Source organism: Affinirhizobium capsici, from assembly GCF_977018625.1.
Genome location: NZ_CDRNXD010000008.1, coordinates 113,310 through 225,754 on the forward strand (window position 1 = coordinate 113,310; position 112,445 = coordinate 225,754).

Here is a 112,445-nt window from a genome sequence, read left to right on the forward strand (position 1 = left end):
GTGCAGGTAGTAAAGGCACCTTCCTCTCCCTTCAGGCCATCTGCGCCGCGATAGCGATACACCAGCCCGTCGTCGCAAAGTTGTTCACCAATGGCATCAAGCGTCTTGAGCCAGGTTGGATCGCTGGAAGAAACAAACCGCACGAGCGGCATCATCAGCAGAGCCGCATCAAGTTCAGTTCCACCGCGTTCCTGCACAAAATAACCGTGCTCGGGATGGCGGAAGTTTTTCCAGATATCACCGGCAATCTCGTCACGGGTTTCGGTCCAGGCCACGAGTGGGGCAGCGAGCGAACGCTTTTTGGCCAGCCTAATCGCGCGGTCAAGTGCGACCCAGCACATCAATCGAGAGTGTAGGAAATGCCGCAGCTTGGAGCGCATCTCCCAGATACCAGCATCCGGCTCATGCCAATGCTCGACCACATAATCGATGATAGTGCGGATATGCCCCCACCCGTCATGGCTGATCGCAGACCCATATTTGTTCGAGAGATAGACGCTGTCGAGGAGTTCGCCAAAGATGTCCAATTGCATCTGCGCATGGGCGGCATTGCCGATCCGAACCGGTTGGCTCTCCGCGTAACCCGCAAGATGCGATAGCTCGTATTCATCGGCCATTGCCGACCCGTCAAGTGCATACATGATGCGTAGAGGAGAAGAACGCTCGCAGTTTCCGACCCGCTCGCTGACCCAGTGATTGAAGTGCTCGGCCTCCTCGACGAAGCCGAGCCGCATGAAGGCATAGACAGTGAATGAGGCATCGCGGACCCAGGTTGCCCGATAGTCCCAATTCCGTCGCGAACCGAGTGCTTCGGGCAGAGAGAAGGTGGCGGCGGCCGCAATCGAACCGTAGCGCGTCGAGGTTAGAAGCTTCAAAGCGAGCGCGGAGCGAAGCACCTGTTCACGCCAGCGCCCTTTGTAAGTCGACTTCCCCTGCCATGCGCGCCACGCGTTAATCGATTCCTCAATCAGCGATAAAACGAGGGCGTCATCCGGTGGTGCCATGGTCTGATCGCCCAGGACAAACCATGCGCTCTCTCCTTTAGACAAAGTGAAGCGTGCGGTCGCTTCTGCCGCATGTGGGTCAAGGGGGACGGATGCATATAGGGACAGGGCAAAGTCTTCGCTCTTGAAGCTTATACCGCCTTCAATTTGCGTGGTTTCAGGGATCTTTCGAGCATAATCGAAACGCGGCGCGCAGCGTATGGTGGAGGTCACCGTTCCGCTTGTCACCGTCAAACGGCGAATGAGACTACGAGCACAGCGGCCTGCACGCATGCGGGCTTCCGGCTGTGGCATGAAATCGACCACTTCTGCGCTGCCGCTCTCTGCCATGAAGCGTGTGATCAGGACATTGGTATCTGGGATGTAGAGCTGAAGATGGCGCGGTTCCTCCAGTTCAGGCTTGATCTCGAAAGCACCACCTCTGCCGCTGTCCAGCAGATCGGCGAAGATCGCCGGACTGTCCAGCGCCGGCCAACATAAATAGTCGATCGTCCCATCACGCGCCACCAAGGCCGTGGATTCGAGGTCGCCAATGATGCCATGATCGCCAATCGTACGAAGCCGCTCAACCATTGTTGCGAAACTCCGGGTACAGCGACATGCCGCCATCGATGTACAGGGTGGTTCCGGTGATATAGTCGGCCTCGTCGGATGCCAGCCAAACGGCCGCCTTTGCCACATCCTCCGGCTCGCCAATCCGGCCATAGGGGATGAGCTTCAGCAGTTTCTTCAATTCCTCATTGCTCTTCCAAGCGTCCCTGTTAATCGGTGTCTTGATGGCGCCAGGTGCAATCGCATTGACCCTGATCCCATCGGCAGCAACTTCCTGGGCGAGCGTACGTGTGAACATGTGAACGCCACCCTTGGCAGATGTGTAGTTTATGTGCCCGGCCCACGGGATGCTTTCATGGACGGAACTCATCGTGATGATGACGCCAGCACTGCGGGCTGGACGTCCGCTCATCGGCTGGGCACGGAAGCGTCGCACAGCCTCCCGTGCACATAGGAACTGCCCCGTCAGGTTGAGGTCGATGACGGCATTCCAGTCATCCAGCGACATGTCGGCAATCGCGGCATCCTTCTGGATACCCGGGTTCGACACAAGTACATCAACGCGCCCGAATGCTGTTGTCGCTTCGTCGAAGAGGCGAATTGCATCCGCCTCCTTCGACACATCAGCCTGGATCGCAATCGCCCGTCCGCCCTGGTCGATGATGCGATCGACCAGCTCTTGGGCAGCTTCGGCGTGAGAGTGATAATTGACCGCGACCGCGCAGCCAGCCGCCGCCAAGCCTTCGGCAATGGCCAGGCCAATCCCTGAGCTCGCGCCTGTGACAATTGCGCAATGATGGACAAGACGAGAAGCGTTGGCAGCCATGAGACAGCCTCCAATCGAACCTTGACTATGGTGAATAGCGGCCAGATGATCACCGCGACTGGAATTCAGGTGCGTTAGTTGCTTCGGACGAACGCGTCGCGGTGGTCCTGAACGAAGTCGGTGAAACTTCTTGGCGCCACCCCGGTCAGTCGCTTGATCTCGAATGTAGGATCAATGTCATGGTGACCCGCAACAACGTCAGAAAATTGTGCAATCAAGCCATTCGCCATCCATCGGGAGTTGCCGGTCAGGCGAAGAATGGCTTTGAAGATCGGGTTTGGCAGGTCGAGATACCGCACCTTGTGTTTCGTCACCTTCGACAGGCGGGATGCAGCCTCCTTCATGTCCAATGTCTCCGGACCGGTCAGGAAATAGGTTGCATGGTTATGACAGTCTTCAGTCAGAACTCTTGCAGCCACGCGAGCGACATCGCGTGTGTCCACCCAGGAGACAGATCCCTTGCCGGCGATTTGAGGCAGGTAACCCTTGGCGATCGGATCCTTGAACCAGAAGAAGTTCTGCATGAAGGCTGTGGGTTTGAGAATGGTCCAGCCGATGCCGGCATCACGCAGGTGATGATCAATGAGCGCGTGCGATTTCGCCCAAGGGACTGTCGAGCGCACATTCCCATCAGATGCGGAGATCTTGACAATTCGGACTAAGCCGGCCTGCTTGGCCGCATCGATTGCCGCTCTTTCCTGGGCTACCTGATCGGGTGTGGGCGGTGTGATCAGAAAGAACCGGTCACAGCCTTTCATCGCCCCATCCAATGTTTCCGGACGGTCAAAATCGCCAAGCACGGCCTCTATGCCGTTTTGTCTGAAGCGCTCTACCTGCTCGGGCTTGCGGCACATGGCTTTAAATGGCACGCCGGCTTGTCCAAGCAGCTTGCAAACTTCACCGCCAATGCCTCCGGTTGCTCCAGATACTAAGATCATTAAGGTATCTCCTTTCATTCAGGATTTGACGCTTGTTGAGACTTTTCGAGCCACTGGGATATGACCGCAGCCATATCTTCGAGTGTTTTGATCGTCTCTTCGATGCGGTGGGTGCCGAGCCTGTTGGCAATCGCCTGGTCAAGTGGTGCCACGACGTTTTCGGCATCTGTGACGGCCTTCAGACCCGCTGCGGTCAGAACAACGAGCTTTGCGCGGCGATGGTGGGGGTTGGGCTGGAATTCGATCAGTCCCTTGTCCGCCAGAACGTCGACGATGCGCTGGACTGCCTGTCGGGTCAGTCCCATATTCCGGGCTATCGACGCGGCTGGAAGCGGAACTGGCGAATAGCGCATCGCCCCGAGCACTTGCCACAGGGCACTGGTCAGACCCAGATGCGCCACCAACTCATTTCCGGCGCTGATCAGCCTTCCGTTCGTCGCAAAGACGGTAAGCGCTAACGCTCTTACTTCGTTTTCAGGCTCAACCATTCGACAACCTGTCTTCAATTCGGTAACATGTTGTCAATGAATTTCGAGCCAGAAGGTTCCCTCTTGCAAACAACTACTACGGTGGCCTCTGAACAAAGATTGGTGCGTCTGGGTTTTCAGAAGTCACTCGGTTAAGACAAGTGACCCTACGCTGTCGGGATGCCATTGGGTCATCGGCCAAAACTAGGGATTTTTAGTTGTTGTTTTGGCTGGTGTGTTCTCTCCAGCTGCTAGCGGAGACGATAAACCTGGCCGTTGGTGCTCTTAGGCAAATTACGGGCTTATCCTACCGGCATTTGCAAAAACGGCTGTGTTTCGGAAAAAGGCCACCCCATCCCGCGACGCTAAGCGGATTACCACGCTTCTCCACATGCTCGATCCCGAGCTCGTTTCCGACCAAGTCAGACGCGTGACCGAATTGGATCGGGCAAAAGCAGAAATTGACGAGTCATGATCAAATTTTTAACTGCTGCTTGAGAAGATCGCTCAAGTTGCACTATCGGAACCTCAACATGGCAAGCTTTCCCAGTTTCAGCGCCGCTAAGATCCTAGACGCCCTCGATCTCTCGTTCGCCATTATCGAATTCGATGTGGCCGGAAACATTCTCAAGGCCAACAAGAATTTCTGTGACTTGATGGGGTATACGGAAGCTGAACTTCAAGGGAAGCATCATACGATATTTCTGGATCAGGAATATGCGGGATCGCCGGACTATAAGGCTTTCTGGAGCAAGCTCCAGGGCGGTGAATTTGTGTGTAGCGAGTTTACACGAATTGCCAAAAACGGGTCGGAAATCTTCATCCGCGGTAACTACAATCCTATCAAAAGCAGTTCTGGTAGAGTGCTAAAGATCGTCAAGTTTGCCAATGATATCACGCAGACAAAGATGCACGGCATCGACACTGGCGCAAAAATAGAAGCGATATCCAGAGCGCAGGCAATCATAGAATTTAAGACGGATGGAACAATCATAGCAGCAAATGAAAATTTTCTGCGGGCAGTCGGTTATTCATCATCTGAGATCATTGGCAGACATCATAGCATGTTCGTGGATACGGCTTTTGCGGCCAGCTCAAACTATGCTGATATGTGGCGCAAGCTGAACGCAGGGCAATTTCTGGCTGGGGAATTTAAGAGAGTCGGAAAAGGCGGACGCTCCGTATTTATTCAAGCATCTTATAACCCGGTGTTCGACTTCAAGGGTCGCGTGATCAAGGTCGTCAAGTTCGCGACGGATGTTACCGATCGCGTTCAGAATGTCGAAAATTTGGCAGGATGTCTCTCAAGTCTTGCCGAGGGAGACTTGTCTCAAAGTATAGACACGCCCTTCATCGACTCTTTGGACAAGTTACGGCGTGACTTCAATGCAGCGTCCGCGAAACTTCGCGATGCCATGAAAACGGTGCGAAACAATACCGAGGCCATTTCTTCGGGTGCCAATGAAATCCGCACGGCCGCTGATGCTTTAGCGAAGCGGACAGAGCAACAGGCGGCTTCAGTGGAACAGACGGCGGCGGCTCTCGAAGAAATTACAACGACCGTAAAGGACTCGAGCCGTCGAGCAGAAGACTCCGGTGCACTCGTTGGCCGCGCGAAAGCGCATGCGGATCATTCTGGAGAAATCGTGAACCAGGCAATCGTCGCGATGGACAAGATAAACCAGTCCTCAGGTGAAATCTCCAATATTATTGGCGTCATCGATGAGATTGCTTTCCAGACCAACCTCCTTGCGCTCAACGCAGGCGTTGAAGCGGCTCGTGCAGGTGAGGCTGGGAAAGGCTTCGCCGTCGTTGCGCAAGAGGTCAGAGAACTTGCTCAGCGCTCGGCATCGGCTGCCAAGGAGATAAAAACACTTATAACATCCTCTGGGTCTCAGGTTGCGAACGGGGTGGCTCTTGTAAGCAAAGCTGGCGAAGCGCTCCAGCAAATTGCCGGTAACGTTCAGGACATTAATAAGGATATTGGCGCGATCATTGAATCCGCAAGAGAGCAGTCGAATGCACTCAGCGACATCAATCGCGCTATTAATCTGGTGGATCAGGGCACGCAGCAGAATGCTGCCATGGTCGAGGAGCAGACGGCAGCCAGTCATGGACTGGCTGAAGAAGCCAAAGCGCTCTTTGCATTGCTGGGACAGTTCCGTTTCGACGATGGCTCCACCGTTACCCAGACGGCGTCGACGGCTGCCGTCGCGAGATTGGCACCGAAACGGGCAGGGCGTGGCATGGTTTCGCAAGGTAGCGCTGCCGTGCGCACCGACTGGAACGAATTCTGAGCACTTGGAGCGCCAAGCCGATGCTCAATTTCTAGCCCGGTCGCAAAACGATAGATCATCATTCAAACAATGGCGAGTATTGGAGCGAACAGCTAGTGACGGCAACACGACGGGTTCAGCCTGGAACGCGCTCCCCGCTCAGTGGCGAAAGGACCTTGGAAGTCGCCTGAAGCCTCCAAGGTCTGTCGCAAGAGCATCGCTTGCGCAGGAACGAGAGCGGCAAAGCGACTACGCTGCTTGATAAAGCTTCAGGTAATACGATGTCTGCTCATCCATGTTACCCTGTTTAGTGACCAAGTTTTTCAGTCGATCCGTAGGATGGATATCGTCACTAGCGCGAGAAATTTTGCCTAAGAGATCGAAGCCTTGAGTAGGAGAGGACAATCGGTCAAACACCTCCCTCATCAGCTTCTCTTTCAAAAGTGCGTCAGCAGACGCCTTCCGTGAAGCGTCCCCCGCAGATGTGTTCGAGGCAAACGTTTGCCGGATGCCCTCCAGCTGAGCCAGAAAATCCGCTAGGTAATCGCCCGTCGCTGCATCACCGTCTTCTCGAATCAATGGAGTTAGCTTGGAAGCTGAACCGTTGCTACCGGCACCATCTGGCGTTGAGCCGGTGCTGCTTTCGAAAGTTTTGGACGTTTGTGTCCCGGCAGCCTGCGAGGAGACCGCATTTCCTTTCGATGAAGTTTCATTGTCAGTTGTAGAAGACGCAGTACCAGACGGTTTAGACGAAGGTTGATTGCTGCCTGACGTATAGGTTCCATCATCGGTATTTTTTGGATCAACGCTTGTTGTCCCAGTCGCGATCTGTTGAGATGAGGTGTCAGGCGAACTGCCGGAACCTGATTGAACAGTCTCTTCACTTTCTTCCCGAGAGGGTGTCGCAGTCGAAGAAGTTTGTTTCGGAGCCGATGTCGAGGACGACGGCTGTCTGGGTGATAGATAATCGAGAAGCATTTTCTAGGCCTTTGGGTTTGAATCTACAGGTCTATAGTGAGTTTTCTTTGGGCTTCTCTAAATTTAAACGTTTCGTTTTTATTACACTTTTCGGTAGTTAAGGCTACGGATGAGCAACAAGGCGGCGCTACCCAGTTGCTGCATCCAGATCTTCTTGCTCTACCACTTCGAGAATTGTAATCATCGTTACTGCCTCGCAAAACTGAAGGATAGGCAATGCAGCTAAAGCTGTCTCAACGGCTACTGCTATTGATGCTGGTGGGCATCATCCCTCTGGCCTGTGCGTTCGCTTACATTTTGTTTTCCCTGAAGAACTCTCGCCAGCACGAGGCTACTGACGAAGCGTTCAATAATGGCCAACTGGCGTCGCTCGAGATCCAACGAATCCTGACTGGCTTTGAGAGTGTCCTCATTACGCTTTCTTCAGCCCCCGCAATACGTGAGCTGCATGTGGAGAACTGTACAGCTCTCCTTACAGCCGCGGCGAACCGCTTACCGGGTGTTTCAACCCTGGGGGTCATCGATCTGGAAGGTGTCGTGCGCTGCAGGCAAGATAATAAGGGTTTGGGTACGTCCTTGAAGGATAGAGGATATTTCCGTGAGGCATTGGCTTCCGACAAGATGGTGGTGTCGACGTTTCTGAAGAGCCGCATTACCGGTAAAGCTACGCTTCCGTTAGCAATGCGCGTCATTAATGGTCAGGGACAACCTGCAGCCGTTGTTGCTTTGTCGGTTGATCTTGACTGGCTTCAGCAGCGAGTTGCCGAGCGCAACTTCTCACCCGGATCATCAATAACTCTTGCAGATCGTGAAGGGACCATCATAGCGAGAGAGCCGCTCCCAGAGCGTTTCGTCGGCACCCGTATCCCTTCTCAATATCAATACCTGGTGAATGCGCCGGAGCCAGGGACAATAGAAGTTGCCAGTCAGGACGGGACGAAAAGAATCCTTGCTTATTTTCCAGCTTCGGGAACTCCGAGCGGCCTCTACTTAAGCACGGGAGTTTCTACCGACGAGGTCTATGGTCCTGTCCGCTCGGCAACTTTCGTGGCCTTGGTTGCAGTAATCATTGCGCTTCTGTCGAGCTTGCTCTTTGCGTGGCAAACCAGTCGGAAGGAAATTACCTTGCCGATGCGCCGGATCATGAGCACGTTAAACGATTGGCATCAAGGCCGCGGAACTGAGAGAACAGGCATGAAGCCTGTCGGGGAATTCGGAGAGGTTGGCTCTGCCATCGATCAATTCATGGATGAGTTGGAGGAAGCAAGGCGACAACAGGAACTGCTGGTTGGTGAGCTCAATCACCGGATCAAAAACATTCTTTCGACAGTCCAATCGGTCGCAAGACAGACGTTCGGAAACATTGAGACAGACAGATCTCGATTGCAGGATTTCAATGCCCGTGTGAATGCAATGGCCAATGCATTCAACCTGCTCACGGCTTCGTCTTGGAGTTCCGCAGATCTGCGCGAGATCGTATGGAGAGCGACACAGCCGTTTGATCGGGAAGATATGTCTAGGTTTAGGGTGGAAGGTCCAGAGTATCCACTGGACGCCAAAAGTGCACTTGCCTTTAGTATGGCGATCCATGAGCTATGCACCAATGCCGCCAAGTACGGCGCTCTGTCACAACCTGAAGGTCGCATTGACATTGAGTGGCAGAGATACGGACGAACTGGTCTCCAGTTTGTGTGGCAGGAGTTGGGAGGACCGCCTGTGAAACCGCCGGAAAAAATGGGCTTTGGGACAAAGATGATCGAACGGGTTCTGGCAAGCCAAGCAGAAGCATCAGTCAGCACAAGTTTTCATGACAGCGGCTTCCGATGTGAAGTCACGCGCTCTGGCGAATAAAGCTACCGGATCCGCGCCGCTCCAAACGAAAGTCAAGCCGATCGCAAACAGAGATCGTCATGCCAAGGCTTCGATACTTGCCAAACCTAAACGAACAGAGAGCGATGATGCGCATTTTTGGAAGCTAAGCTGCAGATGCTGACTGTATAGGAGACAATGGTCAGCCAAGGTACGTGGGTCTTATGGCCAGATGGTAACCATTAATTTGTCACCAGGCCGGAGGATTTGCGCGCTTTGGTCGAGCCGAGTGAGCACGTGGATGAAGCTCAAGAGCGTGAAGAAGAGGGAGGCGAGCAAGGACGCCGCCGTTCTTCAAACCAAAGCGATAACATACGATGGCGGCTAGGCGGCCATTGGCCAAGGCGGGCAAATTTGCGGGAACCAACTGTATCTCGTGACCGCTTCAATCTGTCGGAGCGTTTAGGTCCGGAAGGTCCGATGGACCCGTGTTAGCGAAGTCTTCAAGGACTTGACTGGTCGGCCAGCAACGGACGAAAGACCCCATCAGATGGCTCGCTGATCAGCGGGAGAGACTGGCGCACGAGATCAGCAGTGGCAAACCATTTTTTGAGAAAGCCTCCAAGTTGATTTGGATGGTCCGCACGGAGCTCGATCCCTTGGAGCTCCGACAGGTCTGCAAAACTTTCGCCCGTGACGAAGGTGACATTGAGCCGCTGCCTGGCGTCGAGATGCAGCCCGGCGACGACTCCTCCATGGAAATGATAGACCGGGTAAAAGTGGATCCGTCCTTCACTGGCCCGCGTCCATCGGCTTGCGGTCGCACTAAAACTGAACCCTTCATCATTTGCCCGCATCATCACAATAGATTATTAGCGTAGCAGTCCACCCAAATCGAAATCGTTCCATACCTGCAGGGCCGATGCAGGATCTTCGGTTAGCTTCTGGACCTTTTTCGACTGCTTCTTCTTTTTCGCCAGCCGCGTTAGCTTCCTTTGATATGCAGCCTGCGCTCGCTTCTCCGCCTTCGCTTCCGCCTCCTCAACGCGCCACTCATGGATAACACCACGATCAAGAATATGCCCCATAACGTTGGGATCTAAGACATGGATCCACCTTCACATGATCGACCAGTTCGAAGCGACGGTCAAAGGAGCGACCGGCAATGCCGCAATGCGGGTATTCGCCATCCGTGGCTTCGGCTTTCTGACCTTTCACAATGAGGACGTTGTGTTCCTGCGTGATGTCGAAATCGGCTTCGCCGAAACCAGCAACCGCCCTTTCGGTCCGGTAGTCGTGTTCAGTTGTCTTGACGATGTCATAGGGTGGCAGCGTGTCTAACGCATCCAGGCGCTGCGCGTTGTTCAGGAGATTGAACACCCGGTCGATGCCAACAATGGAGCGATAAAGCGGTGCAGAACCAAGATCGATTCTCATATCCAAATCCTCCGTAAAGCGAGATGGAATAGAGACGCGGAAACTCGCGTCCCCGGCTGTGCAAGCCTCTGAACTTCGCGAACTGCATCCCGGAGAGCGTATCTACACCTTCTGGGATTATTTCCGGAACCCACACTCGCGTGACCCCGTCTGAGGCTCGATCATTTTCTGCTCAGCCCCGACCTCGCTGCACCCCTGAAAAAAGCAGAAGTCGACAAGCACGTGCGCGGTTGGGAGCACACCAGCGATCATGCGCCCGTCTGGATCGAGCTATCCGACAAACCAATCAAAAGAAGGAAACTGAACAATGGCTGACTGGCGCGAAGAGTTTCGAAATGATCTTGCGAACCTGGTTGATCAGGCGGTCGTTTCCGGAGCGCGACAGACTGATGTTTTCAAGACCGCGGTCGAGCAAATCGAGCGCCTCCGAGTAGTCAACGATCGTGATCCGGACCCGGCGGATGACGCATCGGAAGTTCAAGTCGAGGAGCCCGCCAATGACTGGCCGGCGGCCAGCACCTGAAATTGTCGCGAGGGTCTATTGAGAATGCCGGCCGAGCGGCCGAGACAACCCTTCAATCCATCAAGCCTCTTTCATTCGAAGCGTCGAACTTCCTTACATCGCCACGCATACGTCCCTGCCACCGAGCAACAAAAGCTTTGGTGTCTTCCGCATCAAGATGAGCGCTCAGTGCCTCCTGATCAGTCCACCGTTCCGCGATCAGCAGCGTGCCCGCCTCGGGATCGGCAAGTGCGGCGTCATAACCTATGTTGCCAGGCCGCTGTCTTGTCACGACCGCAAGATCCTTCAGTTCCGCAACAAATTGCGGAACCTCGGCAGGATCGATGTGCATGTATCCCATTATTATCAGCATGATGCTTGCCTTATCTGTAGAGTGTCAGCGGCTGAATGCAGCCGCCCGACCTAATGTCCATCAAATCGCGCTAAGGACGATCTTGCCTTGAATGCTTCCTTGAGACGCACGCTGATGGGCAGCAGATGCCTGCGCCAATGGAAACTCGCTGTCGATGACCACGCGAAGCGTACCGTCGCCCAGCAATCGGCCGATCTCTCCCAGTTGTGCGCCATTTGATCGGACCTGTGTGGACGAGACCGTAACGCCGCGCCTTGCAGCCTCCTCATGACCGGAGAAGCCCAAGGGATTGACGAGGAAGAGAGCCCCACCCGGCTTGATGACCATCAAGAAGCGCTCCATGTTCGCGCCTCCGACGGCATCCATCACAAGATCGAAATCCTCTGCGACGTCATCTATGGACGTCTTGGTGTAGTTGATGAACTGGTTGGCGCCGAGATCGCGAAGAAGCGTCTCATGCTTGCCTGAGGCGACCGCTGTGACGTCGGCACCCTTCCACTTTGCAACCTGAACCGCCAGGTGGCCGACGCCTCCTCCTGCGCCATTGATCAGAACACGTTTACCCTCAAGCGGAATCGGCGCATGAGGAAAAGACTGAAAAGGATTGGCGCCGTCATGGCCAAGTTCCACAAGAAACTGCCACGCCGTAAGGGCGGACATCGGCGCGCCGGCTGCATGAAAATGATCGATCCCCGCCGATTTCCGTGCCAGTTCCGATGCAGGCACGCTCACATACTCGGCGTAAGCACCGCTGCCTTTTATCAGGTCATCGGGGAAGCGAACCAAGGCATAAACATCATCGCCAATGGCGAAATCCGATACATCTTCACCCACTGCAGCGACAGTCCCCGACACGTCCGTTCCCAAGATTAGCGGAAATGTCGCATTCGGCCGCCATTCCAGAGGCAATGCTCGGTACCCGTCTCGCAGATAAAGGTCCGGTGGATTGAGGCTCGCCGCGTGGACACGGACCAGCACTTCAGTATTCGCTATCGCAGGGCGAGGAGCATCCTCATAAACTAGGACATCCGGGCCGCCAAATTCGTGCAGCCGAACTGCTTTCATCATATCAGTCATCGTAACCTCGTCACTTGAATTTCTTTGTCTGCAAGAAAATAAGGAAGGCCATCCTTATTGATAATAGGGCGACTATTCGCTTTAGTAGTTCCATGAGGGAACAAATCGGTTTGGACAGGCTAACGGGTCTCATCGCCTTTGCGAAAGCGGGATCATTGGGAAGCTATACCGCTGCAGCCCGATCGCTGTCCGTTTCACCGTCGGCCGTCAGCAAGAGCGTGCAGCGGCTCGAACAACGTCTCGGCGTATCGCTTTTCACCCGCACGACACGCTCGTTGACGCTGACTGCCGAGGGCCGGGAACTGCACGAGCGGGCGCTTCGTCTTCTGCGCGACGCAGAAGAAATCGAGCAAGTGGCCAAGGCAGCGCGCGCGGCTCCCTCTGGAAATTTACGAATTGCGGCGTCACTTCCGATCGGTTTGCACGTCATCGCTCCGGCGCTTGCAGAATTCAGGAATCTGTATCCGGCTGTTACAATTGACTTGCGTCTCAGCGATCATATGGTCGATCTGATTGCTGAAGGGATCGATCTGTCGATCCGCATCGGTGAACTTGAGGACTCGCGCCTCCTATCACGACGTCTGTCGCCACATCGGCTCTCTTGCTACGCATCGCCCGAGTATCTGGCTGAACATGGTACGCCAAAGCATCCCGACGAGTTGGTGGAGCATGAGACTGTCAATATGCGATACAAGAGCACGGGTCAGCTTTTTCGATGGCCGTTCCGGATCGGCGAACGTGAGGTCGAAATCGTTCCAGCCTCAGGCATTGTGGTTGATGCAAGTGAAGGCGTTATGACTGCTATTGCCGCGGGGGCGGGTATTGGTATGGGGACGAGCTTTGCCGCGGCGACCTGGATCGAGCGCGGGCGGTTGAGGCCGGTTCTAACCCAGTTTTCTGTCGAGAGGCACAATGTTACCGCTGTGTGGCCCGAGAGCCGTCGCACCAACCCAGCCGTTCGTGCTTTCCTGCAAATGTTGATCGAGCTGGCCTGAGATAGGCACGGGTCGCTACGCATGAGCGACCCAGCCGTAACTTGCGCATGAGGCGTTTGGCTGCCTTAGCGTTGCGGCGACTTTGCACCAACACATCCAACAAAAATCCGTCCTGATTAACGGCGCGCCACAGCTAATGCTTCTCGCCTCGGATCGAAATGAAGGCCTGGTCGAGATGTCATTTATCGCCGAGCCGGTCGCGCGGCGCTGACGGATCTGGTTGGCGAGGTACGACCGAATTTCTGTCGTCAGGAGCTGGAACTTGCGCCAGAACAAGAGCAAGTTCGAAGGGATTGGGGGGCAAGCTTGCAAGTCTCAGCCCAGGTGCACGGCGACGAATAGCGTTACCAGTGCCAAGATGATGATGTTGTCCATCTTGCAACAGGATAATGAATATCCGTTCATGACCTATCCCTCGTTCCGCCCACTCTCAAAATAGCAAACTTGGCAAAGGCACTAATGTTGCAGCTTCATGCCGGGTCTAACTTCAGCATGGTTAAAACAACTTCATAAAAGCGGTAGCTCAACTAGGCCGAACAGCGAGGAGAGTGAGTAAGCCGACAAAACAACGAAGGCCCGTCAAAGCGGACCCTCGTCTAGCTACTCATGGACAGGAAGACCTAGAACTCGTCCCATTTCTCCGCAGCAGCACCCATGCCGACAGCACTTGCGACCTTTGCCAGCATACGTCGAGCGGGCGATGCAACAGGTGAGCTCTTGCTTGAAGCCGCAGAAGGACGGGTTGCGGAGAAGGAGGATGCCCCGTTGCCGACATTGAATTGAGCGATAATCTCACGCAGTCGGCTCACCTCGGAAGCAAGCGTCGCCACCGCTGCGTTCGACTCTTCAACCATGGCAGCATTTTGCTGAGTAACCTGGTCCATCTGGTTGACCGCTGTGTTGACTTCCGCCAAGCCAACCGACTGCTCCTTGGCGGAGGTGGAAATCGCATCAAGCTGCGTATTGATCGTTACAACCTGTTTCTCAATTACCTGCAGTGCCTCACCTGTGTCCTGCACAAGCTTTACGCCAGTGCTAACCTCTTCGACAGAGTTTCGAATGAGATCCTTGATCTCCTTTGCCGCCTGAGCGGAGCGCTGGGCAAGTTCTCGCACTTCCTGAGCAACAACTGCAAAACCTTTGCCCGCTTCACCAGCACGTGCCGCTTCAACACCTGCATTCAACGCGAGAAGGTTGGTCTGGAAAGCGATCTCATCGATCACGCCAATGATATTGGAGATCTGACTTGAAGACTGCTCGATGCGCTGCATTGCGCTCACAGCATTTGCAACCACCTGTGCAGAACGACGCGCTGACTGATTTGCCTCGATTGCGACATGTCGTGCTTCCTCTGTGCGCATGGCAGCGTTCGAAACGTTTGTCGTGATCTCGTCGAGAGCAGCGGCGGTTTCTTCCAGCGATGCAGCCTGCTGCTCAGTTCGCTTCGACAAATCTTCCGCACCTTGACTAATTTCGCGCGCACCGTTGTCAATCGAGCCTGCGGTGTCGGACACAGATCGTAAGCTATCGGCCAGTTGAACGACTGCAGCATTGAAGTCGGTTCGAAGGGCTTCGAATTGGCTTGCGAATGGCTTGGATAGCTGGAAGGTGAGATCTCCCTGAGCGAGTTGCTTCAACCCTTCAGCCAGACCGCTGGTTGCTTCTGCCATTTCTGCCGCCCGCTGACGATCAACTTCAGCAATCCGCGCACGCTCTGCTTCGTTTGCAGATCTTTCTTCGTCTGCAACACTCGCGGTTTCTCGTGCGGCCAGGCCGTTGTCTTTGAACACCTGAACTGCACGAGCCATGCCACCGATTTCGTCGCGACGATCTACGCCATCAACGAGTGCGGTCAAATCGCCATTGGCAAGTACGCCCATTTTCGACGCCAGATCCTGTATCGGACGGACCAGCCAGGACTTCACCGCCAAAAAGCCCAAAATCAGCGTAGCAAGAAGACCAATCACCACACCGACAAGGGTCGTACGGACGGTCGACGTGGTGATGTCCGTCAGCTCATCCGATTTAAGGGCACTTTGCTTGAATATCTCTGTGGTGGCCTCCGTGAAGGCGGGCGCAATTTTGCCGAACTGTGGCTGGCACTCTTTCTTGTATTGTTCCTGAGAACGTAGCAAGTCCTCGTCAGAAGTCGCCTTGTCCGCAGCTGCAACCGTCCCTGCACACAACTCATTGAGAACCTTCAAGCCATCTGCCTGCAAGGCAGGAATGGTGGTGTTGGTTGGAAGTGCTGCTTTTGCCTTATCTGTGAACTCCACAAAGGTGGCCTTGCTTGCGGCAAACTCTTTGAGGGCGCTAGCATTGTCGGCTTCGGTCTTTGCGATAAGCAGCTCCGCAATGGACGCCCGTGACGCCTGAAGCGCTCTATTTGCACGAGCTAGATATGCAGCAGCGACGCTTTCACCGTTGACCAACCCATCATACTCGCTGTCAACGACCTGGATTTTGCTAACTGAATACCCCGTAGCTACAATTGACACGATGCCAAAAGCCGCCATGATTGTCAAAAATTTACCTGTAATTGAAACGTGCTTCACGCGACCGCCCCTCCTGTAAACGAATGTCTGAGTGGGCAGTTCATTTGCCAGGACATTCCGTCAAAGTGAACACGCGGTCGCCAACCCGTCGCTCATTTCACCTTCCAACCGGCGCTCAAGAATTTAAGTCTGTTGATCGGACTGCGGGCGTGTTTCCAGCTCAATGTCCGTCAAAGTGCGCAGCTCGACGATATTTTGCCTCAGTATCACCATGAGCTGGCGAAGGTTGGCGGTATAGTTCAGGAGGAAATCACGGGCCTGCTGATCGGACATGGCTTCACTACGGCTCTCGCCAGATCGTAGATCGACCACCTTTACTCCGAGTTTTTCTCCACGCATCAACATGATCCACTCCTATTGAGAGCACCGCCAACCAGTACGCAGCACCAACAATCACGATTATTGGGAGGCAATCCTTACTGGAGTGTTGCCACCAGAAACCGCAGTTTTCCTCTATGAGAAGTTGCTAATTTCAACAAGCAGAGTGTAATCGTGAGGGAGGTCAGCTAAGGAAAACTGCTCCTTCCGATTGGTGTCGAAAGACCTCTGGCTTTGGACAATATTTCTCAACAGGATAGTCGAACCATCAGTTCTCCCGGTAGTTGCGTAGTGTCCTTATTGATGGAGCCTTACCATGCGGCGGATGATCGTCGGCGTTTTTGCCGATCCCAACTTCTGGACACTAGAGGCTGAGCAGGTATGGAATGCGGCTGGCATCTGGCTCCGGCCCGTTGATCGAGCTCAGATAGACGATATCCCGTTGCTTCAGTCACTCTCCGGAGTGTTGGTTGACGCCACGATTGACAGTAATGAGCTCTACAGGATCAGCAGTCTGTTTGAACTCATGTCGATCCCTTACCTGTTTGTTTTCCGCGAAAGGGGTCGATCAAATCGCGCCAGCGAATTTCGGATCAATGAAAGGCAGCAGGACATTGAAGCCATCCGTGCCAATCTGGTCAGTCAGTACGATCCGGGTGTACGGCATTAGGTGCAAAAGCAGGCGGCTGGTTTTTGCGTAAATGTTCTACCGCACACACACCCATATCTATGAGCTTATCGCGATGTCGCATGCCCCTGTGATGGAAGAGCAGCAACATCTGTGCGATCAGTTCTTCTTCGTCTACCGATATAGGATGACGCGCTGCGACAGCCGCAAGGGCCTGGTGCACGACTGAGAGATCATCGGGATAGAATACTGCACTCGCTATAGAAAACGAAGCTCTCACTTTACACCTCCCAAACCGGGGCGAAAGCCTTTAGCCTCCTGCCGTTGATGCCCATTAAATGTATCAATGATGGAGATACTCTACAGGAAGTTGTGCCAGAAAGAAACCGGTGAGTCTTTAAGATAAGGACGGGTCAGACCGGGGAGCACGCGGTACGATCCTATGTCTTCGGCGTGCTTGTCTCCCGGAGAAATTGTACAGCGCCCACATCACAGGCTTTATATGCAAACCATAAGTTTGAGAGGCTTGGTTGATCCCTACTGCGCGTTGGAGCCAATTGACAATCTGCACTCATATTCACCGTGCAGCCGATGAAACGTAGTCAGGTGCGCGCGGAGGAAGTTTCGATCAGATGGAAAAGGGTCCTGCCGTAACCGGTCAAATCGCTCAAGGTCTTCGTCCTTAATACGTGCGGTCCTGATGAGCGGATGGTGCGTCTTCAATTCGCTTTTCTACCTTTCTGTGACGCTTTGGACTCGCCTTCCAGCAGCCGCGCAAACCAGGCGGCATAGGATGTGTTCTTCACCAAACGCCTGTTGAGATCAGGCGCGCCGTCCTCCCACCAGACAGGGCCACGCTCACCAAGCCCAACCTTCGCTTGATCCACTCTCTGTCGTGCCATTCGCATCTCCGTCTGGTTCTTTGCTTCCTGGACGGCGCGCCTTGCCGACATCAATTCCCTAACCAAGCGTGCTTTCGTTTCTTCATTGAGCGCCGGATTGCTTTTGCGCCAGAGCCGCCCGCGCACCACGAAATACCGACCATCGGGTGTGTCTGGATACTGTGAAGAAGATGCGTCCGTTGTCAAAAGAATGACCTCTGTAACGGCTTGTTGGGTTTCGCCTCTCCAATCTCACCACGTCTCATCAATTCGGTCTGCGCGCTGAAGCGAATGTCCGCATCCCGATCGTGAAGATAGTTCTGCAGAGCATCCGTGCTAAGCCGATTCCAACTCTTGCCGCGATCTAGCCCCGCCGGAACGCGGGGCAATAGGCCAGGTTCGGTGCTCCACTGCAAAAGCTGCTCCACCGAAACGATGTTCAACAGGTCGCGCAGGTGATGTGCTGTGACATACGCATCCGGCATGGCTCTATGGGCAGGCAATCCGATTTCATGAACAAGCCCTTCGGGCCTGCGCTGATAACGCAGCATCTGATTGGAAAATCGGGTCAGGTCTGGCCAGACACGCAGCGCGCATTTCCAGGTGCAGATCCACGGGGCGCCTGCGCTGAGGCGTGACGTGCAATAGCGCTTCTCAAACGCGGCTCGGTGAGCTGCAAGTGCCAAGACACCGCCCTCGGGGCGAAGGATAGATGGCGCGACGTCCTTCCAGAAGGGCGCGTCAGCGACCTGCTCATCAAGAATATGGTGGACTGCCATCGTCTCGGCAGAGATTGGCCGCCCTGGGTTCACGAACCGCGCGCCCCGTTCCTCAGTTACGATCCAATGACTGTCTTCATCCAGGACCACATCCTGCCAGCCGATCTCGCAGACGCTTGTTGCTCCATTCCCGGCCGTTTCAAGATTGATGACGCGCACGCGGGCTATGGGCATTGTAGAGCTTTCCTTCCGTTGTTCCAAAGCTTATCAATCAAGCTCGAGCTCTGGTAGTTCCCTATCGCTGCAGCAGCCCAAACAGGAGCTGTGGCTGCGCCGGATTGCGCTTCCGAAGCGGCCTTGAGTGGATCGGGGCGTCGCTGTCACTATGATGCAGCTGTGATCTGGATAGTTTTGACTTAAAAGGCGTCGTCATGCTTCAGAGTGCAGCGCTGGACTCTAAAAACATGACGACGATCTAAGCATTCCCCCGGCCAGCTGGCGGCCGAGTGACCGGCGACCATGGCGCTGGTGGTCAGACGTTGGCGAAGGCAGACGGAGGCGAATGACTTTGGAGCCAACGGCGTCAACGACGAGATGGCGGGTCAGCGTGATGCCCCCGGAAGAGCTTCCGGTACGGGGGGTGGTAGGCCTCAATGGTTTCTGGAATTGATACGCGTGAAAGCGGGTGAGTCTGCTGAGTTTCCCGTGAGGGCGTGCGATGACCAGGGTTGTATCTATTTATCTTCCGAATTTGCCGACGGATCCCATTCGTCGGGCCGATCCGTCTATTCCGCATAAGCAGCCAATCGCCGTGGTCGCCAGGAGCGGTTCGAAGCGATGCGTATCGGCTGCAGATGCAAGTGCCCGCAAGGCGGGTGTCCACGTCGGTATGGAGAGCAAAGGCACAGTCATTGTTCAGCAGCTTGATGATGGTTGACGCTGATCCGCAGGCCGACCAAGCCGCACTCGAACGCATCACTCTTTGGGCGCTCACCGTCTATTCACCGATCGTCGCTACCGACAGGATCGATGGCATTGTAATGGATACTGAAGGCGCCGATCATCTGCAGGATTGAAGCTCATCAACGGCGGCGGCCGGGCAGAGGTCGATGCCGCTCATATTCGTCCGGTGGAAGCGAGCGGGCCCGACATTCTCTCTAACGGGATTGCACTTTCGGGCACCGCACAATGGATGTTTGACCGCGGTCTGATTGGCCTCTCGGATGATCTTGATATCCTCATCTCGTGTCAGGCGAACGATCCTGGCAGCATTCAAGGACTCCTCAAGAAGACCGGTAAGGCAATCGTGCCTGGCCGGGTCTTGGAGCGGCCACATCCCCAGTTCCTCAGATGGCACCGTGAGAACTGTTTCGAGCCGTGAGCGCCAGGGCATGTCTTGCGTTGTAGTAGTTTCATCCCGAACGGTTCAATTTCGGATCGTTGGCGCGCACAATCGTAATATCATCCCGATCGGTTCTTTTCACTTCTCTTCATGCCGTCTGGTGATATAATCATCCCGATAGGGGTGATTATGGAAAATATCAAAGATACGAAAAGCCTTGGCATGCTGATCCGTCAGGAGCGAAAGCAGCAAGGGTTAACCCAGGAGCAACTCGCCGGGGTAATTGGCGTGGGCGTACGTTTTCTGCGCGAACTCGAGGCTGGCAAAGAGAGCTGCCAGATTGGCCGCGCGATGCAAGTCCTGGCTGGTCTTGGCCTTATTGTTTCGGTCGGGCGTCGCCAGGGATCGCGATCATGACCCGCGTATTAGACGTCTATTTTCGCGACACCAAGGCCGGCGTGCTCGGCCGGCTTGACGACGGCCTGCTGACTTTTGCCTATGATGGCGCATATCTTCTTGACCAGAAATCGCGGGCAAGTGCGCAGGTGCCTTGTCACTCTATCCTACAGCACGGTGCCCGAACCTCCCGGCCGATCCTACGCCGAAATTCTCACTTCGGAACGTCTGGATGAAATTCTAAGCAGGCTGCGGACCCGGCCTTTGCTTGGCTGAGACGAGGGCATTCGCCTATCGCTCGCCGGAGCGCAGGATAAACTGGCAGTCATTGTCGATGGAGATTCCATTGCCTTGGCGAGAGATGGTCGACCAACGACCCATATCTTGAAACCGGTCATCCAGGCGCTGGAAGGCACAGTGGAGAACGAGTATTTTTGTATGCGGCTGGCTGCCCGTCTGAAGCTGCCTGTACCCCATGTCGAGATACGCCTAGACGGGGCGACTGCCTTTCTTTTGGTTGAGCGTTATGATCGGACGAAAGCTGCAGACGGCATCATTGAGCGCCTACACCAGGAAGACTTCTGCCAGGCCCTGAGCGTGCCGCCGGAGCTGAAGTATGAGGCTGAGGGCGGACCTGGAACAGAACGGGCTATCGGGCTGATCGACCAGGCCTGTGCCAGACCTGTCGCGGATCGGTTGCAGTTCATCCGCATGCTGATTTTCCACTATCTGGTCGGCAACGCCGATGCCCATGGCAAGAACTACGCCCTGCTTTACGGCTCCGATGACCCGGATTTGGCACCGATCTACGATGTCGTTTGCACGGCAGTTTATCCTCGCTTGTCAAAGAGGCTCGCCATGAAAATTGGCGGTCGCGATGTACCCGACACCATCCAACTCAAACATTGGAAGGCATTGGTGCCCGAAACCAAATCTTCTCAGCGCATCCTTGTTCGCGATCTTGCCCAAATTGCGGAAAGGATTGTGAGCGAGGCCGATGCCCTTTTTGCAGAACTGGCCGAAGAGGGGATCAGGCACCCGATCCTGGAGGCCATTTGTAAGGTGATATCAAGTCGGGCTCGTTTGCTACAGAGAGCTGCGGAGCAGATGTCTTAAGCTGTTGAATGGTTTCGGAAATTGAGCGTTTTATCCTTCGACCAACGGGTCGGCGGTTCGTATCCCTTCAAGAGCCACGTAGGTCGATTAGCCGCTACCGCCTTCTACTAGAGCCATAGGCCAGACGCGGCGATGGGCTTTGGCGTATGTTTGCTGGAAAGCTGGCATAATTGACAAAAGCGACTCTGCTAAACCGATGCCAAGTTCGTGCAGCGAAAGGCTGAATCCTGTCAATGCTGGAGACAGAAATTGCGTGTGGGGACTGTGGCGCCCCACAATCGCTATGTCTTTTCCCGGCCGCAGGCCGGATTCTTCCAGCCCCTTGTACAGCCCCGTCACCAGTGTCTCGTTGACGAGGGTGATGGCTGAAGGCCGGGAAGGGGCTGCGGCAATCTGCCGTGCGACAGCATACCCACCGGACTCGCTTGGTTTTGCCCGAAAGATGTTCTCATCGCGCAGGGTCAGGCCATGCTTGCCCAACACATAACGGCATCGTTCGATGAAGACATACCCCAGGTTCAGGTCACCATCCGGCCAGATCACGCCAATCTTTTTGTGCCCCGCACTGATAAAACGCTCCATCGTGACATCGGCCATCCCTTCAAAATCGAGATCGATCCATGGCTGACCCACATCCGTCAGGCTTCGGCCGAGCGAGATAAATGGAATCTTGTGTCGATCCAGAAGTTCGAAGCGGGCATCGTTGCGGCGTGTGGCGGAAAGGATGATCGCATCGGCAAAGCCACGGGCGACGGTGCGCTGAAGATAGGCATCAGGATCCTCCGACGAGGAACAGAGCAGCGCCACGAGATCGAGATTATGGCGGGCAAGTACCGTTTGCACGCCATCGAAAACGCTCATGAAAAACGTATCGCCCTGGCCCGTAATATCCGGACCTGTCTGCATCATAAAGCCGATCACGCCGGTTGAGCCCTTGCGGAGCGAACGGCCCGATTGATTGGCAACATATCCAAGTTTTTCAGCAGCTTCGAGAACACGCCGGCGGGTATGTGGATTGACGTCTGCTTTCCCGTTAAGGGCGCGCGAAACGGTGCCGATAGAGATGTCAAGGTGCTCGGCTAACTGGCGTATGCCCTTCATGCGGATATCCATCATTCATTTTCTTAGGTCACGCCAGTATTGACAAAATACCAGATATGTCCATAGTTTCCGTAAACGTTTACGGTTGCGCAGGAGGCGCGGTTCCGTAGATGTGCATGGGAGGTTTTCTTGACATACAAGGTCGTTTTGTGTGGGTGCGGAGCTATGGCAAAAGGCTGGCTTCGCGCGGTTCAATCCACCCCTGAACTGAAAGATGCGCTGCAGATTGTCGGTCTTGTAGACCTCAATGCTGATGTTGCCCGGGCGCTTGCCACGGAGTTCAGTCTTTCCGGTGCTTTGATTGGAACGGATTTACGTAGCGTTCTTGAAGAAACACGTGCCGACATACTGTTTGACGTCGTCATTCCAGCCGCACGTCATTCTGTCGTCACCACCGCCCTCGCTCATGGTTGCCACGTGCTGAGCGAGAAGCCCATGGCGAACTCCATGGAAGAGGCTGCCGATCTCATCCACGCTGCTGCTAAGGCTGGCAAAATCCATTCCGTTGTGCAGAACAGGCGCTTCATTTCGGGCGTCCGTCGCATGCGCCGCTTGGTAGACAGTGGAGTTATCGGCGACATCACAGCAGTTCATTGCGACTTCTTCATCGGTCCTCATTTTGGTGGCTTCCGTGAGCAGATGGACAATGTTCTGCTGCTCGATATGGCGATCCATACCTTCGATGCGGCACGTTATGTTTCCGGCAAGACGCCGCTATCGGTCTATTGCCTGGAAACCAATCCGCCCGGCTCCTGGTATGCACATGGCGCTTGCGCCAATGCGGTCTTCCGCTTTTCAGACGATGTCGTCTTCACCTATCGCGGCTCCTGGTGCGCGGAAGGGGAGCGGACCAGTTGGGAAAGCGCCTGGCGCATTGTCGGCACGCGGGGAATGCTAACCTGGGACGGCGAGGAAACGTTCAAGGCCTCTGTCGCTGGCCAGGAAAACGGGTTGCTCCGCGGGTTTCAGCCCGTCGAGGTTCCTGCGCCGCTGAAGCCGGAGGAAACGCATGGGCATGCCAGCGTTCTTGCCGATTTCTTCGAGGCCATACGCACGGGACGTGCGCCTGAAACAGCCGGAGAGGACAATATTCGAAGCCTTGCCATGGTTTTCGGTGCGATCGAAAGCGCCCGCTCCGGAAACAGTGTCGAGCTTGCAGCATAGGGAAGAGATTGATGAGCTTGGATAGCAAAAATTCCATTCGCGTCGGCACTATGGTTAGTGCGACGAAAGGGCAGGCGGCGGAACGGATCGCGCAGATCGCGGATATGGGCTTCGAGAGTTTCGAGCCCTTCTTCTGGCAGACGACGAATGGTCAGGATATGGCCGAGTTGGGCAAGCGCTGTGTGGAAGCTCTCGGCGACCGGGATATCACGATTTCTACGATTGGAATGTTCGGTAATCCGCTGGAAGGCACCGATCTTGATTTGCAGACCCTTCAGGGCTGGAAGGATTGCATCGACAACGCCCATCATTTCGGCGCCACCTGCGTGGCAGGCTTCACCGGGCGTGTTCGCAACAAGCCACTGCCGGAAAGCCTGCCACGCTACAGAGAAGTCTGGAGCGAGCTTGCCCGACGCGCGGCCGACAAGGGCATCCGCATCGCCTTCGAAAACTGCGCCATGGATGGCAACTGGCAAACCGGCGACTGGAATATCGCCCATAATCCCGATGCGTGGGAGCTTATCTTCAACGAGACGCCGGATGAGAATATCGGCCTTGAATGGGAACCGTGCCACCAGATGGTGTACCTGATCGATCCACTGCCGCAGATCCGCAAGTGGGCGCACAAGATATTCCATGTCCACGGCAAGGATGCGACGATCCGCTGGGATGTGATCCGCGAGCACGGGATTTTTGGCAAGCACCCGTTCGTGTTCATGCGTACTCCTGGTTTCGGTGACAGCAACTGGACGGACATCATATCGGAACTGCGCCTCGCGGGCTGGTCCGGTTCCATCGATATCGAGGGCTGGCATGATCCGGTCTATCGCGATGCGCTGGAAATGACGGGACAAGTCCACGCGCTCAATCATCTCAAACAGGCACGCGGCGGAAGCTTCATCGTAGACCCGTCGTAAGCAGGAAAGGCGCCCGGGCGCATGAGGAGGCGGCGGGCAAGAACGTAGGGATAACCTTAAAGGAGGAGAATTATGGGTATCCGAAAGCATTCGATTGCCATGACACTGGCGCTGACTTGTGCTGCGATGGTTGGTTTTCAGGCAAAAGCTGAAGACGTGAAGCTTACGCTCTGGTCGCTGGATCGCGACATTCAGCCAGCGCCTAATCTCATCAAGGAATTTAACGCGCAGAACAACGGCATCAAGATCGAGTATCGCCAGATCCAGTTCGATGACGTGGTGAGCGAAGCGATGCGTGCCTATTCCACCGGTAAGGCACCGGATATCATCGCTATCGACAACCCGAACCACGCCATGTTCGCATCGCGCGGTGCGTTTCTCGATCTGACCGATATGATCGCTAAATCGACCACGATCAAAGCCGAGAACTATTTCCCGGGCCCGCTGAAATCCGCCACATGGGACGGCAAATATTACGGCGTGCCGAAGGCGACCAATACAATTGCGCTCTATTACAATAAAGACTTGTTCCAGGCTGCCGGGCTTGATCCCGAAAGCCCGCCCAAGACCTGGGACCAACTGGTAGAAACTGCGCGCAAGCTCACCGACCCCAAGAAGAACGTCTACGGGATCACCTTCTCCGCCAAGGCGAATGAGGAAGGGACTTTCCAGTTCCTACCCTGGGCACAGATGGGGGGCGCGAGCTACAACGCCATCAATGGCGAAGGTGCGGTCAGAGCATTGACGATCTGGAAGCAGTTGCTGACCGAGAAACTGACCTCGCCGGATACGCTGACCCGCAGTCAGTGGGATTCAACAGCAACCTTCAATGCTGGCAATGCGGCCATGGCCATCTCCGGTCCATGGGAAATCGACCGTATGCTGACGGACGCGAAGTTTCAGTGGGGCACCGCACTTCTGCCCGTTCCGCAGGAAGGTGCGCAACGCTCTTCGGCCATGGGTGACTATAATTGGGCAATCTTCTCCAGCACCAAGCACCCGGAAGAAGCCTTCAAGGCACTGGAGTTCTTCGCCTCGAAAGACTCCACGATGTACAAGGATTTCGGCCAGCTTCCGGCGCGCTCCGATATCCCCGTGCCTCCGACCGGCAATGCCGAAAAAGACGCCGCTCTCGCCACCTTCCTCGAGCAGATGAAATACGCCCAGCCGCGCGGCCCCTCGCCAGAATGGCCCAAGATTTCCAAGGCCATTCAGGATGCCATTCAGGCAGCGCTCACGGGCCAGATGGAGCCGAAAGCGGCTCTCGATCAGGCTGCGGAAAAAATCAAGTCGATTGGCGGTTGATCGGTTTCCTGCCCGCGTCGTCTGAGCACGGTGGCGGGCAGAAGCCCAGTTTCCTCCCGGACGGAACTGCTCGGCACGGGAATGTGTCGGGCGGTTCCGAGCGATGACAAGAGGTTATGATGAGACGGATATTCTCCAGCGTCAGGGATGGCCGTGGATTTGACATGGTGCTGGTCGGCGTGCCCTTCGCGTTTCTGTTCGCGCTGGCCGGGCTACCGTTGATCTACAATATTCTGATGAGCTTTCAGGAGGTTGACATGTTCAGCCTCGGCAGCTTCATCCGCCCATTTGTGGGCATGGACAATTATGTGGCGCTGTTCAAACAGCCGGAAACCTGGCCAATTCTGACCAATACGCTGATCTTCGTGGTCGGCTCTATTGCCGGACAGTTCATCATCGGCTTCGGTCTTGCTTTGTTTTTCTGGACGAGTTTTCCCGGCGCCAGCTGGCTGCGCGGTCTGTTTCTCGTTTCCTGGGTCATGCCCGGCCTCGTCGTCGGTGCCATCTGGAACTGGATTTTGTCAGGTGATTTCGGCGTTTTGAACTTCTTCCTGCGCGAAAGCGGGTTGATCAGCGGCAACATCTTCTGGCGTTCAGACCCCAACTTCTCGCTCTGGGCGGTCGTCATTGCCAATATCTGGCTTGGCACTTCCTTCAACATGATCCTGCTGTCGGTCGGTCTTTCGGCTATTCCGGGTGATCTCTATGAGGCGGCGGAAATGGATGGTGCGAATGCCTGGCAGCGCTTCTGGACAATCACCCTGCCAATGATGCGCTCTACCATCGGCGCGATCATCGCGCTCGGCCTGATCTTTACCTTGCAGCAATTCGATCTCTTCGCGGCCATCACCGATGGCGGGCCGAACAACTCGTCCAACGTCGCCCAATATTGGGCGTGGGACCTGTCTTTCCGCCAATATGATTTCGGCAGAGGCGCAACGATTTCGGTCATCATGACGGTTTTCGTCATGTTCGCTGCCGCAGTTTACGTTCGCTCCACACGTCATGAGGTGCGCGGATGAGCGAGACCGCCCGCAATCGCCTTATGCTGCTAATGGCCATCATCATGGCCGCCATCTATCTGTTTCCGCTCTACTGGATGTATGTCACGTCCATCAAAAGCGGTTCGGAGATGTTCGCCAACCCGCCGAGCTTCTGGCCGTCCGCAGCACGTTGGGAAACCTTCGCTTACGTCTGGGAAAGCCGGAATATGGGCCGCTATCTATGGAACTCGGTTGTTATCGCCTTCGGCTCGGTCGCGCTGATCGCCGTTCTTGGCACAGGCTGTGCATATGTTCTGGCACGGTATCGAAATGTATGGGTCGATCTCGGCCTGTTCCTCATTCTCATGCTACAGGTGCTTCCGGCCTCTTTGATGGTAACGCCCATCTTCGTTGGGTTCACGCAAATCGGCTTGCTGGATTACCCTCGGCTGGCTGTTATTCTGGCGATTGCTGCCAAAAGCATGCCCTTCTTCGTGGTTCTGGTTCGGGCGACCTTCATGGCTGTTCCCATGGAATTAGAAGAAGCGGCACTGGTCGATGGAAATTCTCGCGTCGGTGCTTTCTTCAATATCGTCCTGCCGCTTGCGCGCAACGGTATCCTCGTCAGTGCAATCCTCATCTTCATGCAGGCATTCGGTGAATTCGTCTATTCTAAATCCATGATCCAGGATGTCAGCCTTCAGCCAGCAAGTGTGGGTCTCAACACCTTTATGGGGCCTAACACCAGCGAGTGGAACAACATCATGGCCTACGCGACCATGTATGTGACGCCCATTCTCGCGATCTTCGTCCTTCTGCAACGGCGCATCGTCTCCGGCCTCACATCGGGAGCCCTTAAATGACCAACCAGATCCAACTGACCGGCGTCAACAAACACTACGGCGCATATCACGCTCTCAAGAATATTGACTTGTCCATTCCCAAAGGCGCTTTCGTGGCTCTCGTCGGGCCTTCGGGATGCGGAAAGTCAACCCTGTTACGTTCTCTGGCGGGGCTGGAAACCATCTCCAGCGGTGATCTGATGATCGCAGGCGAGCGGATGAATAATATGCCGCCGCGAAAGCGTGACCTTGCCATGGTCTTCCAGTCATACGCTCTTTACCCACATATGACCGTTGAGCAGAACTTGACCTACAGCCTGAAGATCAAGGGCGTGAAGAAGGTGGAGGCGAGGAAAGCCGCGCAGGAAGTGGCCGCGATCACAGGTCTTGGGGATCTGCTTCACAGATACCCCCGTGAACTATCCGGCGGCCAGCGCCAGCGCGTCGCGATGAGCAGAGCCATCATTCGCCATCCGAAAGCCTTCCTGTTCGACGAACCGCTTTCCAATCTCGATGCAGCGTTGCGCGTCCACATGCGCAAGGAAATCAGAGCCCTGCACGACCGGCTCGGCGCAACATCCGTTTATGTCACTCATGATCAGGTCGAAGCCATGACCATGGCTGACCACGTCGTGATCATGCGCAGCGGCGTGATCGAGCAGCAGGGCAGACCGCTTGATCTATACGACAGGCCTGCTAACCGTTTTGTCGCGGGGTTCATCGGTTCACCAGCCATGAATTTCATTCCGGCAAAGACGGGAAGTGATGGCAAATCGATCATTCTGGATCTGCCAGGATCGCAAGCGCTGGTTACCGAACAGCGCATCCAGCCAAGTCATCAGGTGCTAATTGGAATCCGCCCGGAGCACCTAAAGATAGCATCTTCAAGCATAACAGGCTTTGAGGTACCCATTTCTAACGTTGAATCCACTGGTGCGACAGCATTTATCACGACCGATACCAAGCCCGAGATCGTCTTCGTGTTGAACGATCGCTTATCATTCAAAGTTGGCGAAACCGTGCGGCTTACTTTCGCTCTTGAGAATGTTCACGTGTTCGACGCGGAGACCGGACAGCGTCTTGAGGCGACATTTGAGCTAGCTTGGTCCGGTTAATAAGTTGACCGCAAATAACGGGATGTGATGAGCCAGCCGCCGCTGTGTCTAAATCGGAATGAGTGGGTGGACGGTTGGATTTCGTTCAAGGCGACGACACGAGATCGCACCTCTGCTGTCTCCTGTAACTCACAGCTAAACGGTTTTTTGCTTTTGCATTGCCTCGCGCCTGCTTATACCAAAATCGTGCAGCTGCTGATTGTAACTTCGCACAGACAGCGGCGCTGGCATCAGCGGATCTAGATCCCTAGAGTTCTTGCCAAGTCGCAGCGGTTGCATAGCAGATCGTGGCGGCGACACCGGCGAATTGCGCCTGAGGCATATTTAGGTATTGGCCGAGAAATAGAATGCTGACTGCACAGCATTCTATTGCTAGACTTCGCGCATGTCGAACGTCGCTTCAGGAAATACGATTGCCGAGGTTGCAAACCTGATTGGGGATGCAGCGCGCGCCAACATACTTTCTGCACTGATGGGTGGACAGGCATTGACGGCGGGCGAACTGGCGCGACATGCCGGGGTTACCGCCCAGACTACGAGCGGCCACCTTGGCAAGCTGGCGGAAGCCGAATTGATCGCGGTCGAAAAGCAAGGCCGGCATCGCTATTATCGACTTACTTCGCCTGATGTGGCACAAGCGATACATGCTCTCATGGCGTTGGCAGCGACTGGGCCGAAGCGCTATCATCCGATCGGCCCGAAGGACGAGGCATTGCGTCTGGCCCGCACCTGCTACGATCATATGGCCGGTCGTCTCGCCATCGCTCTTTTGGACGCTTTGGCGGATAACGGTTATATCATTCTTGCGGACGGCGCCGGTCTCGTTACGGACCAAGGGCGGCAATTCTTCTGCGACGTCGGAATTGATCTGCAAGAAGCGGCACGGTCAAAACGCCCGCTTTGTCGAACTTGTCTTGATTGGAGCGAGCGACGGCCACACCTTGCCGGCCGTCTTGGTGCGGCACTTCTCGATAGGTCACTTGCGCTTGGCTGGATCAGTCGCACGGCTGAATCTCGCGCTCTGCGCATCACGCGCGCTGGCGAGGCCGGGTTTAGTGAGACATTCGATCTCCCGACGGATTGGCGCGCAACACCCACTTTGCATAACTATTCCTAGAACCCCAATAGAGCAAATCCACGGGAACCAAAGAGCCGCGCTCGGACAGTTTGGACACGGTCAGACCAAACGTATCCGCAATGAGGCCTCAGACAAAATTGAAAGGGGTCCCGTCCATATCATCGCCTTCGTCCAAAAAGGAATGCGACCACGGCACCACCTTGGAAAATCGCCGCAAATATAAAGATATAGACGTCAGAATATGATCTGACCACGCCAAACGCTGCAGGCGCAAGTGCATAGGTCGCTTGGCTTATGGCAACGATTATAGGGACCACCCGAAAGACATCTGCCTTCGCAAATTCTACTTGGGCAATGAGAGGTGGCAGGGAGGTCGCGTTGCCAATCCCAAGGCCGAACAGAAGTACCCCTACGATCATACCATTTGCATAATCTTGCCCGCTGAACAGCAATGTCAAAGAGCCAATGATCTGGATGCCGTAACTCGCGGAAGCGATCAGACGCCGATCGGCATTTGCAGGCATGAACAAGCCTAAACCTGTCCGGCCGGCGATGGCAGCAATGGTCGCCCCACCCATAATGAGGCCGGCTCTCTTAGCTCCGAAGACCGGAACAATGATCGAAAACATTTGCGCCAGAAGGCCGATTTGAGCAAACAGGCCTGCGGCCATTGCCAGCGCCAGCGTAATAAAGCGGAGGTCGCGCCAAAGCGATCTTATTGGTGTGGAGGCAGTTGGCGCAGCTGGTGTCTCCTCCGGTGCTATGGAGCCATCGGGAAATTGACCGACACCTTCAGGGGATTTGGAAAACACCAAACCTGATAGAGCGGCAACGATGATGACCATCACGATGCCGACAGTGCACGCTGCCTGGGCAAATCCAATAGAGGCGATGAGCATGACCCATAACGGAGAGAAAAGGACACCCCCGACGCTCGCCCCGTTGTATGCCATGGAAAGTGCTGCGGGACGGCGACGAAAAAACCACGGAGCAATGATAGCGTTGACTGCAGCAGCTCCCATCGCCACCCATCCCGCTCCACTTAGGAGCGCAGCGATAAACAGCTGCCATGGCTGATAGGCCGCGGACCAGCCAACAATGCCGATGGCGAGAAGGACCGCACCGATTAAGGTTATATGCGGAACGCCGCATATCCGATGAAGGCGGGGCAGGTTTGCAACAACAGCTGCGCCCACCAAGAAATGCAGCGTGACTGCGGTCGACACCAACGCGACGGACCATCCTGTCCTCTGGACCACCATCTGCAAATATACGGGCGGTCCATAAAATCCGACTCCCCAGCCGAAAACTGCGAGAACGAAGGTCGCAGCGACGACATGCCAGCCGAAAAACCGTGGAGTTTTAGATATAGATGCAAATTTCATAACGAGGTCCCAATAGTGATTGGTCCTCATCGCATTTTTCCGAATGAAGAAGCTTCGCTCGCGACCGAAGTGTTCGTATTGATCTAAGATCGGTGGCTGCTTTCAGCGGCTACTGGTTGTCTGCAAAAATCTTGCGAAAAAAGAGCCTCTGCGTCTCGGCGTCAGGATAGTGCTCCAACGTCGCAAACTTTGAATAACCCTGCTTTTCATAAAAGCCGGGAGCTTGGAATGTAAACGTATCGAGCCAAACTCCCACGCAATCCCGCTCTCTAGCCCATTGCTCAGCTCGCGCGAGAAGATCACTCCCCAAGTTGGCTCCTCTTAGAGCTTCCGGAACGAATAAGAGGTCAATGAAAAGCCAGCGATAATAGCACTTTGCCGTCAGTCCACCTTGAACCTCGCCGTCGTCACCTCGAAGCAGGATTGCCAGTGGTTCATAGCCATCATCACCAATCTTCGAGGCGTTGAAGGCCAGCAGGGCATCGACAATCGCCTTCCGATCGTCCTCACGGACTTCTGATTTTATTTCCATATGGACCATGGTTCGCTTCTCATTTCGATCAAATGCAGGAGGCCGGTGACAATGTGCCGTCTAACAATGTCTGAACGGCCGTGCAAGGCACGTGCATTAGCGGTAGTCGCCGGCAGATGAGACCTGCGTTCGAAGCGATAATTGGGACCTCCGTTTATCCTCCGAATGGTTGCGCAGGGCGACCAGAGACGCCTACACCCTTGCGCCGCGCCAGCCTGCCTTTGAGCTATTCAATGGCGCTGGATAATTTGGAGATCGGCGCAACCGTTGGGTCATGTGGGGCAGCTGCATTCCTCGGTAAAGCAGTTATCGTCGATGACATAGAGCATGATCCACGATGGGGTGATTAAAAGGCTCTAGCGCTGCCTCATAGTCTCATGGCGTGTTATTCCAATCCGATCTTTGGCAGCAATAGCAAGGTCCTCGGAACGTTCGCGCTCTATTTCGGGAAGCACGCTCACCGTCTGTTCTCAAGCAGACCATCGTCGAGAGCTGTCTGCCGCTATGCATGATTGCGCTTGAGCGTCACGAGCGGTTGCGGGAACACCGCCGCCTTGCTTTCACCGACGTCCTGACCGGGCTACCAAATCGCGCGAATTTCAACGTCGCGATGCAGGAAATATCTGCCGGTGACTGGTACTCCTGCTTGTCGACGTGGACAACCTTAAGGTCGTCAACGATGCGTTCGGCCACGCAGCCGGCGACGACCTGATTTCGGCGGTTGCCCGAGGTTGCTGAGCGTCGTCATCCCTCGTACCGTCTATCGTCTGGGTGGCGCGAGTTTGCAATCGTTCTCAAATTCGCGTCAATTGCTCAAGCGGAGAGGATCGCTACTGAGTTCGCAAGAAATATCCATCAGCCGACGCTGTGCGCCGGTCATACGCCGTCGAAGCTTTAGCCAGGATGCGACTGGCAAGCGGCGAGGTGGTGCCGGCCGCCGTTTTTCATGAAGCAACAAAAGATGCCCAGGTCGCCGCCTCCCTGACGCGTACGATGATCAAGCGCATTGCGATGGACCTCGGCCATTGGTTGAGATCGCACATTCCGATCCAGCATGTCGGCATCAACCTCTCTGCAGCAGACCTTCAGTGCGAAGATCTTTCAGAAAGCCTCCCAGCCGTTCGAGCGGGAAGGCGTTCCTCTCCACCATGCAATTCTGGAGGTCGCCGAATCCGTCTATCTCGGCGGACAAGATCAGATCGTTGCCAGGAAGATTACGGCGGTGCGGGAGGCTGACCTCAAATCGCAATCGATGACTTCGGGACCGATTTTGGAAGGTTCGTCAGGATCTTCCTGCGTGTGCCGCAGGTATCCGATTTCTCGGTCACTGCGCTGTCGAACGACATAGTTTTAGTCACGTAGAAGCGTCCGAGCGGCGCCCGATGCAAACGAGACTTCTGAAACATTACGAAGCTCGATCTGGAAATTCGTTTGGGGCCGTTGGCAAATAGTTTTTCATCAGGCGACGCCTATCTCGCCCGCATGAAAATCTTCCGGCCCAACTGCGCTCAGGGCGCAGAGCGCCAGAAGCGGACGATTTACCGTGGAATGTCGAATGATAGCGTATTACCCGTCCGGATCAAAAACTAGCCGCTCTTGGCCGCGTGCAGAATTCTCATGCACGCTCCTATTGACAATCAGTGAGTTTGCTGGCTTTTTCCGCGAAGGTTCCGAGCACCTGCCGCCTGCAGACGCAAGTCACGGTAAAGCCCGGCATATTATTTTTTTCTCACCCTCGAAGCATTTCGTTGGTGGCAATGCAGGCCCCCATCACTGTCGAAATGCCTCTTTGGAGGAGTGAGTGATGTCTTTGCGACAATCGCCCGAAAATCGTTTTCTAAATGCCTCACCAGGCAAAATTTTCGCCGCAAGCGCATTTCCTATCATCGCCATCATGTTGATGAACGGGACGCTGGGTATTGCCGACGCCGTCGTTCTGGGGCATTTCGTCGGTTCGGACGCCATGGCGGCCGTCGGCATGGCGTTCCCAGCTCTGATGCTGACAACCGCGCTTTCGACCCTTGTCAGCGGGGGGATGTCCAGCCTGCTGGCTCGCCAGCTCGGCGCCGACAACCGTAACGCGGCCAACGCGACCTTCGCCGGCGCACATGGACTAGCGTTGACGACCGCGTCAGCGCTAATCGTGATCTTCTGTGCGGGCGGGTGGGCCTTCGCTCTGCGCATTGCCGGAACCGATGGCCCGGTTGCCGAAATGCTGTGGATCTACCTCGCAATCACCATATTCGGAACCCCGGTACAATTTCTGCTCGGGATTCATGCCGACGCCTGGAGAAACGAAGGACAGGCGGGATTGATGGCACTCATGTCACTTGGGGTCACACTTATCAACATCCTGCTGAACTACATCCTTGTCGTCGCGCTTGAACTGGGTGTCGCGGGATCGGCTACGGGCACGGTTTTGGCACAGACGCTCGGACTGGTGCTTCTGGCGGGGCTACGCCCGTTCCTTGGGGGCATGATGCCGCTCAACAGACTGTGGCGGAACCCTTGGACTAGCAGTTGGAGGCGTATCGTTGCGCTTGGCGCACCCGTTAGTCTGGGTTTTATCGGAATAGCGCTTTCAGCCGCCAGTGTGGTTCTCGCTCTTCGTCTTGCAGGCGCCACCGATTACGCCACGACCATTGCCGCCTACGGGATTGTGACACGCATTCTCGGGTTTGCCTTCCTGCCAATCATGGCGATCGCGATGGCGATGCAGACCATCGTCGGCAACAATGTTGGAGCGCAGCTTTACTCCCGCTCGGATGCGGTTCTGCGGATCGCTGCGGCAACAACATTGCTCTACTGTCTTGCCGTCGAGGTTTTGTTGCTGGGCCAGGGCACAGTCGTCGGAGCGGCCTTTGTCGCTGATCCGGATGTGGTCGGCGAGGTCAGCCGGTTGCTTCGTCCCATGGCTGCGATCTATCTCTTTTCCGGACCAGTTCTTGTGCTCGGTCTATATTTCCAAGCCATCGGCCAACCGGCCCGCGCGGCTCTTCTAACCACGGTCAAGCCGCTTATCCTATTGCCTGTCTTAGTGACGATCGCTGCGGCAATGTTGGGCGCGGACGCAATCTGGTTTGTCTTTCCGCTGGCAGATGGTGTGGCCGCAATCATCGCAGCTTTTATCCTTGCCGCCGCCCTCAAGGTGAGGGGAAACGCGGGTATCGGGCTCAAGGCTGTGGAGAATCTGTCATGACAGTTAGAACCATTGCAGAAGCCAAAGCGCACGCAAAATCTTTGCGGAGCGCACTCGCCGCAGAGGGTAACATCTTGGGCCATGCCCAGGCACTGGAGCTAGTCGCCCGACAAAACGGTGCGCGCGACTGGAACACCTTGTCCGCCCGCCTCGCCAACGCTATTCCCCCTCCGTTCCATCTGCACCAAAGGGTGCAGGGGAGGTATCTTGGGCAATCTTTCAAGGGCGAAATCAGCGCGTTATCATCCTCGGGCTCGCACTATTCCGTGACTGTTCGCTTCGATGAACCGGTGGACACGGTTACCTTCCACAGCTTTTCCAACATGCGCCGAGTGGTAAGAGGTACGGTAGATATCAATGGAACTTCCGTCCGCAAGACATCAAACGGGATGCCGCACCTGATTTTAAGCGCGTCATGAGCCTCGGTGAGTTAAAGGTTCGTGGCAATTTCTGCGGTGCGCAACGGGACGAATGCGGACGATACCTTGCTTTCTTGGCCAACGGATAGATGGAATAGAGCTTGACCTCAGCCCGCCGATTAGAGAAGCGACGGCTGAAGGCAGGAATTTTGGGAATTCTCGTCACGCCATTGGCGGGTAAGGGGAAGCCGTAGGAGGTTCAGCATAGCGCCGACCGAAGGGCGGGAACCGAGACCGACTTCCCCCGCCAAGGGCGTTCTGTATGATTTGAGCAACAAGCTCCCAAGGGGAGGGGCTGCCTTCTCCTTGGCCGAACCGTTGGCCGCTCGATGCGGTCGTGTTTCGCAAAACCCTCCTGAGGGATTTGGCTCTTGGAAAAAATGTGCAATGAGTCTATATTAAAGCCCGGAGTAGGAGACGAGCTTTCGCCCGCCTCCCATTTCCTAGCTAAAGAATTGAACCCGGAGCTTGAGCAGCCAACTCGTCCGGGTTCTTTTCATTTCTAGGGTAACGCTAATGGGTAAGAACCACATTGCTTTACCTCCAGTTTGACGGCAGGGCATTGCCACAGCCGGGGGAGCCTATCTCCCCGATTGCGCCGGTTGGCTCGGCGCTGCTGCTTTAGCCGTCAAAACTGGTATTTCTGACCTTTGAGCCATTGTCAGGTGTAGGTCAACACTCTGCTGTTAAACCTTTGGCCGCTGCCTCAAGCTTGAAGGCTTTCAGCCAGCTATGGCCGCGCGTGCTGCGGAGATAGCGAAGGGTTCCGGTATCCTTGCCACCCATGTGCATGACATCAGGAACAATAAAACGCCGGCCTGTTGGCCTTAGAATAAAGCCCCCCACTTCCGGTTTGCGCTTTCCTACAAGATTTGTATTGGTTTGAATATCAGAAATGGCCTCCATTACTTTGGAAGCAGCCCAGCTCTCCGAAAATGTGGTTTTACCTGCAACGCCGGGCACAGATCGGCCCCGCCCTATATATAACCATATAAAATATGTGAAGTTCTAGCGTCACTCGCTAAGTTGATGGCTGGGTCGACAATCGGCTTTATCACTATGCCGGTTGATGTCTTCTCGCCACCCTGCCAAACCTCTTCGACATCAAATGTCCTTTCGTTCAGGCTGCGAATCCGTCGGCAGCAGAGCCAGCGTGGAAATCCCGTGTACCCCGGCTTTCGAAAAGCTAGGAGTTATATCTCCTGCCAGCGCGAAAGATCCGCAGTGTCTTGGGAGATGGAGCCTCCTGGCTCCAACTTCAGTTTCAGGCGGCAACAGTTGCCCGCGCATAGGCGCCGGGTGGAATTCCTACATGCCGACTGAAGGCAACGCTGAAGGCGCTTGTCGATCCATAGCCGACGCGCTGGGCGATGTCAGCCATAGCCATCTCTTCGCGAAGGAACTCTTTTGCCAGGGCCATGCGCCAGCCCGTCGCATACTCCATCGGTGCGACACCAACTTCCTTTCGAAAGCGATCGAAGAAGGTCGAACGGGCCATGGCGGCCTCGCGAGCAAGCGTTTCCACCGTCATGCTTCGCGCCGGATCAGCGTGGATCCGGCGCAGGGTCGGCGCCAGCAGGGGATCGGCCATGCCCCGCAGGAGGCCCGGAGGCGCCTTGGCATTGGCTGCTGATCGCAGCGCGTCGATGAACAGAACCTCCAGCAAACGTTGAAGCACCATCTCACGCGCGACGCGGTCAGCTCGCGTCTCCTCGTTAATCATGTGGACGAGAGCCAGCAGTCGCTCTTCACCATGAACATGGATGACCTCCGGCAGCAGCGAAACAAGCAGAGCCTTGTCATCCGAGCCGAAAGCACAATGCCCGACCAGTGCCTTGATCTCTGCCGGTGCCTCCGGATCGCCTAGGCGAAAGACACCGGGGCTGGTCTCCAGACGTTGGGGAAGTGCGCCGCGTGGCGGTGGCTCCATGCTGCTCATCGTGAACGAGAAGATCTTTGGGACCAGGACGAAGTCACCCGCAGTGAGCACCATTGGCTCACGACCGGCAATCGTCATCAGGCAACGGCCCTCGACCACAGCGCAGTAGAAAGGGCTTCCAATCTCCGTCCGCTCGACCAGCCACTGGCCACCGCCGGTGACCAGCTTTGAGATCGACGGGCTCGGCCTGAGTAGCGAAACAACTTCGGCGACGGGGTCGGTCATGATTTCGGACTCCTGCTAAACGTTCTCGGACATACGCATATAGAAAGTCCGAGGGATCAGGTCCATCTTTAGCTTAGTTAAAAGTCAGGAGACAGAACATGCCAAAGATCCTCATCACCGGTTGCTCGTCCGGTTTCGGCCTCGCTATCGCGCAGAAATTCGTAGATGCCGGGTGGGACGTCGTCGCAACCATGCGCACGCCGCGTTACGATCTTCTCCCGTCGAACGACCGGCTCCAAATCCTGCCGCTCGATGTCACGAGCGCCGATAGCATCGCGAGGGCTATCGAAGCAGCTGGCCCGATCGATGCGCTGGTCAACAATGCCGGCGTCGGCATGCTCAATGTGCTCGAAGGTTCGGAGATGTCGAAGGTTCGTGAACTGTTCGAGACAAACGTCTTCGGCGCAATGGCGATGACCAAAGCCTTTCTCCCGCAAATGCGGGCCCGTCGCTCGGGCGCCATCGTCAACGTCAGCTCCGCTGTCACAATCAGGCCCTTGCCCGCGCTCTCGGTCTACAGCGCCAGCAAAGCTGCCCTCAACGCTTTTACGGAAAGCCTCGCGCTTGAAGCGGCTTTATTCGGCATCCGCGCCAAGCTTGTCTTGCCTGGCTCGGCGCCGACGACCGGCTTCGGCAAAAATGCTGTCTCACGCATGGGCATGGAAATTCCCGAGCCATATTGCGAATTCGTCCAGGACTACATGACGAAGCTTCGTTCGGGCAGTGAGGTCACGACCGCGGATGCGGTTGCAGAGGCCGTCTGGCGGTCTGTGACAGAGATCGACGCGCCGATGAAGATCCCCGCCGGCGCCGATGCGGAAACCTCATACCGCGAAGCGGGTCATCTGCTCGCCTGAACATCACAGTCCGAAATACACCTTTGAAGGTAAAGACCCATGAATAATCTGATCAATCTCGCGAAGCATATTCCGACGCCTCAGGCCACTCTCACCGTGGCCTACACGCCGATCCGTCTTTCGATGCCGGGTCGCCAGCCGCTGGAACTGCGTCTCACCGCGCCCGCTGCGGGAAGTAACCTGCCAATCCTGCTGCTGTCGCATGGCTACGGCCCATCCAACTACATCCCGTCAAAGGACGGCTACGCTCCTCTTGTCCAGTTTTGGGCGGAGAGAGGTTTCGTCGTGATCCAGCCCACCCATGCAAGTTCTCGTGTTGGCGGCCTGCCTGCGAATTCATCGGGCGCACCGTTCTTCTGGCGCGAACGTGTCGAGGAGATGAAGGCGATCCTGGACCAACTGCCGGAGATTGAGCGGCAAGCGCCGGCCGTTGCGGGCCGGATGGATCATGCTCGCATCGGAGCGGTGGGCCATTCCTTTGGCGGCCACACAGTCGGGCTCCTGCTTGGCGCACAGGTGAATGGTGAAGATTTTTCCGATCCACGCATCTCGGCGGGCGTTCTCCTGACAACTCCGGGACGCGGCGGCACGGACATGACGCCTGAGAGTGCTGCCCGGTTTCCGTTCTTCGACGTCGATTTCTCGACGCTCTCGACACGCAACCTCGTCGTCTGCGGTGATATGGACAATCCGCATTTCACAACGCGCGGCCCTGAATGGCATGCGGATGCGTTTCATGACGCGCCTGGTGCCGTTGCAATGCTGATGATGCACGGAGTTGGGCATGGCCTTGGCGGGATCGCGGCGCTCGACGCAAAAGAAACAGAGACTGAAGCACCAGACGTGCTCGAGGCAACACGGCGTCTGACATTCGCCTGGCTTCAAAGCGCGCTCGGCGCGGACGAAGGCGCTTGGCCGAGAGCGTGCCTCGCACTTGAAAGCGAAGCCGCCCTGCTTGCGACGGTCACGGAGAAGCAGCCCTGACCGCTGGGTAAATCTGCGCGGTTGGAGCCACGAGAAAGATGAATCATTGGGTACCCTGGTCTGGGTGCTCAATGCAGTCTGCGGCAACCGCGCGGTACGCGGCACCTATTTCATTGTTAGGGGAGCGCCAAAATCTTTCTTTCGTCCAGCAAGCTCGCAGACCTACACACTCTATCCTCAATGACACTTACTTAGAATATGGGCTCGCGGTGGATTTCGCTGGCAGCAGCGGGACGTAGATCAGGAAGAATTAGGCATGGCGAAGAGGTCGACTGTTCGAATCCGCTCAAGAGCGTAAGACATCGAACGACGGTAGTCGTGCCACTTTTGCGATCCTTAAAACATGCTTAGCGGATGCACGCCTTCTTCAACGGTATCTACTTCACACTGAGGAGCAATCGTCTCGATCCGGGATCATCTCGGTGGCGTTTAATTAGCAGTTGTCAGCGTCCAGCTCAGCAATGGGCGCGTGTTCAAGCCGCTAAAGGTTCCAGACGCGCCGGCGGCGGAACGAATCCAGGGGTTTCAACGTCTCCCTCCTAGAAGGCCGGCGCATTTGTCCTATATAAAATCCTAAGTTGGAGGATGTATGACGGATAGTTTAGGAGCAAAAGCAAGGATAGGCGTGGAGGGACTGGACGACATCCTGTTCGGTGGACTGTCGCGCCGTCACGTCTTTCTGCTAGAAGGCGCGCCCGGATCGGGCAAGACGACGATCGCCCTTCAGTTTTTGTTAGAAGGAGCCAACATCGGCGAGCGATGTCTTTACATCACTCTTTCAGAGACCGAAGAAGAACTTCGTGACAGCGCGCTCTCCCACGGGAAAGAGATCGGCGATCACGTGGAAATTTTTGAATTGGTTCCGCCAGAAAGCCTTCTTGACGCAGATCAGCAGCAAAGCCTGCTTTATTCGTCAGACCTGGAGCTTGGCGAGACTACAAAGCTCATCTTCGAAGCGTTCGAGCGTGTGAAACCACATCGCGTGGTGATCGACAGTCTTTCTGAAATCCGGCTTTTGGCGCAGAGTTCGCTACGATACCGCCGACAGATCCTGGCGCTGAAGCACTTTTTCTCGCGGTCAGATGCAACGGTCTTGCTCCTGGACGACATGACCTCGGATGCAACGGATAAGACTGTCCACAGCGTCGTGCATGGCGTGATACACTTGGAGCAGCTTGCCCCGGACTACGGATCCGAGCGCCGTCGACTTCGGGTCCTCAAATACCGCGGCCAGGCTTTTCGTGGGGGGTATCATGACTTCGTTATCAAAACCGGTGGCGTCTCCGTTTTCCCACGTCTGCGTGCCGTCGAACACAAGTTGGGATTTGAACGGTCTCTTTTGGCAAGTGGCATCAGCGCGTTTGACGATCTTCTTGGAGGCGGGATTGCGCGCGGTTCCAGCACACTGCTGATTGGACCCGCTGGCACCGGAAAAAGCCTTGTAGCTCTGCAATTTGTCGAAGCTGCGATCCGACGCGGTGAGCGGGCTGCCGTATTTGTATTCGACGAGGAGCTTGGGTTGCTGTTTGCCCGGACGAAGGAAATGGGGCTCGATCTGGAAGCGTTGCGCGATCAAAAGCTCATCCACATCGAGCAGGTCGATGCCGCAGAACTCTCGCCTGGCGAGTTTGCCCACCGCGTTAGAGACAGGGTTGCGAGTTTCGACGCCACCTCGGTGGTGATCGACAGCATTAACGGATATCAGGCTGCCATGCCTGAGGAAAATGCTTTGATCCTGCACATGCACGAATTGCTGCAGTACCTCAACAGACAGGGCGCCAATACATTTCTCACTGTCGCGCAGCACGGTCTTGTTGGTGATATGAAATCGCCTGTAGACGTGACGTACCTTGCGGACACTGTCATATTGCTGCGCTACTTCGAGGCGGAAGGTCGCGTCCGAAGGGCGATTTCGGTGATCAAGAAGCGGACCGGCCAGCATGAAGATACGATCCGGGAATACAGGATTAGTAGCAAGGGACTATCACTGGGAGAGCCGCTATCCGGGTTCCAGGGGATTTTGCGTGGGGTTCCCGAGTTAATCGGGAGCGGGCACTCTCTGCTTCGAAAAATTAACGAGGATGGCCGCGATTCCTGAGCGTGATGTCATTGCCTTGGTCCACGCCCCGCTGGGCCGTGACGCGAAGATCGCTGCAGCTTTGCTGCGGGACGCAGGAATCGTTGCCAATGTTGCCCCTTCGCTCGCTAACCTGGTAGCGGATTTGCGGGAAGACACTGCCTTTGTGGTGGTCACCGAAGAAGCCCTCCGGTCTGCCGACCTACGTCCACTCGTATCCTGGATCGAGACCCAGCCGAGCTGGTCCGACCTTCCATTCATTATTCTGACGGCGCGTGGTGGCGGCCCAGAGCGCAATCCCTCCGCCGCCCGGCTTTCCGAAGCCCTCGGCAATGTCAGCTTCATAGAGCGGCCCTTCCACCCGACGACATTTATTAGCGTTGCCCGGTCCGCGATGCGTGCTCGGCGCCGCCAATATGAAGCAAGTGCCCGCATGGAAGCGCTGGATGAAGGGGAACGCCGGCTTCAAACGGCACTTGAGGCCGGTCAACTGGGCACATGGGAGCTGGATGTCGGCACGACAGTGTTGACGACCTCATCGACCTTCAGAAGAATTTTCGGTCGCAGCCACCAAGATGACCTGACTTATGACAATTTGATCAAGGCTGTTCACCCTGACGATGTGACGCGCATGCGGGAAGCTGTGCGCAATGCATTTGAGACGGGTGTCGACTATACAATTTCCCACCGCGTTATCTGGCCCGACGGCTCCATCCATGGCGTAGAAATCCGCGCGCAACTTCACCGTGATCGCATAGGCCAGCCTCTCAAACTTGTCGGAGTGGCGGCCGATATCACAGAGCGGCTTCTGGCCGAAGAGCAGCAGCGTCATCTCAACGAGATGCTCGAGGAACGGGTGACGGAGCGAACACGCGAGTTGGAGGAGGCGCACCGGCTTGTACTGGCCGAGATCAGTCAGCGCGAGCGGGCCGAAGAGCAGCTTCGACAGGCCCAGAAGATGGAAGCCATTGGGCAACTCACTGGCGGGGTCGCGCATGACTTCAACAACCTCCTGATGGCTGTGCTTGGCAACCTTGAACTTCTGCGCAAGCATGTTGCCGGCGATGCAAAGGCGACGCGTTTGATTGACGGCGCGCTGCAGGGTGCGCAGCGCGGTGCGTCGTTAACCCAGCGTCTGCTTGCCTTCGCCCGACGGCAGGATCTCCAAGTCGGCCCAGTAAATCTAGCTGGACTTGTCGCAGATATGAAGGATCTCCTGCAGCGCTCGGTCGGCTCCCGAATTACCGTAGAAGTGACCGAGAACGGGAGCCTCCCGCCGGTTTCTGCAGATGCCAACCAGGTGGAACTAGCCCTCCTTAATCTCGTCGTCAACGCCCGCGATGCTATGCCGGACGGTGGGGCGATACGCATCGGGCTCAAGCAAGCAGAGCAGGAGATGCGATCGAATTCACTTGCGCCGGGTAGCTATGTCGTCCTGTCGGTCGTCGATGAGGGCATGGGTATGGACGCTGCGACGCTCCAGAAGGCGATCGAGCCGTTCTTTTCCACCAAGGAGCTCGGCAAGGGCACCGGTCTGGGCCTGTCGATGGTCCATGGGCTTGCGTTGCAGCTCCAAGGTCAATTGGTGTTGAAAAGCGCCTGGGGTAGCGGAACCTCGGCTGAACTCTGGATCCCCGTTTCCACCACCGAGATCGAGGAAAACCCGCAGGATGTTTTACTCACCACACGTCCCGCCACTGCCGGTCCTAAACGCATTCTCCTGGTCGACGATGACGCCCTGATCGCCATGAGTTCTGCGGATATGCTGGCTGACCTAGGCCATGAGGTGGTGGAAGCGCATTCAGGAAGAGAGGCGCTCGAGTTGCTTGACGGAGGTGCCACCTTCGATCTCTTAATAACTGATTATTCTATGCCGGGCATGACTGGCGCAGAATTGGCGCAAGCTGTCCGCGAACGTCTTCCCGGGCTCCCGATCTTGTTAGCTTCCGGGTATGCGGATCTGCCCTCGGGCGTGGAGATTGACGCCGCCAGGCTCGCAAAGCCGTATTCCCAGGACCAATTGGCTTCCGTGCTTGGCAAGATCTTGTAGAGGCCCAGAAGAGTGTTGGCGCCGGTCACGTCAACGTCTTGCAGCTTGAGAAGCGGCCATGACGTGTAGCGTCTTACCGGTGATAATCGGCGCCTTCAAACCAACGGCCTGACTTCCAAGAGGACTTGGCATCCTAGCCTCGGTAGAAGATATAGCCAGCTACGACAAATATGAGCGCCGCGAACATGCGGTTGAGGATGTTCTTGTAGGCGCTCAGCCGCGTCGCGAGCATCATGCCGAGTAGGCCGCCGGCGATGCCCCCGCCGATGAACTCGGCTGCCAGCCACCAGTCCACCAGTCCGGAACGCTGCATAGTTCAGCGCGGTCGCCAGCCCAAACGCGCCGACGGATAGGAGCGACGTCCCGATCGCGTTGATCATCGGCATGCCCGTCGCCAGCATCAGGCCTGGAACGATCAGGAATCCTCCTCCAATCCCGAAGAAGCCGGAGGCCGCGCCAGCGGCGAGCGCCACGGCTGCGGTGACAAGGCACATCCTGAGGTCGACCGGACGATTTTCGACGGATGTCGGCTTCCTGGGCTTGAGCATCAGGGCGCCGACAACGACCATCAGAATGCCGAACAGGAAGATCAGGCGTTCTCCGTCCATCGCCTTGCCGAGGCTGGAGCCGGCCAGGGCACCAAGCACGCCGAGCGCCGAGAAGACGGCTGCGCACCGCCACCAGACGTGCCCCTTGATGGCGTGGCTCGCGAAGTTGGCGAAGGCGTTCACCGAGACCGCCAGCGCGCCGGTCCCGATCGCGACATGCGGCTGGGCGACGCCGACGACGTAGAGGATAAGTGGGGTCGCCAGGATCGACCCGCCGCCGCCTAGAAGGCCGAGCATGAAGCCGACAATCCCGCCGGAACTGACGGCCGCAAAGAGGGAACCAGTCATGTCCTTCTGCTCCATACCCGGTCGTAAAGGGTCATGCCGATCAGCATGGCCACGACGAACAGGATCGTCTGTGGGATGCCGACCGACAGGGAGGCGACGGCAGGGCCGGGGCAGAAGCCGCCGATCCCCCAGCCGAGGCCGAAGAGGGCCGAACCAATGACCAGCGGCCCGTCGATCTTTCGGTTCGCGGGCACATGGAAGCTGTCGTCGAAGGCGGGGTGCCGCAGCTTCTTCATCACCTGCACGCCGATGAAGGCGACGGCGACAGCGCCGCCGAGGACGAAGGCAAGACTTGGATCCCAGTTGCCGAAGACATCGAGGAAGCCCTGGACGCGGACCGGATTGAGCATGCCGGAGAGCGACAGGCCGAAGCCGAAGACAATGCCTGAGGCAAGGGCGGCGCCGAACTGGTAGATGTTTCTGTTCATAACCCGAAGCCTCGTAGAATGGCGACCGCGATCACACCCGCGGATAGGAATGTGGCGACCGCGACCATCGATCGCGGCGACAGGCGGGCAAGCCCGAGCACGCCGTGCCCGCTGGTGCATCCAGAGCCCATGCGCGAACCGAAGCCGACGAGCAGCCCGGCGACGATGATCAGCGGCCAACCCGCTGTGATCACGACGGCCGGCCATCCGCCGACCACCAGCAGGTAGACGAGCGGCCCGAGCAGCAGCCCGAGCACGAAGGCGAGATTGGTGGTCAGTTCGACGCCTTGCGCCAGACGCCCGACAATGCCGCTGATGCCGGCGATCCGGCCGTTCAGAAGCAGGAGCATGACCGCGGATGCGCCGATAAGCATGCCCCCGGCCAGAGATTGCAGATAGGGAGTCATGTCTATTCCTTCGCGCAGAAGATATTGTAGAGGGCGCCGACGAGCTGGGCCGCCTTCTCCTCCGTCAGGCGGTAGAAGATCTGCTTTCCCTCGCGCCGGGTTTCGACGATCCCGGAGTTCCGCAGCACCGTCAGATATTGGGAAAGATGCGGCTGATGGATGTCGAGCTTTTCTTCGAGTTCGCTGACCGAGAACTCGCCCTCGACCAGCGTGCACACGATCATCAGACGTGCCTGATGCGACAACGTCTTCAGGAGATCTGCAACCTCTCCGGCCCGGCCGGCCATCTCGGCGGGGGAGAGGCCTGCCTTCGCTGCAGCTTTCGATACGGTACTCATTCCCATGCGGCTCCCTGCAATGCGTCGAGCGGAAACTTGAGGTAGCGCTTGCCGTTCGCTTCTGGCTCCGGCAGACGTCCGCCGCGAATGTTCACCTGCAGCGCATGCAGGATCAGCTTCGGCATCGGCAGAGTCTTGTCGCGCTTCGTCCGCAGCGCCACGAACTGGTCTTCGCTCACGCCGGCAAGATGTTCGTTGGACTTCTTCTGCTCCGCGACCGTGCTCTCCCAGCGCGGAGCACGACCGTCCGGCTGGTAGTCGTGTCCGGTGAAGATGCGGGTCTCGTCCGGCAGGGCGAGGATGTCCTGGATCGACTTCCAAAGGATGCGGGCGTCGCCGCCGGGGAAGTCGGCGCGCGCCGTACCGCTGTCGGGCATGAAGAGGGTGTCGTGTACGAAAGCCGCATCGCCGATCACGTAGGTGATCGAGACCAGGGTATGTCCTGGCGAGAACATCACTTTGGCGTCGATGGAGCCGACCTTGAAGATCTCGCCGTGCGCGAAGAGCCGGTCCCACTGTGAGCCATCTGTGGCGAGCTCAGGCCAGTTGTAGATCCCCTTCCACAGGGTCTGAACATCGGTGACGTGTTCGCCGATCGCCGTTCGGGCACCAGTCTTCTCCTTGATGTAGTGGGCCGCGGAGAAATGGTCGGCATGCGGGTGGGTGTCGAGGATCCACTCGACCGTCAGGCCATTCTCCCTGATATAGTCGAGGATCGCGTCGGCATTGATGGTCGCGGTGGCTCCAGCCTTCTCGTCGAAATCAAGAACTGGATCGATCACGGCGCACTTGCCCGTATCGGGATCGGACACGACATACTGGACGCTCCAGGTGCGCTTGTCGAAGAAGCCCTTGACCTGCGGGCGGCGTGCCGCGTGCTGCTTGAGCCAGGCCGCAGCGGCGCTTGTGTCGAAGCCGTGGGCACGGCCGAACTCGACGACGTCTTCGGCAGCCATCCGCCCGTCCAGAACCTCGCCGATGAGATACAGGCTGAGGGATCTCGTGCCGGACTTGCAATGGGCGAACACCCGGCCGTCGGACGCGTCGAGCGCCTTCTGGAACGAGCGCACGTCGGCTTCGGTGATGGTGCCGAGCGTGACCGGAACGAAGGAGTAGGAGAGGCCGCAATGTTCGGCCGCCTGGCGTTCGGCGTCCGTTCGCGGCTGGGCGGCGTCCTCGGCGTCCGGGCGGTTGTTGATAAGCGTCGCAAATCCCTGTTCACGCAGGGACCTGATGTCGTCGAGGCTCGGCTGCGGCGAGACCGAGAGCTTCTCGGAAATCTTGATGACGGACATGACTGGCTCCGTAGTTCTAACATTATACGTTTTAATATAATGTATAATGTTCATGTTTCAAGTGCGCCTGGTGGCCAGATTGTCGCAGGACGATCCTAGGTAGTCGCTCCGACGCCGGCCTGCCGTCCGGGCCCGGTGCGGGTCAGCGTGGGAACGACGCTCGTGCAACAAACCAGGGAGTTGCGCGCTCGAACACAAGGCTTCCTTCGAGGCGATCGAGCGCCATCTGGACGATCGACAGCCCGAGCCCGCTTCCATGGCCGCGCGGCTTCGGACCTCTGAAGAAGCGGTCAAGCACGCGCTTTTCGTCCGCCGCGGACTCTGTTGCAAACATTTCGTTTGGCTGTGGACAGGCCCTCCTTCAGCTTAGTCTCACTGTTTTGGGGCAGATATTGGGGGCGAGGAGGGCCACCACCTCGGTTGCGCGCACTCGGCCAATCCCGAGGCTCGTGAAACGATCCGTGCTTCTCCACGAATGTCGCCCGTCAAGTTAAGAATAGCTGCCTGCTCGCCACGCAAAGCCAGTATGACCTCGAATCCTTTGATCGTCGCACTAGCTATTTTCAGCGTCTTGTATCCCCTCATAGGCCCGAACAGTTGCTTGAGCTTGCCGTGATCGGCCTCGACGAGATTGGTTGGGTATTTTACCTGCTGGCGAAAAGGGCTTTCGCAAACTTCTGGACCCAGCGATGAATAGTAGAATGATCGACCGTCACGCTCCCGTTCACCCATCATCTTTTCAAGATCGCAGTCCCTCACCCCATAGCGGCAATATCAACGAACCGCCCATAAAATCACTCACCCTGGAAATGACGCCACATAAAATCGTTCATCAAAAATCTCGCTGAAAACCACCAGCGCTCTTTCTGGCATCAAACTATTTTTGGAACAGAGCCGGAAGACATTCCAATGGTCGCTCAGGCTCTTACTCGCGTGGGCGTCGGCTGGATAAGGCAGCATCCGGACCTACTTCAGAACGTCAGACCGATCCCGGGCTTGATTGAGCAGCGGGAAGTGAATTGGAGGTCAGTGACTGGCATGGCGCCTGTGTTGCGGCTAATCGGCATCCGGCCAACCCTCCCAAGGAGATCCAGCGAGTGATGCGCGTGCATCGCGGTGGAATATCGCAAGATCACTGACGAGATCTTTAGACATAATCCGAAGAAGAACAGAAACTCTCAATCAGCGGCGGAAGCTGTTACATCATTCCTATCACTTCGCCTGAGCCTGCACCTTGGGCTCAGGCGAATCAACCTTCGCCAACTTCGTGTCTGCCCCTTGGGCAATATCCCGCGTCAGAACGCCGGCTGCAGGATTTGAAATGCGGTGAGCTGCGCTGGAGCGAGCGTGATCAGGGTTGGGAATTCCTTACGCCCGCAAGTTTACCGACCTTCCCGATCTGTCCAGATACATCTACGCCCATATCGACAGACATCGTGTTGTTCTGCTCGGTGTTGCGAGAGACCCCGAAGGCTATTCGTGAAGACTGTGATGACGACCAGTATCGATGCTGCTCGCAATTCGGCCACGTTTTACGAGGCTTGGCGGACTGTTATCCAACGTTACGGCATCTTTAATCCCTATACGCGACGGGTGCGCTCAAGGGAATCCTTCCAAAAGGACCGGACAATCTACGGGACATTCTTGCGACGCATATTCTGAAGCAGACCGGATCCGACCAGCAGGCAAGCTATGCCTACCAAGATACGCCTAATGTGGTGCAGCAGCACTACGACCGCTTTTTTCCGCAAGACAAGGCCGCACTGGCTCTAAGATCCTCAACCAGGTTTGAGAGGCTGGTAAGATCGAATGACATACTCGGCTCGGATAGTGATACAGTCTCTGTCCGAGCCGAGGTTTTTGTTTAGCCTTGAAAGAACCCGAACCTAAACACCCGTCAAGCCGCAGCTTTGCTGGCGTTGATTTCGTTTTCATTTAGTTTGGAGAATTCTTGGACAAAGTCTGCTCTCGGCCGCACGGAGACATTTCGGGACAGATAGCTGCCGGTCGGCTACGCGCCTTTCAGTCGGTCTTTCAGTCTTTTGTTGAATTTCCTCTAAGCCGTACTTCATCTGTTCAGAGAAAATTTCGGAGTTAGGTCCGATTCAGGACCAGATTGTAGCTACCGCTGCATCGAAACCTTCTTGCGGCTATTAGCCGGTGCCCGCCATCGCTGCTTCCAAGCTGGGAACGATCGCCTGATCTATCAGAGTGGCGTTTGGTGACTGCGCCGCTGGGATTGTGCTGTGGGTTGTGTTTCGTCCCGCACTTTTGGCTTCGTAAAGAAGCTTGTCCGCTCGTTCATACAACGTCGTAAAGCTTTCATCGTCAGAGATTGCTGTAATTCCCATGCTTGCCGTCACGGGCCCTGAGAGACCCGGGACCGCATTGGCGACGGTCGTAGGGATTGCTTGACGGCAAAACTCGGCCTGTACAACCACGTCGTGACCTCGCAGGAGAAGCAGGAACTCCTCGCCACCAAGGCGGTAGGCGCGCAAATTCGAGCCTGCCTTCAGAGCGACGGCGACAGCCCTGAGCACCTCATCGCCGACGGTATGCCCGTATCGATCATTGATCGCCTTGAAATGATCAAGGTCGATGACTGCAAGTGCGGTAAAACTCTCCTCAAGAAGCCGCTCGAACTGCTGCTCTATCGCCCGCCTGTTGAACAACCCGGTCAGTGGATCGGTTTCGGAGAGGCGTTTGAGCAGATCGGCCTCGTTGCGAGCACCATCCCGCTCTCGCTTGATGGACATAAGGCGTTCCGCAACCCCGAGCGTTGTGAAAAGCACCTCAAACATGCAGCCAAAATAAAACAGAAGCAAGGCATCTGCGCTGAACAGCCAGGGAGCCAGGCCGGTCACCAGTCGTATCAATCCGACTAGGGCCAAAGGCGCGTATCCGATGGCTTGGAAACGCGCCGCCCGGCTTCCTCGACATAATGAATCGACCACCGAGAAAACGAAGACACCAAGAACCGGCGCAAATGCTGCCGTATAGGCTGTCGATTGGAGCGGGCGCGCAATGAAGGGAAAGGTCGCATGAACTACGCTCAGAATAAGCGCCCATGCAGCACAATATGGTAGGATGCGCCGCAGGATGGGATGGATCTTGCCCGGCTCGATGAAGCTGTAGGTGAACATCGATCCTGAGCCGATCGTAATGCCGAAGATCAGGGTTGTCATCCAACTTAGCGTCTCAGCCGGAGGATCGAAAAATATTACCGACAAACCAGATGTAACGAATATCGTCATCAGCAGCGAAAAGGTGAGGACCGAGTGCCAGAGAACGAACGGCTCACGCAGGGTTCGGTAAAATGCCGCATTGAAGATGAGTGGCATGACGAGCATGCCCGCAAGCCCGCCTATGATCAGCAGAAGTCGCAGATCATCAACGCTCGAGCCTGCGTCAACAGGTGAAAGATATGCTTTCTCCAACGTCATCTTGTGGCTCGGAAGATCAAAGACAACGACAATCTGCCGGGTCGTTTGAGTTACATCTGGTAGAACTGCCTTGAAGTAGCCGCCGGCCATGGAGCTGCGCAATTCGGCGGAAGGGAAGGTCGTCTGTTGAACCGTGCCATCTTGGTCGATGGCCAGCAGATGCACCGCTTCAAGCGCGCTTCGCCGTGAAAGAAGATATCGAGGAGGCTTTTGACTGGGTGTGATATTGAAACGGAGGAGCACCCGTTCGGCATTGATGGAAAACTGGTGGTTTGCGCCAGAGCATATCCATCTAGGTTCATCACGAGCCGCTGCGACGATATCCTCTGCAAGCGTGGAGGCGGCCCAGCATGACATTCGAATGTTCGAGGTTTCGCTCGCCCTGGCGACAACAGCACCCAGTGGGGCTAGCATCACCAGGAGCAGATATACCGTTAGATTTTTTAAAGAGGAGCCCGATTTCATAGGTCTTGGGATATCGCAAAATGCTTTTAATGCCGTTAAGGCAGCAATAGAGCATCTGACACTTGGCGGAGACTACAAAGCAGTTCAGGCCTCCTATTAGCGCAGCCTTGCCATCAATGTCGTAGAGGCATTTTCGAAAATAAAGCAGGCCGAGCGTAATCAATGTATTTGGAAAATAGCGCTGCCTTGAACCAGGATCTTCAGGATGAATCGGATACTGATCGACAGCGGCTACATTACTTCCTCTGTTCCATAATGCTGATTATCCGACATGTTGTGTCCTGGGGGTGGGTTGAAGGATGAAGTGCGACCGTAGTCAACCCGATCGTTCATGTTGCACTCTCCCGCGCGATCGGCGCCCGGAACTATTTAGAGCGCCTTTGGCGGTGGATACTTCCCCTATCATGACACCGCTTAACCGGATCTCGGCTTGACCTAAGCCAATTCATCATACAATAAGTCCAAACATATATTATATGTTGGGTCGAATTCGCATTGGGAGGAATTTCATGCTAACTGTTGAAACGCGACAGGCGGTTCATCCTGAACACGCAAAGGCACTGGATACGGATGGTCTTCGTCGGCATTTCCTAGCTCAGGACATGTTCCGCTCAGGTGAAATACGCCTGATCTATACCCACTATGACCGTTTTGTCATGGGTGGGGCAGTGCCATCTGGTGCGTCCCTCACTCTCGATGAAGTTGCGGAAACCAAGACTCCCTCTTTCCTTGATCGGCGTGAAATGGGGGTGGTGAATATCGGCGATACAGGCACGGTTTCTGCCGGCGGCGAAACCTACACCCTGAACCGGGGCGATGTTCTCTATATTGGCGCGGGAAGTGGCCCTGTTACCTTTGCCGGACATGGGCGCTTCTATATCGTTTCATGTCCTGCGCATCGCAGCCTGCCTGCAAGGTTGATCACTCTTGGTGACAGCAAAGAGGTGAAGCTAGGAGCGGTGGAAACATCCAATAAGCGCACGATCAACCAGTTCATCCATCCCTTGGTCATGGAAAGCTGCCAGCTTGTGCTCGGTTACACCACGCTCGAAGATGGGTCTGTCTGGAATACCATCCCCTCACATGTGCATGATCGCCGCATGGAAGCCTACCTTTATTTCGGCATGGACGGAAAATCGCGTGTGCTCCACCTGATGGGCGAGCCGCAGGAAACCCGCCACCTCTTCATTTCCAATGAAGAAGGTGCCATTTCTCCACCTTGGTCCATTCACTCCGGTGCGGGCATCGGCTCATATACTTTCATTTGGGCCATGGCTGGCGACAATATCGACTATACGGATATGGACTTTATCCAGCCGAGCGATCTGAAATGATGGAGCTTTTTTCGCTTGTAGGCCGTAAGGCTCTTGTCACTGGTTCCAACACTGGCCTTGGCCAAGCCATTGCGGTAGGCCTCGCGGGTGCCGGAGCTGAGGTCGTTTGCGCCGCGCGCCGCATTCCAGATGAAACACTTCAGCTCATCAAGGATAAAGGGGGCAAGGCATCGTCGCTGCTACTCGATTTTGCCGACTCAATGGCTGCTCGTGAAATATTTTCCGAGCAGGGTTATGATGTTCTGGTGAACAATGCTGGCATTATCCGCCGAGCTGATGCTGTTGATTTCAGCGAAGAGGATTGGGATTCGGTGATGGACGTGAACCTCAAGTCCCTGTTCTTCACCACCCAAGCCTTTGCAAAAGAATTGTTCGCCCAGGCCAAGCCGGGAAAGGTTATCAACATTGCGTCCCTCCTCTCTTTTCAAGGAGGTATTCGTGTCCCGTCCTATACAGCATCCAAGCATGGTGTGGCTGGTCTGACCAAGCTTCTAGCCAATGAATGGGCGGCAAAGGGCATCAACGTCAACGCTATAGCGCCTGGCTATATCGAAACCAACAATACCGAAGCCTTGCGCGCAGACGCTGCTCGCAACAGGGCCATTCTCGAACGCATCCCGGCGAACCGGTGGGGGCAACCGGATGATATTGCAGGCGCTGCGGTCTTCCTGTCCTCATCGGCCGCCAATTACATTCATGGCGCAGTCCTAAACGTGGACGGGGGTTGGCTGGCTCGCTAATGGCGACGCTTGGCCAATAAACGTAGAAATATGTATGACAAGTTGAGGCAGTCAATGCGATTGCCTCGATAGGTTCAGTCAACGGTGTCTTTGCAATAATTCCGCCTGTTCTGGCTCATCAAGGCTCATCAAGCCCCCATGGCGGCTCTGACGGACCTTTGTCATATGATCGCGAGGACTTAAGCCGAGAGTGCGCTTGAACATGCGGGAAAAATAATAAGGGTCGGAATATCCAACCTCTGCTGCCGCGGAAGAAACGGAAAGTCCCGCCTCCAGAAAGTGCATGGCACGCTCCATTCGTTTCAGTTCCTGATATTTCCGTGGTGTGCGAGAAACACGTTTCTGAAATTCGCGTAAGAAATAGTCGCGATTATAAGGAGATGCCTCTACGGCCTTTTCTGCTATTTCTGGATCGAGCGGGTTGGCCGAAATCATGGTCGCTGCTTTCATGACCGCAAGATCAATCGCGTCCACTCCATCCGGTTGATAGGTCGCGTGATCACGCCAGCCGACAAAGGCATCCTCGATAAAGGCAATCAAGAGCACCATGAAAAGATGATGTTGACCCAGAGTCACAGAGGATGGCGGCGCACTCTGTCGATAATGCCGCGCCAGCGGTTCCAGAAAAGACCAGCGCGAGAGTTTGCACTTTGGCAGAAAATCCATTTGCGCGATCAGGTTGTGGCGACCGTATATATCCAGGGTGAAATGTTGAGCGAGGCCGAGATAGGTTTGGCGCTCCTCGTTCCAACCGATGAAGCGCTGGCCCCGCGGGATCAGCATGGCATCGCCGGGCTCCATAATGCGCTCATCGTCGCCAATCAGGTAATGTCCCCGTCCTTCCAGACATATGACGAGGTCATCGACCGAATTCGATTTGTCGATTTTCCACGTTTGGGAATGTTCCATTCGAATGGTGGCGCGGGTGAGATTGAGTGTCAGCGCGGCGGGCGGAATCGTGGAAAGAATTCCACCTTCAATTTCGTCCATCTTTTTCCTCTCCTTTGTTCATTCATTCTGCGTCAAAAATGCAAGAATGTCATTGCACAATCAGTCTTAAGGCACAGATCTGCTTTGGGAGGAGACTGGATAACAAAAGAAGGCGGCAGGAGGCCGTGTGTCTTTTCGTACCAGTGCGGGAGCATTATTTTGGACGGAACTGTATCTATCGATGCGGGCGCTTGCGCCTGTGCGGAGATGTGAGATGAAGAGCCAGCGGTTCCTGGGTCTCGGTTATCTTTCACCCTACATCATCGGGTTGCTTGTATTCACGGCTATCCCGTTCATCGGTTCTTTTTATCTGAGTTTTACCAGCTATGACTTGATGAACGAACCACGCTGGACCGGCCTTGCCAATTATGAGCGCCTGTTTACGCGAGATCGGACATTCATAAAGTCACTGAATGTTACGCTGCTGTATGTATTCATAACGGTTCCGTTGAAGTTGGCGTTCGCACTCTTCATTGCGGCCATTCTCAACTACAGGCTGCAGTTTATCGGTTTCTTCCGAACAGCCTTTTATGTGCCATCCATTTTAGGTGGGTCGATCGCGATTGCGGTTTTGTGGCGATATGTGTTCGCGACGGAGGGGCTGGCCAATATGGCGCTAGCCTATGTCGGGCTGTCGCCGGTGGATTGGTTCGGTGATCCTGTCAATGCGCTTTTCACCATCACACTGCTGCGTTGCTGGCAGTTCGGTTCAGCCATGGTGATTTTTCTGGCGGCACTGCAATCCATCGATAAATCACTTTATGAAGCCGCTGCTATTGATGGTGCGGGCAAGATTCGAACCTTTTTCGCCATCACCCTGCCGCTGCTGACACCGGTCATTTTCTTCAACCTTATCATGCAGATGGTCCAGGCATTCCAAGAGTTTAACGGCCCTTACATCATTACTCAAGGCGGGCCATTGAAGGCGACCTATCTGCTGCCTCTCTACATTTACGACGAGGCGTTCAAGAAGTTCAACATGGGCTATGCCTCCTCTATTGCCTGGGTGTTGTTCACCATCATCACCGTATTGACCCTGGTGGCCTTCTGGTCATCGAAGAAGTGGGTCTACTACGCTGGCGACAAGCGGAATTGATGCCATGACAAATTCTCAAGCGTTCAATGACATTCAAGCCGCACGCCGTGCGCGATGGAGACTTCTTTCCACCACAGTCCGCTATCTCCTTCTCTTCGTGGTGGGCTTTATCATGCTCTACCCGTTGATTTGGCTGGTAGGCGCGAGCTTCAAAACGAACTCGGAAATCTTTGCAGGTGCTGGCTTTCTGCCTGAAAATCCCACTTTGGATGGCTATGCTAAAGGTTGGCAGACCTCGACACCTTACACATTCGGTCGGTTCTTCTGGAACTCCCTGCTTATCATTCTGCCGAAGGTCATTGGCACTGCCATCTCCTGCACCATGGCGGCCTATGCATTTGCCCGCTTTGATTTTCCGCTTAAAAAGATCTTGTTTGGCTCGGTCATTGCTATTCTGCTTTTGCCGAATGTTGTTACCCGCATCCCGCAATATATTCTCTTTCGCGATCTGGGATGGCTGGATTCCTTTCTGCCCCTGTGGGTACCGTCGGCGTTTGCTGGTGATGCCTTCTTCGTATTCATGCTTGTGCAATTCCTTCGCTCACTGCCATCCGACATGGAGGAAGCTGCGCGTGTCGATGGTGCCAACAGCCTGCAAACGCTGGTTTACATCGTCGTGCCAATGCTCGCGCCAGCGCTGATCTCGGTTTGCCTCTTCCAGTTCATGTGGACCATGAACGACTTCCTCGGGCCGCTGATCTACCTTTCCTCGGTCGATAAATATCCGGTCAGCCTTGCGCTCAAATTGTCCATCGACACCACTGAAGCATTCGAATGGAACCGCATTCTGGCCATGTCGGTGCTGACGATCGCTCCCGCGCTCATCGTGTTCTTCGCAGCGCAACGGTACTTTATTGAAGGGATCTCCTCCGGGGGAGTGAAAGGCTGACCATGGCTCAGGTTCAACTCAAAAATCTTGAAAAAATCTATGGCAATGCCTTCAAGGCTGTGCATGGCATCAACCTCGATATCGAAGATGGCGAGTTCATGGTGTTCGTCGGCCCTTCCGGTTGCGCCAAATCCACCACACTTCGCATGGTGGCTGGCCTGGAGGAGATTTCCGGGGGAGAGATCGTCATCGGCGACCAGCGCGTCAACGATTTGCCGCCGGGTAAACGCTCCATCGCTATGGTGTTTCAGAACTACGCGCTTTATCCGCATATGAAGGTGCGCGGAAACCTGGCATTCGGATTGAAGATTGCCGGAAAGCCGAAGGCTGAAATTGACGCGGCCATTGATCATGTTGCGCAGCTTCTGGAAATCGAACCACTGCTGGATCGATTGCCCAAGCAACTCTCCGGCGGACAGGCACAGCGTGTTGCCCTTGGCCGGGCTCTCATCAAGAAGCCGGGTGTCTTCCTGTTTGATGAGCCTCTTTCTAACCTGGATGCCAAGCTTCGCGCTTCCATGAGGGTTCGCATTACCGATCTGCATCGCCAGTTAAAGGCGGAAGGGCTGTCTTCTACGGTCATTTACGTCACGCACGATCAGACCGAGGCCATGACCATGGGCGACCGTATTTGCGTCATGCAGGCAGGGCGTATCATGCAGGTGGCAACACCTAAGGAACTTTATAATCACCCGGCCAATCTGTTCGTTGCGGGTTTCATCGGCAGCCCGGAAATGAACCTGATCGATGCCCGCCTGGACGGCGGTGAGGTTGTGATTGGTAGCCAGCGTCTGGCGCTTGGCCCGCATCTGGAACGACGGCTTTCTGCACGTCCGACTGACGCCGTGATCGGCATGCGACCGCAGCATCTATCACTGGTGGCCGATGGCCCTGCACTCGCTGCCCGACTGACCAATGCGGAGTTCATGGGTCATGAAGTCTATCTTCATGCAGAATTGGAAGGTCGGAAACTGGTGAGCGTAGTGGGCGCTGCCGAATTCGAGGCGCTGGGTCGTTCAGACACCATCCGGCTGCGGCCAGACCCCGATAATCTGCATGTTTTCGATAAAAATGATGGCCGCAATGTTTCGCTGTGAGGAGGCGGCATACGGCTAAAATTCAAGGAGGAGAACCTGATGAGATTGACAAAAACTCTCGCCATGCTGGCTGGTGTTGCCTATGGGGCGATGGCGCTTGGCGCAACTGTCCAGGCTGCTGAATTGCGCATGTCCTGGTGGGGTGGGGAAAGCCGTCATACTGCCACGCAAAAGGCCATTGCCGCCTGCGGCGCGAAATACGGCCACACTGTCAAAGGTGAGTTTACCGGATTTGATGGCTATCTGGAAAAACTGACGACCCAGATGGCAGGCAAGACGGAAGCCGACATCATGCAGGTGAACTGGCCGTGGCTGCCGCTGTTCTCCAAAAACGGCACCGGATTTGCCGATCTACGCACATTAAAAGGCCTCGATCTTTCCAACTGGACTGATGAAGATTTGGCGGCAGGCTCCATGAACGGAGTGTTGCAGGGACTTTCAGTTTCCACGACAGGCCGCGTCTTCTTCTTCAATGCCACGACGTTTGAAAAGGCAGGCGTGGCCATCCCAAAGAACTGGGATGAATTCTTTACAGCTACAAAGACCATCAAGGAAAAGCTTGGCAAGGATTATTACACGTTCAATGCCGTCAAGGAGACCGCCCAGTTACTGACGACGCTGGCTGTCGTACAAAAGACGGGCAAGGATTTGGTCGACACTAAAACCAACCGCGTTGCCTGGACGCCGCAAGAGCTTGCGGCGGGCATTTCATTCCTAGGCAAGCTCGTGGAAACAGGAGCTATCCGCTCGCAGAAGGAAGAAGCTTCAGACGGAAACGTCAACCTGTTCGAAAAGCCTGCTTGGGCTGAGGGTAGGGTCGCTGGTTCCTACGAGTGGGATTCGACCTATTCCAAATACGCCGATCCTCTAAAAGGTCAGGTTTTGAAGCCGGTGCCGATGTTGAAGCTGGCAGATGCTGTAACCGAAGGTGTCTACCGAAAGCCTTCCATGGTCTTCTCGATTTCGAAGAACTCCAAGAACCCGGAAGCGGCCGCGCAAATTGTAAACTGCCTGTTGAACGAGCCGGAGGGCATTGATGCGCTGGGGACCTCACGGGGGCTTCCGGCATCAAAGGCTGCCGCACAACGTTTGGGAGACAAGGGCGAGCCGGAGGTTCGCGCCGCGAATGCTATCGTCATGGCAGCGAGCGGTCCGGTTGTCTCGCCTTTCAACGAGCATCCTGAAATCCGTGCCGCCTTTATCGATAGCTTGGAGGAATATGCATACGGTCAGCTCTCCGCCGAGTCTGCCGCCGAACAGATTATTGACATGGTGAATGACGTTCTGGCCAGATTTGATTGACCTAATAGCTATGATCCGCCTGCCGCGCGAAGCGGCAGGCTCCCCTGCCCTTTCGGGCATCTGACGAGATAGGCCCATGATTCAACCTGTCCTTATCGCGCAGTCCGCGCGCATGGCATCGCTTTGCCTGCCGGAACCCGATGCGCTCTATCGCCTCTCCTCGAAGCGGCCATGGCAGTTGTTCATGGATGATCGGACCGAGCCGTGCCAGTCGGGAGAAGCGGATAACGTTGTCATGCTTCTCCATGAGCTTTCACCCGATGCGCATTATCGCTTTGAAACCGAAGGCTGCGAGCCGATTGCGTTCCAAACGAAGCCCTGCGCTGGCCTCGTGGATGCGTCTGAATTTGGTATCATCTCAGATGTCGCGCTAGATGACCTCGATATGGCACGCGAGAATGCGGTGGCCTTGGCGCGGGCGATTTCTTCCGTCCCGTCTGGCGGCACCTTGCTTCTGCCTCCCGGAAACTGGACGACGTTCCCAATCGCTCTCAAAAGCGAAATGACCCTGCATCTTTGTGATGGTGCGATTCTACGCGCGCCTTCAGGTCGTGCAGGTTGGCCCATCTTGCCTGCGCGAGATGCCTTTGGTGAAATGTTGGGAAGTTGGGAAGGTCTGCCAGCCGCATGCTTTGCAGCGCCCATTCACGCGCTGCATGCAGATAGACTCGTCATCGAAGGGCGAGGTAATATCGATGGCTCCGGTGACAAAGGCGACTGGTGGACCTGGCCCAAGGAAACACGCGAGGGTGCGAGGCGTCCTCGGGGGCTGCATTTGATCTCGTGCCGCGATGTCCTGTTGCTGGGGTTTGGTATTCGCAACGCCCCTTCCTGGACCATTCATCCGCAAGGTTGCGAGCGGCTTTTGGCAGCTGGCCTCACCATCTCAGCCCCGCACGATAGCCCGAATACCGATGGGTTCAATCCGGAAAGCTGCCGCGATGTGACGATCACCGGCGTGCGCTTTTCCGTGGGAGATGATTGCATAGCTATCAAGGCTGGAAAACGCGGAGCAAACGGCGAAGACGATCATTTGGCTGAAACACGGAACGTTATTGTCACGCATTGTCTCATGGAGCGCGGGCATGGCGGGCTGGTCATCGGCTCGGAAATGTCTGGCGGCGTGCATGATGTCACCATCGAAGATTGTGAGATGGTGGGAACGGATCGCGGCTTGCGCTTGAAGACCCGTCGCGGTCGCGGCGGTTCGGTCACGAATATCAGCATGCGCCGGGTGCTTCTCGATGGGGTGCAAACAGCGCTTTCCGTCAACGCTCATTATCACTGTGATTCTGACGGCCATGACCACTGGGTGCAGACGCGCCAACCTCTGCCGGTAGATGCGGGAACACCCGCAATCGACGGCGTCACTGTCGAAGACGTGGAAATTCGCCGCTTAGAACATGCGGCTGGCGTATTCCTCGGTCTGCCGGAAGCACCCATCCGCAACATCAAAATTCGTGGGCTTAAGCTGGTATCAATGAACCCAGACGCTGTTTCGGTGCCGCCCATCATGGCCGATCGTGTGCGGCCAATGCTGCATGAGCCAATTCTGGCTGAGCATGCTGAGCTTGATTGCGATGACGCATCCCTGCTGAGCAACGCAGTCATTTCCCTTTCGTTTGAATGAGACGCAGAATGAACCCTTTTGCCTATTTTGATCAGTTCGCTCACCGCTATCGCGCCTATAAGGGCGGCCCCTGGTGCTATGAGGATGGCTGCATCTATCGTGGACTTTTGCTTCTCCACCAAGCCACGGGTGATGCGCGGTGGCGCGACCATCTGCACCGTTTGGCCGATGCTCAAATTGCCACGGATGGTAAGCTTACGGGTTATGATCCGCAGGAATACAATATCGATAATATTCTGGCCGGACGGGTTCTGTTTCCAATGGCAGAGGAGACGGGTGATCCCCGCTACCTAGCGGCAGCGGGCAGTCTTGCCGGTCAGCTGGAAAGCCATCCGCGGGTTCGCTCCGGAAACTATTGGCACAAAAAGCGCTACCAGCATCAGGTCTGGCTAGATGGGCTATACATGGGCCTGCCGTTCCAGATCGAATATGGGCTTGTAACACAAAGACCTGGCCTCGTTACTGATGCCCTGCAGCAGATGTCAGCCGCTTTGGCATTAACCGCAACATCTGGCGGTCTTTATGTGCACGGATATGACGATAGCCGGGAACAAAAGTGGGCCGATCCTGCAACCGGCAAATCTCCCGCTGTCTGGGCGCGTGCAATCGGATGGCTGGCAATGGCGCTGATTGACGCGCTCACGCTGCTGCCGAGGGATGAAGCAACCCATTCTTTGGGTCTGCGCACCTGTCTTCTCTTGGAGGAGATCGTCAAGCGTCAAAGACCTTCAGGGCTTTGGGAGCAGGTTCTTGATGAGCCGCAACTTGTCGGGAACTATGAGGAAAGCTCGGCCTCTGCCATGTTCGCCTACGCATTGCTGAGGGCTGCGCGGCTTGGCATTGTTTCCTCCGAGCAAAAAGCACGGACAGACCAAGCCGGCCAGCACGCTCTCCAAGCATTGCTCAACACTCGCTTAATACTGGAAAGCGACGGCGTTACGCGGCTCACTGGCATTGTCCATGTGGCAGGGCTCGGTGGATTCGACGGAAACTATCGCGATGGTACGCCTGCCTATTATCTCACAGAGCCAGTGGTCAGCGACGATGCCAAAGGCGTCGGTCCGCTGATGATGGCCTATGCCGAATATTTGCTCTCCCAACCAGCCGCTTGAGTATCTACGAGACCCTCATGCCTCAGCCTCCGCGACGACTTAAAGCGGCGTGGCGGCCAGCTGTGCCGCGATCTTATCGTCCACCGGCGTATCGTAGGTCATGACGATTGCCCCTAAGATGATGTAAAAGCCGACAGTCGCGATCAAGTCGAATACTGCCTCTCGCCCTATTGTGGCAGCAAGAGCTGCTTCCAGTTCCGGGGGAATGAAGTGGCTGTCGAATATGGCATCAACGGCTTGCACAATGAGCGCATCCTCCGCTTCCGGCTCGTCCAGGATTGCCCGGATGCGAGCATCACTGAATCCTAGCGCGCGTGCGCGGCTGATGTGATGGGCGATCTCATATTCTGATCCAAGACGATGGCCCGTTCTCAAAATGACGACTTCAGAGCGGTGAGCCCCGAGCGCACTCTCCTTCACCAGGTGTTGTCGCAAAGGCGCCCAGTGTTTCAGGAGAGCCGGATGATGCGCCATTGTGCGGTAGACGTTCAACTGCCCGGCAAAGCCATCCTTTAAATCATGAATCGAATGCGGCCAAGCATCATCCTCTATGGGTAGGCAGGGTGGCTGGGTCATGGGTTTCCTTCTCTAAAATTTGCGACCGCTGCTCAAAGCAAGAGCATCTCAATCATCGTTCAGGGGCAATTGCACAACGCCTGGGCGCTTTCGAAAAAGCTTTCCATCAGTTTCGAAAAGAGACTTTACAAATGATATAAAGTGATAACAATAGATTTTACTGATGCAGCTTAAACCCAGCAGGAGCAAGCACCCTTCTCAAGGGTTTTGTGGGGAGGCTGCGTATTACTGGAGGCCATTATGGAACTGTCATCCCTCACCGCGCGTCAGCTTTATGAACAGGCGAAGGCAAACCCGACGCGTAAGCGTTTCGGGTTCGGCAGGAAGCCGATGCTGATCAACATTGACCTCCAGTGTGCCTATACCAGCCTGGGAGAGTTCGTGACGGCTTACGAAACTGATCCGCAACAGCTGGAATATGTCAACGCGCTTGCAAGGCTGGCGCGGCAGAAGGGTCTGCCTATCACCTGGACCTATGTGGCCTATATGGAATCCGGGGAAGATTGCGGTGTTTGGGGAACGCGAACAAACACCCCGGATTCGTTGCAAAACATCAAGGTCGGCTCGCGCCGTGCGGAGTTTGATCCGAGGCTCGAAATCGATCACGTCAAGGACATCGTTATTAATAAGCGGATGGCCTCTCCCTTCCATGAGACGAACCTTCAGTCGCTCATGGTCTGGCATCAATGCGACACGGTAGTATTAACGGGCGGATCTACGTCGGGCTGCGTTCGCGCTTGCGTGGTGGATGCGATATCGCGCGGTTACCGCGTGATTGTTCCGGAAGAATGCGTGGCTGATAAGCATGAGAGCCCGCATTTTGCCAATCTCTACGATATCTCCGTCAAGTATGGCGACGTGATCCCGGTTGCGGATGCGATTGCCTGGTACGAGGCCTATCAGCCGGAGGTGCGCTGAGATGGCTGTTGAACAAGGCGCATTGAAGTCTGACCTGGGGCTGTATGATTATCTGCCTTGGCCCAACCGGCCAAAAATTGTCTGGCCCGGCAATAAGAAAATTGCAGTTTGGATCGCTCCGAACATTGAGTTCTACGAATACAATCCGCCGAACAATCCGACGCGCACGCCTTGGGCGAGGCCGAACCCGGATGTCCTGCAATATTCACATCGCGATTATGGTAACCGGGCCGGCTGGCAGCGAATGATGGCAGCGATGGACAGGGCCGGTTTTCGCGGCTCCGTCTCCCTTAACGTCGCACTATGCGATCATCACCCAGAAATCATCAAAGCTTGCGCTGACCGCGGTTGGGAGTTCTTTTCCCACGGCATTTACAACACGCGCTATGTCTACAATCTCGATATCGAGCAGGAGCGCGAAATCATTCGTGATGCCTTCTCTACGGTGCGCAAGCATACGGGCCAAACGCTGGCAGGTTGGCTCTCCCCTGCCCTATCCAACAATTTCTGGACCATGGATATCCTGTCTGAAGCAGGCATCCAATACACGTGCGACATGTTCCATGATGACCAGCCGATGCCGGTCAAAGTGAAATCCGGCAAGCTTATCTCCATGCCTTATTCGCTCGAGATGAACGATGTCATCGTTTACAATACGCAAAAGGTGAGCCCTCGCCACTATGGCGAAATCATCAAGCGCCAGTTCGATCAGCTTTACAAGGAAGGTGATGAGAGCGGCACGGTGATGTGCATTCCGCTGCATCCCTATCTCGTAGGGCAGCCTCACCGCATAAATGCCTTTGCCGAGGCCATTGAATACATTGCTGGACATGAAGGTGTTTGGCAGGCAACCGGCCGCGAAATCGCGGAAGCCTATCATGCAAGCGGTGCCTATGACGCGATGACGGCTGCCATGGCCGCGCACAATGCCGGGAAGGAGACACGCTGATGTCCATGCCGGAAGATTATCTGCATTACCCCGCTCGCCGCTATGGGATGGATCATGATCGCTACGAGTGGAGTGATCTTTTTCAGCGCAAGCCAGTGGAGTGGCCCAATGGTGCGCGCATCGCGCTCTCCATCGTCACGCATGTCCAGCATTTCCCGCTCGATATGTCGTCCAAGCCGTTCAAGGCTCCGGGCGCGCTATCCATGCCCTACCCGGATTTTCGCTATTACACCAACCGCGATTACGGCAACCGGATCGGCATTTTCCGAGTGCTTCGGCTCTTAGGCGAAATGCGTTTGAAAGCCAGCTTTGCCATCAACGGCATCATCGCGAAGCGTTATCCGGCGGTTATCAAGGCCGTGGTGGATGGCGGTCATGAGGTCGTGGCGCATGGGCTCGATATGGGCAAGGTCCATCACTCGGGTCTCTCCGAAAGCGATGAAAACGCGCTCGTCTCTGAAACTCTGACGCTTCTGAGGGATGCAAGCGGCCAGAATGTTGATGGGTGGCTGTCGCCTGGGCGGGCGCAGGGCTTCAATACGCCGGACTTGCTCAGCCAAAATGGCATTATCTATGGTCTCGATTGGGCCAATGATGACATGCCCTACGAAATGAAAACCAAGCATGGCACGCTGACTGCGATGCCAATGGCCTATGAAACCGACGATCGCGTGGTGGCCGACGAGTACTTCCAGTCCGAAGCCGAATGGGTACAGCAAATCAAGGATCGTTTCGACGTGCTCTACCGCGAAAGTGCGGAATATGGTGGGCGCATTATGAGCCTTCCTCTGCACAGTTGGGTTTCAGGCATGCCTTACCGGGTCGAATATCTGCGTGAGGCGCTGGATTATATTTTATCGCACGAAGGCGTTTGGGCCGCTTCATGTGGCGAAATCTGCGCGGCGTTTCGCGCTCAACTGCAAACCGAAGGTAATTGAAGAGTGGAGATATCCACTCGTCAACCATGTCTTCGTTCGCAAGAGAAAGATTGAAGATGGCGCACACGGCTGCACCACGCACCATGCTTGGCAAGATCTGGGATGAGCACGAAATCTTTCGCCATCCAGCGGGTCCGTCACTGCTGTATATCGACCGTGACATGATCCACGAGGGAAGTTTCCACGCCTTCGCCGATCTCAAGCGTCGCGGCCTGAAGCCGCGCCGACCCAAGCAGATTTTTGGCGTCGCGGATCATTATGTTCCGACTCTGGGCCGAACCTCTGGCGACGCGGCAAGCCCTGCCATCGCCCGAATGATCGATACATTCGATGAGAACATGGCTTGGAGCAATGTTCGCCATTTTGGCATTTCCAGCCGTGAGCAAGGCATCGTACATGTGGTAGCTCCCGAGCAGGGCATAACCCTTCCAGGGCTGATGATTGTCTGTTCCGATAGCCATACTTCGACCCAGGGAGCGCTTGGAGCGATAGCCTTTGGCATTGGCCAATCGGAAAATGCCCATGTGCTTGCCACGCAAACGATCTGGCAGCTGCGGCCGAAGACCATGCGCGTAACGATTGATGGCGTGCTGGGACAGGGCGTAACCGCTAAAGATGTCATGCTGAAGCTGATCTCCGTGATTGGTGCGGCTGGTGCTGGTGGCTATGCCATTGAGTTTGCCGGGCGTGTTGTGCGCGATCTTTCCATTGAGGGAAGGCTCACCCTTTGCAACATGTCCATCGAGGCAGCTGCTCGTTTCGGCATGGTGGCAGCGGATGAAACCACCTTTGCCTATGTGCGAGGACGGCATTATGCGCCCAATGAGCAGGAATGGGAGCAGGCTGTCGCCCATTGGCAAACGCTCGCCAGCGACGATGAAGCACATTTTGACGCTGAAGTTTCCTTGAGAGGCGAAGACATCGCACCCATGGTGACATGGGGTACAAGCCCAGAAGATGCGGTGGCAATCGATAGCCGCGTCCCCGACCCTTCAGCATTTGATAGTGCGGATAAGCGAAAAGCCGCTGCTAAATCACTGGAATATATGGAACTCACGCCAGGTACTGCTCTTTCCGGTTTGAAGCTTGATAAGGTCTTCATCGGCTCTTGCACCAATAGCCGGATCGAAGATCTGCGGGCTGCTGCATCCATACTGAAAGGTCGTAAGGCCGTCATCCCGGCGATTGTTGTTCCAGGGTCGACACAGGTGAAGAAGCAGGCGGAAGAAGAAGGCATCGCCCAAATCTTCGTGGAGGCAGGCTTTGAGTGGAGAGAATCCGGCTGTTCCATGTGCGCGGCGATGAACGGTGATGTGGTGGCGCCGGGAGAGCGCTGTGCGTCCACCTCCAATCGGAACTTTATGGGCCGGCAGGGACCGGGTGCGCGAACGCATCTGGTCAGCCCGGCCATGGCGGCTGCGGCAGCGATTACCGGCTGTCTCACGGACGTTCGGCAGGTATGAGGAGATCACGATGAAAGCCTTCACCTGCGAAACATCCAAGGTCGTGGCCATTCCGGGCGTCAATTGTGATACGGACCAGATCATTCCTGGCAGGTTCCTGAAGGCAGATCGCGCTGAAGGTTACGGGCAGTTTCTGTTTCATGATATTCGTCGCAACGACCAGGGTGAGCTTGATCCAGCCTTCCCTCTTAACAAGCCGGAGGCTGCGGGGGCGACCGTTCTTCTCGTAGAGGATAATTTCGGGTGCGGATCATCCCGAGAAGGCGCAGTTTATGCACTGGTTGATCATGGTGTTAGAGCTCTCATTGCACCGAGCTTTGGCGACATTTTTTACAACAACGCCCTGAAAAATGGTCTTGTGCCTGTTCAATTGAAGCCGGAACTTTGCCATGCGCTGGCGCAGCATCTGGACGATTTCCCTCAGGCAGAGGTGACTGTCGATCTGGAGAACCGCGAACTGGTTCTGCCCGGGGATCTTGGAACTCAACCTATCGTTATCGACGAATTTGCCCGTGACTGCATTGTGCGCGGTCTGGACGAGATTGAGATGACCTTCACCTACATCGATCAAATCAAAAAATTCGAAACAAATCGAATGAACTTGCAACCTTGGCTGGATCGTTGACGGGCGGACTAGCCGGCCATTCTCGCCGTCGAACAAAAAAACTGGGAGCATAACAAGATGAACTTCAAGATTGATCGCCGCGACCTGTTGAAAGCATCAGGCGCACTTGCTGTGGGACTGGCGGCACCAACGGTTTTGCGTGCACAGAACGCCACGATCAAGGTCGGCGTCATTGAGCCGCTGACCGGTAATCTTGCCTATAATGGCACGCAAAGTGCTGCGGGCGCCAAGTTTGCTGCTGAAGCCATCAATGCTGCTGGCGGCATAAAGAGCATGGGCGGTCGACAGATTGAACTGGTTGTCGTGGATGCACAGAGCCGCCCGGAAGCGGCAGCCTCTGCCGTCGATACGCTGATCCAGGCCAATGCCTGTGCATTCACAGGTGCCACAGCTTCGGCGCTCGGTCTTGCGTCCTCGCAGGCGGCCGCAAAGCACAATCTGGCCCAGGTTTTCTCCATTGGTACGGCTGAAACCATCGTGCAGCGTGGCCTCCCCAACGTCTTCCGCTTCACCCCCGGCGTCAACAAATGCACCAGCGTTGCACTTGAAAACCTCAAGCTGCTCAATGAGGGCGCAGGAAATGTTGTAAAGACAGCGGCCATTGTTCACGAAGATGGGCCATTTGGTTCCAACATGGCCAAGATCATGGCGGAGCAACTGCCCAAGCAGGGCATTGAAGTGGTTGAAACCATTTCGCACCCTACGCCGCAGCGTGACTTCTCGAACATTGCCTTGCGCGTTAAGGCATCCAAAGCAGATATCCTGATCCCGTCCAACTACCTTAACGAATATACGCTGATGGCGCGTGCTCTGAACCAGCAGCGCGTCGAACTGAAGGCAATCTACTCCATCCTTGGTGGGGCAGCTTCCAACATCAAGTTCGTACGCGAAAACAATCAGGTCGCCCAGTATGTGATGGATTGCAATCACTGGTATGACCCGAACAAGGACGAATCCAAGGCTTTGACGCAGAAGGTTGCAGATGCGAAGCTCGACATGACTTACGACGTCATGGTCTCCTACGCCGCAATACAGGTTATCGCCGATGCGCTGGAGCGGGCGGCTTCGGATGATCGCCAGAAGATGATCGAGGCCTTGGCTGCCTCCACTTTCGACAAGTCCATCATGCCTTATGGCCCGACGAAATTTGTCAATGGCGATAACGTCAATTCACGTCCGGTGAACACGCAGATCCGTGGTGAGAAGATCGAACTGGTCTTCCCCAAGGAATATGCAACGGCGGAAGCTGTCTTCCCAATTCCTGCCAAGAAATAAGATCGCCCGTCCCCGGAGGTTTAAGCGCCGGGGACGTTCCTCACCTGATCGAGAGGCGAATCCCGATGTCGAGTCTGATCTTTCCAGCCGTGTTGAGCGGCCTGATGATGGGGGCAGTCTATGCGCTGGTGGCGCTGGGCCTGACCCTGATTTATGGCGTTTTGCACATTATCAACTTCGCGCATGGAAGCCTGCTGATGCTGGCGCTGTATGCGGTCTACTTTCTTTACACCTATCTCGGCATTGATCCTTATCTGGCCATTCCGATTGTTCTGCCGGTTTTCTTTCTGCTGGGCTATGCTCTTCAACGCGGTCTGATTGCACCCATGAGCAGTGGATCGGAGCAGAACGTGTTGCTGATCACGCTCGCGGTCTCGATGATCATTGATAACCTCGCGCTTTATTTCTGGACCTCGAATACCCGCACAGCCGATATTGCCTATGCCTACGACACCGTGGAGTTCTTAGGTGCATATCTGCCGCTTGGTCGGGTTATCGCCTTCGGCGCGGCAATTGCAGTGGCACCGCTGCTGTGGTGCTTCATGGCCTACACGCGCACTGGCTCCGCCATCCGCGCCGTGGCCATTGAAAAGCGTGGCGCAGAATTGGTCGGTATCGATGTGAACCACACCTATGCCATTTGCTTCGGCATTGGCACGGCCTGTGTTGCGCTTGCGGCATGCCTCTTGCTACCAACATTCTACATCACCCCTCAGGTTGGTTACACCTTCGTGCTGGTTGCCTTTACCACCGTGGTCTTGGGCGGCATGGGTAGCCTGCCAGGAGCTTTGATTGCGGGACTTCTGCTGGGTGTGATTGAATCCCTCTGCGGCCTGTTCCTGGGCGAAAGCCTCGGCCAAATCGGCATCTTCCTCGCCTTCATTCTGATCCTTCTTTTCAAACCGTCAGGTCTTCTTGGGAGGGTCCGCTGATGAAATCACAATCAATCGGGCAAATTGCGCTGGCGGCTGCCGCCATCGCCTATCTCATCGGGGTCTACTTTGCGTCCTCACCCGTGTGGATGGGTTTTACGATCAATGCTTTGATCGTTGCAGTGATCGCCTTCTCCTGGAACATCACGGGCGGCTTCGGCGGACTTTCCTCTTTCGGTCATGCAGCTCTCTATGGAACAGGAGCCTACGCCTCGGCCATTCTTCAGGTGACCTATGGCGTCAACGCCTGGATTGGCTTTGTGGCGGGTATCCTGGCAGGCGCCGCCATGGGAGCCTTTATCGGCGCGCTGGCATTTCGCTACGGCTTGCGAGGATCTTACTTCGCGCTGGTCACCTTGGCCTTCGCTGAAGTGCTGCGCATCTGCGCCTCCTCCTTTGACTTCACGGGAGGTGGAAGCGGTCTTCAGTTAAAACTCGCGCCTGGCCTTTCAAACTTGCAGTTCAGCGACCGCACTATTTCCTACACCATCCTTCTCGCCGTCGTGGCGGTTGTGATGATCCTCACGGCTCTCATCAAATACTCCCGCTTTGGGGCTTATCTGATTGCCGTGCGTGAGAACGAAGATGCAGCGCGAGCGCTCGGTATCGATACCTACAAGATCAAGGTACAGGCCATGGCGATCTCCGGTGCGTTTGGTGGATTGGCGGGCGTGCTTTACCTCCAGCAATGGCTCTTTATCGATAGCTCCGTGGTCTATGGAAGCGCCGTTTCTATTGAGGCTCTGATTGGTCCGATTATCGGTGGGGCCGGTACAGTCTGGGGGCCTCTGGTCGGCACGCTCGGACTTCATCTTCTTGGCGAAGGTGCAAAGCATCTTCTACCCAATGCACCGGGCTTGAACTTCGTTCTGTATGCGGTGGTGCTCATCTGTGCCCTGCGGTTCCTACCACAGGGTTTGGTGGGGCTCGCTGGCCGCATCGGTGCCGTTCGCAAGAAGGGAGACGACAATGCTTGAAGTGCGCAATCTCTCGAAAAGCTTCGGCGGCCTGAAGGCAGTTTCGGATGCGTCGCTAGACGTACCAGAAGGCTCCATTGTCGGATTGCTTGGACCAAACGGTGCGGGCAAGACGACCTGCTTTACCATGATCGCAGGTTTTACCAAGGCAGATGAAGGTTCTGTTCGCTTCCAGGGACAGGATATCACCGGGCTGCCGCCGCACCGTATCTGTGCGCTTGGCATGATCCGCACCTTCCAGATCGTGCAGCCCTTTGCGGGTCTCACGGTTCAGGAAAATATCGCCGTTGGTGCCTATCTTCATCATCATGATCGCAAGGAGGCTATGGCCGTCGCGCGTGATGTTGGCCAGCGCCTTGGCATGGGCTCCATGCTCGACAGGCCTGCCGCTTCGCTGACCATTGCGGGACGCAAAAGGCTGGAGCTTGCCCGCGCACTTGCCACAGGTGCCAAGCTGCTGCTGCTTGATGAGGTGATGGCCGGTCTCATCCCCTCGGAGATCACGGAGATTGTCGGCATCATCCGCACTATACGCGAAAAAGGCCACACGTTCCTGATGATCGAGCACGTCATGCAGGCGGTGATGAGCCTTGCCGAGACGGCCTATGTCCTGAACCAAGGCAAGATGATTGCCCATGGTCCACCACGCGAATTGGTGCGTGACCCTTCGGTTGTGGAAGCCTATCTTGGCCACGGCGCTGCGGCACGCCTACAGGAGGAAAGCCATGCTTGAGATTTCAGGTATTCGCGCTGGCTATGGTTCCATGACCGTTCTTCAGGGCGTCGATATGCGGGTCGAGGCGGGCGAGATTGTTGCTCTCCTCGGTTCCAACGGCGTTGGCAAGACGACGCTCAACAATGTCATCTCGGGCTTTATCCGACCAAGTAAGGGCAGTCTTTCGTTTAAAGGTGCATCGCTTACGGGCCTGAAGCCACGCGAGATTGTGGCCATGGGCATCGCCCACGTACCGGAAGGCCGAAAGATATTCCCGAACCTTTCGGTGGCGGAAAATCTAAAACTTGGCGCCTTTCGTCGTGCAAGCGGCAATGTGAAGCAGAATTTCGAGCGAATTTGTTCGATCTTTCCACGCCTCAAGGAACGGCTTGATCAGTCAGCGGGAACTCTATCCGGTGGTGAGCAACAGATGCTCGCTATCGGGCGTGGCATGATGTCGGAACCGGAACTCATCATATTGGATGAGCCGTCTCTCGGTCTCTCCCCCCTGATGGTCGAGGAGATGTTCAGCCTCATTACCAAGATCAATGCTGATGGCGTGGCGGTGCTCCTTGTGGAGCAGAATGTCATGCTTTCGCTCAATGTGGCGAAGCGCGCCTATGTTCTCGAGCAAGGGCGCTTCGTGATGCAAGGAGAGGCCGCAGCTTTGCTGACAGATCCGCAACTGCGCCAGGCCTATCTCGGCATGTGAAAAAGCTTTCGGCCCTTCTGGGCCGGAGAACCATCAAATCTACGGAGAAGCGGAGAAGATTATGTCTCTTACCCGGACCCAACGCCTGCGGCAGTTGCTTGCAGGCGAACGAGCCCTCATGGCTCCAGGTGTGGTTGACGCCATGTATGCGCGTCTGGTTACCGAAGCTGGCTTCGATGCCATGTATATGACCGGTGCTGGCACATCGGCCACCCGCCTTGGCTACCCGGATGTCGGCCTTCTGACGATGACTGAAATGGTCGATAATGCCACGCGCATTGCAGATGCCTCCGACATTCCCCTGATTGCCGATGCTGATAATGGTTTCGGCGGTCCGTTGAATGTCCGCCGCGCCATTCAGCTTTATGAACGAGGTGGTGTAGCAGCTGTTCATTTGGAAGATCAGGTTTTGCCAAAGCGTTGCGGCCACCTGGCGGGCAAGCAATTAATTTCAGCTGAAGACATGGTGGCCAAGGTCAAAGCCGCGGTTGACGCGCGTGTTGACGAAAACTTCGTGGTAATTGCTCGCACCGACGCACTGGCACTCCATGGCCGCAATGCGGCTTTTGACCGTGCGGAAATGTATCGTGAAGCCGGTGCGGATGTGATTTTTGTCGAAAGCCCCGGCCCTGACGATCTACCGCATATCGCGCCACGTTTCCCAGGAATTCCGCTTCTCTACAACATGGCGACATCCGGCAAGACACCGTTCCTGACACGTTCGGAAATCGAGGCGCTGGGCTTCAAGCTCATCATCTATCCTAACTGGCTGCTACTATCCGCATGCGAGGCAGCACGCCGCACACTTGAAGTACTGAAAGCCGAGGAAACCATCGCCTCGGTTGCTCCAAATGTCATGAGCTTCAAGCAGTTTTTCGACATGGCCCGCATGCCTGAAGTTCAAGAGCTGGAGGCACGTTACGGCACACCGGAAAACAGCCGGACGAACTACTGATATTTGAGGGAGGAGGTCGAAACCATGGCCGTAATTTCAGCTGACACTGTTGAGTTTGAATTTGAGGTTCCGGTCGTGGTGATCGGTGCGGGAGCATGCGGCCTCGTGGCAGCCCTTGCCGCGCATGATGCGGGTCAGGACGTTCTCATTCTAGAGCGCGATGAAAACCCGACAGGTTCGACTTCTCTTTCCGCGGGTCTCATCCCGGCACCGTGCACGCGCCTGCAAAAGGAGGCTGGAATAGACGACAGCCCGGAGCTGTTTGCAAAGGATCTGGTTGCCAAGACGCATGATAAAACACCTTACGATCAGGCTCTTGTGGCAGCCCGCACTGCCGGGCCCATGATCGATTGGCTGATGGAACGTCACGGTGTTGAATTCGAGTTGGTCACAGGGTTCCTGTATCCCGGTCACTCTCGAATGCGCATGCATGGGCCGAAAAGCCGAACGGGTGCCGATCTTGAGCAGAACCTGCTCGCCGCAGTCTCAAATGCGGGGATTGATCTTCTGACGGGTGCGTCTGTGGAAGATCTCTATATAGATAGCGAAGGCCGGGTGAAGGGTGTGCGGTTTCGCCGTCCTGATGGCGAACTGGAAAGCGTGGGCTGCAAGGCGCTCGTTCTTGCCTGCTGTGGTTTTGCAGGCGATGCGCAAATGGTGCGCGATTATATTCCTGAAATCGCCGAGGCGGAATGTTGCGGCCATCTATCCAACACGGGCGATGCAGCGAAGTGGGGCAAGGCGCTTGGCGCGGAACTGGCGGATATGGGGGCCTATCAGGGACATGGCTCCGTGGCGCATCCCCATTCGCTGCCGCTCACCTGGGCGGTTATCACCAAGGGCGGCGTGTTGTTCAACACGTTAGGCGAACGCTTTTCCAATGAGATGCGTGGCTATTCAGAACATGCGCGAGAAGTTGCCGCGCAGCCCGGCAATGTTGCCTGGGATATCTATGGCGCTGCCGGTGAAGAAGCAGCAATGGGCTTTTATGATTACCGGGAAATTCGCAAGCTCGGTGGCGTGAAGACGGCCAACAGTCTTGAGGAGCTGGCGTCCGTCACTGGTCTTCCGCTTGAGCGACTTGAGGCTGAATTCGGTGCCATCGCACAGTCTGCTCAAACGGGCGAGCCGGATCGGTTGGGCCGCACTTTTACGCCAGATCAGCTGCTCACTGCACCCTATTACGCAGTGAAGGTGAATGGCGCGCTTTTCCATACCCAAGGTGGTTTGGTTATTAACGAACAAGCGCGTGTGCTCAGAACCGATGGTTCTCCCCTTCCTAATCTTCTGGCAGGCGGCGGTGCTGCACGCGGCGTCTCCGGAGACTCCAACTATGGATATTTGTCCGGGAACGGACTTCTCACAGCCACCGCATTCGGGCGATTGGCAGGAATGACCGCCGCAATGATTGCCGCTGAGACTGCATGACGGCCTTGCGCCGGGAGGAGGAAACATGAAGAAAATCATGGTGATCGTGCCATTTCCCATGGCGAGCGAAGATCTGGCTCGGCGTGAAGCGCAATCTCGTTCGGTCAATCTAGGTCCGGATATGGAACTTCATTATCGACCCGTTCGGCTTGGGCCGAAAAACTATTCCAGCCAGCACGACATGGCGCTTGCCGATTTCTCCATCCTGGATGCTGGTCTCGATGCGGAGAGGGATGGTTTTGATGCTGTTTGTATCGACACCATGTCAGATAGCGGAATGTCCATGCTGCGGTCTGTCTTGAACATTCCGGTCATTGCGCCAGGCAGGCATTCTATGCTTCTGGCGCAGATGCTGGGAGACAAGTTTTCCATCCTCATGATGTGGGATCGATGGAAGATGCTTTACACCAAGACGCTTGGCGAACTTGGAATGGAGCATAAGTGCGCCTCCATGCGCTCCATTGGCGTAACGCCGGATAACAAGAGCCTTCTGTCCGGCAAGGAAGATGAAGTTTTTCCGCTTCTGCTGGATGCCGCGCAAAAATGCGTGGAACGGGATGGCGCTCAGGTTCTGATCCTCGGCTCAACCACCATGCATGAAGCGCATTCCTGGCTGGCGGAAAGGATCGGGGTTCCTGTCATCAATCCCGGTCCGCTGACCTACAAGCTGGCCTCTATTGCGCTCGATCTTAAGCTGACCCATAGCAAGGCCACCTGGCCTGCGCCGCTTAACCCCAAGCATGACATGATACGTGCTATCGGCAAGGCAGGTGCCGATTATCTGGAGGGACGTCCATGACCCGCATTCTCGTCATCGTTCCCTTCGCACTCGATGCGGAAGGCGTGAAAAATCGCGAAGCTCAATCCCGCTATGTTCCGCTACCCGCAGATTGGCAGCTAACCTACAGGCCGGTGACCTGCGGTCCCACCTCCTTTATGTCTCCTCATGACTGGGGGCTCATGGATCTCGCGATCTTTGAGGCCGGATGCAATGCGGAGGCGGAAGGCTTCGATGCTGTTTGTATCGATACGATGTCTGATAGCGGCATGGTCATGCTCCGCTCGGTGCTCTCCATTCCGGTCATTGGGGCAGGCAAGGCTTCCATGCTGTATGCGCTGACCCTGGGAGCAAAGTTCTCCGTGCTCGCCCAGTGGGAGCCTGCCCTTCCGCGCTACCGCAAAGCCATCCGGGAATATGGGTTTGACCGGCAGTGCGCGTCTGTACGCAGCTTCGATCAACCGCCGGATTTCTCTAATCTTCTGGATGGAAAGGAGGATAAGGTTTTTCCACGCATGCGGGATGTTGCCATGCGATGCATTGAGGAAGATGGCGCAGACGTTATCTGCCTCGGGTCAACGACGATGCATCAGGCGGGGGAATATCTGGCAGCCAACCTTCCCGTTCCAGTCGTCAATCCCGGACCTTTGACCTATAAGCTGGTCGAAACATTCCTGGCGCTCGGGTTGTCGCACGGTCTCGCCGCATACCCTCGCCCGGTAGAACCTCGGTTGGACATGCTTCATCATATGATGGGAGCCGGTGCCGCGGTTGCCAGCCTCAAATAGGGGAATACTCTACCCGCCGAGCGAGAAGTCCTTACCGTCTTCTCGCTTCAGCGATACCCGATATTCATAGCGATCCGCACAGTAGAATATTTCTGCTGCATAAAATGGCTTCAAGCTGGCGTCGAAAAATATGCGGTTGACCAGCATAAGTGGCGCGCCAACCGGTATTTCAAGATGCTTTGCCGCATAATCGTCCGCCAAAGTGGCGGTCAGTGTCTGCTCGACTTGCTCGACGGTTGCGCCCGCCCGTTGAACGAGATCGATCATATTGGTCGTGGCCAGATCCTGCCGTTTCAAGGTCTGGCCGATTTCCGGCAAAAGATAAGCGATGGACAGGGAATAGGGACGCTTTTCCAATGAGCGGACGCGCACTGCGCGCACCAGGTCAGCGGTGGGAGCCAACCCCATTTGCGCCGAGATGCGTGGCGGTGCCTGTGCCGTTTCCAGACTGATGACCTTCAGCCGAGTACTTTTGCCAACCGCGTTTAGATAGCTGAACAGCCCGTTGACGTTGGAAACCACCGCCCTGTTGAGCTTGTTTTCTTTCGATCTGTCGCTGACGAAGGTTCCCTTGCCACGGGTTCGGGTTACCAGTCCTTCTGCCGTCAGCATTTCCATGGCCTTGCGAATGGTAATGCGGCTTACCGAAAAGCTTTCCGAAAGCTCGGCTTCGCTCGGCACAGGCGCGTTGCCTGGATAATACCCTTTCATAATTCGCTCACGCATAACCGCGTAGATCCGATGATAGAGCGGTGTCGGCGAATGTATCTCAGCCATAGTGGTTCAGGTCTCGTTAGAAGCAGTGGGTCTTTAATGTCGGGCAGTCGGTTGATTAAACATCCTAACGAGGCTCTCTTTGGTCTTCCATCGAAGATTTCTTTCGCGAGAATGAAGCTTCACGTTGTTTGACTATAGCCCAAGGCGATTGATTGACCGTTCACACTCGCTTTTGGTTGAGCGCTTTCTGGACAGCAATGAGCCCCTCGTCACGTATCTTCTCCAGATCGCAAACACTTCTGCCATCCGCCTCAATCCAGATGCCACCAATCAGCTTGCGCTTTGTTTCCTCATCAAGCGCGGGATGCCCTAAGTCTTCCCATCTCTTGACCTGGCTCGGACCCAGATGCGCCAGATAATGCTCAATCCCGCCGGGACCTCCGCCCAGATGATACGCCATATGAGCGCCAACCACTGACCAACGCAAACCGGGACCGTAAACAAGGGCCGCATCGATATCCTTCACCTCTGCGATACCTTCGGCCACCATGTTGACCGCCTCTCGCCAAAGGGCAGAGGCTAGACGGTTGGCAATATGCCCCCTCGCCTCTCGCTTCACGCGAACAGGCTGGCGTTCGAACCTGCGATAGAAACGGTCTGCTGCATCGAAGCGGATTGTATCAGCGGAAAAAATCTCCACGAGGGGCATCAGATGAGGCGGATTGAAAGGATGTGCGGTGATGAGTCTCGCCGGCTCCGCCATGCCTTCACTCAGTTCAGACCATATGAGGGATGAGGTGCTAGATGCAATAATGGTCTCGGCAGGTGCTGAAGCTATGATCTTTGCGTAAACCTCTCGCTTCAAGGTAACATTTTCAGGAACGCATTCCTGAATCCAGGCTGATTTTTCGACAGCCTCTGCGATTGATTGAGGCAGATACAGTTGGCCGGGTTCGGATACGCCGTTCATCAGCGTTTGAACCTGAAGCCTGGCATGCTCTACGCGCTCGATAAGGTTCTTACGTGCGGCTTCTGAGGGCTCAAAGAGTGCAACATCAGCACCGTAGGCGGTAAAAAGAGCCGCCCAGCTCTCACCAATCAATCCGCCGCCAATGATGGCGATAACTTCGCTGTTGCTGTCGCTACGCGCCATGTTTGACAAAGCTCCTCAACATTGTTTCGTGCAACAATTGTCATGGCCAAGAGCCGAGCGTCAATCTAAAAGTTCTAAGATTATATCTTTATTATGTTTAAGCAGCCTCTTTTCCAGCTAGTCTTCCAGACCGCTTAAACGTCTCAGATCAGTGAATACACCCTTATTGCCTGCCCAGATCGGTCCAGGCTCGGATAGACTGCCATCGAATTGCGCAAGCCCGCCCGCTTCCCGAATGAGCACCATGCCTGCCATGCAATCCCAGCAGAACAGAGTTGGGTCATAGTATCCGGCCAGCCGGTTGGACGCGACATAGGCCAGCATGAGCGCACCTGAACCCACCCGGAAGATAACGCCACCTTCCTGATAGAGGCGGGTGACAAACTGACCAACCTCCAGAGGATCGGCGCGCTCTGTTCCACCATAGCCTATGGTGGTGGAGCGAATATTCCAATTTTGATTGAGCGTAAGTGGCCTTCCGTTCAGTGTCGCGCCGGCGCCCGTTCTTGCTGCGTAAAGCTCATTGAGCAAGGGCGCACAAACGACGCCAACCACCGGCTCACCATGATGAAGGACTGCTATGGATACGGTCCAATTGGGTTGGCCGACGAGGAATGCCATCGTGCCATCGATGGGGTCTATCACCCAATCAAAACCAGATTGTCCTGGGAGACCTCCTGCTTCCTCGCCAACGATGCCGTCTTCCTTGAAACTGCGCATGATGGTTCTGCGCATGTAGGCCTCGGTCGCTTGATCGGCAGCGCTTACCAGATCCTGGGAGGAGGATTTCTCGGAAAAGCCTAGATCGTCAGGTCGCTTTAAGAAGCTCCTCGCTTTCGCGCCAGCGCTTTTGGCTAGCTTCATTGCCAGCGTCAGGCGCTCATCGATCTCAGAAGATATGGGGCTCTTAGTTGCCATTGAATACCGCTCCTCCCACAGTTCAAGTTCATCATAAAACGACGAACTATGCTATTGCAAAAAGAAAAATACAGATGTATCGATTAGCCATCCCACTGAGAGGATGGTGGGAAGAAGTCATTGAAATGATAGGCATAAGCCGCCTTTGTTGCGGATGGCGAAGCTGTGCCTATCAATTGCCCCGTGCGCCATGAGCAGCAAGCCGGGAGGATCCTGCTCATGTCTGCATGCATCATGCCAGATGGATTGAATACTGAAAAAAAGCTGCCGGGGAGGCAGTGGATCTGCGAAGGAGGAGAGGAATGAAAAAGTTTCTAAAGGTTTGCGCTAGTGTTCTGGCACTGGCTACTGCAACCACGGTCATGTCGGCTCCGGCCCATGCCGATTGGCTGGAAGATGCGGCAAAACCGCTGAAGGGAACCGAGATCAACGGTATCTTCCTCGATCGACCTGGTTATCGCGCCATCATCAAGCTGCTGCCTGAATTTGAAAAGAAGACCGGTATCAAGGTCAATTACGAGATCGTCCCCTACGAGAACACACGCGAGAAAGAAGTTTTGAACTTCACATCTCAGGGCGATCTGACGATGGCGCTTGTAGACCTCGTCTGGATTGGTGAGTTTGCCGAAAACGGCTGGATCGAGCCGGTCGAGAACTTCACCAAGGACAAGACGATTACCGATCCAAATCTCAAGCTGGACGGGTTTTTCCCGCTTCTGCTGGATGCCTTTGGCTCGTGGGGTGGAAAGACCTACGGGCTGCCCTTCGACAACTACTCCGGCCTGCTCTTCTATAACTCTTGCAAGCTCAAGGAAGCAGGCTTCGATAAGCCGCCAGCAACCTGGGATGAGTTGATGAATGTCTACGGTCCGAAGCTCACGGACGCATCGAAGAACCAATATGCCTATGCTCTTCAGTCTCTTCGCGGTGAAACACAGTCTGCCGATAGCTTCATGCGCTTTCTGTGGCCATTCGGTGGTTCGCTGCTGAACAAGGAATTCAAGTCCAACCTGATGAGCAAGGAAAGCCAGACCGGCCTCAAATTCCGTCAGGATCTGATGAAATATATGCCCCCCGGCATTGTGAGCTTCGACCATGCGGAAGCCGTGAATGCGCTTGCCCAAGGTCAGGTGGCGATGATCACGGAATGGTCCGCCTTCTATGGAACGCTGGTTGATCCAGCAACATCCAAGCTCGGTGATTGCCTAGCCGTGGGACCGGAACCTGCAGGCCCCGCAGGACGTCTGCCAGCACTCGGCGGCTTCTCGCTTGCAGTGGCATCGCAAGCGTCCGAAGAGCAGAAAAAGGCAACCTGGCTGTTCATCCAGTGGGCTACATCGGAAGATATTGCCAAGTCCTATGTGGAAGCTGGCGGCGTGTCGGGTCGTATGTCAGTCTATAACGATCCAGCTATCAAGGCGAAGTATAAGTTCGTCGAACCCATGGTTGCCTCCTGGCAAAAGGGCGTACCCGAATTCCGTCCGCGTTTCCCGGCATGGCCCGCCATCTCGGAAGTGGTTGCGGAATGGGGCTCCAAGATGATGCTGGGTGAAGTTTCCGTCGAGGCTGGCTCGAAGGAGATCGGCACGCGCATGGAGGATATCCTGAAGAAGGAAGGCTATTACGACGGCAAGAAGAAGCTGTTGCAATAAGCTGCACTTCTCCCCCTGTCTCCCAGGATGTTCGCGAGGCAGATGGCGTTGGATTAGCTCCGTCGTCATCTGCCCATTCTTACCTCTGATAGAAATACAAGATCATGCTCCACCTCTACCAGAAGGCATTGGACGAACTTGGGCTTTCCCTTGGCAAAATTGATGAAGCCCAATTTCAAGCCGCCGTTGACGAGATCAGCAAAGCACGCCGCATAGCGCTCTATGGTGTCGGCAGGGAAGGATTGCAGATCAAAGGATTGGCCATGCGGCTTTTCCATCTGGGTCTCAATTCTGCTGTGGTAGGAGACATGACAACGCCTGCAATTGAGGCTGGCGATCTTCTCATCGTATCAGCTGGTCCGGGAGATTTTTCCACCGTCTCTGCCCTGATCGGTGTTGCTCGCGAAGCTGGCGCGCGCATCCTTGTCGTCACGGCCACACCGTCCGGTGCAGCAGCTACCAAGGCCGATCTGGTGCTGCATGTTCCGGCCCAGACAATGGCAAACGATCAAGGCGCTCTCACCTCCGTGCTGCCTATGGGCTCGCTTTATGAAGGCGCATTGTATGTGGCGTTTGAATTGCTGGTTCTGGCCGTTCGGGAAAAGCTTGAGGTACCTGCATCGGCCATGCGGGCAAACCACACCAATCTTGAATGATGACCAAGCGGCCAAGTCGCGATGTGTTGCGAAGCATAGCTTGGAACTGCTGCATTGAAAGGAACCACGGATGAAAAATGCATCCCCTGGAACAGCCGTCAGGCCCAACCGTGGCTATGGCCGATGGACGCCCTTCTGGTTCCTCGCTCCAGCCGTCGGTACGCTTTTCATCATCGGCATCTATCCAATGCTGTTTGCCGTGGTTACATCCTTTCGCCAATATAATATCGCCCGTCCGCGCGACGGTTTTCCATTTGTCGGTTTCGATAATTACGCATCGGTTTTGACAGATGGCACGTTCTGGGCCTCGCTGTTTCTGACCGCAAAATTCTATGTCACCGTGCTGCCGATCCAGATCGCATTGGGCTTGATGATTGCTCTCTTGCTGCACAAGCCAGGCATGGGATTCCTGAAGTCATTGGCGCGGGTCACCCTCGTCGTGCCTCTCGCGACGACGTATGCCGTGGTTGGTCTCATCGGCCGCTTGATTTTCAACCGAGATTTCGGTGTTGCGAACTGGTTGCTGGATGCGATCGGCATTGGAGGGCTGGATTGGCTGGGATCAAAGGCGGGTGCTTTTGCGGCCATTGTCATCATGGACATTTGGCAGTGGACGCCTTTCTGCGCTCTGATTTTCCTGGCGGGCCTTTCCATGGTGCCGGGTGAGATCGAAGAGGCTGCCCGTCTTGAAACCTCATCAAAATGGTCGCTGCTAAAATATGTGCAGCTCCCTTACCTTATGCCCGGTCTTACAGCGCTGCTGATCCTGCGTTCCGCAGATGTGTTGAAGCTGTTCGACATGGTGTTCGTTATGACGCGCGGCGGACCCGGCTCTGCGACGGATCTTGTTTCGGTCTATATCCAGCGCGTCGGTTTCCGCATTTTTGACCTTGGCACTGCCTCGGCCCAAGCCATCCTGCTGCTGATCATCACTATTCTGCTCAGCCGCCTCTATATCCGCATCCTTTACAAGGAGGTGCACTGATGCGTCTCTCATCCGGCACAATTCTGCACGCTCTTGGCCTGACAGCCGTCATCCTCTTCACGCTATTTCCGTTCTATTGGATGGTATCGGCAAGTTTTAAAACCCAGGCTGATATCCTTGCCTCGCCGCCGGTTTGGCTGTTTACGCCAACGCTTGATCATTACCGGGAAATCTTTGCAGATTCAAAGGTTCTTGGCGCTGTTGGCAACTCGCTGCTGATAGCAACGGCAACCACGGCACTTGCGGTTATCCTCGGAGCGCCCGCCGCCTTCGCGCTTGCCCGCTATGACTTTCGCGGCAAGTCCGACCTCTGGTTCTGGTTTATCTCCAACCGCATGACGAGCCCAATCGTTTTGGCTCTGCCGGTTTATATTCTGGCTCTGCAATTGAAGATGCTGGATACGCATCTGGTTCTGATCCTCATCTATCTCACCTTCAATCTGCCCATTGTCGTCTGGATTTGCACGGACCAGTTCAAGTCCATCCCGCCGGACCTTGAACAGGCGGCACGGCTGGATGGTGCCGACCAGTTCACAATTTTCCGCAAAATCTACCTGCCGCTCGGGGCACCGGGAATTGCTGTCTCTGCAATCTTTTCCTTCATCTTCTCGTGGAATGAACTTCTCTATGCGCTGGTGCTAACGCGCCGCAATGTTCAGACAGCACCGGTTGTGGCGACGAGTTTCATGTCTGGCTACGAGCTTCCTTGGGGCAAGATCATGGCGACAGGCACGGTGATTGTTCTGCCCGTGACGATTTTCGCACTCATCGTATCGCGGCACATGGTGCGCGGCCTGACGATGGGAGCAACGAAATGACGAACACGGATATGCCGGGGATTAATTTGTCGTTCTGTGTCAAACGGTGGGTGACGCCTGAGCTTTGGGCACCCGTTGTTCGTGATGAGTTGGGGCTTGATCTCGTCCAGTTTTCCTTTGACCTTGTTGATCCCATGTGGCCATCAGCGCTCCTGTCTCGTCATGCAACGCTGGTGCGTCAGCTTGCAAGCGACCATGGCATAAAGGTTCACAGCGCCTTCATTGGCCTTGCGCATTACACTTTCAACCAACTGCTCCATCCGGATCAGGATGTTCGTGCCTATGCGGAGCAGTGGCTTCAACGGGCTTACGAATTTGCGGCGGAGGCAGGTATTCCAGGTGTGGGTGGGCCGCTGGGTGCCATCGCCTCTCGCATCGATGGCACAGAAGCTGAAGCCATCAATGATCGCGATTATGCAGAGCTGATTGAGCGCATGCTACGCCTGGGAGAAAAGGCGAAAACTAGCGGCTTGCGCGAGCTCTATGTCGAGCCAACGCCTATGCGTCGGGAATGGCCCTGGACCGTTCAGCAATCCCGGAAAATGATGCGCGACGTCGCCTCAAGTGCCACGCCATGGAGCCTTTGCGTGGATTGGGGCCACGGCACGTTTATGCCGCTCTACGGCGATGCAGCCGATACCATGGAGCCTTGGCTGGCTGAGCTTCACGACGTTATTGGCGCGGTGCATCTTCAGCAGACCGATTTTCAGTATGACCGGCATTGGGATTTCACCGAGGAAGGACGGGTCAATTTGGGCGCAGCCAAAGCCTTGCTGGAGCGTGTTGGGCTTGCGCAAGCGCCTGTCTTTTTGGAAGTGTTTTATCCATTTGAACGCGATAGCACATCGATATTGCGCGCATTAAAGGCATCGGCTGCATCTCTGAAGCAGGCTTTTGCCTGAGCAGGAGGACATAAATCATGCCGGTTAAGGGAACAGAGAAAATCACCAATGCCATTGACGATATGGACGCCCAGCAAATCCGCGCTCGGGTCGCATGGCTTTATTTCATCGGCGGCATGACGCAGCAGGAGATTGCAGATCAACTGGGGCTCACTCGGTTGCGGGTGAACAAGACGCTCGGTCAGTTGCGGACAGATGGTTCGGTGGTGGTCGACATCCGTCTGCCGATGGCCAATTGCATAGAGCTGGAAAACCGTCTCGCGGAACGCTTTGGATTGGAAGAGGTCTGCGTGATCCCCACCCTGCCGGACGATACGGAGAACCAGCGCGCTGTGGGTGATGCAGCAGGTGGTATTCTGGATCGGTTGCTTGAGGATGGCATGGGTCTTGGCGTGGGATGGGGAAAGACGCTGACGGCAGGATTGAAACGTCTCACGCCCCGTCCCCTCCCCGAGAGTTGGGTCACGTCCATCATGGGCGGGCTGACGCGGGGTTCCGGTTCCAGCACATTCGAGGTCGCGACCGGCTACGCGAGGGCAATTTCCGCAGAGTGCTGGTATCTCACAGCGCCGCTTTACTTCCCCTCCTCAGAGAGCCGGGAAGCATTGCTTTCCCACCACGGAATTCGTGAAACCATGCGCCGCGCGCGCTCCGTCGACGTTGCTCTGGTTTCCTGCGGCGATATGACATCCCGCTCGCTTTTGGTGCAGACACCGACCGTGTCGGAAAATCTGGAGGGTCTTCGAGCCGCCGGTGCTGTGGGCGATCTTCTAGGCGTTTTCATCGATAGCGAGGGCAAGCCCGTAGATCATCCGCTCAATGAGCGCGTGCTTTCCGTCACGCCGGAACAGCTGAAATCAGTACGCCACTCCATCCTCGCATCTGGCGGCTGGTACAAGGTGGATATCATCCGCGCCATCTTGCGAGGTGGCTTTGTGAAGCGGCTGGTAACGGACGAAAATTGTGCCGCTGGCCTGCTGGAAGGCGAAAAGAAACATCACGACAAGCGAGATTCATAACGGCGGGGGTGACCTTGCCATGTGACTTTACGGAATTGGGAGTAACTGGACATGACATTCCTCCAACTGGATAACATCAGGAAAACATTCGGAGAAGTGAGCGTCATCAAGGGCGTCAACATCTCCGCGTCCAAGGGGGAATTCGTGGTTTTCGTCGGCCCATCCGGTTGCGGAAAGTCGACCCTGCTGCGCATGATTGCGGGGCTGGAAGACGTAACCTCTGGCACGCTTTCAATCGATGGCAAGGATGTCACCTATGAGGAGCCAGCCAAGCGCGAAGTGTCGATGGTGTTTCAATCTTACGCGCTTTACCCGCACATGAGCGTTTTTGAAAATATGGCGTTCGGGCTGCGCATGGCGAAGCTTCCCGAAGATGAAATTCGCAGCCGGGTTGGGGAAGCCGCTCGCATTCTGCAAATTGAACCGCTTCTGGAGCGTAAGCCGCGCGCGCTTTCCGGCGGTCAGCGCCAGCGCGTGGCAATTGGCCGGTCTATTGTCCGGAACCCGAAAATCTTCCTCTTCGATGAGCCACTTTCCAACCTCGATGCGGAACTCAGAAGCCAGATGCGAGTGGAAATTGCAAAGCTGCACCGCAACCTGGGTGCGACCATGGTCTATGTAACGCATGACCAGGTGGAAGCGATGACGCTCGCGGATCGCATTGTCGTGCTTCGGGCTGGCCTGGTGGAGCAGATAGGCTCACCCACAGAACTTTACGACCGGCCAGCGAACACCTTCGTCGCAGGCTTTATTGGTTCGCCGAAGATGAATTTCCTCAGTGCAAAAGTGCTTGAAGCTGATGGCACGAGCCTCAAACTTTCCCACCCCGCCTTCGTCGGCGGAAGCCTTTCTCTTTCCCATCCGTCAGCGGGCCGTGCGCATATCGGCGACACATTGACGGTTGGTTTGAGACCGGAACATCTGACCGCTTCTTCAGGCACTCCCCTGCTCAATCTAGTTTTGGATTTTGCCGAAAACCTGGGTGGTTCAACGCAGCTTTATGCGCGCGCGCAAGATGAGATGGTCACAATCGTGACGGCTGGACGCCCTGATATTGCGCCCGGTTCTGCCCTTGGCGCTGGAATTGATCCAGCACACATCTATCTCTTTACGCCAGATGGATTGGCTCTCTAACAAGGAATGAAAAAGATGAAAGCTCTGGTTCTCGAACGCCAAGGCGAGCTATCCCTGCGCGATATCGATCTGCCGTTGGCTGTCGGCCCGAACGACGTGAAGATTGCGATTCATACGGTTGGGGTATGCGGTAGCGACGTCCACTACTACACGCATGGCGCCATCGGTTCTTTCGTGGTGCGCGAGCCCATGGTGCTTGGTCATGAAGCCGCGGGTACGGTTACTGAGGTAGGTTCAAACGTCAGCCATTTGCGCGTGGGAGATCGCGTTTGTATGGAGCCCGGCGTTCCCAATATGGAATCTCGCGCGTCTAAACTCGGCATCTATAACGTCGATCCCGATGTGCGCTTTTGGGCGACGCCGCCTATCCATGGCGTTCTAACGCCCGAGGTCGTTCACCCTGCCGCCTTTACCTACAAACTGCCGGATAATGTTTCTTTCGCTGAAGGAGCAATGATCGAACCCTTTGCGGTTGGCATGCAGGCGGCTACCCGCGCACGTATCACACCTGGCGATGTGGCCGTGGTTATCGGTTGCGGCCCCATTGGCATCATGACGGCAATTGCAGCCCTTGCCGGTGGCTGCTCACGCGTTTTTATCTCGGATCTCAGCCCGGCCAAACTTCACATTGCAGGGCAATATTCGGGCATTACGCCGGTCAACATCAAGGAAACCTCCCTTAACGAGACGGTACTGCGTGCAACCGATGGCTGGGGTGCGGATGTGGTGTTTGAAGCAAGCGGTAGCCCCCGCGCCTACGAGGGGATATTCGATCTGATGCGTCCAGGTGGAGCACTCGTTTTGGTGGGGCTACCCGTGGAGCCCGTTCACTTTGATGTTCCCGCTTCCATTTTCAAGGAAGCGCGGATCGAAACAGTGTTCCGCTACGCCAATAATTTCGACCGTGCGGTCAACCTGATCGCCTCCGGCAAGGTCGATCTCAAGCCGCTGATCACAGACACATTCTCATTCGATGACAGCATCACCGCCTTCGAGCGTGCTGCGAAAGCTTTACCCGAGGATGTGAAGCTGCAGATTCGCCTGGCCGACTGAGCCTCAACGAGATTGGTAGCAGTGGAGTTGCGACGATGACGAAGGTGATGGAAGGCAAGGTTGCGGCTATTACTGGGGCGGCCTCAGGGATTGGCTTGGCTTGCGCGCGCAAGCTTATCGATGAGGGCGCGACAGTCGTTCTCATTGATCGAGCCGAAGAAAAGCTGCGGTCACTTTGCGAGGAGCTGGGAGAACGCAGCCGGATGGTGGTTATAAACCTCTTAGACGGCCCGGAGGTTTCTAACCTTTTGCCTCGTATCCTTGAAGTGGCTGGCAGGCTCGACATCTTCCATGCCAACGCCGGTGCCTATGTTGGCGGGCCGGTGGCGGAGGGTGATCCCGACGCCTGGGACAAGATGTTGAACCTCAACATCAATGCTGCCTTCCGCAGTGTTCATGCTGTTTTACCGCATATGATCGCTCAAAAGAGCGGTGATATCCTCTTTACCAGTTCGGTTGCAGGTGTGGTGCCGGTGGTATGGGAGCCAATTTACACGGCCTCCAAATTTGCTGTTCAGGCTTTCGTTCACACCACTCGCCGTCAGGTTTCCCAGCATGGCATCCGCGTTGGCGCGGTTCTGCCAGGGCCTGTGGTGACTGCATTGCTGGATGACTGGCCCCCTGAAAAAATGGAGGAAGCTTTGGCGAATGGTAGCCTGATGCAGCCACAGGAAGTGGCAGAAGCAGTGTGTTTCATGTTGTCTCGTCCGCGCAATGTGGTCATTCGTGATCTTGTGATTTTGCCCAATAGCGTGGATCTATAGGGCTGACATCTGCGTGCGAGGAGTGAGGCATGAGCGGTTCCAAATATTTCATCGGCGTTGACGTTGGAACAGGTAGCGCTCGCGCTGGCCTCTTTGATGATGAAGGCAAGTGCCTTGGAACCGGAAAGCGGGATATTAACATCTACCGCGAGCATCACATGGTGGAGCAATCGAGTGCCAATATCTGGCAGTCGGTCTGTGATGCTGTGCGATCTGCCGTAGAGGCGGCAGGTGTGTCTGCTCAGGATGTAGCAGGTCTTGGGTTCGACGCGACCTGCTCACTCGTTGTATTGGGTGAGGGGGGCGAGCCCCTTGCTGTTGGTCCCTCCGAACAATCAGCGCGCGACATCATCGTCTGGATGGATCACCGTGCGGTAGATCAGGCGGAACGCATCAACGCCCTTGGACACGGAGTGTTACGCTATGTCGGCGGCCGCATTTCGCCCGAAATGGAAACACCGAAACTGTTATGGCTTAAGGAAAACCGGCCGCATATCTTTTCGAAAGCGTGGCAATTCTTCGATCTGGCCGATTTTCTGACTTGGCGTGCGACCGGCAGCCTGGCGCGTTCGACCTGCACTTTGGCCTGCAAATGGACGTATCTTGCGCATGAGCGCCGTTGGGACCCGAGTTACTTTCGGCAAATCGGTCTTTCCGAACTTGCCGATGAAGATTTTTCCCGTATCGGTCAGCAAATTGTGGAGCCGGGAACACCCGTGGGAAGTGGTTTAACGGCTGAGGCAGCGCGTGACCTTGGTCTTGCCGAGGGGACGCCCGTTTCGGCAGGTATGATCGATGCACATGCTGGCGGCATCGGCACAGTCGGCATTGGCGGCACGCCGGAGCGCAATATGGGCTATGTGTTCGGAACATCCTCCTGCACACTCACCTCTACATCCAGTCCGAAGTTCGTGCCCGGCGTATGGGGTCCCTATTATTCGGCCATGGTGCCGGGTCTATGGTTGAATGAAGGTGGTCAGAGCGCTGCGGGCGCAGCAATCGATCAATTGATCAGTTTTCATCCCGCCTTTCACGAAGCTCAGGAAAAAGCCAAGGCCAGTGGTCTGTCTTTGCCTGTGATGCTCGCTGATCTTGCCTCCTCAAGCCATGACTCTGCATCGCATGTGGTCGCACTGGCAACGGGGCTACATGTCGTGCCGGAATTTCTGGGGAATCGAGCGCCCTTTGCCGATCCGGGAGCCCGCGCTGCAATTGCGGGTCTCGGCGTTGAACGTGATCTCGAAAGTCTGGTCTCGCTTTACCTCGCCGGTCTCTGCGGTATCGGCTATGGCTTGCGGCAGATCATCGACGCACAAAAAGAAGCCGGTGCCGATGTCGACCGGATTATCATCAGCGGCGGGGCTGGACAGCATGGCCTGACGCGCCAAATCCTCGCCGACGCCAGTGGCAAGCCGGTCATTGCGCCGGAAACATCTGAACCCGTTTTGCTCGGGGCAGCACTTCTGGGAGCCACGGCGGCAAAAGCCTTTCCTGATCTCAAAAGCGCGATGCAGGCTTTGAGCAAGCCCGGGCAGACCTATGAGCCCGCTTCGGGGGACATCCGAACCACCCACGATAAGCGGTTCAATGCCTTCTGTATCCTGCAAGCACAATTGCGCAGTATGCGCGATTGCTGATGAGGCAGAAGACACGGCTGGCTGATCCATCAAACGCGTGAATCGAAGCGACCGTTTCGATTCACATTTGTCGTTGGACGCGCAGGGTTGCTTCGGCGACCATGCCGGGCATGAAAAACAGCACCTCAAGCCTTTATCTGGAACGGGTTGATCGCCAAAAGAACATGGCGAGGTTCTATCGACTATCGCTGGAAATCGATCTTTTTGGCCACGTCATCGTTGTCCGGAGCTGGGGACGGATCGGGACCTTTGGGCGACAGATCAATCAATCGCATGGGGGCACAAAAGAAGCCGAGATTGAGTTTCGAAGGATGGCCGCTTCAAAGCTCAAGAGAGGCTATAGACAAGTCCTGTAAGCGATCCAGCGACTTACAAGCGCGGTTTGTTCGTGGCGCTCGCTGACTTAATGATTCCGATTCGGCTCTGCAAAAGGGGCTTGGCACGCTGTATCGCTTGGCAAATAGAGCCCTGTTTGCGATTTCATCTGTGAGTCATTTAACCGCTCTCTTCGACCGAAGCTACTCAAAAGCATAGCAGAATCAATTAGGAAGCTGGTTTGCGGAGCTTTAAAGGATTTGTGCCCGGATGCAAATGGTGTGAAGCCAGTGGACGCGGACCGGGAATCGTGTACTAGCTTCTGGCGGGCAAGCGTCGATAAACCGACGTTGAGCCGCCAAGAGGGTTTTATGGCGATAGCAGAAAAGGCAGAGCTGCCAGGAGCAGCCAAGGAAGATGCGGGCAGCAAGATCATGCGGCATGCAGGGCTTTTGTCCCAGCAATTGCAGCAGCTGCGCATGCATATGTATCCGCCAAAATCCGAGAAGGCACTGCGTCCTTTCCTGACAAGCGAAGTTTCGCGGCTCACGTCGATTCCCGATTCTACACTCAAGCTCATGTCGAGTGAAGGTCGCGGACCTGTGCCAGGCCGTCTGGAAAACAATCATCGTGTCTACACGCTCTCCCAGGTGAATGAGTTGCGCGAACTTTTCGCGCGGCAAAAGCCTGCAGAAGCGCTCCGCTTTCTTCCCCGCCGGCGGGAAGGCGAGCACCTGCAAGTGGTTGCCGTTGCCAACTTCAAAGGCGGAAGCGCCAAGACGACCACTTGCGTGCACCTCGCGCATTATCTTGCGTTACAGGGATATCGGGTTCTTGCACTTGATCTTGATCCGCAAGCTTCGCTTTCAGCCCTGTTCGGCGCACAGCCAGAGGTCGATGTTGGCGCGAACGAGACGATCTATGCGGCTCTTCGATATGAAGAGGCAGAACGTAGGCCAATTCGGGATATTATTCGCAAGACTTATTTTGATGGCGTCGATCTCATTCCAGGCAATCTTGAAGTCATGGAATACGAACATGAGACGCCACGTGTTCTGGCGAGCAAAGCTGGCGCGGGTGCTATTTTCTTTGAGCGCTTGAAGTTGGCCCTGTCGGAGATTGAGGCAGACTATGATGTCGTCATCCTCGATACGCCCCCGTCCCTCGGCTTTCTCACGCTTAGCGCCATCTATGCGGCGACCAGCATGATCATCACAGTACATCCCGCCATGCTGGATGTAGCGTCGATGAGCCAGTTTCTGTTGATGATGGGCGACCTGATCAGTGTATTGAACGAAAGCGGCGCCCAGCTCGACCAGGATTTCATTCGTTATCTTGTGACGCGGCACAATCCCAACGATGCCCCCCAGTCTCAGGTGGTTGCGATGATGCGCCATCTCTTCGGTTCAGATGTTCTGCTGCCTACCGCCATCGAAAGTACTGCAGTTGAGGCCGCGGGACTAGCGAAGCGTTCGATCTACGAGTTGGAAGTGGGGCAACTCGGTAGAGAAACGCACAAGCGAGCACGCGAGGCGGTGGACGCCGTCAACGAAGCCATTGTCGAGCTCATCAATAAAAGCTGGGGGCGCACGTGAGTAAATCCCCTCGTAAATCCATCGTGGCAAGTTTCGGCCTCCTGTCGGCGCAGTTGGGCAGTGAAGATCGCGCACCAGAGAAGGTGACGCCAGAGCTAGCTCCCGTGACACCACCTCGTGTCGGTGCTGGTGTGATCGGTGCAGCACATCGCGCAATCGACGACATCCGCAGTGAACGTGACCGTCTGAAGGCGCTGCTGGAATCGGGTGGCGGTCTTGTACGGGACATCGATACTGCGCTGATTGATCCCTCTCCTTTTCCCGATCGACTGCCTGACGACGACCAAAGCGACTTTGAAGCGTTCAAACAGTCGATTGAGCAAGAGGGGCAAAAGGTTCCAATTCAGGTTCGAAAGCACCCCACGAAGGATGGCCGCTATCAAGTGGTTTATGGCCATCGCCGTTGTGAAGCGGCGCGCCAGCTTGGAAAGCCGGTGCGCGCGCTTGAGGTGGAGGTTTCTGACCTTGATCTGGTTCTGGCTCAAGGGATTGAGAATGCATCACGTCAGGATCTGACCTGGATCGAGCGTGCCTTGTTCGCGTGGCGAATGGACCAAGCTGGCATCAGGCCGCGGGATATCTACGCAGCTCTTTCAATTGAAGACGCTGAATTGGCGCGTATGCGAAATGTCTGCCGATCTGTTCCTTCTGATATTCTGGAATCGATTGGCCGCGCGCCTAAAATCGGGCGACCGCGATGGCTGGATCTTGCCAAATTGCTGTCAGTTGGAGAACACGCAGTCGTTTCCGCACGCAACCTGCTTTCAGAACTGCCTGGTGCGCTACGGTCCGATGAGCGCTTCCAGAAGCTTATGGCAGGGTTGAAGCCCGATCATTCGTCCGCTTCAAACCAGAAGGTTCTGCTTGTTGACGGATCAAAGCTCGCGACTTTGGCGCTTAAGCCGAAAGAACTGAAGATTGTTGCCGAAAGTCATTACGGAGCAGAGTTTCTGCGCTTCATTGAAGCGCAATTACCGCAACTGACAGCGGATTTCGAAAAACACATCAAGATCAACAAGGCCTGACATCTGTCAGGCCAAACGAGTTTAACGCGGAAGGAAGACGCAAAAGAAAAAGGCCCCCAAACGTTGCCGTCGTGGAAGCCTCTCTCTGTGTGTGAGAACTAGAGAATCGCATTTCCTCGAATCCCAGTCAAGCGTTTTCGGCACCTGTTTGGTGAGCAATTTTCTGTTGCCTTTTGAAAGGTAAGAGAACATGCACCCGACCAACATAACGACGCCCTTTGGGCGGCGCGGGGTAACGCTTGCCGTCGTGCAGCGGCAGATGGATGTGAAGGCGATCAAGCCTGGAAAGTCCGTCGACAAGTGGAAAGTGTTCCGCGATATCGCAGAAGCACGGCCATTACTCGGTCTGCAGGACCGTAGCCTTGCCGTCCTCAACGCTCTTTTGAGTTTTCATCCTGAAACCGAATTGACGGAAGGCGAGCCACTGGTGGTCTTTCCGTCCAATGCGCAACTTTCTCTTCGCGCTCATGGAATTGCCGATGCAACACTGCGCAGACATCTGGCGAGCCTTGTCGAATCTGGTTTGATCTTACGCCGCGATAGCGCCAATGGGAAACGCTTTGCCCGAAAGAACCCAGAAGGACGGGTAGAGGATGCCTTCGGATTTGATCTATCCCCCCTTTTGCTGCGGGCAGAGGAGTTTGCCATCGCGGCACAGTCCGTCGTTGCTGAACGGCACGAGCTGCGTCGGACCAAGGAGCAGATCACGATTTGCCGCAGGGATGTTCGCAAGCTGATTTCTGTTGGTCTGGAGGAAGGGCTTGGTGGGAATTGGTCCTCTTTCGAGGACGATTATATTCAATTGATCGCGTCCTTTCCGAAAGTCTGGAATGCTGTTTCGGCGGGCAGTCTGCTGGCTGAACTGCGTGCTCTACAACAGAGGGTACTCAAGCATCTGGAAGTAGAAGAAAAATCTGAAAATAAGAGCGGCAATGCCGATCATACTGAGCGGCACATACAGAATTCAAATACACAACACCGTAAAGAATCTGAACCTGGCTTTAGAAAAGACAGAGGCGGCGCTGCAGCAGAAAAGCAGCCTGTTGATACACGACCAGCCTTCCCGCTGGGGTTCATATTGAAAACATGCCAGGAAATCTCAGCCTATGCGCCGGGCGGCTCCATTGCGAGTTGGAAAGATTTGATGGGAGCGGCCGTGGTCGTGCGATCAACTCTCGGCGTAAGTGCATCGGCCTATCAGCATGCGTGCGAAGTGCTTGGGCCGGAGAATGCGGCCATAACGGTTGCCTGCATTCTGGAACGTGCACAGCATATCAATTCAGCCGGTGGATATTTGCGAAACCTTGTAGATCGAGCAAGCCGCGGCGAGTTTTCTGTCGGACCAATGGTAATGGCTCTCGTTCGTACCAATGCCCAGACATCATTACAGACAGGGTGAGACGTTCATGCATTTCGAGCAATGATAAGCTGCTGATCTTGAGACGAGAGCATATCTGCCACTTTCTCAGCCGTGAGTGGGCGCGCGTAGATGTAGCCTTGGACCAGCTTCGCATCCAGACCTCTTAGGGCGGCAAGCTCATCCATCGTTTCCACACCTTCGACAACGCATTCAAGCTCCATATCGCGGCTTAGGGCCAGAAGTGATTTCACGATCTTGTAGCTGGCAGGTCTCTTGTGCAGATCTATCACAAAGCTTCGATCGATTTTAATTTTAGTCAGCGGCAGCGCGTGCAAACGCGTCAAACTAGAATAGCCGGTACCAAAATCATCCAGTGAAATGCCACAACCTAACAGTCTCAGCATCTCAACCGATTGTTTCACCTGTTCGAAGTCATGAGCGAAGGCTGTTTCGGTGATTTCGAGGTCAAGCCGTTGAGGGTCGAAGCCGCTCTTTTCGATAATGCCAATAAGCGACAGCACGCCCTCATGTGAATTGAGATCGTGAGCAGACAGGTTAAACGAAAGCCTGAGATTGGGTTCCCAGCATGCGGCAGACGCGAGCGCCTTTTTGAGCAAAGGGCGCGTCAGTGAACCCACAATACCAGCCCTTTCCGCTACGAGGAAAAACTGGTTTGGTGGCACATTACCCAAAACAGGGCTATGCCATCTCCCCAGAGCTTCGAAGCCTGAAACTCTGCCTGTCTCTATATCGACGATAGGTTGGAACACGACGGAGAGCTCTTGGGTAAGAGTATCCTGCTTCAACAGGTGCTGCATACGCGCTTCAACATTCATTCGCTTTTCATGCTCAGCATCAAACAGCACGGCTCCACCCCGATGCGTCTTTTTCGCATGATAGAGTGCATAATCCGCGCGATCGAAAAGCTGTTCCAGCGTCGTCGCAAGATTGGGGAAAACGGCAATTCCCATGGAAGCTGATATTTGGATTGATCCCTCGGGCATAGGAAAAGGTGCGAGTAATTGCGCAGCGATCGCATTCGCATTTTTGACCAGCTGGGCATCATCCGGTATGGTCGGCGCGATAATAGCAAATTCATCTCCACCTAATCGATAGGCTTGGCTCAGCTTCAAACTTCCAACCAAACGTTTGCTGACCTCGATTAAAAGTCTGTCACCAACGGAGTGGCCGTACAGGTCGTTGACGGGTTTAAAGCCATCAAGATCAATGACACCAAGGGCGAGGCGCGTGCCCTTAGCCCTCGCTTTCTCCAACTCCGTTTCCAGATGCGCAAAGAAAGCGCGCCGATTGGGTAGACTCGTCAGACTATCAACATTGGCAAGTTGAAGGTTCTCGTTGCTCAACGCTTCGGTGCGTTGTTGTGCGATGACCATTTGCTCGAAGTTACGATAATTGGTCAAAAGAATGGATATCATTCCAGCGCAGACAAGCGAGACATTGATAGCGATTGCAATAAATGTAGGTTTTTGAGAAGCGAGAAAGAAAACAATAAACGCGCCGTTTACTATGATAGTAACTATAAATGCGGCAGAGCGCAGATACATTAAACAAAATATGCAGGAGATAACAGTGATCGCCATGTAAAATACTACATGCGATTGTTCGTAGGCATGGCCGTATGGTGAAAGCGACAGCGACCATAGCGTAAACGCAAGGGCTATTCCGACAGCAAGCCGATTTGTGCGTTGTAGGGCGCGGTGAGCGACGTCCGTGTCTGGTTCAACCCCGTAATTCTTCCACCAGAAAGCTACTCTGAGGCCGCAACCGATTGTGAATAACGAGGGAATGACGACCGTCAGCCAAATTGGCGCAAGAGAAACGTGAGTAGCGGCTAGTGCCCATGTGCTTGAAAGCAGGATGAAATACATCATGGGCAATTGTCTTGAAAAAGCGCGATATTGCGCTTTCAGAAGCTCAGGGTTATCCGCCCTAACCGACATAAAATGCTGTAATTTCCGTACGCCATTCAAGATTTTCATCTACTCGACTCAGCTTCATCGAAGCTTTTACTTTGGCATAGCTACGTTACCTCAATGAAAACGGGTGGGGTAAATAAATTGGAAACAACCTGAGGATGTTGAGGCGAACGCCCGCTGACGCATTTCCGACCACGTTTCGCCTCATGAAGCAGCAGCGCTGCAGCCTAGAGCAGGTCCGAGCCAAAAATGCAGTAGCAGACACAGATAGAATAGAGCATTTTCGCTGATCCGGTTCTGCCTGAAATTCTCTAGGCAAGAGACGCATCTGTGTCCCAATCATCGAGATAACTACGCATCCATTGCCATTTCTCGGCTTATCGGTAGATTTCGGGGGCTGCGGAAGGCTGTGAGATCCGAAAATTCGAGCTTGGTATCTGCCAATTCCCATCCACTCAGCCCTTCCAAGATAATCGGATAGGCAATTTCGCTGATTAGATGAATGAGATGGCTTCCAAGACAGGTATGGATGCCCTGACCAAGGGTAATGACCTTTCGAGCTTCTTCACGAGCTAGGTTCAGCTGGTCCGGATTGGGAAAGACAGCCTCATCCCGATTGGCGGAGGCAAGGCATAGATAAATGCGTCCGCCAGCCGGGATGACAGTATCACCGACCGTGTAGTCGCTGCGAGCGATGCGGATGACCAGAAAGCTGGCGCTATCCCAGCGCATCAACTCACGAATGGCGTTGCGGAGAAATGCAATCTCATGCCGACGCTCGAAAAGGAGCGCCCTCTGATCCGGATGAAGAAACAGTGCGCGGATGGAATTGGTGAGATGCATGGTTGTGGCGTCGTTACCGGCCAGGACCAGTAGCATGCATGTGGAAATTACTTCATGCTCGCTGATGCTGCCACCTTCCGATGCGGTAATGAGAGCATCGATAACAAGGTTGCCTTTCACGGAGCGACGCTGTGCGATCACCTCTTTGAAGTAATCGCGCATCTCATCCAGCACCTCCATAACTCCAACAAACCTACCAAGCCCACTTTCATTCATCGAAATGAACACAAAGCGCACCAACTTGTCCGACCATTCGGATAGTCGGCCCAAATCTTCATCGGGCACACCCAGCATGCCGCCAATGACGTAGGATGGTAGAAAAGCTGCAAAATCGCGGACGAAGTCGGCTTGATTTGCACGTGTGGTCATACGATCGACGAGACCCGTGACTTTTTCCTCAATCAGGGGTCTCATGTTGTCAATCGCGGCTGGCAAAAAGGCCGCATTAATGCTGCCACGAATGCGCGCGTGAAATGGTTGATCTATAAATGTCAGCCATTCTTCGAAATGTTTCATCACACTATTGCTGCGTCCGGCGTAGCGTATGAAAGGTTTCATGACATCATTAGATAAAGCCGCATGATCCATCAGCGCCTGCCGGACATCCAGGTAGCGCGTCAAGCAGTATGCGTGCTGTGATGCGATCCAGTGAACGCCGCCATCTTTGCGCCAGCGTTCCAGTTCCGGATAAGGATTTGCCATGAATGCCGGATCAATGATGTCGACGCTTTTCGGTTTCTCGATGATCGCCGCCATATCTGGCACCCTCACAATCTTCCAAGAGATTGAACGATATCGTACAGGCGTTCGCCAGCAGCGACCCGACGTTCGATCTCCTGCTCCGTGCTTTCGACAGTGAGGCAAAGATCGATGACATCCGGAAAAATGCGTTGTGGAATGCAGATGACGCCGGTCTTATCCGCAAAAATCCAGTCACCTTCGTGAATGGTCACATTGCCGATCCGGCACCAGGTGCCAGTTTCTTTCACCTGATAATTGCCCTGTGTATCGGCTGGCGCATAGTTGGTGGCCCAGATCGGGATGTCGAGTTCTTCCAGCACATGTGCATCGCGCGCAGCTCCACCCAGAACGATGGCCTCAAAGCCAATGCGTTCAAAATGACCGGCACTGAAGCCTCCCGCCAGCGCAAATTCGGTCAACAGACCATCTTCAGCTCCCGCGACGTAAATCTTTCCCTTGCCCGCATCTATATCTGGCAGAAGGAATTGCGCTACCGCATCCCAGGTTGAGCCCTGCGGAGCCATGATACTGGAGGGCTTGCGGACTGGCGACCAGCGGACCGTACAGGCTTGGCCAAGGACCGGCCTTGCGTTCGTTTTTCCAATCACTTGCGACGGCAACACACCCCAAAAACCTTTACCGTCCAAGACATCGGCGATTGTTCCCGAGTGGAGCTTCATGGCAAGGTCTTCAACCTTCAACTCGCGTTGCTGTGCATTTGCGTTCATGATCATCCTCAAATCTTTGAAATAAAGCGAAAAATGACAGTATTTTAGGTGGCATCAGCAGATGTGCCGCATCATCTGGTCAGGCATTTTCAATATGGAATAGTGATCGCCAGAGGCGTCGTGGATTGCCCAGCGATCGGCGGTTATTTGAAGGATGGCTTCAATGTGTGATCGTTCTACAGTTTCGTAGATGCCGGCTGCCGGGATAATGACGTCAAGTTTCATAAGCGCAGGTGCTGGGCTTTCCGGCTTGAAGCTATTATGGGCCGCGATCTGACGTCTCATTGCATCGACAAAGCTCACAACCTCATCTCGGCGAAAGACCCTGGATGCAATGAGTGCCTCCGCCAACCCTCCATCCGGCACCTCCGCAAATCTCTTGGCAAAAGCTGGAGGGAAAGTAGACACATACCATCTCAGCAGAGCATCCTGTGTTTTAGGAAAGTCTTCTGGTTCTGCTTTGCCGTCAAAGTTGCATGGAAGCGCATCGATCATAACAACATGGCTCTTCAGTCCCCTGTCCGCCCGAAGTTTTCCAAGCGCATAGGCGACGCGGCCACCGAAGGAATGGCCGACAATTGTAAACTTCGCACTGCAAACCAAATCTGGCATCAGGTTCTCAAGGCAGTTCGCCACTTCGGCGACGCTTTGCAATGCGCTGTCATTTCGGAACAGGTCGGTCAGTTCCACTGCGACAAGCCCAACCCCCCGGTCTGCTAGAGATTGAGCGAGAGGATTGAGGGACTGGCTGAATGAAGCGACACCAGGAATGCCAAGCCAAGGTGCGTGTTCACCGTTAGAGAGAGTTTTGAGCATGTTTTGCAATGACCTAACTGGCGCGTTGGAACTGCCGCAGAATGACTGATTAAGAAGCTGTTTGCCGCGCCGCAGGTTTTGTCAGTTGAACCTAGGAGCATTGCGGGTTCAATCGTTCAGGAATTCTGGCCCAAATCCTGTTGCTGAAGTGCAAGCGCGTCGCTTACCTGCCGCACAGTGGTTAGAACCACGAGATCGGTAAGTGCAATATCGAGATTGAATTCATCAAACACCATGTCAGCCATTTCCAGCATCATCATGGAATGGCCGCCGAGCGAGCTGTAACTGTCATCGATAGACAGCGATTGCACACCGAACAGCTTTTTCCATATCGCCAACAACCGCCGGTCATTTTCATTGCGAGCATCCGATAGGGCGCTTTCAGAAGCGACGGGCCGCATGGTGGCGAGGGCGTGTCGGTCCACCTTGCCTGATGCATTAAACGGTAAGGATGCGAGCTGATGAAAGGACTTCGGGATCATGTAATCTGGAAGTTGCTCAGCTAATTTCGCGCGAATGATCTCTGGCGTGGTATCCTGGAAAACGACGAATGCCTCGAGTGCTACGACGCCGCCATGATCCGCTGTGATCGGTAGCACCTCTGCATCCACGACATGAGGTAGTCCCGTCAGGGCGGCGCGAACTTCATCTAGCTCGATCCGGAACCCACGAATTTTGATCTGGTTGTCAGCACGACCGAGGAATTCGAGCTGAAACTCGCTGTTCCACCGCGCCACATCCCCAGTGATATATCCCCGCTCCCCTTCACGTTGACGCAAATGTTCTGGGAGGACGATAAAATGTTTGCTCGTTGCCTCTGGTCGTTTGATATAGCCCTTTGCAACACCGTCGCCCGACACAATCAGCATGCCTCTGGCCCCAGCTGGCAAGGGACGGTAATGGTCATCAACAACCCATGCAGTAGAATTGGCCAAAGGTCTGCCAATAGGTACACGATCCGGCAAAACCGAACCCACAGGATAGACTGTAGAGAGAACCGTGTTCTCGGTCGGGCCATAGGCGTGGATCAGTTCAAGTTGCGGGAACCTCCCACGTAGGCGCCGTACAGTCTCGATTGCCGTCAGTTCGCCGCCGTAAATCAGGTAACGCAGTGGAGCCAGAGCCTCAATGTCCGACGCGACAATATGCGTCAGCAGAGCACTGGTGATGACCATAACCGAAACTTGCTTTTCTCGTACAATCTTCCTGAAAAGGTCGAGCTCGGTAATCGCCTCCTTGCCAAGGCATATGATCGGGATGCAGTTGAGCAGGGCGCTCCATATTTCAAAGGTTGAGGCATCGAAGCCATGGCTTGAAATCGCCCCGAGCCTATCATCTTTCTCCCAGGTAATGTGGCTGGCGTTGATGGCAAACCGCAGTACGTTCCGATCAGTGATCAACACCCCCTTGGGCTTGCCGGTAGAGCCCGATGTGTAGATTGCATAAGCAATGCTGTCGGCTGTCCGTTTACGTGGTTGAAACTGACTATCTCGATTGAGCGGAAGATTTTCAAAACGGTGAAATGAAGAGGGCAGCGCTTCACCCTCCTCCAGCACAATGACCGTACAAGTTTCGGCATCGGCAAATATCTGCTCGATCCGGGACGATGGGTTCTTTGGTGAAACGGGTACGTAATAGCCCCCCGCCATCAGAATCCCAATGTAAACAGCGTAGGCCTTGTCGCTGCGATCAACAACAACACCGACGGCTCGATCCATGGGATCACAGATGGAGGTAAGCCAACCTGCAATCGCGCGTGCCTCGACGAGAAGCTCCGCCATACTGATCTGCTGCTCATTGGCGATCAGCGCTGTTCGGTAGGGGTCTGCAGCCGTGGATTTCAGCAGTTCAGAGATGAGATCGGAATGGCGGGGATAAACGACAATTGTGTCGTTCACCTTCCTTAATTCGGACAATTGCCGAGGGGGAACCAGATCGAATGAGACCAGCATCTGTGTTGGGGAAGCTTGCAGTTGAGTTCCATAGAATTCGAAGCATTCAAACAGGCAATTCCACCAGCCCTCAAATAGGCTTTCATCTTGAGATGTGACGTTGAGGGATAGACCATTCGCTTCTGCTGCGAAACGGATATCTAATGGCTTGCCGTTATTGCCATTGATGAGGCTGACAGCGAGATTCTGTTTGTCGATCAATGCGTTCTTGGCATTGGCCTCTAGCAGCTGCGCCTGCGAGTGTCCTACCAGATTGGCGAAAGTCGAAAGGTCTTTAAAGTCATAAATGATGATCACTTCGTCGCAGGCTGAAGCCTGTTTCACCTTAAGCCCTACAATGGACGTGTTCGTAAAACTTGACACAGTGAAAGCGAGGACTGGCAAAATATGCTCAGCGGCCTTGCTCCAAACGTCTTGCTTGCCCGAAGCGAATGATTGCGAGAATTGGCCAGTGCAATAACTGCGAATTTGCGAGACCGGCTTTTCTGTTCCCCAATCAGAAGGAATATAAGACACGGCCGGCAAGTTTTCGACCGACTGTTGCTGCTCGAGAGTGTTAGAAGAAATATCCGAGGCTTCTCGCATCGCGTTGCGCATAAGGCCACGTCCTTTTGAAAATTGAATAAGAAAGTTTCTACGCTAGTGCTTGCAAGCGCGCGCGATTATAGAAAAAATGACGTCTGAAATGGTCTATCGAAAATCTTTTGTGTCTAGCACCTAATGGCTCAGCAAGGCATAGGCAGCATAGATAAAGAATAAACCCATAAAGCCGTCAATCCAGCGTCCTGCTTTTGCGTAAATTGCGACCATCTTCTTCGTCGAAAATGCGATGGCTATGGTCGTATAGAAAAAGAGCGCGAAGATCATGGTGCCACCAATCACCGCAAAAACGACCCACAACGGCGCATTCGGTGCCAGCCCTAGGGAAATGATCGCTATCCATGTCATGATGGCTTTTGGATTGGTTATATTGAGAGCACATCCATGAATAAAGAAGCTGGCATAATCCTTGCTGCTTAAAGATGATGAAGAAAGTTTCAACTCCTGCGCGGAAAACACGGCACGCAATGTCTTGAATGCCAGGTAGAGAAGGTAGACGCAGCCGAAGATCTGAATAAACCGCACAGCACCGGGATAATTCACCAGCAGGGTGGAAAGTCCGAACACCGACAACAGACCCCAAAACATGGAACTGGCAACAATACCCAACCCAAGCACCACACCTGCCCTACGACCCGACTCCATAGCAGCACCCATTGTAGCCATCATCGCCGGCCCCGGACTGATGGCCGCAATGGCATAGGTTGTGCACGAAAGAAGAATTCCTGGCCAGTACGACTGGACGAGATCCATAGGCTTTCCTCAATTTCAGAATTTTCGCCCCGCAGGTAACGCGGCTGGTGAGTGGTGCATCCCTCAATGTGCCGTCGGTTCCGCAATATCTTCGATTTGACCATGAAGAGTGAAGACCATTGGAACTGGCCCGAAATCTTCCACAACCTTCAACCCATGCATTTTGAGAGCTGCGAGTGTCGTGATGCATCCATCAGTTTTTCCGGTGGCACAATCCACCGCTGCCTGTGCGTTACTGGTCGTTATCACACGTTCCATACCTTCTGGTACCAGGCTTTGCGGGGCAGGATGGGTGGCTACAGTCTTGGGAAGGTTGCCATCACGGGAGGCAAGCAGCATTGGAAAGGTCGACCAGATAAAACTATCGATAAACTTCAGCCGCGCAAGATTGTTGAAAACGACGTTATAAAGGTTCGGATAAACTGCACATGTGAGAAGCGCATGCGATGCATGGCGCGGCATGAGTTCTATTGCACCTTCTACCGTGCCATAAAGCTTAACCTCGCCTTCAATATTGTTACGTGAAAACCATTCGTTAGCAGCCGCCGCAAGATTTGTACCGTTGGGGCCGAGTGTGTGAATATATCGAATAGAGTGAAGCACGATAAACCCATTTAAATTTATTTTTGTGTAATCTAATGCAGACAGCTATTTGCCTGATCTAATGGCTTAAGGGTATGTCCGCAGTAAAATCTGTTATCTAAAAGTGATGTGATTGCGAGAGAATGACGAATTGATGGTACAAATTGAAAATAGCAAAATGATCAGGGCGCGACTCCAACCTGATGTAAATGAAAACTTTTTACTCATTTATAAAATATTTATTCTCGACATTATCTCAAAATATACCGACTATTGTGCAAGTCAATACCTATAATGGACGGATAGTTCCGTTTAGATATAGGTAAAATACTTGATTTGTTAGAAGAACGGCATGTGTTTGAAAAACGTCACCATAAGAAAGGCGGCCCGATCTCAGCATGACCCCAAAGAACATTGGCAGAGTGAGAGACTGGATGAGAGTGTAGAAGGAGCGTTTACGTGTCCTTAGGAGAAAAATGTCAACAATCATACCAACGGAGATAAAAGTCATGACTTCCACTCAGATATCGGTAATTGTTGGTATACTGTCATTTTATTCTGCTTCAATGGCATGCGCTCAGGAAGCATTTTCGCAGGTCACCGTTCCGCAGATCTCTGGTCTTCAATCAACTGCAGTTGATCTTATGCAGACAAGCAAGGCATTGAATGCACTGCAGGCTTCCTTACCGAAGTCCCCCAACCAAGCGGGAAATGCTGCATGGATAATTCAAAATGGCAGCTTTAACACTGCACAGATCGGTCAGGAAGCAGCGAGTAACATGGGCTTCATTACCCAGTCTGGTTCCTTTAACAGTGCCTCGATCCAGCAGATGGGTGCCCGGCACCAGGCGTTTGTGGTCCAGCAAGGGATTGGAAACACCGCCCTCGTCACGCAGAGATGAAAACCCGTTCTTCAGCCTATCGACGCGCGATTTGAAGAGCTCCGATTTGTGCGGTTTGCCCGTCAATGACAGCGTGGATTTTGATTAATCCCTCTGATTTGATGCGCAATGGCGAAAATATCAGACTTGCGCCGACAACAATATCTGGCGCTTCTTCGGAAATTTCTTCATTTTCACGAACCGCGTCCTGCTCGGCCAATTGAGCTGCGTCGAGTTGCTGGCTCAAAAGTGGGGCTTCCTCGCCAGGCAGCAGGCAAAGTAGCTTGATACTTTGAAATGGTTCATTGGCGTTTGTAACCATTGCGACCTGTGCGCAGAGTTTAGGCAGGGTAAACGGCAGTTCAGGCAGATACAGCACGCCGTTATAGACGCCGATCAGGCTCAGTTTCTCTCCGACCTCTGTCCGAATATCATCACAAAAAATGCTGTAACCGTATCGCATTCATTCACTCACATCGCTCGGCGGCGTACCCGTTACAAATATGCGCAAAGCGCGTGTCGAACTCGTGCCGCCTTCTCCGCGTTGCATCTGGCGCACGGTCGACTCCATGCCCTCACTCTTTGCCTCGAAATAGTTGCTGCCGGTCTTTTGCATCGGATCGCGAAGTACAATATCGATTTCCTTATCCAAAGCATGAGCAATTTCGGCAAGTAGGCGCAGAGTTAGTTCGCTGTTTCCGCTGAGAACACCATTAAGATCCTGACGGCACATTCCGGCTCGCTCCGCAATCTGCTGCTGCGTGAGACCCTCTTTGGTGCGAACATCAATGACTGCTGCGAGAAGATTACTCCGTATCGCGCCAATGGTGCGGCCTGCTCGCCGGGCCTTCGCGCCGATATCAAGACGAAAGGACGTCATTTGGGTCAATACCTTCTACGCATAACTCTTTGCCTATTCCAAGTTCCCGGCGCAATCGGCGAATTTCCAGCCGGTAACCCCGGTAGAGATCGTGGTCTTTCACGTGATCAGCCCAATCGCCGAAGGCGCAAACGAAACAATCCTTGCGAAGGAACCAACCGAATATTCGCAGGTCGATGGTTTTTAGCTCCCAAATGGCATTTGGCTCAGGCCGAATTGCCCTGAACTGTCTAGAATAGGTCAGTGGCTGCCCCGTCACATAGGTGAAAAACAGAAAGTCAACTTGTTCCGCCGGTGTCATATCTGCCCGCAAAGGTGACGGATGATCTGATCTGGAAAGCTCAGATAGCCAATCGACAAATGCTGGCGTGGCATAAAGAAGGCGATGCGTCTGACTGCGCGTGTCAAGCGGGATTTCAACCCTTACGATAGATCCAGTTGCCAGGAGACTGTCAAAGGTGGTCATAGCTGTCAACTTTTCTGATGGCTCGTTTCATATACCTGCATTGATGAAATAGGGCGAATTGCACGAATTTGAACCAATTATCATGTTTGAGGCCGAATTATTCGAGTTTCATCGCCCGATGGCCACAATGAAACAAGCGATATTCTCATTTCGATACACATATATATCTCGGGGTTGATGAATCTTGCTCATAAACTCTGCCAATCTTTCTGAGATTAACTATCGATTAACTACACCCTTGCTGGTTGATTATTAACAAATTACTAATCCGCCCCGAGGGCAGCGGATAGTCGCTCAACCCCACTATGGAGAGACAGGGAGATAATAATGAAGACGATTGCAACTCTCGCCATCCTTATGGCTAGCACGTCTATTGCTCTTGCAGCAGGACCTTCGGAAAACAACGCATTCACTGGCCAGTTTGGCGGCTACAACAGCGCCTTCACGAGCCAGCAGGATGGCAAGAACGATGCGACGACGGTTCAGGGTGGCGCCGGCAATTTTGCCATCACCAAGCAGGAAGCTTCCAAGGGCAACGATTCTAACATTCTGCAGCTCGGCGGCTTCAACTCTGCCTTTGCTGACCAGAAAGGCGACAAGAACAATCAGACCACTTCGCAGTTTGGCGCGGGTAACTTTGCCGCAACTACGCAGCGCGACGGCAAGACAAACGACTCTTCGGTCTCTCAGTTCGGTAACGCCAACGCTGCTTTGATCTCTCAATCCAAGGGCGAAAACACGCAGGATACCCTGCAGGTCGGCGGTCTTAACTTTGCTTCTGTTGATCAGAAGAACGGTCGTTACTCCGGGAACTCATCTGATGTAGCACAATTCGGCATCGCCAACGGTGCAGTCGTATCACAGACAAATGGCAACAACGATCAGACAACACTTCAGGTCGGCGGTGCAAACGTTGCCGTTACTAGCCAGACTGGCCTCTTCAAGACCGTTGGCAATGACTCCGCAACTATGCAGTTCGGTCTCGGCAACGCTTCGTTTGTTGGCCAAGTTGGCGGCAGCAACGGCCAGCAGACCCTTCAGGTTGGCGCACGCAACCTTGCGCTGACCGGCCAGGAGGGCTTCGGCGGCATCAATACCGCAACGACAGCTCAGTTCGGCATTGGTAACTCGGCTGTAACCTCGCAGTCCGTATCTGCCGGCGTCTACGGCTCGAAGAGCAACACGGCAACAACGCTGCAGATCGGGGGCGGCAACAAGGCTCTGACGGCACAGGTTGCAAACCCGCTGCTCGGTTCGGCTTCGAATGGCTCGCTCGTCGTTCAGGCCGGTTATAACAACACGGCTGTTGCAGCGCAGAGCGCAGGCTTCTTGGCGGGTAGCTCCAACCAACAGGGCACTTTCCAGGTTGGTAACGGCAACTTTGCTATGACAGCCCAGTCCAGCTCGGCAGCTGTTGCCAACACGTCTGTTACCGCTCAGTTCGGTTACAAGAACACGGCTTTTACCAGCCAGCGTTAATCTGAACCCGGAGGCGGGTTAACCGCCCGCCTCCTCCTCTCCAGCGAAAGATCGGAACAATGTGCGACCAAGCCTTGGGACGCGCAGCAATATCTCTTTGCCTGCTGGCGGTGCCATTCATGACCAATCCAGCCAGCGCAAATTCCTCTAGCTTAAGTTGTCACATAGAGGCGATGGCCGAAAGCGGCTTTACCGTCTTGACGGCCAAGGTCGAAGCAAAAAGACAGATAAGCGGAACATATAAATTTCGCACGTCAGCAAAAATGACGGCAGGCCTCTCGGAGAACACTCAAAGCGGAACATTCGCAGCTGTCTCTGGCGAAGAAATCTTGCTGTCAACCGTGGCGCTCCAAACAGACCCGGCAGGCGCCATTGAAGCGACGCTGGTTCTAGAAACTCCTGAAGGGAAAGTACAATGTCGACATCAAGGATGACGAGCGCCCGCCTTCTGGCACGCAACCTCATGACTGTCTCTCTCCTGGTGAGCAGCATCATGATTTCCGCCGCGACCGCTAAAGCAGCTGACACCGCCTATATACAGCAGATCCCATCTGGCGCTGTCACGATCCAACCAATGACGAACGCTCGTCCAGTTCAGAACGTAAACCAGCCGGTAGCGCCAAGTCACAGCAACAGGACAAGTTCGCCTGAAGCTTACACTCCACTTCATGGCGAAAACCTGACACAGACTCTACAAGTTGGCGCAAATAATAGTACCTATCATATACAGGCTGGAGGCAATAACACTTCTGCAGCTGGAGTTTTTGGGTACAATAATAACGTTGCCGTGTTGCAAGCTGGTAACAACCTTAAATCAAATGTCGTGTTACTGAATACAGTAGGTATGAATGTGGGCGTGATTCAACCTAATGGGTCAGCGCCGGTGAATGTTCTTATTGCGCGGCTGCCTGGCGGAGGTCTGCTGATCAAGCGATAAGCATCGCCATTGGCACGAGAAGTGGGGTAAGACCATGAAATTCCTAGGCGTATTTTCGGGCATACTGTTGATAACCTCTGCGGGGGCGCAGGCTGGACAGCTCGTGTATCAACCTGCCAACCCGACCTTTGGCGGCAATGCGCTGAACGGCAGTTTTCTTCTTTCCACAGCACAAACTCAAGGCTTCGGTGTAAAATCAGGTCAGCAACAAGCACCTGACCTTTCTGGATTGAATGAATCTCTTAAGAATATTGGTTCAAATACTGGCTCGAGCAGTTCAACGCCGATCATTGTAATCGGTAATGGCACTGTTCCGTCTAATCCATGACATTGCCCGTGGCAGTATCTAAGCTAGTGTTTGGTTTTCACCTATGAAATCTATCTCAATGGTCATCGCGGCGCTCGCTGCAGTCGGCACACTCAGCGGCTGCGTCAGTGCGGGAAGCAGTTTGGATCCGGTGACGGAGCCAGCTACGCTTACGCCTTCGACAAAAACGGGTGTTGCCTTGGAGGTTCTGCCTCCGCCAAAACAAAAGCTTGATGTGGCTGTATATTCGTTCCCGGATTTGACGGGACAGAACAAGCCCAACGAAAATTTTGCTGAATTCTCGCGGGCTCTGACTCAAGGCGGTGCGCAACTTCTAACTGAAGTCCTGACCAAGGCTGGCGGGGGGCAGTGGTTCAACGTCGTGGAGCGTACCGACCTTCAATCACTACTTCAGGAACGGCAGATAATTCAGAACACCCGGACTGCGGTATACGGCCCAAAAGCTGGCGGCATTCCGCCCCTGCGCTTCGCAGGTGTCATTCTCGATGGTGGCATCATTGGCTATGACTCCAATGAAACGACTGGCGGGCTTGGCGCCAACTATCTCGGAATTGGCGGTAACACCCAATATCGACGAGATATCGTGACGGTTGCCCTGCGTGCTGTCAGTGTTAGCTCCGGTCGTGTGCTTGCTTCGGTGACTACGACGAAAACAATCTATTCCGTTCAGGTCCAGGGTTCAGCATTCCGATTTGTGGGTGTCGACCAACTTCTTCAAATCGAAGGCGGCGTAACACGCAACGCGCCTACCACGCTTGGCGTGCAGGAAGGCATCGAGCTTGCCGTATATTCGCTGATCTTCGAAGGCATCAAGAATGGCCTCTGGGAATTTACCGATCCGTCAGCAGGCCGCACGTTCCTAGACTACCTTGAAAGGCATCAGAAGGCGATGACTTTCAAACTGGATGAAGCTGGCAAGCCGATCATTGAGAAAGCTGCTGTTACGGCGCAGGCGGAAAGCGGGCCAAAACCGCTGTTCTCATCAAAGAACTAATTACCGGGAGGTTGCGGCCTCTCGGCATGTTTCGCTCTGAGCATTTTCCGGTCCACATGTGACAGGCTTATTAGGTGCGGCAGACTGTTGCTGGCCAGCTTTCGGTTGAAGAGTTTGTGGGGAGGCCTCTGGCATCTTTGTAGCGGGCACCGTTCCGGTAATTTGTGGAATCCTGACTTCAGAAAATCCAGCTTTATCCTGCTTGTTGACGTCTTGTGCGAAGACCGCAGACGAAATGCCGCTCACGACTATGGCGACCGATAAGAACCGAGATGACATGATGGTCATGACTATATCCTAAACATGCATTGATGATCGCGCGGGCTGTTTAGTTACAAGCATGACTAAGCCTCGCGGAGCATTCTCCAATGATAATATGAGGAGCATGAGCGCTCTTGTGAAGGACAAGATCCGATGTGACGACGAATTCAGTTCTTGACCTGCAGGCCGGAACCGACAGACGGCAAAGTGAATGCAGCCGTATCCTGAAGCGCAGCGTTCACACCCGCACCCACGTTTGGATACCCCATCGAACTCACAGGCGAAATTCGCTGCACGTTTTTACGATTGGGCTTTGCAGGTTTGCGAGGTGTCGCTGAGCCCGCTTCTGGAACGACTGCATCTTCTGGCAACTGTTCCATGAAAGCAGCCCCGCCCTTTCCAAGCGGCATTTGCGGCATTTGCACTTCGCTGGTGACAATACTCAAGCTGGAGGCAACCGTGAATATAATACCTAAGAGCGCACCAGACATTCCAACTTCCCCTCTTCAAGTTCTGACGTAGCTTTACACTTGGATCTGCTCTGGTTCTACATATTTCTTGCTCCGTCAAACAAGGCACTGTTGCGCAAATGGACGGGGATTTGCTATCAACAAGCACAGTCAAGAGGAGAAAACATGACAAGCTATAGAATTATCAAGGGCCTTGCTCTGTCTCTTCTTATGTCAGCCCTGTCTATCGCTCATGCATCCGCCGTGCGTGCGCAAGGGCAAACTGAAAAAGCGACGCGGCAGACTGGCAAGTTTGGCGCTTGGGTTGTTGAATGCGTACAGGACACGAAGCTCAAGCCAAACTGTCAGGTGACCCATCGAAGTGTGTCTCCTGATGGTAAGCAGACAACGCTTGTTTTTAGTCTTGCTAAAATCAATGACAAGGATGCCGTAATTCAGCTCGCTTTGCCATTGGGCTTTGCTATCCAAGCAGGCGTACAGCTCCAGGTCGGCTCCACCTATTCCACCACTGCGACCGTCTCTCGTTGCACTATGCAGGGCTGTATTGTTGAAGGCCCGGCTCCAGCCGAGTTGTTGTCTGCGATGTTGAAGGAGAAGTCCGGTAAAATCACTGTTCGATCCATGCAGGGTGAAAGCGCAGATTTGCCGCTTGACCTTGATGGATTCAGCGATGCCTACGCAAAGCTGAACTGACTCTGGAACACATCTTGGAAAGTGCGGCTATCGCCGCACCAGTTCCGATTTTTCACGCTTGAGATAAGTTCCACTGGCTTTTGGCGGAAGTATTTCCCCTGATTGCATGACGGTGTTGCCTCTAACCAGCATGCGCACTGGCCAGCCGCGAATATCCATTCCCTCATACGGCGTGTAGTCCGCCCCGTGCGCCAGAAGATCGTTGGTGATGGTCACCCGCTTATCGGGGTCCCACAGCGTGACATCCGCGTCAGAGCCCACAGCAATCGTTCCTTTGCGGGGATAGAGGCCATAAAGTTTGGCGTGATTGGTTGCCGTTTGCGAGACGAACTGATTGAGGGTGATGCGACCTTTCATGACCCCCTCCGAGAAAAGAATGGGCAAGCGCGTAGCGACGCCGGGTATTCCGTTCGGAATCCAGCGAAAGTGGCGTTTTCCCTTCTCGTTCAGCTTTCCCTGCACATCATCATAGCGAAAGGGGCAGTGATCGGACGAAAAGAGATCGAACACATTCTGCTCCAGCCCCTCCCAGCATGCCTCCTGGCTTTCCTTGTCACGAGGCGGCGGTGAACAGACGAATTTTGCCCCTTCCAGGGCATCCCGGTCGAGATCGTCGGCTGTCAGCATCAGATACTGCGGGCAAGTCTCTCCGGCAATTTTCTGCCCGCGCTGCCGAGCCCGACGTATTTCCTCCATAGCCTCCCGATTGGAAACGTGAACGATGACTATTGGTACATCGACGATTTCAGCCAGCGAAAGCGCGCGATGCGTGGCCTCACGTTCCGCCGGAATGGGGCGGGTCGTTGCATGGTAGCGCGGTGCGAATTTGCCCTCCTCCTCGTGTCGGCCGATGAGGTAGCGGATCGCATCTTCATTTTCGCAGTGAACCATCACAAGAGCGCCGGTACGCCGTGCGGCATCCAGCGTGTCGAGGATCTGATCATCGCGAAGCCGTAAACCCTCATAGGTCATGAAGACCTTCAGCGAGGTGTAGCCATCTTCGACAAGCGCGGGAAGCTCCTGACCGAGTACCTCGGGCGTGGGGTCTGTGATGACCAGATGGAAAGCAACATCCACATGGCATTTGCCTTCGGCCTTCTGGTGATAGACCTTCAGGGCTTCGCGAAGCGTCTGTCCCTTTTCCTGCATGCAAAAGGCAAGAACAGTGCTGTTGCCGCCAATCGCTGCAGATTTCGTACCGCTATCAAAATCGTCGGCCATAACGATCCCGTCACCAGAAGGCTGGTCGAGATGCACATGGCTATCGATTCCCCCTGGTAGCACAAAAAGGCCTGACGCATCGATTACCTCGTCAGCTTCGGTAAGATCTGCGGCCAAAGCCGCAATACGGCCATTACGAATGCCAATGTCACACACAAAGGTATCGCTTGCGGTGGCAATGGTACCATTGCGGATAATGGTGTCAAAACGCATACCACGCTCCTCCCTAGCTCGCTTTAGCGAGACCAGCATCACCAGAGAGGATGCGATCCAGGGCAGCGGTGAAGTGGTCCACTTCTTCCAGCGTGTTATAATGAACCATGGATATGCGAAGCATCCCGCCCTGATCCGTCAAATCGAGATATTCGGCCAATCGGCGGGAATGGAAATCGCCGAAGCGCATGGCAATATGTTCCTTGTCCATGGCCTTGCAAAGCTCGGCTGCATTGCGGCCATCGAAGCGGAAGGCAATGGTTGGCACACGCTGGCTGTCGCAATTATGGCTCTGGCCTACAATCTGGCAGTCGTTGCGTGAGCGAAGATAGGCAAGAAGCCTCTCAGTCAACGCATCTTCCTGTGCGGTGATGGCCTTGAAAGCTGTCTGAATGCGCTCGCGCACGCCTCCGGTTTCTCCCGCAAGTTCGCCGAGCTTGGCGAGATAATCCACGATACCGCAGGTGGCATAGGCCAACTCGTAGTTCGGGTTACCTGGTTCCAGCTTACCCGGGACCTTATCCTTTCCGTAAAAGTAGTGGTACAGCGTATCGAGCTCCGCCAAATAATCATATTTGCCGTACATCAGCGCGTAATGCGGACCATAGGTCTTGTAGAGGCTGAAGACATAGTAGTCGGCGTCGAAAGCCTGAACGTCTACGAGACGATGCGGCGCATAGGCAACGGCATCCACGCAAAGTCTCGCACCTTTGGAATGCACAAAATCCGCAATTGCCCGAATGGGGTTGATAGAACCCAGGATGTTTGAAACGTGCGTTACGCAGACCAAACGCGTGCGGTCCGTCATCAAGGGCTCCAGATCGGAAAGTTCGAGCGTGAGCGTTTGCTTGTTCAGAGGCCAGAACTTGAGGACTACCCCCGCCGCCTGAAGGCGATCCCACGGGCCGATATTGGACTCGTGGTCGCTGATCGTTACGATAATTTCATCGCCTGCCGAAAGCTGGCTTTGCATCGCTTTGGCAAGGTTCTGCAACAGGGCGGTCGTCGAGCTGCCAAAGACAATCTCTTCCGGCCGGGTGGCATTGACCAGATGCATGGCCGCTGTGCGCGCTTCATAGAGTGCCTTGGCCGCATTTTGCGACACCTCGTACGACCCGCCGATTTGTACGTTGCGCTCAATCAGGAAGCTATTGATCCGATCCAGCGCACCCTTGAGGATCTGCGCGCCGCCCGCATTGTCAAAGAAGGTCCAGCCCCTATCGAGGCCCGGAAACTGGCTGCGTACAAAATCGAGATCGAGCTTAGCAGTGGTCGTCATATTTGTGTCCTTCTTGGACCGAAAGCAACGTAAGAATTTGACACGTTGCTCCCAATCTCCGGTTATGCATCAGTTTGCTCCGAAACCGTTTCTTCTCGTCGGTCCGATGCTTTCAGGTTTTCAATGATTGAGGACGGCGCGTAGGAAGCTACGCGTGCGCTCTTCTCTAGGCCTATCGAAGATGTCAGCGGGTGTGCCCACTTCCACAAGACGTCCGCCATCCATGAAGATCACACGGTCGGCAACCTGGCGGGCAAAACCCATCTCATGGGTTACGACAACCATCGTCACGCCGGTTCCTGCCAGTCTGCGCATCACATCCAGCACTTCGCCGACCATCTCAGGGTCTAGTGCGGAAGTCGGCTCATCAAACAGCAGAACCTTTGGCTCCATCGCCAGGGCCCGTGCGATTGCTACGCGCTGTTGTTGACCACCAGATAGCTGGCCGGGGTATTTTTCGGCCTGCTCTGAAATCCCTACACGGGCAAGGAGATCCCGAGCTTTTTGAGCGGCTTCCGCCTCCGGCGTTCCCCTCACCCGCATAGGCGCAAGCATGACGTTCTTCAGCACCGTCATATGCGGAAAGAGGTTGAAGGACTGGAAGACCATACCAACTTCCGCCCGCACCTTGGCAAGTGCAGCGCCTGGTTCCACGCGAATACCATCAACCGTAATTGTGCTGTCGGCTGAGAAGGCTTCGAGATGATTTATACAGCGGATAAGGGTCGATTTGCCGGAGCCGGATGGTCCGATGACGCAGACGACCTCGCCTTCTGCGATATCCAGATCAATACCGTGCAGGACCGTGAAGGTGCCGTAAGCTTTCACCAGTCCGC

The 112,445-nt window shown here is 55.0% G+C and carries 107 protein-coding genes and 9 pseudogenes (2 of these 116 cut by a window edge); 69 read left to right on the top strand and 47 right to left on the bottom strand.

All coding sequences use genetic code 11. The features are described 5' to 3' along the window. The 4 genes from AC0JZ1_RS20490 to AC0JZ1_RS20505 all read right to left on the bottom strand — a co-directional run. Positions 1-1,577, bottom strand: the 5' portion of a protein-coding gene (locus AC0JZ1_RS20490; protein WP_471884279.1) for a glycoside hydrolase family 15 protein. The gene continues 235 nt to the left of window position 1, outside the view; only the first 1,577 of its 1,812 coding nucleotides appear in the window; its start codon is at positions 1,575-1,577; its stop codon lies off the left edge, out of view. After that, positions 1,570-2,382: an SDR family oxidoreductase gene (locus tag AC0JZ1_RS20495; protein ID WP_471884280.1), complete on the bottom strand. Its 813-nt coding sequence runs from the start codon at positions 2,380-2,382 to the stop codon at positions 1,570-1,572. Before AC0JZ1_RS20495 ends, AC0JZ1_RS20490 begins: the two co-directional genes overlap by 8 nt. Before the next feature lie 74 nt (positions 2,383-2,456). Then, positions 2,457-3,320 (bottom strand): SDR family oxidoreductase, encoded by an 864-nt coding sequence (locus tag AC0JZ1_RS20500; protein ID WP_471884281.1) that lies wholly within the window; start codon positions 3,318-3,320, stop codon positions 2,457-2,459. 14 nt (positions 3,321-3,334) lie between these two features. Next, positions 3,335-3,808: a MarR family winged helix-turn-helix transcriptional regulator gene (locus tag AC0JZ1_RS20505; RefSeq protein WP_471884282.1), complete on the bottom strand. Its 474-nt coding sequence runs from the start codon at positions 3,806-3,808 to the stop codon at positions 3,335-3,337. 512 nt (positions 3,809-4,320) lie between these two features. Here AC0JZ1_RS20505 and AC0JZ1_RS20510 point away from each other — a divergent pair. Next, positions 4,321-6,084: a methyl-accepting chemotaxis protein gene (locus tag AC0JZ1_RS20510; protein WP_471884283.1), complete on the top strand. Its 1,764-nt coding sequence runs from the start codon at positions 4,321-4,323 to the stop codon at positions 6,082-6,084. A gap of 228 nt (positions 6,085-6,312) precedes the next feature. Here AC0JZ1_RS20510 and AC0JZ1_RS20515 read toward each other — a convergent pair whose 3' ends face one another. Then, on the bottom strand, positions 6,313-7,041 hold the full coding sequence (locus AC0JZ1_RS20515; protein WP_471884284.1) for a hypothetical protein: 729 nt from the start codon (positions 7,039-7,041) through the stop codon (positions 6,313-6,315). 216 nt (positions 7,042-7,257) lie between these two features. On the opposite strand from AC0JZ1_RS20515, the gene AC0JZ1_RS20520 reads away from it, so the two are divergent. Beyond that, positions 7,258-8,892 (top strand): sensor histidine kinase, encoded by a 1,635-nt coding sequence (locus tag AC0JZ1_RS20520; RefSeq protein WP_471884285.1) that lies wholly within the window; start codon positions 7,258-7,260, stop codon positions 8,890-8,892. Positions 8,893-9,353: 461 nt separating this feature from the next. Here AC0JZ1_RS20520 and AC0JZ1_RS20525 read toward each other — a convergent pair whose 3' ends face one another. The 3 genes and pseudogenes from AC0JZ1_RS20525 to AC0JZ1_RS20535 all read right to left on the bottom strand — a co-directional run. Continuing rightward, positions 9,354-9,710, bottom strand: a complete 357-nt coding sequence (locus AC0JZ1_RS20525; RefSeq protein WP_471884286.1) for a hypothetical protein — start codon at positions 9,708-9,710, stop codon at positions 9,354-9,356. A gap of 12 nt (positions 9,711-9,722) precedes the next feature. Continuing rightward, positions 9,723-9,938, bottom strand: a complete 216-nt coding sequence (locus AC0JZ1_RS20530; protein WP_471884287.1) for a hypothetical protein — start codon at positions 9,936-9,938, stop codon at positions 9,723-9,725. Between the two features lie 22 nt (positions 9,939-9,960). Continuing rightward, positions 9,961-10,287 (bottom strand): annotated as a pseudogene (locus AC0JZ1_RS20535) (Hsp20 family protein); the annotation flags it as partial. Positions 10,288-10,360: 73 nt separating this feature from the next. Between AC0JZ1_RS20535 and AC0JZ1_RS20540 the strand changes: the two are divergent. Both AC0JZ1_RS20540 and AC0JZ1_RS20545 read left to right on the top strand, forming a co-directional pair. Then, positions 10,361-10,602 (top strand): annotated as a pseudogene (locus AC0JZ1_RS20540) (exodeoxyribonuclease III); the annotation flags it as partial. Next, positions 10,595-10,810: a hypothetical protein gene (locus AC0JZ1_RS20545; RefSeq protein ID WP_471884288.1), complete on the top strand. Its 216-nt coding sequence runs from the start codon at positions 10,595-10,597 to the stop codon at positions 10,808-10,810. The pseudogene AC0JZ1_RS20540 and the gene AC0JZ1_RS20545, both read left to right, overlap by 8 nt. 52 nt (positions 10,811-10,862) lie before the next feature. On the opposite strand, the gene AC0JZ1_RS20550 is transcribed toward AC0JZ1_RS20545, so the two are convergent. Continuing rightward, complete coding sequence (locus AC0JZ1_RS20550; protein WP_471884289.1) at positions 10,863-11,162, bottom strand: putative quinol monooxygenase; 300 nt, start codon at positions 11,160-11,162, stop codon at positions 10,863-10,865. Between the two features lie 60 nt (positions 11,163-11,222). After that, positions 11,223-12,239 carry an NADP-dependent oxidoreductase gene (locus AC0JZ1_RS20555; RefSeq protein ID WP_471884290.1) on the bottom strand — a complete coding sequence of 339 codons (1,017 nt, stop codon included), beginning with the start codon at positions 12,237-12,239 and terminating at the stop codon, positions 11,223-11,225. Positions 12,240-12,331: 92 nt separating this feature from the next. On the opposite strand from AC0JZ1_RS20555, the gene AC0JZ1_RS20560 reads away from it, so the two are divergent. After that, a complete protein-coding gene (locus AC0JZ1_RS20560) occupies positions 12,332-13,234 on the top strand; it encodes a LysR family transcriptional regulator (protein ID WP_471884291.1) in 903 nt (300 codons plus the stop codon). A gap of 42 nt (positions 13,235-13,276) precedes the next feature. On the opposite strand, the pseudogene AC0JZ1_RS20565 reads toward AC0JZ1_RS20560, so the two are convergent. From AC0JZ1_RS20565 to AC0JZ1_RS20575, 3 genes and pseudogenes are all read right to left on the bottom strand, one after another. Beyond that, a pseudogene (locus AC0JZ1_RS20565) lies at positions 13,277-13,412 on the bottom strand (DDE-type integrase/transposase/recombinase); the annotation flags it as partial. A gap of 442 nt (positions 13,413-13,854) precedes the next feature. Continuing rightward, positions 13,855-15,789, bottom strand: a complete 1,935-nt coding sequence (locus AC0JZ1_RS20570; RefSeq protein ID WP_471884292.1) for a methyl-accepting chemotaxis protein — start codon at positions 15,787-15,789, stop codon at positions 13,855-13,857. A gap of 123 nt (positions 15,790-15,912) precedes the next feature. After that, complete coding sequence (locus AC0JZ1_RS20575; protein ID WP_471884293.1) at positions 15,913-16,134, bottom strand: hypothetical protein; 222 nt, start codon at positions 16,132-16,134, stop codon at positions 15,913-15,915. A 289-nt stretch (positions 16,135-16,423) separates the two neighbouring features. On the opposite strand from AC0JZ1_RS20575, the gene AC0JZ1_RS20580 reads away from it, so the two are divergent. After that, positions 16,424-16,777 carry a hypothetical protein gene (locus tag AC0JZ1_RS20580; protein WP_471884294.1) on the top strand — a complete coding sequence of 118 codons (354 nt, stop codon included), beginning with the start codon at positions 16,424-16,426 and terminating at the stop codon, positions 16,775-16,777. 677 nt (positions 16,778-17,454) lie between these two features. Here the strand turns inward: AC0JZ1_RS20580 and AC0JZ1_RS20585 are convergent. Together AC0JZ1_RS20585 and AC0JZ1_RS20590 are read right to left on the bottom strand one after the other, a co-directional pair. Further along, positions 17,455-17,637: a hypothetical protein gene (locus AC0JZ1_RS20585; protein WP_471884295.1), complete on the bottom strand. Its 183-nt coding sequence runs from the start codon at positions 17,635-17,637 to the stop codon at positions 17,455-17,457. Positions 17,638-17,819: 182 nt separating this feature from the next. Then, the gene (locus tag AC0JZ1_RS20590) at positions 17,820-18,569 is read right to left on the bottom strand and encodes a DNA polymerase III subunit epsilon (RefSeq protein WP_471884296.1); all 750 of its coding nucleotides are present in this window, start codon (positions 18,567-18,569) and stop codon (positions 17,820-17,822) included. Between the two features lie 282 nt (positions 18,570-18,851). Between AC0JZ1_RS20590 and AC0JZ1_RS20595 the strand changes: the two are divergent. The 5 genes and pseudogenes from AC0JZ1_RS20595 to AC0JZ1_RS20615 all read left to right on the top strand — a co-directional run. Further along, positions 18,852-19,133, top strand: a pseudogene (locus AC0JZ1_RS20595) (damage-inducible mutagenesis protein); the annotation flags it as partial. After that, positions 19,054-19,405 (top strand): annotated as a pseudogene (locus AC0JZ1_RS20600) (Y-family DNA polymerase); the annotation flags it as partial. The pseudogenes AC0JZ1_RS20595 and AC0JZ1_RS20600, both read left to right, overlap by 80 nt. Next, positions 19,399-19,716: pseudogene (locus AC0JZ1_RS20605) on the top strand (HNH endonuclease); the annotation flags it as partial. The pseudogenes AC0JZ1_RS20600 and AC0JZ1_RS20605, both read left to right, overlap by 7 nt. Before the next feature lie 150 nt (positions 19,717-19,866). Then, on the top strand, positions 19,867-20,094 hold the full coding sequence (locus tag AC0JZ1_RS20610; RefSeq protein WP_471884297.1) for a helix-turn-helix domain-containing protein: 228 nt from the start codon (positions 19,867-19,869) through the stop codon (positions 20,092-20,094). 330 nt (positions 20,095-20,424) lie between these two features. Next, positions 20,425-21,189: a HipA domain-containing protein gene (locus tag AC0JZ1_RS20615; protein ID WP_471884298.1), complete on the top strand. Its 765-nt coding sequence runs from the start codon at positions 20,425-20,427 to the stop codon at positions 21,187-21,189. An 87-nt stretch (positions 21,190-21,276) separates the two neighbouring features. Here the strand turns inward: AC0JZ1_RS20615 and AC0JZ1_RS20620 are convergent, their stop codons facing one another. Beyond that, positions 21,277-22,290, bottom strand: a complete 1,014-nt coding sequence (locus AC0JZ1_RS20620; protein WP_471884424.1) for a LacI family DNA-binding transcriptional regulator — start codon at positions 22,288-22,290, stop codon at positions 21,277-21,279. Positions 22,291-22,419: 129 nt separating this feature from the next. On the opposite strand from AC0JZ1_RS20620, the gene AC0JZ1_RS20625 reads away from it, so the two are divergent. The 7 genes from AC0JZ1_RS20625 (at position 22,420) to AC0JZ1_RS20655 (ending at position 29,733) form a co-directional block, all read left to right on the top strand. Next, positions 22,420-23,454 carry a Gfo/Idh/MocA family protein gene (locus AC0JZ1_RS20625; protein WP_471884299.1) on the top strand — a complete coding sequence of 345 codons (1,035 nt, stop codon included), beginning with the start codon at positions 22,420-22,422 and terminating at the stop codon, positions 23,452-23,454. A gap of 11 nt (positions 23,455-23,465) precedes the next feature. After that, positions 23,466-24,371 (top strand): sugar phosphate isomerase/epimerase family protein, encoded by a 906-nt coding sequence (locus AC0JZ1_RS20630; protein WP_471884300.1) that lies wholly within the window; start codon positions 23,466-23,468, stop codon positions 24,369-24,371. Between the two features lie 72 nt (positions 24,372-24,443). Continuing rightward, positions 24,444-25,676 carry an ABC transporter substrate-binding protein gene (locus AC0JZ1_RS20635; RefSeq protein ID WP_471884301.1) on the top strand — a complete coding sequence of 411 codons (1,233 nt, stop codon included), beginning with the start codon at positions 24,444-24,446 and terminating at the stop codon, positions 25,674-25,676. A gap of 119 nt (positions 25,677-25,795) precedes the next feature. After that, on the top strand, positions 25,796-26,698 hold the full coding sequence (locus AC0JZ1_RS20640) for a carbohydrate ABC transporter permease (RefSeq protein ID WP_471884302.1): 903 nt from the start codon (positions 25,796-25,798) through the stop codon (positions 26,696-26,698). Next, entirely contained in the window at positions 26,695-27,522 is an 828-nt protein-coding gene (locus AC0JZ1_RS20645) for a carbohydrate ABC transporter permease (protein WP_471884303.1), read from the top strand. The genes AC0JZ1_RS20640 and AC0JZ1_RS20645 overlap by 4 nt, the downstream gene beginning before the upstream one ends. Then, positions 27,519-28,616: an ABC transporter ATP-binding protein gene (locus tag AC0JZ1_RS20650; protein WP_471884304.1), complete on the top strand. Its 1,098-nt coding sequence runs from the start codon at positions 27,519-27,521 to the stop codon at positions 28,614-28,616. Before AC0JZ1_RS20645 ends, AC0JZ1_RS20650 begins: the two co-directional genes overlap by 4 nt. Before the next feature lie 385 nt (positions 28,617-29,001). Then, complete coding sequence (locus AC0JZ1_RS20655; protein ID WP_471884305.1) at positions 29,002-29,733, top strand: ArsR/SmtB family transcription factor; 732 nt, start codon at positions 29,002-29,004, stop codon at positions 29,731-29,733. A gap of 119 nt (positions 29,734-29,852) precedes the next feature. Here the strand turns inward: AC0JZ1_RS20655 and AC0JZ1_RS20660 are convergent, their stop codons facing one another. Next, on the bottom strand, positions 29,853-31,109 hold the full coding sequence (locus AC0JZ1_RS20660) for an MFS transporter (RefSeq protein WP_471884306.1): 1,257 nt from the start codon (positions 31,107-31,109) through the stop codon (positions 29,853-29,855). A 79-nt stretch (positions 31,110-31,188) separates the two neighbouring features. Further along, the gene (locus AC0JZ1_RS20665; protein WP_471884307.1) at positions 31,189-31,620 is read right to left on the bottom strand and encodes a GNAT family N-acetyltransferase; all 432 of its coding nucleotides are present in this window, start codon (positions 31,618-31,620) and stop codon (positions 31,189-31,191) included. A 633-nt stretch (positions 31,621-32,253) separates the two neighbouring features. Here AC0JZ1_RS20665 and AC0JZ1_RS20670 point away from each other — a divergent pair. The 4 genes from AC0JZ1_RS20670 (at position 32,254) to AC0JZ1_RS20685 (ending at position 35,229) form a co-directional block, all read left to right on the top strand. Beyond that, on the top strand, positions 32,254-32,349 hold the full coding sequence (locus AC0JZ1_RS20670) for a diguanylate cyclase domain-containing protein (protein ID WP_471884425.1): 96 nt from the start codon (positions 32,254-32,256) through the stop codon (positions 32,347-32,349). A gap of 129 nt (positions 32,350-32,478) precedes the next feature. Next, the gene (locus AC0JZ1_RS20675) at positions 32,479-32,847 is read left to right on the top strand and encodes an EAL domain-containing protein (protein WP_471884308.1); all 369 of its coding nucleotides are present in this window, start codon (positions 32,479-32,481) and stop codon (positions 32,845-32,847) included. Between the two features lie 568 nt (positions 32,848-33,415). Next, positions 33,416-34,810 (top strand): MATE family efflux transporter, encoded by a 1,395-nt coding sequence (locus AC0JZ1_RS20680; protein WP_471884309.1) that lies wholly within the window; start codon positions 33,416-33,418, stop codon positions 34,808-34,810. Continuing rightward, positions 34,807-35,229 (top strand): glyoxalase superfamily protein, encoded by a 423-nt coding sequence (locus AC0JZ1_RS20685; RefSeq protein ID WP_471884310.1) that lies wholly within the window; start codon positions 34,807-34,809, stop codon positions 35,227-35,229. Before AC0JZ1_RS20680 ends, AC0JZ1_RS20685 begins: the two co-directional genes overlap by 4 nt. A gap of 672 nt (positions 35,230-35,901) precedes the next feature. On the opposite strand, the gene AC0JZ1_RS20690 is transcribed toward AC0JZ1_RS20685, so the two are convergent. Both AC0JZ1_RS20690 and AC0JZ1_RS20695 read right to left on the bottom strand, forming a co-directional pair. Then, positions 35,902-36,192, bottom strand: a complete 291-nt coding sequence (locus tag AC0JZ1_RS20690) for a hypothetical protein (RefSeq protein WP_471884311.1) — start codon at positions 36,190-36,192, stop codon at positions 35,902-35,904. 301 nt (positions 36,193-36,493) lie between these two features. Further along, positions 36,494-37,393, bottom strand: a complete 900-nt coding sequence (locus AC0JZ1_RS20695; RefSeq protein ID WP_471884312.1) for an AraC family transcriptional regulator — start codon at positions 37,391-37,393, stop codon at positions 36,494-36,496. Positions 37,394-37,491: 98 nt separating this feature from the next. Here AC0JZ1_RS20695 and AC0JZ1_RS20700 point away from each other — a divergent pair, with 98 nt between their 5' ends. The 4 genes from AC0JZ1_RS20700 (at position 37,492) to AC0JZ1_RS20715 (ending at position 43,361) form a co-directional block, all read left to right on the top strand. Further along, complete coding sequence (locus tag AC0JZ1_RS20700) at positions 37,492-38,250, top strand: SDR family oxidoreductase (RefSeq protein WP_471884313.1); 759 nt, start codon at positions 37,492-37,494, stop codon at positions 38,248-38,250. Positions 38,251-38,289: 39 nt separating this feature from the next. Next, the gene (locus tag AC0JZ1_RS20705) at positions 38,290-39,234 is read left to right on the top strand and encodes an alpha/beta hydrolase family protein (protein ID WP_471884314.1); all 945 of its coding nucleotides are present in this window, start codon (positions 38,290-38,292) and stop codon (positions 39,232-39,234) included. Between the two features lie 589 nt (positions 39,235-39,823). Next, positions 39,824-41,332: an ATPase domain-containing protein gene (locus AC0JZ1_RS20710; protein WP_471884315.1), complete on the top strand. Its 1,509-nt coding sequence runs from the start codon at positions 39,824-39,826 to the stop codon at positions 41,330-41,332. After that, the gene (locus tag AC0JZ1_RS20715; RefSeq protein WP_471884316.1) at positions 41,316-43,361 is read left to right on the top strand and encodes a response regulator; all 2,046 of its coding nucleotides are present in this window, start codon (positions 41,316-41,318) and stop codon (positions 43,359-43,361) included. Before AC0JZ1_RS20710 ends, AC0JZ1_RS20715 begins: the two co-directional genes overlap by 17 nt. A gap of 133 nt (positions 43,362-43,494) precedes the next feature. On the opposite strand, the pseudogene AC0JZ1_RS20720 reads toward AC0JZ1_RS20715, so the two are convergent. The 8 genes and pseudogenes from AC0JZ1_RS20720 to AC0JZ1_RS20755 form a co-directional block, all read right to left on the bottom strand. Next, positions 43,495-44,257, bottom strand: a pseudogene (locus AC0JZ1_RS20720) (sulfite exporter TauE/SafE family protein). Beyond that, positions 44,254-44,685 (bottom strand): DUF6691 family protein, encoded by a 432-nt coding sequence (locus AC0JZ1_RS20725; protein WP_471884317.1) that lies wholly within the window; start codon positions 44,683-44,685, stop codon positions 44,254-44,256. Before AC0JZ1_RS20725 ends, AC0JZ1_RS20720 begins: the two are co-directional and overlap by 4 nt. Further along, positions 44,682-45,092 carry a YeeE/YedE family protein gene (locus AC0JZ1_RS20730; protein ID WP_471884318.1) on the bottom strand — a complete coding sequence of 137 codons (411 nt, stop codon included), beginning with the start codon at positions 45,090-45,092 and terminating at the stop codon, positions 44,682-44,684. Before AC0JZ1_RS20730 ends, AC0JZ1_RS20725 begins: the two co-directional genes overlap by 4 nt. 2 nt (positions 45,093-45,094) lie before the next feature. Continuing rightward, positions 45,095-45,436 carry a sulfite-sensing transcriptional repressor BigR gene (bigR, locus tag AC0JZ1_RS20735; RefSeq protein ID WP_471884319.1) on the bottom strand — a complete coding sequence of 114 codons (342 nt, stop codon included), beginning with the start codon at positions 45,434-45,436 and terminating at the stop codon, positions 45,095-45,097. Beyond that, a complete protein-coding gene (blh, locus tag AC0JZ1_RS20740; RefSeq protein WP_471884320.1) occupies positions 45,427-46,725 on the bottom strand; it encodes a bifunctional sulfur transferase/dioxygenase Blh in 1,299 nt (432 codons plus the stop codon). The genes bigR and blh overlap by 10 nt, the downstream gene beginning before the upstream one ends. Before the next feature lie 372 nt (positions 46,726-47,097). Then, a pseudogene (locus tag AC0JZ1_RS20745) lies at positions 47,098-47,379 on the bottom strand (DDE-type integrase/transposase/recombinase); the annotation flags it as partial. Positions 47,380-47,384: 5 nt separating this feature from the next. After that, positions 47,385-47,558: pseudogene (locus AC0JZ1_RS20750) on the bottom strand (IS6 family transposase); the annotation flags it as partial. A gap of 1,320 nt (positions 47,559-48,878) precedes the next feature. After that, complete coding sequence (locus AC0JZ1_RS20755) at positions 48,879-50,525, bottom strand: sensor domain-containing diguanylate cyclase (protein WP_471884321.1); 1,647 nt, start codon at positions 50,523-50,525, stop codon at positions 48,879-48,881. 617 nt (positions 50,526-51,142) lie between these two features. Here AC0JZ1_RS20755 and kduI point away from each other — a divergent pair. Both kduI and kduD read left to right on the top strand, forming a co-directional pair. After that, positions 51,143-51,967 (top strand): 5-dehydro-4-deoxy-D-glucuronate isomerase, encoded by an 825-nt coding sequence (gene kduI, locus AC0JZ1_RS20760; protein WP_471884322.1) that lies wholly within the window; start codon positions 51,143-51,145, stop codon positions 51,965-51,967. After that, a complete protein-coding gene (gene kduD / locus AC0JZ1_RS20765) occupies positions 51,964-52,707 on the top strand; it encodes a 2-dehydro-3-deoxy-D-gluconate 5-dehydrogenase KduD (protein WP_471884323.1) in 744 nt (247 codons plus the stop codon). The genes kduI and kduD overlap by 4 nt, the downstream gene beginning before the upstream one ends. Before the next feature lie 78 nt (positions 52,708-52,785). Here the strand turns inward: kduD and AC0JZ1_RS20770 are convergent, their stop codons facing one another. Continuing rightward, on the bottom strand, positions 52,786-53,697 hold the full coding sequence (locus AC0JZ1_RS20770; protein WP_471884324.1) for a helix-turn-helix domain-containing protein: 912 nt from the start codon (positions 53,695-53,697) through the stop codon (positions 52,786-52,788). A 214-nt stretch (positions 53,698-53,911) separates the two neighbouring features. On the opposite strand from AC0JZ1_RS20770, the gene AC0JZ1_RS20775 reads away from it, so the two are divergent. From AC0JZ1_RS20775 to AC0JZ1_RS20800, 6 genes are all read left to right on the top strand, one after another. After that, complete coding sequence (locus AC0JZ1_RS20775; protein WP_471884325.1) at positions 53,912-54,793, top strand: carbohydrate ABC transporter permease; 882 nt, start codon at positions 53,912-53,914, stop codon at positions 54,791-54,793. A 4-nt stretch (positions 54,794-54,797) separates the two neighbouring features. Beyond that, positions 54,798-55,682 carry a carbohydrate ABC transporter permease gene (locus AC0JZ1_RS20780; protein ID WP_471884326.1) on the top strand — a complete coding sequence of 295 codons (885 nt, stop codon included), beginning with the start codon at positions 54,798-54,800 and terminating at the stop codon, positions 55,680-55,682. Between the two features lie 2 nt (positions 55,683-55,684). After that, positions 55,685-56,779: an ABC transporter ATP-binding protein gene (locus AC0JZ1_RS20785; RefSeq protein WP_471884327.1), complete on the top strand. Its 1,095-nt coding sequence runs from the start codon at positions 55,685-55,687 to the stop codon at positions 56,777-56,779. Between the two features lie 39 nt (positions 56,780-56,818). Further along, positions 56,819-58,081 carry an ABC transporter substrate-binding protein gene (locus AC0JZ1_RS20790; RefSeq protein ID WP_471884328.1) on the top strand — a complete coding sequence of 421 codons (1,263 nt, stop codon included), beginning with the start codon at positions 56,819-56,821 and terminating at the stop codon, positions 58,079-58,081. 76 nt (positions 58,082-58,157) lie between these two features. Next, positions 58,158-59,711, top strand: a complete 1,554-nt coding sequence (gene pglA / locus AC0JZ1_RS20795) for a polygalacturonase PglA (RefSeq protein WP_471884329.1) — start codon at positions 58,158-58,160, stop codon at positions 59,709-59,711. 8 nt (positions 59,712-59,719) lie between these two features. Continuing rightward, complete coding sequence (locus AC0JZ1_RS20800) at positions 59,720-60,823, top strand: glycoside hydrolase family 88/105 protein (RefSeq protein ID WP_471884330.1); 1,104 nt, start codon at positions 59,720-59,722, stop codon at positions 60,821-60,823. 39 nt (positions 60,824-60,862) lie between these two features. Here the strand turns inward: AC0JZ1_RS20800 and AC0JZ1_RS20805 are convergent, their stop codons facing one another. Then, positions 60,863-61,399, bottom strand: a complete 537-nt coding sequence (locus AC0JZ1_RS20805; RefSeq protein WP_471884331.1) for a carboxymuconolactone decarboxylase family protein — start codon at positions 61,397-61,399, stop codon at positions 60,863-60,865. Between the two features lie 240 nt (positions 61,400-61,639). Here AC0JZ1_RS20805 and AC0JZ1_RS20810 point away from each other — a divergent pair, with 240 nt between their 5' ends. The 14 genes from AC0JZ1_RS20810 to AC0JZ1_RS20875 all read left to right on the top strand — a co-directional run bounded on the left by AC0JZ1_RS20810 (position 61,640) and on the right by AC0JZ1_RS20875 (position 74,852). After that, positions 61,640-62,317: an isochorismatase family protein gene (locus AC0JZ1_RS20810; RefSeq protein WP_471884332.1), complete on the top strand. Its 678-nt coding sequence runs from the start codon at positions 61,640-61,642 to the stop codon at positions 62,315-62,317. Position 62,318: 1 nt separating this feature from the next. Beyond that, positions 62,319-63,266 (top strand): polysaccharide deacetylase family protein, encoded by a 948-nt coding sequence (locus AC0JZ1_RS20815; protein ID WP_471884333.1) that lies wholly within the window; start codon positions 62,319-62,321, stop codon positions 63,264-63,266. Further along, a complete protein-coding gene (locus AC0JZ1_RS20820; RefSeq protein ID WP_471884334.1) occupies positions 63,266-64,204 on the top strand; it encodes a polysaccharide deacetylase family protein in 939 nt (312 codons plus the stop codon). The genes AC0JZ1_RS20815 and AC0JZ1_RS20820 overlap by 1 nt, the downstream gene beginning before the upstream one ends. A 56-nt stretch (positions 64,205-64,260) precedes the next feature. Further along, positions 64,261-65,667 carry a 3-isopropylmalate dehydratase large subunit gene (leuC, locus tag AC0JZ1_RS20825; protein ID WP_471884335.1) on the top strand — a complete coding sequence of 469 codons (1,407 nt, stop codon included), beginning with the start codon at positions 64,261-64,263 and terminating at the stop codon, positions 65,665-65,667. Positions 65,668-65,677: 10 nt separating this feature from the next. Next, on the top strand, positions 65,678-66,292 hold the full coding sequence (gene leuD / locus AC0JZ1_RS20830) for a 3-isopropylmalate dehydratase small subunit (protein ID WP_471884336.1): 615 nt from the start codon (positions 65,678-65,680) through the stop codon (positions 66,290-66,292). 57 nt (positions 66,293-66,349) lie between these two features. Then, positions 66,350-67,567 (top strand): ABC transporter substrate-binding protein, encoded by a 1,218-nt coding sequence (locus AC0JZ1_RS20835; protein WP_471884337.1) that lies wholly within the window; start codon positions 66,350-66,352, stop codon positions 67,565-67,567. A gap of 65 nt (positions 67,568-67,632) precedes the next feature. Then, the gene (locus AC0JZ1_RS20840) at positions 67,633-68,499 is read left to right on the top strand and encodes a branched-chain amino acid ABC transporter permease (RefSeq protein ID WP_471884338.1); all 867 of its coding nucleotides are present in this window, start codon (positions 67,633-67,635) and stop codon (positions 68,497-68,499) included. Then, a complete protein-coding gene (locus AC0JZ1_RS20845) occupies positions 68,499-69,476 on the top strand; it encodes a branched-chain amino acid ABC transporter permease (RefSeq protein ID WP_471884339.1) in 978 nt (325 codons plus the stop codon). Before AC0JZ1_RS20840 ends, AC0JZ1_RS20845 begins: the two co-directional genes overlap by 1 nt. Beyond that, the gene (locus AC0JZ1_RS20850) at positions 69,469-70,209 is read left to right on the top strand and encodes an ABC transporter ATP-binding protein (RefSeq protein ID WP_471884340.1); all 741 of its coding nucleotides are present in this window, start codon (positions 69,469-69,471) and stop codon (positions 70,207-70,209) included. The genes AC0JZ1_RS20845 and AC0JZ1_RS20850 overlap by 8 nt, the downstream gene beginning before the upstream one ends. Further along, positions 70,202-70,903, top strand: a complete 702-nt coding sequence (locus tag AC0JZ1_RS20855; RefSeq protein ID WP_471884341.1) for an ABC transporter ATP-binding protein — start codon at positions 70,202-70,204, stop codon at positions 70,901-70,903. Before AC0JZ1_RS20850 ends, AC0JZ1_RS20855 begins: the two co-directional genes overlap by 8 nt. Positions 70,904-70,964: 61 nt before the next feature. Beyond that, a complete protein-coding gene (locus AC0JZ1_RS20860; RefSeq protein WP_471884342.1) occupies positions 70,965-71,858 on the top strand; it encodes an isocitrate lyase/PEP mutase family protein in 894 nt (297 codons plus the stop codon). Positions 71,859-71,882: 24 nt separating this feature from the next. Continuing rightward, on the top strand, positions 71,883-73,286 hold the full coding sequence (locus AC0JZ1_RS20865) for an FAD-dependent oxidoreductase (RefSeq protein ID WP_471884343.1): 1,404 nt from the start codon (positions 71,883-71,885) through the stop codon (positions 73,284-73,286). 25 nt (positions 73,287-73,311) lie between these two features. Next, a complete protein-coding gene (locus AC0JZ1_RS20870; protein WP_471884344.1) occupies positions 73,312-74,085 on the top strand; it encodes an aspartate/glutamate racemase family protein in 774 nt (257 codons plus the stop codon). Then, entirely contained in the window at positions 74,082-74,852 is a 771-nt protein-coding gene (locus AC0JZ1_RS20875) for an aspartate/glutamate racemase family protein (RefSeq protein WP_471884345.1), read from the top strand. Before AC0JZ1_RS20870 ends, AC0JZ1_RS20875 begins: the two co-directional genes overlap by 4 nt. Before the next feature lie 9 nt (positions 74,853-74,861). On the opposite strand, the gene AC0JZ1_RS20880 is transcribed toward AC0JZ1_RS20875, so the two are convergent. The 3 genes from AC0JZ1_RS20880 to AC0JZ1_RS20890 all read right to left on the bottom strand — a co-directional run bounded on the left by AC0JZ1_RS20880 (position 74,862) and on the right by AC0JZ1_RS20890 (position 77,640). Beyond that, a complete protein-coding gene (locus AC0JZ1_RS20880) occupies positions 74,862-75,629 on the bottom strand; it encodes a GntR family transcriptional regulator (protein WP_471884346.1) in 768 nt (255 codons plus the stop codon). A 160-nt stretch (positions 75,630-75,789) separates the two neighbouring features. Next, positions 75,790-76,722, bottom strand: coding sequence for a 3-hydroxyacyl-CoA dehydrogenase NAD-binding domain-containing protein (locus AC0JZ1_RS20885; RefSeq protein ID WP_471884347.1), 933 nt, complete (start codon positions 76,720-76,722; stop codon positions 75,790-75,792). A gap of 117 nt (positions 76,723-76,839) precedes the next feature. Beyond that, the gene (locus AC0JZ1_RS20890) at positions 76,840-77,640 is read right to left on the bottom strand and encodes an inositol monophosphatase family protein (protein ID WP_471884348.1); all 801 of its coding nucleotides are present in this window, start codon (positions 77,638-77,640) and stop codon (positions 76,840-76,842) included. Positions 77,641-77,942: 302 nt separating this feature from the next. Between AC0JZ1_RS20890 and AC0JZ1_RS20895 the strand changes: the two genes are divergently transcribed. From AC0JZ1_RS20895 to repC, 14 genes are all read left to right on the top strand, one after another. Further along, positions 77,943-79,292: an ABC transporter substrate-binding protein gene (locus AC0JZ1_RS20895; protein ID WP_471884349.1), complete on the top strand. Its 1,350-nt coding sequence runs from the start codon at positions 77,943-77,945 to the stop codon at positions 79,290-79,292. Between the two features lie 104 nt (positions 79,293-79,396). Then, the gene (locus tag AC0JZ1_RS20900) at positions 79,397-79,948 is read left to right on the top strand and encodes an SIS domain-containing protein (protein WP_471884350.1); all 552 of its coding nucleotides are present in this window, start codon (positions 79,397-79,399) and stop codon (positions 79,946-79,948) included. A gap of 70 nt (positions 79,949-80,018) precedes the next feature. Then, a complete protein-coding gene (locus AC0JZ1_RS20905; RefSeq protein WP_471884351.1) occupies positions 80,019-80,933 on the top strand; it encodes a carbohydrate ABC transporter permease in 915 nt (304 codons plus the stop codon). Next, positions 80,933-81,751, top strand: a complete 819-nt coding sequence (locus AC0JZ1_RS20910; RefSeq protein WP_471884352.1) for a carbohydrate ABC transporter permease — start codon at positions 80,933-80,935, stop codon at positions 81,749-81,751. The genes AC0JZ1_RS20905 and AC0JZ1_RS20910 overlap by 1 nt, the downstream gene beginning before the upstream one ends. Continuing rightward, positions 81,748-82,653, top strand: a complete 906-nt coding sequence (locus AC0JZ1_RS20915; RefSeq protein WP_471884353.1) for a sugar phosphate isomerase/epimerase family protein — start codon at positions 81,748-81,750, stop codon at positions 82,651-82,653. Before AC0JZ1_RS20910 ends, AC0JZ1_RS20915 begins: the two co-directional genes overlap by 4 nt. Before the next feature lie 17 nt (positions 82,654-82,670). Next, positions 82,671-83,672 (top strand): sugar-binding transcriptional regulator, encoded by a 1,002-nt coding sequence (locus tag AC0JZ1_RS20920; protein WP_471884354.1) that lies wholly within the window; start codon positions 82,671-82,673, stop codon positions 83,670-83,672. A gap of 51 nt (positions 83,673-83,723) precedes the next feature. Continuing rightward, entirely contained in the window at positions 83,724-84,806 is a 1,083-nt protein-coding gene (locus AC0JZ1_RS20925) for an ABC transporter ATP-binding protein (RefSeq protein WP_471884355.1), read from the top strand. A 15-nt stretch (positions 84,807-84,821) separates the two neighbouring features. Beyond that, positions 84,822-85,859, top strand: coding sequence for an NAD(P)-dependent alcohol dehydrogenase (locus AC0JZ1_RS20930; protein ID WP_471884356.1), 1,038 nt, complete (start codon positions 84,822-84,824; stop codon positions 85,857-85,859). Between the two features lie 35 nt (positions 85,860-85,894). Beyond that, positions 85,895-86,623 (top strand): SDR family oxidoreductase, encoded by a 729-nt coding sequence (locus AC0JZ1_RS20935; RefSeq protein ID WP_471884357.1) that lies wholly within the window; start codon positions 85,895-85,897, stop codon positions 86,621-86,623. 29 nt (positions 86,624-86,652) lie between these two features. Beyond that, entirely contained in the window at positions 86,653-88,260 is a 1,608-nt protein-coding gene (locus tag AC0JZ1_RS20940; protein ID WP_471884358.1) for an FGGY-family carbohydrate kinase, read from the top strand. A 110-nt stretch (positions 88,261-88,370) separates the two neighbouring features. Beyond that, on the top strand, positions 88,371-88,616 hold the full coding sequence (locus AC0JZ1_RS20945; protein ID WP_471884359.1) for a WGR domain-containing protein: 246 nt from the start codon (positions 88,371-88,373) through the stop codon (positions 88,614-88,616). Between the two features lie 330 nt (positions 88,617-88,946). Continuing rightward, entirely contained in the window at positions 88,947-90,170 is a 1,224-nt protein-coding gene (repA, locus tag AC0JZ1_RS20950; protein WP_471884360.1) for a plasmid partitioning protein RepA, read from the top strand. After that, positions 90,167-91,195, top strand: a complete 1,029-nt coding sequence (gene repB, locus AC0JZ1_RS20955) for a plasmid partitioning protein RepB (protein ID WP_471884361.1) — start codon at positions 90,167-90,169, stop codon at positions 91,193-91,195. Before repA ends, repB begins: the two co-directional genes overlap by 4 nt. A 190-nt stretch (positions 91,196-91,385) precedes the next feature. Beyond that, entirely contained in the window at positions 91,386-92,594 is a 1,209-nt protein-coding gene (gene repC, locus AC0JZ1_RS20960; RefSeq protein WP_471884362.1) for a plasmid replication protein RepC, read from the top strand. Between the two features lie 5 nt (positions 92,595-92,599). On the opposite strand, the gene AC0JZ1_RS20965 is transcribed toward repC, so the two are convergent. The 7 genes from AC0JZ1_RS20965 to AC0JZ1_RS20995 form a co-directional block, all read right to left on the bottom strand. Then, positions 92,600-94,555, bottom strand: a complete 1,956-nt coding sequence (locus tag AC0JZ1_RS20965) for a putative bifunctional diguanylate cyclase/phosphodiesterase (RefSeq protein ID WP_471884363.1) — start codon at positions 94,553-94,555, stop codon at positions 92,600-92,602. Positions 94,556-94,843: 288 nt separating this feature from the next. Next, on the bottom strand, positions 94,844-96,091 hold the full coding sequence (locus AC0JZ1_RS20970; protein ID WP_471884364.1) for a cytochrome P450: 1,248 nt from the start codon (positions 96,089-96,091) through the stop codon (positions 94,844-94,846). Positions 96,092-96,102: 11 nt separating this feature from the next. Next, entirely contained in the window at positions 96,103-96,804 is a 702-nt protein-coding gene (locus AC0JZ1_RS20975; protein WP_471884365.1) for an RraA family protein, read from the bottom strand. A gap of 54 nt (positions 96,805-96,858) precedes the next feature. Beyond that, complete coding sequence (locus AC0JZ1_RS20980; RefSeq protein ID WP_471884366.1) at positions 96,859-97,620, bottom strand: esterase/lipase family protein; 762 nt, start codon at positions 97,618-97,620, stop codon at positions 96,859-96,861. A 116-nt stretch (positions 97,621-97,736) separates the two neighbouring features. Then, positions 97,737-99,896, bottom strand: coding sequence for a non-ribosomal peptide synthetase (locus AC0JZ1_RS20985; RefSeq protein ID WP_471884367.1), 2,160 nt, complete (start codon positions 99,894-99,896; stop codon positions 97,737-97,739). A gap of 393 nt (positions 99,897-100,289) precedes the next feature. Then, the gene (locus AC0JZ1_RS20990) at positions 100,290-100,925 is read right to left on the bottom strand and encodes a LysE family translocator (RefSeq protein ID WP_471884368.1); all 636 of its coding nucleotides are present in this window, start codon (positions 100,923-100,925) and stop codon (positions 100,290-100,292) included. A 63-nt stretch (positions 100,926-100,988) separates the two neighbouring features. After that, positions 100,989-101,528, bottom strand: a complete 540-nt coding sequence (locus tag AC0JZ1_RS20995; RefSeq protein ID WP_471884369.1) for a hypothetical protein — start codon at positions 101,526-101,528, stop codon at positions 100,989-100,991. Positions 101,529-102,016: 488 nt separating this feature from the next. Here AC0JZ1_RS20995 and AC0JZ1_RS21000 point away from each other — a divergent pair, with 488 nt between their 5' ends. Then, positions 102,017-102,409, top strand: coding sequence for a hypothetical protein (locus tag AC0JZ1_RS21000; protein ID WP_471884370.1), 393 nt, complete (start codon positions 102,017-102,019; stop codon positions 102,407-102,409). A gap of 16 nt (positions 102,410-102,425) precedes the next feature. Here the strand turns inward: AC0JZ1_RS21000 and AC0JZ1_RS21005 are convergent, their stop codons facing one another. The 3 genes from AC0JZ1_RS21005 to AC0JZ1_RS21015 are packed head-to-tail and all read right to left on the bottom strand — an operon-like array spanning position 102,426 to position 103,734. After that, positions 102,426-102,851 (bottom strand): hypothetical protein, encoded by a 426-nt coding sequence (locus AC0JZ1_RS21005; protein ID WP_471884371.1) that lies wholly within the window; start codon positions 102,849-102,851, stop codon positions 102,426-102,428. Then, a complete protein-coding gene (locus AC0JZ1_RS21010) occupies positions 102,852-103,268 on the bottom strand; it encodes a helix-turn-helix domain-containing protein (protein ID WP_471884372.1) in 417 nt (138 codons plus the stop codon). Continuing rightward, positions 103,249-103,734, bottom strand: a complete 486-nt coding sequence (locus AC0JZ1_RS21015; protein ID WP_471884373.1) for a hypothetical protein — start codon at positions 103,732-103,734, stop codon at positions 103,249-103,251. Before AC0JZ1_RS21015 ends, AC0JZ1_RS21010 begins: the two co-directional genes overlap by 20 nt. A gap of 327 nt (positions 103,735-104,061) precedes the next feature. On the opposite strand from AC0JZ1_RS21015, the gene AC0JZ1_RS21020 reads away from it, so the two are divergent. From AC0JZ1_RS21020 to AC0JZ1_RS21040, 5 genes are all read left to right on the top strand, one after another. Next, entirely contained in the window at positions 104,062-105,213 is a 1,152-nt protein-coding gene (locus AC0JZ1_RS21020) for a hypothetical protein (RefSeq protein WP_471884374.1), read from the top strand. Between the two features lie 119 nt (positions 105,214-105,332). Next, positions 105,333-105,647 (top strand): curli-like amyloid fiber formation chaperone CsgH, encoded by a 315-nt coding sequence (gene csgH, locus AC0JZ1_RS21025; RefSeq protein ID WP_471884375.1) that lies wholly within the window; start codon positions 105,333-105,335, stop codon positions 105,645-105,647. Further along, complete coding sequence (locus tag AC0JZ1_RS21030) at positions 105,629-106,150, top strand: hypothetical protein (RefSeq protein WP_471884376.1); 522 nt, start codon at positions 105,629-105,631, stop codon at positions 106,148-106,150. The genes csgH and AC0JZ1_RS21030 overlap by 19 nt, the downstream gene beginning before the upstream one ends. Positions 106,151-106,184: 34 nt before the next feature. Further along, on the top strand, positions 106,185-106,478 hold the full coding sequence (locus AC0JZ1_RS21035; RefSeq protein WP_471884377.1) for a curli assembly protein CsgF: 294 nt from the start codon (positions 106,185-106,187) through the stop codon (positions 106,476-106,478). 43 nt (positions 106,479-106,521) lie between these two features. Further along, positions 106,522-107,472, top strand: a complete 951-nt coding sequence (locus AC0JZ1_RS21040) for a CsgG/HfaB family protein (RefSeq protein WP_471884378.1) — start codon at positions 106,522-106,524, stop codon at positions 107,470-107,472. Positions 107,473-107,900: 428 nt separating this feature from the next. On the opposite strand, the gene AC0JZ1_RS21045 is transcribed toward AC0JZ1_RS21040, so the two are convergent. Beyond that, a complete protein-coding gene (locus AC0JZ1_RS21045; RefSeq protein WP_471884379.1) occupies positions 107,901-108,224 on the bottom strand; it encodes a hypothetical protein in 324 nt (107 codons plus the stop codon). A 144-nt stretch (positions 108,225-108,368) separates the two neighbouring features. Here AC0JZ1_RS21045 and AC0JZ1_RS21050 point away from each other — a divergent pair, with 144 nt between their 5' ends. Further along, on the top strand, positions 108,369-108,896 hold the full coding sequence (locus AC0JZ1_RS21050) for an invasion associated locus B family protein (protein WP_471884380.1): 528 nt from the start codon (positions 108,369-108,371) through the stop codon (positions 108,894-108,896). A gap of 27 nt (positions 108,897-108,923) precedes the next feature. On the opposite strand, the gene hydA is transcribed toward AC0JZ1_RS21050, so the two are convergent. The 3 genes from hydA to AC0JZ1_RS21065 all read right to left on the bottom strand — a co-directional run. Further along, positions 108,924-110,330, bottom strand: coding sequence for a dihydropyrimidinase (gene hydA, locus AC0JZ1_RS21055; RefSeq protein ID WP_471884381.1), 1,407 nt, complete (start codon positions 110,328-110,330; stop codon positions 108,924-108,926). A gap of 13 nt (positions 110,331-110,343) precedes the next feature. Continuing rightward, positions 110,344-111,609 carry a cysteine desulfurase-like protein gene (locus AC0JZ1_RS21060; RefSeq protein ID WP_471884382.1) on the bottom strand — a complete coding sequence of 422 codons (1,266 nt, stop codon included), beginning with the start codon at positions 111,607-111,609 and terminating at the stop codon, positions 110,344-110,346. 120 nt (positions 111,610-111,729) lie between these two features. Then, positions 111,730-112,445, bottom strand: the 3' portion of a protein-coding gene (locus AC0JZ1_RS21065) for an amino acid ABC transporter ATP-binding protein (protein WP_471884383.1). It continues 34 nt past the right edge of the window; 716 of the gene's 750 nt are visible here — the last part of the coding sequence; the start codon falls outside the window, past its right edge; its stop codon occupies positions 111,730-111,732.

Bases quoted from the DNA above. Each gene is read 5' to 3' on its own strand.
- AC0JZ1_RS20495 (WP_471884280.1), bottom strand. From the start codon at position 2,382: ATGGCTGCCAACGCTTCTCGTCTTGTCCATCATTGCGCAATTGTCACA.
- AC0JZ1_RS20500 (WP_471884281.1), bottom strand. From the start codon at position 3,320: ATGATCTTAGTATCTGGAGCAACCGGAGGCATTGGCGGTGAAGTTTGC.
- AC0JZ1_RS20505 (WP_471884282.1), bottom strand. From the start codon at position 3,808: ATGGTTGAGCCTGAAAACGAAGTAAGAGCGTTAGCGCTTACCGTCTTT.
- AC0JZ1_RS20510 (WP_471884283.1), top strand. From the start codon at position 4,321: ATGGCAAGCTTTCCCAGTTTCAGCGCCGCTAAGATCCTAGACGCCCTC.
- AC0JZ1_RS20515 (WP_471884284.1), bottom strand. From the start codon at position 7,041: ATGCTTCTCGATTATCTATCACCCAGACAGCCGTCGTCCTCGACATCG.
- AC0JZ1_RS20520 (WP_471884285.1), top strand. From the start codon at position 7,258: ATGCAGCTAAAGCTGTCTCAACGGCTACTGCTATTGATGCTGGTGGGC.
- AC0JZ1_RS20525 (WP_471884286.1), bottom strand. From the start codon at position 9,710: ATGATGCGGGCAAATGATGAAGGGTTCAGTTTTAGTGCGACCGCAAGC.
- AC0JZ1_RS20530 (WP_471884287.1), bottom strand. From the start codon at position 9,938: ATGGGGCATATTCTTGATCGTGGTGTTATCCATGAGTGGCGCGTTGAG.
- AC0JZ1_RS20545 (WP_471884288.1), top strand. From the start codon at position 10,595: ATGGCTGACTGGCGCGAAGAGTTTCGAAATGATCTTGCGAACCTGGTT.
- AC0JZ1_RS20550 (WP_471884289.1), bottom strand. From the start codon at position 11,162: ATGCTGATAATAATGGGATACATGCACATCGATCCTGCCGAGGTTCCG.
- AC0JZ1_RS20555 (WP_471884290.1), bottom strand. From the start codon at position 12,239: ATGACTGATATGATGAAAGCAGTTCGGCTGCACGAATTTGGCGGCCCG.
- AC0JZ1_RS20560 (WP_471884291.1), top strand. From the start codon at position 12,332: ATGAGGGAACAAATCGGTTTGGACAGGCTAACGGGTCTCATCGCCTTT.
- AC0JZ1_RS20575 (WP_471884293.1), bottom strand. From the start codon at position 16,134: ATGTTGATGCGTGGAGAAAAACTCGGAGTAAAGGTGGTCGATCTACGA.
- AC0JZ1_RS20580 (WP_471884294.1), top strand. From the start codon at position 16,424: ATGCGGCGGATGATCGTCGGCGTTTTTGCCGATCCCAACTTCTGGACA.
- AC0JZ1_RS20585 (WP_471884295.1), bottom strand. From the start codon at position 17,637: ATGGCACGACAGAGAGTGGATCAAGCGAAGGTTGGGCTTGGTGAGCGT.
- AC0JZ1_RS20590 (WP_471884296.1), bottom strand. From the start codon at position 18,569: ATGCCCATAGCCCGCGTGCGCGTCATCAATCTTGAAACGGCCGGGAAT.
- AC0JZ1_RS20610 (WP_471884297.1), top strand. From the start codon at position 19,867: ATGGAAAATATCAAAGATACGAAAAGCCTTGGCATGCTGATCCGTCAG.
- AC0JZ1_RS20620 (WP_471884424.1), bottom strand. From the start codon at position 22,290: ATGAAGGGCATACGCCAGTTAGCCGAGCACCTTGACATCTCTATCGGC.
- AC0JZ1_RS20630 (WP_471884300.1), top strand. From the start codon at position 23,466: ATGAGCTTGGATAGCAAAAATTCCATTCGCGTCGGCACTATGGTTAGT.
- AC0JZ1_RS20635 (WP_471884301.1), top strand. From the start codon at position 24,444: ATGGGTATCCGAAAGCATTCGATTGCCATGACACTGGCGCTGACTTGT.
- AC0JZ1_RS20640 (WP_471884302.1), top strand. From the start codon at position 25,796: ATGAGACGGATATTCTCCAGCGTCAGGGATGGCCGTGGATTTGACATG.
- AC0JZ1_RS20645 (WP_471884303.1), top strand. From the start codon at position 26,695: ATGAGCGAGACCGCCCGCAATCGCCTTATGCTGCTAATGGCCATCATC.
- AC0JZ1_RS20650 (WP_471884304.1), top strand. From the start codon at position 27,519: ATGACCAACCAGATCCAACTGACCGGCGTCAACAAACACTACGGCGCA.
- AC0JZ1_RS20655 (WP_471884305.1), top strand. From the start codon at position 29,002: ATGTCGAACGTCGCTTCAGGAAATACGATTGCCGAGGTTGCAAACCTG.
- AC0JZ1_RS20660 (WP_471884306.1), bottom strand. From the start codon at position 31,109: ATGAGGACCAATCACTATTGGGACCTCGTTATGAAATTTGCATCTATA.
- AC0JZ1_RS20665 (WP_471884307.1), bottom strand. From the start codon at position 31,620: ATGGTCCATATGGAAATAAAATCAGAAGTCCGTGAGGACGATCGGAAG.
- AC0JZ1_RS20680 (WP_471884309.1), top strand. From the start codon at position 33,416: ATGTCTTTGCGACAATCGCCCGAAAATCGTTTTCTAAATGCCTCACCA.
- AC0JZ1_RS20685 (WP_471884310.1), top strand. From the start codon at position 34,807: ATGACAGTTAGAACCATTGCAGAAGCCAAAGCGCACGCAAAATCTTTG.
- AC0JZ1_RS20695 (WP_471884312.1), bottom strand. From the start codon at position 37,393: ATGACCGACCCCGTCGCCGAAGTTGTTTCGCTACTCAGGCCGAGCCCG.
- AC0JZ1_RS20700 (WP_471884313.1), top strand. From the start codon at position 37,492: ATGCCAAAGATCCTCATCACCGGTTGCTCGTCCGGTTTCGGCCTCGCT.
- AC0JZ1_RS20705 (WP_471884314.1), top strand. From the start codon at position 38,290: ATGAATAATCTGATCAATCTCGCGAAGCATATTCCGACGCCTCAGGCC.
- AC0JZ1_RS20710 (WP_471884315.1), top strand. From the start codon at position 39,824: ATGACGGATAGTTTAGGAGCAAAAGCAAGGATAGGCGTGGAGGGACTG.
- AC0JZ1_RS20715 (WP_471884316.1), top strand. From the start codon at position 41,316: ATGGCCGCGATTCCTGAGCGTGATGTCATTGCCTTGGTCCACGCCCCG.
- AC0JZ1_RS20725 (WP_471884317.1), bottom strand. From the start codon at position 44,685: ATGAACAGAAACATCTACCAGTTCGGCGCCGCCCTTGCCTCAGGCATT.
- AC0JZ1_RS20730 (WP_471884318.1), bottom strand. From the start codon at position 45,092: ATGACTCCCTATCTGCAATCTCTGGCCGGGGGCATGCTTATCGGCGCA.
- bigR (WP_471884319.1), bottom strand. From the start codon at position 45,436: ATGGGAATGAGTACCGTATCGAAAGCTGCAGCGAAGGCAGGCCTCTCC.
- blh (WP_471884320.1), bottom strand. From the start codon at position 46,725: ATGTCCGTCATCAAGATTTCCGAGAAGCTCTCGGTCTCGCCGCAGCCG.
- AC0JZ1_RS20755 (WP_471884321.1), bottom strand. From the start codon at position 50,525: ATGTCATGCTGGGCCGCCTCCACGCTTGCAGAGGATATCGTCGCAGCG.
- kduI (WP_471884322.1), top strand. From the start codon at position 51,143: ATGCTAACTGTTGAAACGCGACAGGCGGTTCATCCTGAACACGCAAAG.
- kduD (WP_471884323.1), top strand. From the start codon at position 51,964: ATGATGGAGCTTTTTTCGCTTGTAGGCCGTAAGGCTCTTGTCACTGGT.
- AC0JZ1_RS20770 (WP_471884324.1), bottom strand. From the start codon at position 53,697: ATGGACGAAATTGAAGGTGGAATTCTTTCCACGATTCCGCCCGCCGCG.
- AC0JZ1_RS20775 (WP_471884325.1), top strand. From the start codon at position 53,912: ATGAAGAGCCAGCGGTTCCTGGGTCTCGGTTATCTTTCACCCTACATC.
- AC0JZ1_RS20780 (WP_471884326.1), top strand. From the start codon at position 54,798: ATGACAAATTCTCAAGCGTTCAATGACATTCAAGCCGCACGCCGTGCG.
- AC0JZ1_RS20785 (WP_471884327.1), top strand. From the start codon at position 55,685: ATGGCTCAGGTTCAACTCAAAAATCTTGAAAAAATCTATGGCAATGCC.
- AC0JZ1_RS20790 (WP_471884328.1), top strand. From the start codon at position 56,819: ATGAGATTGACAAAAACTCTCGCCATGCTGGCTGGTGTTGCCTATGGG.
- pglA (WP_471884329.1), top strand. From the start codon at position 58,158: ATGATTCAACCTGTCCTTATCGCGCAGTCCGCGCGCATGGCATCGCTT.
- AC0JZ1_RS20800 (WP_471884330.1), top strand. From the start codon at position 59,720: ATGAACCCTTTTGCCTATTTTGATCAGTTCGCTCACCGCTATCGCGCC.
- AC0JZ1_RS20805 (WP_471884331.1), bottom strand. From the start codon at position 61,399: ATGACCCAGCCACCCTGCCTACCCATAGAGGATGATGCTTGGCCGCAT.
- AC0JZ1_RS20810 (WP_471884332.1), top strand. From the start codon at position 61,640: ATGGAACTGTCATCCCTCACCGCGCGTCAGCTTTATGAACAGGCGAAG.
- AC0JZ1_RS20815 (WP_471884333.1), top strand. From the start codon at position 62,319: ATGGCTGTTGAACAAGGCGCATTGAAGTCTGACCTGGGGCTGTATGAT.
- AC0JZ1_RS20820 (WP_471884334.1), top strand. From the start codon at position 63,266: ATGTCCATGCCGGAAGATTATCTGCATTACCCCGCTCGCCGCTATGGG.
- leuC (WP_471884335.1), top strand. From the start codon at position 64,261: ATGGCGCACACGGCTGCACCACGCACCATGCTTGGCAAGATCTGGGAT.
- leuD (WP_471884336.1), top strand. From the start codon at position 65,678: ATGAAAGCCTTCACCTGCGAAACATCCAAGGTCGTGGCCATTCCGGGC.
- AC0JZ1_RS20835 (WP_471884337.1), top strand. From the start codon at position 66,350: ATGAACTTCAAGATTGATCGCCGCGACCTGTTGAAAGCATCAGGCGCA.
- AC0JZ1_RS20840 (WP_471884338.1), top strand. From the start codon at position 67,633: ATGTCGAGTCTGATCTTTCCAGCCGTGTTGAGCGGCCTGATGATGGGG.
- AC0JZ1_RS20845 (WP_471884339.1), top strand. From the start codon at position 68,499: ATGAAATCACAATCAATCGGGCAAATTGCGCTGGCGGCTGCCGCCATC.
- AC0JZ1_RS20850 (WP_471884340.1), top strand. From the start codon at position 69,469: ATGCTTGAAGTGCGCAATCTCTCGAAAAGCTTCGGCGGCCTGAAGGCA.
- AC0JZ1_RS20855 (WP_471884341.1), top strand. From the start codon at position 70,202: ATGCTTGAGATTTCAGGTATTCGCGCTGGCTATGGTTCCATGACCGTT.
- AC0JZ1_RS20860 (WP_471884342.1), top strand. From the start codon at position 70,965: ATGTCTCTTACCCGGACCCAACGCCTGCGGCAGTTGCTTGCAGGCGAA.
- AC0JZ1_RS20865 (WP_471884343.1), top strand. From the start codon at position 71,883: ATGGCCGTAATTTCAGCTGACACTGTTGAGTTTGAATTTGAGGTTCCG.
- AC0JZ1_RS20870 (WP_471884344.1), top strand. From the start codon at position 73,312: ATGAAGAAAATCATGGTGATCGTGCCATTTCCCATGGCGAGCGAAGAT.
- AC0JZ1_RS20875 (WP_471884345.1), top strand. From the start codon at position 74,082: ATGACCCGCATTCTCGTCATCGTTCCCTTCGCACTCGATGCGGAAGGC.
- AC0JZ1_RS20880 (WP_471884346.1), bottom strand. From the start codon at position 75,629: ATGGCTGAGATACATTCGCCGACACCGCTCTATCATCGGATCTACGCG.
- AC0JZ1_RS20885 (WP_471884347.1), bottom strand. From the start codon at position 76,722: ATGGCGCGTAGCGACAGCAACAGCGAAGTTATCGCCATCATTGGCGGC.
- AC0JZ1_RS20890 (WP_471884348.1), bottom strand. From the start codon at position 77,640: ATGGCAACTAAGAGCCCCATATCTTCTGAGATCGATGAGCGCCTGACG.
- AC0JZ1_RS20895 (WP_471884349.1), top strand. From the start codon at position 77,943: ATGAAAAAGTTTCTAAAGGTTTGCGCTAGTGTTCTGGCACTGGCTACT.
- AC0JZ1_RS20900 (WP_471884350.1), top strand. From the start codon at position 79,397: ATGCTCCACCTCTACCAGAAGGCATTGGACGAACTTGGGCTTTCCCTT.
- AC0JZ1_RS20905 (WP_471884351.1), top strand. From the start codon at position 80,019: ATGAAAAATGCATCCCCTGGAACAGCCGTCAGGCCCAACCGTGGCTAT.
- AC0JZ1_RS20910 (WP_471884352.1), top strand. From the start codon at position 80,933: ATGCGTCTCTCATCCGGCACAATTCTGCACGCTCTTGGCCTGACAGCC.
- AC0JZ1_RS20915 (WP_471884353.1), top strand. From the start codon at position 81,748: ATGACGAACACGGATATGCCGGGGATTAATTTGTCGTTCTGTGTCAAA.
- AC0JZ1_RS20920 (WP_471884354.1), top strand. From the start codon at position 82,671: ATGCCGGTTAAGGGAACAGAGAAAATCACCAATGCCATTGACGATATG.
- AC0JZ1_RS20925 (WP_471884355.1), top strand. From the start codon at position 83,724: ATGACATTCCTCCAACTGGATAACATCAGGAAAACATTCGGAGAAGTG.
- AC0JZ1_RS20930 (WP_471884356.1), top strand. From the start codon at position 84,822: ATGAAAGCTCTGGTTCTCGAACGCCAAGGCGAGCTATCCCTGCGCGAT.
- AC0JZ1_RS20935 (WP_471884357.1), top strand. From the start codon at position 85,895: ATGACGAAGGTGATGGAAGGCAAGGTTGCGGCTATTACTGGGGCGGCC.
- AC0JZ1_RS20940 (WP_471884358.1), top strand. From the start codon at position 86,653: ATGAGCGGTTCCAAATATTTCATCGGCGTTGACGTTGGAACAGGTAGC.
- AC0JZ1_RS20945 (WP_471884359.1), top strand. From the start codon at position 88,371: ATGAAAAACAGCACCTCAAGCCTTTATCTGGAACGGGTTGATCGCCAA.
- repA (WP_471884360.1), top strand. From the start codon at position 88,947: ATGGCGATAGCAGAAAAGGCAGAGCTGCCAGGAGCAGCCAAGGAAGAT.
- repC (WP_471884362.1), top strand. From the start codon at position 91,386: ATGCACCCGACCAACATAACGACGCCCTTTGGGCGGCGCGGGGTAACG.
- AC0JZ1_RS20965 (WP_471884363.1), bottom strand. From the start codon at position 94,555: ATGAAAATCTTGAATGGCGTACGGAAATTACAGCATTTTATGTCGGTT.
- AC0JZ1_RS20970 (WP_471884364.1), bottom strand. From the start codon at position 96,091: ATGGCGGCGATCATCGAGAAACCGAAAAGCGTCGACATCATTGATCCG.
- AC0JZ1_RS20975 (WP_471884365.1), bottom strand. From the start codon at position 96,804: ATGAACGCAAATGCACAGCAACGCGAGTTGAAGGTTGAAGACCTTGCC.
- AC0JZ1_RS20980 (WP_471884366.1), bottom strand. From the start codon at position 97,620: ATGCTCAAAACTCTCTCTAACGGTGAACACGCACCTTGGCTTGGCATT.
- AC0JZ1_RS20990 (WP_471884368.1), bottom strand. From the start codon at position 100,925: ATGGATCTCGTCCAGTCGTACTGGCCAGGAATTCTTCTTTCGTGCACA.
- AC0JZ1_RS21000 (WP_471884370.1), top strand. From the start codon at position 102,017: ATGACTTCCACTCAGATATCGGTAATTGTTGGTATACTGTCATTTTAT.
- AC0JZ1_RS21005 (WP_471884371.1), bottom strand. From the start codon at position 102,851: ATGCGATACGGTTACAGCATTTTTTGTGATGATATTCGGACAGAGGTC.
- AC0JZ1_RS21010 (WP_471884372.1), bottom strand. From the start codon at position 103,268: ATGACGTCCTTTCGTCTTGATATCGGCGCGAAGGCCCGGCGAGCAGGC.
- AC0JZ1_RS21015 (WP_471884373.1), bottom strand. From the start codon at position 103,734: ATGACCACCTTTGACAGTCTCCTGGCAACTGGATCTATCGTAAGGGTT.
- AC0JZ1_RS21020 (WP_471884374.1), top strand. From the start codon at position 104,062: ATGAAGACGATTGCAACTCTCGCCATCCTTATGGCTAGCACGTCTATT.
- csgH (WP_471884375.1), top strand. From the start codon at position 105,333: ATGACCAATCCAGCCAGCGCAAATTCCTCTAGCTTAAGTTGTCACATA.
- AC0JZ1_RS21030 (WP_471884376.1), top strand. From the start codon at position 105,629: ATGTCGACATCAAGGATGACGAGCGCCCGCCTTCTGGCACGCAACCTC.
- AC0JZ1_RS21035 (WP_471884377.1), top strand. From the start codon at position 106,185: ATGAAATTCCTAGGCGTATTTTCGGGCATACTGTTGATAACCTCTGCG.
- AC0JZ1_RS21040 (WP_471884378.1), top strand. From the start codon at position 106,522: ATGAAATCTATCTCAATGGTCATCGCGGCGCTCGCTGCAGTCGGCACA.
- AC0JZ1_RS21045 (WP_471884379.1), bottom strand. From the start codon at position 108,224: ATGTCTGGTGCGCTCTTAGGTATTATATTCACGGTTGCCTCCAGCTTG.
- AC0JZ1_RS21050 (WP_471884380.1), top strand. From the start codon at position 108,369: ATGACAAGCTATAGAATTATCAAGGGCCTTGCTCTGTCTCTTCTTATG.
- hydA (WP_471884381.1), bottom strand. From the start codon at position 110,330: ATGCGTTTTGACACCATTATCCGCAATGGTACCATTGCCACCGCAAGC.
- AC0JZ1_RS21060 (WP_471884382.1), bottom strand. From the start codon at position 111,609: ATGACGACCACTGCTAAGCTCGATCTCGATTTTGTACGCAGCCAGTTT.